This window comes from Rufibacter ruber, from assembly GCF_001647275.1.
Taxonomy (GTDB): Bacteria; Bacteroidota; Bacteroidia; order Cytophagales; family Hymenobacteraceae; genus Nibribacter; species Nibribacter ruber_C.
In genome coordinates this window covers 1-103,447 of record NZ_LRMM01000012.1, presented here as the reverse complement: position 1 = coordinate 103,447, position 103,447 = coordinate 1, and the positions used below count along the sequence as shown (strand labels likewise).

General features: G+C 53.8%; 73 protein-coding genes and 1 pseudogene. 36 read left to right on the top strand and 38 right to left on the bottom strand.

Annotated features, from left to right (window positions below; translation table 11 throughout):
• Nucleotides 1–180: 180 nt before the first annotated feature.
• The 5 genes from A8O25_RS07060 (at nt 181) to cls (ending at nt 6,107) form a co-directional block, all read left to right on the top strand.
• The gene (locus tag A8O25_RS07060; protein ID WP_066832636.1) at nt 181–1,668 is read left to right on the top strand and encodes a DUF5687 family protein; all 1,488 of its coding nucleotides are present in this window, start codon (nt 181–183) and stop codon (nt 1,666–1,668) included.
• Nucleotides 1,669–1,765: 97 nt separating this feature from the next.
• Nucleotides 1,766–2,458 (top strand): ABC transporter ATP-binding protein, encoded by a 693-nt coding sequence (locus A8O25_RS07055; RefSeq protein WP_066832633.1) that lies wholly within the window; start codon nt 1,766–1,768, stop codon nt 2,456–2,458.
• 167 nt (nt 2,459–2,625) lie between these two features.
• Nucleotides 2,626–3,318 (top strand): aspartate/glutamate racemase family protein, encoded by a 693-nt coding sequence (locus A8O25_RS07050; RefSeq protein WP_066832630.1) that lies wholly within the window; start codon nt 2,626–2,628, stop codon nt 3,316–3,318.
• Nucleotides 3,319–3,400: 82 nt separating this feature from the next.
• Entirely contained in the window at nt 3,401–4,456 is a 1,056-nt protein-coding gene (locus tag A8O25_RS07045; RefSeq protein ID WP_066832624.1) for a metal-dependent hydrolase, read from the top strand.
• Between the two features lie 169 nt (nt 4,457–4,625).
• Nucleotides 4,626–6,107 carry a cardiolipin synthase gene (gene cls, locus A8O25_RS07040; protein WP_241498951.1) on the top strand — a complete coding sequence of 494 codons (1,482 nt, stop codon included), beginning with the start codon at nt 4,626–4,628 and terminating at the stop codon, nt 6,105–6,107.
• 236 nt (nt 6,108–6,343) lie between these two features.
• On the opposite strand, the gene A8O25_RS07035 is transcribed toward cls, so the two are convergent.
• Nucleotides 6,344–6,919: an acyl-CoA thioesterase gene (locus A8O25_RS07035; RefSeq protein ID WP_066832621.1), complete on the bottom strand. Its 576-nt coding sequence runs from the start codon at nt 6,917–6,919 to the stop codon at nt 6,344–6,346.
• Between the two features lie 168 nt (nt 6,920–7,087).
• Between A8O25_RS07035 and A8O25_RS07030 the strand changes: the two genes are divergently transcribed.
• Together A8O25_RS07030 and A8O25_RS07025 are read left to right on the top strand one after the other, a co-directional pair.
• Nucleotides 7,088–9,565 (top strand): glycoside hydrolase family 95 protein, encoded by a 2,478-nt coding sequence (locus tag A8O25_RS07030; protein ID WP_066832660.1) that lies wholly within the window; start codon nt 7,088–7,090, stop codon nt 9,563–9,565.
• Nucleotides 9,566–9,805: 240 nt separating this feature from the next.
• Nucleotides 9,806–10,636 carry an amidohydrolase family protein gene (locus tag A8O25_RS07025; RefSeq protein WP_066832619.1) on the top strand — a complete coding sequence of 277 codons (831 nt, stop codon included), beginning with the start codon at nt 9,806–9,808 and terminating at the stop codon, nt 10,634–10,636.
• Nucleotides 10,637–10,684: 48 nt separating this feature from the next.
• Here A8O25_RS07025 and A8O25_RS07020 read toward each other — a convergent pair whose 3' ends face one another.
• The 3 genes from A8O25_RS07020 to recF all read right to left on the bottom strand — a co-directional run bounded on the left by A8O25_RS07020 (nt 10,685) and on the right by recF (nt 13,471).
• Nucleotides 10,685–11,401: a DUF1003 domain-containing protein gene (locus A8O25_RS07020; protein ID WP_066832613.1), complete on the bottom strand. Its 717-nt coding sequence runs from the start codon at nt 11,399–11,401 to the stop codon at nt 10,685–10,687.
• A 57-nt stretch (nt 11,402–11,458) separates the two neighbouring features.
• Nucleotides 11,459–11,785, bottom strand: a complete 327-nt coding sequence (locus tag A8O25_RS07015) for a DciA family protein (protein ID WP_182511729.1) — start codon at nt 11,783–11,785, stop codon at nt 11,459–11,461.
• Nucleotides 11,786–12,352: 567 nt separating this feature from the next.
• Nucleotides 12,353–13,471 carry a DNA replication/repair protein RecF gene (gene recF / locus A8O25_RS07010; RefSeq protein ID WP_066832610.1) on the bottom strand — a complete coding sequence of 373 codons (1,119 nt, stop codon included), beginning with the start codon at nt 13,469–13,471 and terminating at the stop codon, nt 12,353–12,355.
• 137 nt (nt 13,472–13,608) lie between these two features.
• Between recF and pdhA the strand changes: the two genes are divergently transcribed.
• The 6 genes and pseudogenes from pdhA (at nt 13,609) to A8O25_RS06985 (ending at nt 29,007) form a co-directional block, all read left to right on the top strand.
• Complete coding sequence (pdhA, locus tag A8O25_RS07005) at nt 13,609–14,640, top strand: pyruvate dehydrogenase (acetyl-transferring) E1 component subunit alpha (protein ID WP_066832609.1); 1,032 nt, start codon at nt 13,609–13,611, stop codon at nt 14,638–14,640.
• A gap of 114 nt (nt 14,641–14,754) precedes the next feature.
• Nucleotides 14,755–15,444, top strand: a complete 690-nt coding sequence (locus A8O25_RS07000) for a tetratricopeptide repeat protein (protein WP_066832606.1) — start codon at nt 14,755–14,757, stop codon at nt 15,442–15,444.
• Between the two features lie 167 nt (nt 15,445–15,611).
• The gene (gene ribH, locus A8O25_RS06995; protein ID WP_066832604.1) at nt 15,612–16,100 is read left to right on the top strand and encodes a 6,7-dimethyl-8-ribityllumazine synthase; all 489 of its coding nucleotides are present in this window, start codon (nt 15,612–15,614) and stop codon (nt 16,098–16,100) included.
• 1,042 nt (nt 16,101–17,142) lie between these two features.
• A pseudogene (locus A8O25_RS24330) lies at nt 17,143–17,706 on the top strand (PKD domain-containing protein); the annotation flags it as partial.
• A 1,314-nt stretch (nt 17,707–19,020) separates the two neighbouring features.
• Entirely contained in the window at nt 19,021–27,960 is an 8,940-nt protein-coding gene (locus A8O25_RS06990) for a T9SS type B sorting domain-containing protein (RefSeq protein WP_241498950.1), read from the top strand.
• A 9-nt stretch (nt 27,961–27,969) separates the two neighbouring features.
• Complete coding sequence (locus A8O25_RS06985; protein WP_066832588.1) at nt 27,970–29,007, top strand: PorP/SprF family type IX secretion system membrane protein; 1,038 nt, start codon at nt 27,970–27,972, stop codon at nt 29,005–29,007.
• Nucleotides 29,008–29,498: 491 nt separating this feature from the next.
• Here A8O25_RS06985 and A8O25_RS06980 read toward each other — a convergent pair whose 3' ends face one another.
• On the bottom strand, nt 29,499–30,026 hold the full coding sequence (locus tag A8O25_RS06980; RefSeq protein WP_066832654.1) for a DUF3575 domain-containing protein: 528 nt from the start codon (nt 30,024–30,026) through the stop codon (nt 29,499–29,501).
• Nucleotides 30,027–30,360: 334 nt separating this feature from the next.
• On the opposite strand from A8O25_RS06980, the gene A8O25_RS06975 reads away from it, so the two are divergent.
• The 12 genes from A8O25_RS06975 to A8O25_RS06925 all read left to right on the top strand — a co-directional run bounded on the left by A8O25_RS06975 (nt 30,361) and on the right by A8O25_RS06925 (nt 41,991).
• A complete protein-coding gene (locus tag A8O25_RS06975; RefSeq protein WP_066832585.1) occupies nt 30,361–30,744 on the top strand; it encodes a TraR/DksA family transcriptional regulator in 384 nt (127 codons plus the stop codon).
• Between the two features lie 35 nt (nt 30,745–30,779).
• Nucleotides 30,780–31,370: an SMC-Scp complex subunit ScpB gene (gene scpB, locus A8O25_RS06970; protein WP_066832582.1), complete on the top strand. Its 591-nt coding sequence runs from the start codon at nt 30,780–30,782 to the stop codon at nt 31,368–31,370.
• Between the two features lie 21 nt (nt 31,371–31,391).
• On the top strand, nt 31,392–31,625 hold the full coding sequence (locus tag A8O25_RS06965; protein ID WP_066832580.1) for a hypothetical protein: 234 nt from the start codon (nt 31,392–31,394) through the stop codon (nt 31,623–31,625).
• Nucleotides 31,626–31,840: 215 nt separating this feature from the next.
• Entirely contained in the window at nt 31,841–33,217 is a 1,377-nt protein-coding gene (locus A8O25_RS06960) for a pseudouridine synthase (RefSeq protein ID WP_082893502.1), read from the top strand.
• 15 nt (nt 33,218–33,232) lie between these two features.
• Nucleotides 33,233–33,949 (top strand): type III pantothenate kinase, encoded by a 717-nt coding sequence (locus A8O25_RS06955; RefSeq protein WP_082893501.1) that lies wholly within the window; start codon nt 33,233–33,235, stop codon nt 33,947–33,949.
• On the top strand, nt 33,942–35,282 hold the full coding sequence (bamG, locus tag A8O25_RS06950) for a BamG family beta-barrel-assembly machinery protein (protein ID WP_066832578.1): 1,341 nt from the start codon (nt 33,942–33,944) through the stop codon (nt 35,280–35,282). The genes A8O25_RS06955 and bamG overlap by 8 nt, the downstream gene beginning before the upstream one ends.
• Before the next feature lie 119 nt (nt 35,283–35,401).
• Nucleotides 35,402–35,932: an LPS export ABC transporter periplasmic protein LptC gene (gene lptC / locus A8O25_RS06945; protein WP_074987947.1), complete on the top strand. Its 531-nt coding sequence runs from the start codon at nt 35,402–35,404 to the stop codon at nt 35,930–35,932.
• Nucleotides 35,929–36,087 (top strand): hypothetical protein, encoded by a 159-nt coding sequence (locus tag A8O25_RS23190; protein ID WP_161947712.1) that lies wholly within the window; start codon nt 35,929–35,931, stop codon nt 36,085–36,087. Before lptC ends, A8O25_RS23190 begins: the two co-directional genes overlap by 4 nt.
• Nucleotides 36,088–36,105: 18 nt before the next feature.
• Nucleotides 36,106–37,377, top strand: a complete 1,272-nt coding sequence (locus A8O25_RS06940) for a hemolysin family protein (protein ID WP_066832575.1) — start codon at nt 36,106–36,108, stop codon at nt 37,375–37,377.
• A gap of 83 nt (nt 37,378–37,460) precedes the next feature.
• On the top strand, nt 37,461–39,566 hold the full coding sequence (locus tag A8O25_RS06935; protein WP_066832573.1) for a peptidylprolyl isomerase: 2,106 nt from the start codon (nt 37,461–37,463) through the stop codon (nt 39,564–39,566).
• Between the two features lie 155 nt (nt 39,567–39,721).
• Entirely contained in the window at nt 39,722–41,545 is a 1,824-nt protein-coding gene (locus A8O25_RS06930) for a tetratricopeptide repeat protein (RefSeq protein WP_241498949.1), read from the top strand.
• Nucleotides 41,546–41,709: 164 nt separating this feature from the next.
• Nucleotides 41,710–41,991 carry a hypothetical protein gene (locus tag A8O25_RS06925; protein WP_066832569.1) on the top strand — a complete coding sequence of 94 codons (282 nt, stop codon included), beginning with the start codon at nt 41,710–41,712 and terminating at the stop codon, nt 41,989–41,991.
• A 45-nt stretch (nt 41,992–42,036) separates the two neighbouring features.
• On the opposite strand, the gene A8O25_RS06920 is transcribed toward A8O25_RS06925, so the two are convergent.
• Entirely contained in the window at nt 42,037–42,420 is a 384-nt protein-coding gene (locus tag A8O25_RS06920; protein ID WP_066832567.1) for a PH domain-containing protein, read from the bottom strand.
• A gap of 380 nt (nt 42,421–42,800) precedes the next feature.
• Here A8O25_RS06920 and recJ point away from each other — a divergent pair, with 380 nt between their 5' ends.
• The 3 genes from recJ (at nt 42,801) to A8O25_RS06905 (ending at nt 48,562) form a co-directional block, all read left to right on the top strand.
• On the top strand, nt 42,801–44,513 hold the full coding sequence (gene recJ, locus A8O25_RS06915; RefSeq protein WP_066832564.1) for a single-stranded-DNA-specific exonuclease RecJ: 1,713 nt from the start codon (nt 42,801–42,803) through the stop codon (nt 44,511–44,513).
• Between the two features lie 575 nt (nt 44,514–45,088).
• Nucleotides 45,089–48,019 (top strand): S9 family peptidase, encoded by a 2,931-nt coding sequence (locus tag A8O25_RS06910; protein WP_082893500.1) that lies wholly within the window; start codon nt 45,089–45,091, stop codon nt 48,017–48,019.
• Nucleotides 48,020–48,172: 153 nt separating this feature from the next.
• Nucleotides 48,173–48,562, top strand: coding sequence for a spore germination protein GerW family protein (locus A8O25_RS06905; protein WP_066832560.1), 390 nt, complete (start codon nt 48,173–48,175; stop codon nt 48,560–48,562).
• A gap of 76 nt (nt 48,563–48,638) precedes the next feature.
• Here the strand turns inward: A8O25_RS06905 and A8O25_RS06900 are convergent, their stop codons facing one another.
• The gene (locus tag A8O25_RS06900) at nt 48,639–49,292 is read right to left on the bottom strand and encodes a glycoside hydrolase family 25 protein (protein WP_066832558.1); all 654 of its coding nucleotides are present in this window, start codon (nt 49,290–49,292) and stop codon (nt 48,639–48,641) included.
• A gap of 301 nt (nt 49,293–49,593) precedes the next feature.
• Here A8O25_RS06900 and lptB point away from each other — a divergent pair, with 301 nt between their 5' ends.
• Complete coding sequence (lptB, locus tag A8O25_RS06895) at nt 49,594–50,325, top strand: LPS export ABC transporter ATP-binding protein (RefSeq protein WP_066832555.1); 732 nt, start codon at nt 49,594–49,596, stop codon at nt 50,323–50,325.
• A gap of 369 nt (nt 50,326–50,694) precedes the next feature.
• The gene (locus A8O25_RS06890) at nt 50,695–52,215 is read left to right on the top strand and encodes a GH3 auxin-responsive promoter family protein (protein WP_479559376.1); all 1,521 of its coding nucleotides are present in this window, start codon (nt 50,695–50,697) and stop codon (nt 52,213–52,215) included.
• Between the two features lie 118 nt (nt 52,216–52,333).
• On the opposite strand, the gene A8O25_RS06885 is transcribed toward A8O25_RS06890, so the two are convergent.
• The 16 genes from A8O25_RS06885 to A8O25_RS06815 all read right to left on the bottom strand — a co-directional run bounded on the left by A8O25_RS06885 (nt 52,334) and on the right by A8O25_RS06815 (nt 73,626).
• Nucleotides 52,334–53,185, bottom strand: a complete 852-nt coding sequence (locus A8O25_RS06885; protein ID WP_066832551.1) for a hypothetical protein — start codon at nt 53,183–53,185, stop codon at nt 52,334–52,336.
• A gap of 267 nt (nt 53,186–53,452) precedes the next feature.
• The gene (locus A8O25_RS06880; RefSeq protein WP_066832548.1) at nt 53,453–54,214 is read right to left on the bottom strand and encodes a TIGR00266 family protein; all 762 of its coding nucleotides are present in this window, start codon (nt 54,212–54,214) and stop codon (nt 53,453–53,455) included.
• Nucleotides 54,215–54,222: 8 nt separating this feature from the next.
• A complete protein-coding gene (locus tag A8O25_RS06875; protein WP_066832545.1) occupies nt 54,223–54,594 on the bottom strand; it encodes a hypothetical protein in 372 nt (123 codons plus the stop codon).
• 549 nt (nt 54,595–55,143) lie between these two features.
• Nucleotides 55,144–56,751: an N-acyl-D-amino-acid deacylase family protein gene (locus A8O25_RS06870; RefSeq protein WP_066832542.1), complete on the bottom strand. Its 1,608-nt coding sequence runs from the start codon at nt 56,749–56,751 to the stop codon at nt 55,144–55,146.
• A 2-nt stretch (nt 56,752–56,753) separates the two neighbouring features.
• Nucleotides 56,754–58,364, bottom strand: a complete 1,611-nt coding sequence (locus tag A8O25_RS06865; protein ID WP_161947711.1) for an N-acyl-D-amino-acid deacylase family protein — start codon at nt 58,362–58,364, stop codon at nt 56,754–56,756.
• Nucleotides 58,365–58,572: 208 nt separating this feature from the next.
• Nucleotides 58,573–60,015 carry a dicarboxylate/amino acid:cation symporter gene (locus A8O25_RS06860; protein WP_066832539.1) on the bottom strand — a complete coding sequence of 481 codons (1,443 nt, stop codon included), beginning with the start codon at nt 60,013–60,015 and terminating at the stop codon, nt 58,573–58,575.
• A 151-nt stretch (nt 60,016–60,166) separates the two neighbouring features.
• Nucleotides 60,167–61,723, bottom strand: coding sequence for a glutamate racemase (locus A8O25_RS06855; RefSeq protein WP_066832537.1), 1,557 nt, complete (start codon nt 61,721–61,723; stop codon nt 60,167–60,169).
• A 79-nt stretch (nt 61,724–61,802) separates the two neighbouring features.
• Nucleotides 61,803–62,774, bottom strand: coding sequence for an N-formylglutamate amidohydrolase (locus A8O25_RS06850; RefSeq protein WP_066832535.1), 972 nt, complete (start codon nt 62,772–62,774; stop codon nt 61,803–61,805).
• A gap of 309 nt (nt 62,775–63,083) precedes the next feature.
• Nucleotides 63,084–63,743 carry a hypothetical protein gene (locus A8O25_RS06845; protein WP_066832533.1) on the bottom strand — a complete coding sequence of 220 codons (660 nt, stop codon included), beginning with the start codon at nt 63,741–63,743 and terminating at the stop codon, nt 63,084–63,086.
• A 36-nt stretch (nt 63,744–63,779) separates the two neighbouring features.
• Nucleotides 63,780–65,570 (bottom strand): hypothetical protein, encoded by a 1,791-nt coding sequence (locus A8O25_RS06840; protein ID WP_066832529.1) that lies wholly within the window; start codon nt 65,568–65,570, stop codon nt 63,780–63,782.
• A gap of 66 nt (nt 65,571–65,636) precedes the next feature.
• Nucleotides 65,637–66,683, bottom strand: a complete 1,047-nt coding sequence (locus A8O25_RS06835; protein WP_153042625.1) for a DUF4843 domain-containing protein — start codon at nt 66,681–66,683, stop codon at nt 65,637–65,639.
• Between the two features lie 12 nt (nt 66,684–66,695).
• Nucleotides 66,696–66,935 carry a RagB/SusD family nutrient uptake outer membrane protein gene (locus tag A8O25_RS23490; protein ID WP_206598663.1) on the bottom strand — a complete coding sequence of 80 codons (240 nt, stop codon included), beginning with the start codon at nt 66,933–66,935 and terminating at the stop codon, nt 66,696–66,698.
• 11 nt (nt 66,936–66,946) lie between these two features.
• A complete protein-coding gene (locus A8O25_RS06830) occupies nt 66,947–68,122 on the bottom strand; it encodes a RagB/SusD family nutrient uptake outer membrane protein (RefSeq protein WP_206598662.1) in 1,176 nt (391 codons plus the stop codon).
• Between the two features lie 2 nt (nt 68,123–68,124).
• Nucleotides 68,125–71,466, bottom strand: a complete 3,342-nt coding sequence (locus A8O25_RS06825) for a TonB-dependent receptor (protein WP_161947710.1) — start codon at nt 71,464–71,466, stop codon at nt 68,125–68,127.
• A gap of 165 nt (nt 71,467–71,631) precedes the next feature.
• Nucleotides 71,632–72,621, bottom strand: a complete 990-nt coding sequence (locus tag A8O25_RS06820) for a FecR family protein (protein ID WP_066832522.1) — start codon at nt 72,619–72,621, stop codon at nt 71,632–71,634.
• Nucleotides 72,622–73,047: 426 nt separating this feature from the next.
• Nucleotides 73,048–73,626 carry an RNA polymerase sigma factor gene (locus tag A8O25_RS06815; RefSeq protein WP_066832519.1) on the bottom strand — a complete coding sequence of 193 codons (579 nt, stop codon included), beginning with the start codon at nt 73,624–73,626 and terminating at the stop codon, nt 73,048–73,050.
• Between the two features lie 483 nt (nt 73,627–74,109).
• Between A8O25_RS06815 and A8O25_RS06810 the strand changes: the two genes are divergently transcribed.
• Complete coding sequence (locus A8O25_RS06810; protein WP_066832516.1) at nt 74,110–74,682, top strand: DUF4252 domain-containing protein; 573 nt, start codon at nt 74,110–74,112, stop codon at nt 74,680–74,682.
• Nucleotides 74,683–74,918: 236 nt separating this feature from the next.
• On the opposite strand, the gene A8O25_RS06805 is transcribed toward A8O25_RS06810, so the two are convergent.
• The 11 genes from A8O25_RS06805 to A8O25_RS06760 form a co-directional block, all read right to left on the bottom strand.
• A complete protein-coding gene (locus A8O25_RS06805; RefSeq protein WP_066832512.1) occupies nt 74,919–77,798 on the bottom strand; it encodes a CHASE domain-containing protein in 2,880 nt (959 codons plus the stop codon).
• A 118-nt stretch (nt 77,799–77,916) separates the two neighbouring features.
• Nucleotides 77,917–79,269, bottom strand: a complete 1,353-nt coding sequence (locus tag A8O25_RS06800) for an FAD-dependent oxidoreductase (RefSeq protein ID WP_066832509.1) — start codon at nt 79,267–79,269, stop codon at nt 77,917–77,919.
• Between the two features lie 183 nt (nt 79,270–79,452).
• Nucleotides 79,453–79,590, bottom strand: a complete 138-nt coding sequence (locus tag A8O25_RS23185) for a hypothetical protein (RefSeq protein WP_161947709.1) — start codon at nt 79,588–79,590, stop codon at nt 79,453–79,455.
• A 309-nt stretch (nt 79,591–79,899) separates the two neighbouring features.
• A complete protein-coding gene (locus A8O25_RS06795) occupies nt 79,900–80,517 on the bottom strand; it encodes an alpha-ketoglutarate-dependent dioxygenase AlkB family protein (RefSeq protein ID WP_066832645.1) in 618 nt (205 codons plus the stop codon).
• 7 nt (nt 80,518–80,524) lie between these two features.
• Complete coding sequence (locus tag A8O25_RS06790) at nt 80,525–81,829, bottom strand: cation:proton antiporter (protein WP_066832506.1); 1,305 nt, start codon at nt 81,827–81,829, stop codon at nt 80,525–80,527.
• 470 nt (nt 81,830–82,299) lie between these two features.
• On the bottom strand, nt 82,300–83,634 hold the full coding sequence (locus tag A8O25_RS06785) for a DUF58 domain-containing protein (RefSeq protein ID WP_338152735.1): 1,335 nt from the start codon (nt 83,632–83,634) through the stop codon (nt 82,300–82,302).
• Between the two features lie 106 nt (nt 83,635–83,740).
• Entirely contained in the window at nt 83,741–84,757 is a 1,017-nt protein-coding gene (locus A8O25_RS06780) for an AAA family ATPase (protein WP_066832503.1), read from the bottom strand.
• Nucleotides 84,758–84,766: 9 nt separating this feature from the next.
• On the bottom strand, nt 84,767–85,963 hold the full coding sequence (locus A8O25_RS06775) for a DUF4350 domain-containing protein (RefSeq protein ID WP_066832500.1): 1,197 nt from the start codon (nt 85,961–85,963) through the stop codon (nt 84,767–84,769).
• Nucleotides 85,960–86,568 carry a DUF4129 domain-containing protein gene (locus A8O25_RS06770; protein WP_161947708.1) on the bottom strand — a complete coding sequence of 203 codons (609 nt, stop codon included), beginning with the start codon at nt 86,566–86,568 and terminating at the stop codon, nt 85,960–85,962. The genes A8O25_RS06775 and A8O25_RS06770 overlap by 4 nt, the downstream gene beginning before the upstream one ends.
• Before the next feature lie 121 nt (nt 86,569–86,689).
• Nucleotides 86,690–87,580 (bottom strand): hypothetical protein, encoded by an 891-nt coding sequence (locus tag A8O25_RS06765; protein ID WP_066832494.1) that lies wholly within the window; start codon nt 87,578–87,580, stop codon nt 86,690–86,692.
• The gene (locus tag A8O25_RS06760; RefSeq protein WP_066832491.1) at nt 87,555–88,523 is read right to left on the bottom strand and encodes a stage II sporulation protein M; all 969 of its coding nucleotides are present in this window, start codon (nt 88,521–88,523) and stop codon (nt 87,555–87,557) included. Before A8O25_RS06760 ends, A8O25_RS06765 begins: the two co-directional genes overlap by 26 nt.
• Nucleotides 88,524–88,592: 69 nt before the next feature.
• On the opposite strand from A8O25_RS06760, the gene A8O25_RS06755 reads away from it, so the two are divergent.
• Nucleotides 88,593–89,309: an RDD family protein gene (locus tag A8O25_RS06755; RefSeq protein WP_066832488.1), complete on the top strand. Its 717-nt coding sequence runs from the start codon at nt 88,593–88,595 to the stop codon at nt 89,307–89,309.
• A gap of 65 nt (nt 89,310–89,374) precedes the next feature.
• Here A8O25_RS06755 and A8O25_RS06750 read toward each other — a convergent pair whose 3' ends face one another.
• Nucleotides 89,375–91,960 (bottom strand): cellulase family glycosylhydrolase, encoded by a 2,586-nt coding sequence (locus tag A8O25_RS06750; protein ID WP_066832485.1) that lies wholly within the window; start codon nt 91,958–91,960, stop codon nt 89,375–89,377.
• 305 nt (nt 91,961–92,265) lie between these two features.
• Nucleotides 92,266–94,692: a DUF4982 domain-containing protein gene (locus A8O25_RS06745; protein WP_066832482.1), complete on the bottom strand. Its 2,427-nt coding sequence runs from the start codon at nt 94,690–94,692 to the stop codon at nt 92,266–92,268.
• A 376-nt stretch (nt 94,693–95,068) separates the two neighbouring features.
• Between A8O25_RS06745 and A8O25_RS06740 the strand changes: the two genes are divergently transcribed.
• From A8O25_RS06740 to A8O25_RS06725, 4 genes are all read left to right on the top strand, one after another.
• Nucleotides 95,069–96,166, top strand: coding sequence for a LacI family DNA-binding transcriptional regulator (locus A8O25_RS06740; protein WP_206598661.1), 1,098 nt, complete (start codon nt 95,069–95,071; stop codon nt 96,164–96,166).
• A gap of 54 nt (nt 96,167–96,220) precedes the next feature.
• Nucleotides 96,221–97,858, top strand: a complete 1,638-nt coding sequence (locus A8O25_RS06735) for a sodium/sugar symporter (RefSeq protein ID WP_066832479.1) — start codon at nt 96,221–96,223, stop codon at nt 97,856–97,858.
• An 88-nt stretch (nt 97,859–97,946) separates the two neighbouring features.
• Complete coding sequence (locus tag A8O25_RS06730; RefSeq protein WP_066832476.1) at nt 97,947–99,116, top strand: galactokinase; 1,170 nt, start codon at nt 97,947–97,949, stop codon at nt 99,114–99,116.
• Nucleotides 99,117–99,162: 46 nt separating this feature from the next.
• The gene (locus A8O25_RS06725; protein WP_066832639.1) at nt 99,163–100,188 is read left to right on the top strand and encodes a UDP-glucose--hexose-1-phosphate uridylyltransferase; all 1,026 of its coding nucleotides are present in this window, start codon (nt 99,163–99,165) and stop codon (nt 100,186–100,188) included.
• A gap of 399 nt (nt 100,189–100,587) precedes the next feature.
• Here the strand turns inward: A8O25_RS06725 and A8O25_RS06720 are convergent, their stop codons facing one another.
• Nucleotides 100,588–101,946 (bottom strand): sensor histidine kinase, encoded by a 1,359-nt coding sequence (locus A8O25_RS06720; protein ID WP_066832473.1) that lies wholly within the window; start codon nt 101,944–101,946, stop codon nt 100,588–100,590.
• Nucleotides 101,936–103,318 (bottom strand): sigma-54-dependent transcriptional regulator, encoded by a 1,383-nt coding sequence (locus tag A8O25_RS06715; protein ID WP_066832470.1) that lies wholly within the window; start codon nt 103,316–103,318, stop codon nt 101,936–101,938. Before A8O25_RS06715 ends, A8O25_RS06720 begins: the two co-directional genes overlap by 11 nt.
• Between the last annotated feature and the right edge of the window lie 129 nt (nt 103,319–103,447).

The following is a 103,447-nucleotide window of genomic DNA, read 5'->3' as shown; positions in this document are numbered from 1 at the left end:
TGCGTTTTGGCTGTTTTTATGAAAACAGCCCGAAAACGGAAGTATATGTCTTTGGTGGTGGGTGGGGAAACTTACGCCCATTGACTTTCCAGTTGAAAAACATGGCCAAAGCTGTAATATTTAGGGAGTTTGGGATACTAACAAGGAAACAGCCATTCTAAACAAACAACCTTTACCCTCATGATTAAACTATTACTTTCCCACCAATGGAAAGAGGCCACCAGGTCCAGCGTATGGCAGAAGAATCTGGCCGTTAACCTGGTGCTGGGTTTCTTTATGCTCCTCATGCTGCTGTACGTGGTCCTGTTGAGCCTGTTCCTTGACAAGATTCTGGAAGAACTGATGCCAGATAAAAATCCGGTAACGGTGGTGAACAGTGCGTTGCTGTATTACTTCCTGATTGATCTGGCGCTTCGGTTCTTCATGCAGGAGTTGCCGGTGCTGGGCATTCAGCCGTACCTGCACCTGCCGGTGGGCAAAGGCAAACTGGTACACTTCGTCCTGTGGAAGTCTATCACCAGCCTCTTCAATTTCCTGCCGCTGATGCTGTTCATCCCGTTCGCGCTGAAGGTGCTGCCAGAGGTGTATGGGGTTGGCGGAGCCTGGCTGTGGGTGCTGGGGCTGTTCCTGATCACCTTGGCCAACAACTTCCTGACCCTGTACTTTAAGCGCCAGCTGGTGGAAAAACCCTTGGTAACGGTAGGCTTTCTACTGGCCGTAGTAGCCTTGGCCCTGGTAGATTATCTGGGCTATATATCGTTAGGGGCAGCCTCAGGCGTGTTTTTCAATGCGTTGGGAATGCAACCCGTGTGGATAATTCTCCCGTTGGTGCTGCTGGTGGTGGTGTATCTGGTGAACTACAAGTTCATGATAGAACATACTTACCCAGAGGAAATGCGGGTACGCAAAGCCGCTAAAGTAGGAGACTCTAAGGAGATAGGTTTCCTGCAGCAGTTTGGCGAGGTGGGTGCCTTGATGGGCATGGAACTCAAACTGATCATGCGCCACAAACGCACAAAGTCAACCGTCACCATGTCTATCTTCTTCCTGGCGTATGGCTTTATCTTCTACACCAACAAGATCTACACAGACGGTTTTGCCATGCTTATCTTCCCAGGTATCTTCATGACGGGCTTTATGATGATGAGCTACGGTCAGTTTGTGCCGGGCTGGCAGAGTGCGCATTTTGACGCCCTGCTGACCAAGCGTCTGAGTCCGTACACGTTCTACCTGAGTAAGTTCTGGATGTTTGTGCCTACCTGCGTGGCCGCCTATATCGTTACGCTGCTCTATGGGTTTATGCCGGAGGTAGGAGGCAAGATAGTCGCCATCAATACGGCCTGCTTCCTGTACAACATTGGCATGAACACCTTCGTGATCCTGTATATGAGTACCTTCAACAAAAAACGCATAGACCTGAGCAAGAGCGCTTCCTTCAACTGGCAGGGGGTGGGGGCCTCCCAGTTTATCATGATGCTCCCGGCGTTAGTGCTGCCTATCCTTATTTACCTGCCCTTCGGGCTGATGGGCAACCCCTGGTGGGGAATTGCCGCCCTGGGCGTGTTTGGGATTATAGGGTTCCTGCTGCACAGGCAACTGCTGGGCATTGTGGTGAAGCGTTTCCAGCAACAGAAATATGCCATTGCCGCTGGTTTCCGGCAGGTATAGCCCTGTTGATAAGTTTGCTATCAGTCAGAAAAAATAAATTGTTAACAACCGTATAAGCTATTTACCTGGAAAAGCTTGTGCCTAAAATATAAAAGTGATGATAGAAGTACGTGACCTTCAAAAAAGCTACAACGGGGTAACCGTGGTGAACATTCCGGCCCTAACGGTACAGAAAGGCGAAACCGTTGGCCTGGTAGGCAACAACGGCGCCGGTAAGACCACCTTCTTCCGGATGATTCTGGACCTGATCAGGCCTTCTAAAGGCGAAGTGTTCAGCAGAGGCGAAAACGTGCGCAGCACTGAAGACTGGAAACACTACACCGGCTCCCACCTGGATGAGGGCTTTCTCATTGATTTTCTCACGCCAGAGGAGTACTTCATCTTCATTGGCAAGTTGCACGGCCTCTCAACCGGAGATGTGCAGGCGTTTCTGGACAGCTTCAAAGACTTTTTCAACGGTGAGATCCTGGAGCAGCGCAAGTACATCAGAGACTTCTCCAAAGGAAACCAGAAGAAGGTGGGCGTGGCGGCGGCCGTCATGTCTAACCCAGAGCTGCTGATCTTAGATGAGCCGTTTGCCAACCTGGACCCCAGCTCCCAGATCAGGTTGAAGAACCTGTTGAAAAACCTCAAGAGCCAAGGCATGACCATGCTCATCTCCAGCCATGACCTTAGCCATGTGATTGAAGTCTGTGACCGCATTGTGCTGTTGGAGAAAGGCAAGGTGGTAGAAGACATGCAAACCAATGAAACCACGCTTCAGCAGCTGGAAAGCTATTTTACAGTTTAGTTATCCACAGCGGGAGCACAGGTAAAAAGGAGCGCAGCTCAACCTTTCTGCTGCTTCAACTGCCCTTGCGTCTCTTCTGTTTTAAGGCTACTTTTCAGAAAATAGCATTAAAACAGAAGAGACGTTTTATATTCACGGCACAGCAAGCGGAGTAAGAACACCGTACCATGAAAACGATTGGCTTGATTGGGGGAATGTCCTGGCAAAGTTCAGACACCTACTATCAGATCATTAACCGGAAGGTGAAAGAAACCCTGGGGGGCGTACACTCCTGCCGCTCCCTCATGTACTCCGTTGACTTTGCTGAAATTGCTGAGCTGCAACACAAAGGTGACTGGGAGGCGCTTGGCGTTATACTGGTAGACGCGGTCAGAAAGCTGGAGCGCGGCGGTGCCGATTTCCTTGTCCTCTGCACCAACACCCTGCATAAGCTGGCCAAAGAGATTGAGCAAAACACCCCGCTGCCGTTTCTGCACATTGCTGATGCCACGGCCCATGAAATTCACCGCCAGGGGCATACCACGGTGGGGTTGCTGGGGACCAGGTTCACCATGGAGCAGGACTTTCTGCGCAGGCGGTTTCTGGAGCACCACCACATCAGCACCATCATTCCGTCAGAGAGGGCCCGGGAGAGAATACACGCCATTATCTTTGAGGAACTGGTGAAGGGAATCCTGAAGGAAAGCTCCCGGCAGGAATACCTTCAGATCACGGAGGAGGTGCTGCACCAAGGGGCGCAGGGTATCATACTGGGCTGCACTGAAATTGGGTTGTTAATAAGGCCACAAGACACAGCGGCCATCCTGTATGATTCAGCCCAGCTGCATGCAGAGCGGGCCGTGGAGGTGGCGCTTTCCTGAGACCTGTTTTTGGCCTGTTTTTCCAAAAACAGCCAGAAAACGCTGCACCGTCCTGTGCGTATAGAACAGCACACACAATCAAATGGACTCACTGACCCATGCCGCAATAGGTGCCTGTCTGGGCGAAGCGCTGCTTTCTAAAAAGGTAGGCAGGCGGGCGCTGCTGTGGGGGGCGCTGGCCCAGAATTTACCAGACATAGACACCGTGGCTGCGCTCTGGCTGCCGCCGCACCAAAACCTGCTGGTACACCGGGGCATCACCCATTCCTTTCTGCTGGCGCTGATCATGGCGGTATTGCTGACCTTGGTGGCGGGCAGATGGCACCAGAAACGGCAGATCCCGTGGCCGCAGTTTTTCCTGTTCTTTCTGCTTCAGCTGCTGGTGCATGACCTGCTGGATGCGTGCAACGCGTACGGTACGGGGTTGCTGCTGCCGTTCAGTAGCGAGCGCTTTTCATTTCACCTGCTCTACGTGGCAGACCCGCTCTTTAGTTTGTGGCCTTGCCTGGGAGCCCTGGCTTTGCTGCTATTTAGAAAAGCGTCTTCTGGCCATAGGCTGAAGTGGGCGCTGTGGGGCCTGGTGCCTGCAGGCTTGTACTTAGGGTATGCCGTTTTCAACAGGCAGCAGGTGCAGAGCCACCTGGAGGCGTCTCTCAGGCACAGGCAGCTAAAGGCGGCCAGCTATTTTGTGACCCCCACTCCCTTTAACAACTGGCTGTGGTACGCGGTGGTGGCTACAGATACAGGGTATTACATTGGCTACCGCTCTGTGTTCTGGCCAGCCGCTACTAAAACCGTTTTGCGGTTTTATCCACAGCAGGAGAAGCTGCTAACCCCTGTGGATAACCCAGGCGAACTCCAGGATCTACGGCAGTTTGCGAGCGGGTTCTATACCGTAGAACGCTGGAATGACACGTTGGTGTTGAATGTGCTCCGGTTTGGGCAGATGCTGGGGTGGCAGGAGGAGAAAGCCCGTTTCACGTTCCACTACTTTCTGCAACCCGCGCGCGCTGACAACCGCCTGGTCATGCAGCGCGGCAGAATGCGGGGCTGGAACTGGGAGACCCTGCACGCCATGGGCCGGTTGATATTTGTAGCCCCTGAGCAGAAGTTCCTTCGGCGGGAGCCGGAAAAATAAAGGAACAGCGTGCGCGGTAGAAAACCAGCTCAAAGCCGTGCTGTTTGCAGCAGACAAAACCGGTATGCCTCTGGTTTGGGTAAAACAGCCTGGGGACAAAAGGTACTGTAAAGGCATTTCCCACTGAATCTTTATTATTGCACTTGAAAATACTTGAACAAAGACGCGTGTGGCAGAACTGCTGAAAAGTCTGGAGAACATTGACTGGCTACTGGTCTGGAACATAGTCTATATTCCGGTGCTGGTGGCGGTTTGCCTGCGTATTGTCTATGACACCGGCTCTACGGCTAAAACGCTGGCCTACCTGCTGCTGGCTATTTTTGTGCCGGTGGCGGGTATTGTGATTTACTTCTCCTTCGGGATCAACTATAAGAAGCGGAAGCTGTACTCCAAAAAGCTGGTGGAAGACGAGCTGTTCATTCAGCGGCTGGAGGAGCGGGTGCACGCCTATTCACAGGAAGTGCTGGCGGGGAGTAACCCTACCGTGCAGCGGTACCGCGAACTGGTGAACCTGCTGCTGCATGACGGCCTGAGCCCGTTGACCGGAAGAAACCAGGTAACCCTGCTGCTGAACGGCGAGGAGAAGTTCCCGGCGGTGCTGCAGGCGCTCCGGGAGGCCCGGCACCACATCCATCTGGAGTATTACATCCTGGACAACGACCAGATTGGAAACCAGATCAAGGAGATTCTCATGCAGAAGGCGCGGGAGGGGGTGCAGGTGCGGTTTATCTATGATGATTACGGCAGCCGCTCCATCCGGCGGAAATACGTGGCTGAGCTGAGGGCGGCGGGGGTAGAGGCGTACCCGTTTCACAAGGTGCTCTTCTGGCTGCTGGCCAACCGGCTCAACTACCGCAACCACCGCAAGATCATCATCATAGACGCCCAAACCGCGTTTGTAGGCGGGATCAACGTGGCTGACCGCTACATTAACCGGCCAGAAGACCCCAACCGCCTGTTCTGGCGCGACACCCACCTGCGCATAGACGGCCCCGGCATTTACTACCTGCAGTACCTGTTTTTCTGCGACTGGAACTTTGCCTCTGGCCAGCACCTGCACCCAGAGGAGCACTACTTCATTGCCCAGCCGCACCCTGTCGGCAATTCTCTGGTGCAGATAGCCGCCAGCGGGCCAGACTCGCCCAGGCCCACCATTGTGTTCTCATTGCTGCAGGCGTTTTACCTGGCCCAGAAGGAGATTCTGGTGACCACCCCGTACTTTATTCCCGGTGAAGGCATTCTGCAGGCACTCACGGTGGCAGCCCTGGGCGGCGTGAAGGTAAAGCTGCTGGTGCCGGGCATCTCAGACTCAGCGCTGGTGAACGCGGCGGCCTGGTCTTACTATGATGACATGCTGCACGCGGGCGTTGAAATTTATTTGTACCAGAAAGGCTTCATCCACTCCAAAACGGTGGTCATTGACGGTGCCGTGAGCATGGTGGGCACTGCCAACATGGACAACCGCAGCTTTGAGCTCAACTTTGAAGTCAACGCCGTGGTCTATGATGAAGCCATTTCAAAGCAGCTAAGAGATGTCTTCTATGCAGACCTGCGGCAGGCCGAAAAAATCAATCTCCGGGAATGGCGCCAGCGCCCCCGGCTCAAGCAGTTCTTTGAGAAGCTGGCCCGGCTGCTCTCGCCGCTGCTGTAGAAGATGAGCCTTTCTCTCCTGCCCAGCCAGGCTGTTTTGGGGCTGTTTTTCAGAAAACAGGCTAAGAGCTTGTTTAAATTTTGATTTTGCAAGCGAAAACGGGGAGCGAAAGGTTCTGGCGAAGCGTTTTTTGAGCAGCATACGCCCCGCTACAGTGCGAGAAAAAGGCAAAGTCAGGTTCTTTTGATACCCGTTTGCAGCGCGAAAGACAAATTTAAACATGCTCTAAAAACAGCCTACAGCTCAAATGCCAGCTGGCACCGTTGCCCCAGCAGCGTAGAGAGGTTCTGCTGTAGCTCCAGTTGGGTTTTGACGGCTTTGAACTCCTGCTCTGAGCGCGCCTTTATTTCTTTGCGTTGCAGGGCTTCCATAAACCGGCGCACATCTTCTGGCGTCTCCAGGGTCAGGCCGGGTACTTTGGTGGGTGCATCATCTTCGCCTTTGGCCACCATGGTGAAATAAGAGGTGTTGGTGTGCTTCACAAAACCGGATTTCACATTCTCTGCAATCACCTTAATGCCCACCAGCAGAGACGTTTTGCCCACGTAATTCACAGAGGCCATGAGGCTTACCAGCTCGCCCACCTCTACCGGCTGCAGAAAGTTCACCCCGTCTACAGAAACCGTCACGCAGTAATTGCCCGCGTGTTTGGCGGCGCAGGCATAGGCCACTTTGTCCATGAGCGAGAGCAGGATGCCCCCGTGAATCTTGCCCCCAAAGTTGGCATAACTGGGAATCATAAGTTCCGTGAGGGTGGTGCGGGAGTGGGAGACGGGGCGGTAGATGTCTGGTTCAGAAATGGTTTTTTGCATGTCTGTTTTGGCGCTGTTTTCCTAAAAGTAGGCCAAAAACAGGAATTTTCTGGTTAGGCGGGACAAATTGTGGCGGCTGGTCTACCTCAACTCAACAGGATCAGGTTGTGAAGGAGGTAAAAATTCACTAGCTTGTGCAATCGTTTGCGCAAGCCAGCTTCCTTTAAAATGAAAAGATTCGTTTCCCCCAGTTGCTTTCTGCTCTTTTGCTGCTTCTTTTTATCCGCAAGGGCGCAGCCGAAACAAAACCTTCTGAAACTCTGGTACACGCAGCCCGCCGCCAACTGGAACGAGGCGCTGCCGCTGGGCAACGGGCGCATAGGGGCCATGGTGTTCGGCGGAGCCGCACAGGAGCAGCTGCAGCTGAACGAGGAGACGGTGTGGGCGGGCGAGCCGGGCAACAACCTCAACACCGAGCTGTTCACCGCCCTGCCGGAGATTAGAAAACTGATTTTTGCCAACCAACACAAAGAGGCGCAGGCGCTGGCGCTGGAGAAATTACCGCGGCAGGCACCCGCCAACAGCAACTACGGCATGCCGTACCAGCCCGTGGGCGACCTGTTCCTTTCTTTCCCCGGACACCAGAACGCCACCACCTATTCCCGTGACCTGGACATAGGCCAGGCCGTGGCCACGGTGACGTACAGCGTGAACGGCGTGAACTTCCGCCGTGAGATGTTCACCTCTTTCTCAGACGAAGTGCTCATCATTCGGCTCACCGCCGATAAACCCAGGAGCATCACCTGCACCCTGCGCACCAGTAGCCCGCATAAAGTTCAGCAGGTGCAGACGCAGGGGCAGCAGTTGATTCTCTCCGGCACCTCCGGCAATGTGGACAACAAGAAAGGGAAAGTGCGGTTCCAGGCACGGGTGCAGCCTAAGGTGAAGGGCGGTAAAGTGTCGGCCACGGCCGATGCCCTGCAGATTACGAACGCAGACGAGGCGGTGATTTACGTGTCTATGGCCACCAACTTCAAGAACTACCAGGACCTGTCTGGCGACGAGGCCGCCAAAGCTGCCAGCTTTCTGAACAAGGCGCTCAAAAAGAAGTACGCCAAGGCCAAGTCTGCGCACATAAAACACTGCCAGAACTACTTTAACCGGGTGTCACTGGATTTGGGCACCACCGCGGCCGCCCAGAAACCCACCAATGTTCGGCTCGCCGCGTTCAGCAAAGTCAACGACCCGCAGCTGGTTTCTCTGTACTTCCAGTTCGGGCGGTATCTGCTCATCTCCAGTTCCCAACCCGGCACCCAGCCCGCCAACCTGCAGGGCATCTGGAACGACAAGCTCAGCCCCAGCTGGGACAGCAAGTACACCGTGAACATCAATACTGAGATGAACTACTGGCCCGCTGAGGTCACTCAGCTGCCCGAAATGCACCAGCCGCTGTTCCAGATGGTGAAAGACCTGTCTGAGACGGGGCGGGAGAGCGCCCGCAAAATGTACGGCGCCCGCGGCTGGAACATGCACCACAACACAGATATCTGGCGGTTCACCGGCCCCATTGACGGCGCGTTTTACGGCCTCTGGCCCATGGGCGGGGCCTGGCTCACGCAGCACCTCTGGCAGCACTACCTGTACACCGGAGACAAGCAGTTCCTGAAGCAGTATTACCCGGTGCTGAAAGGGGCGGCCCAATTCTACGCAGATGTGCTGCAGGAGGAGCCCACCAATAAATGGCTGGTGGTGGTGCCGTCTATGTCACCAGAGAACAAGCACCAGAGCGGCGTTTCTATCGCCGCAGGCACCACCATGGACAACCAACTGGTGTTTGACGTGTTCTCCAACGCCCTGTGGGCCGCCGCCATTCTGAACATTGACAAAAGCTTTGCCGATACGCTCCGGCAGCTGCGCGACCGCCTCCCGCCCATGCAGGTGGGGCAGCACGGGCAGCTGCAGGAGTGGCTGCAGGACTGGGACCGCAAAGAAGACCAACACCGCCACGTGTCGCACCTGTACGGGCTGTTCCCCAGCAACCAGATCTCGCCATTTTCCAATCCGGAGCTGTTCCAGGCCGCCAGAACCACCCTGGTGCACCGCGGCGACAAATCTACGGGCTGGTCAATGGGCTGGAAAGTGAACCTCTGGGCCCGCCTGCTAGACGGCAACCGCGCCTACAAACTCATTGCCGACCAACTCACGCCCGCCCAGAACGCTGAGAAAGGCGAAAGCGGCGGCACCTACCCCAACCTGTTTGACGCGCACCCGCCCTTCCAGATAGACGGTAACTTCGGGTGCACCTCCGGCATAGCCGAAATGCTTTTGCAGAGCCATGACGGGGCGCTGCACCTGCTGCCCGCCCTGCCAGACCAGTGGCCCAGCGGTGAAGTGAAAGGTTTGGTAGCTCGTGGCGGCTTTGTGGTGGACATGCGCTGGGAGAACCGCAAGGTCACCGCGCTCACCATTCACTCCAAACTAGGCGGCACCTGCAGGCTGCGCGCAGGCAATGCTTTGGCTCTCAGCGGAAAAGGAACCCTCAAACCAGCGCAAGGCGAGAACCCAAATCCGTTCTACCAGGCACCGGGCATCAAGCAGCCCTTGGTTTCGGCCAAGGCCGAAGCTGGGAATGTGAACCTGCCCCACACGCAGTTGTTAGACATGGAAACGAAGGCGGGCCAGACGTACACTTTCAAAGCGTTGTAGCTGTAGTAAAGTTGTTGAACAGAAGTATCTATAGATGTTTCCCCTCTTTGTCATCCTGAAAGGATCTTAGCGGCGAACGGCAGTAACGGTCAATAAAAGCTTATCTAGTTCGCCCACAAGATCCTTCCAGGATGACAAAATGTATAATTGTTTTTGTCTTTTTACTTAGTTGCGGCGCTAGTTGCGCTAACGCAAGAATGGTAGCTTTGCGGCCACTGCCACCGCTCAAGAGAAAGACCCATGCCAAGAATTGACGCCCACCAGCACTTCTGGGAATTCAACCCAGCCCGGGAATCCTGGGTTACGGAAGACATGGCTGTGATACGGCGGGATTTTCTGCCCCAGGAGCTGCAACCGCTGCTGCAGGAGCACGGGTTTGACGGTTGCGTGCTGGTGCAGACCGCGCAGCCCGAGCACGAGAACGAGATTCTGCTGGAGTGGGCGCGGGCGCATGAGTTCATCAAAGGCGTGGTGGGCTGGGTAGACTTCTTTGCGGCAGATATTGAAGAGCGGCTTTCCAGGTTGAGCCAGCACCCAAAGCTGAAAGGGTTCAGGTACGTGCTGCAAGGCGCTGAGGACAAAGCGCTCATGCTCCAGCCCGCTTTCCAGCACGGCATTGCGCAGCTGCGGCGGTACGGGTTTTCTTATGATATCTTGATTTACCCAGACCAGCTGGCCTACACCGCAGAATTAACGGCGGCCTTCCCAGACCAGCCCTTCGTGCTCAACCATTTGGCCAAGCCAGACATCAAAGGCGGTGACTTCCAGACCTGGCGAAAGGCCATGGAAGCCTTCGCGGCGCAGGAGAACGTGTGCTGCAAAGTGTCTGGGCTGGTGACGCAGGCTGACTGGCAAAACTGGCAGAAACGTGATTTCACGCCGTACCTGGATACGCTGGCCGAGGTCTTCGGGCCAAAGCGGCTGTTGTTTGGCTCTGACTGGCCGGTGTGTCTGGTGGCGGCTTCTTACGCAGAGGTGCTGGGCCTTGTGCAGGAGTATTTCTCCCCGTTCAGCCCACAGGAGCAGGAATTGGTTTTCGGCGGCAACGCCGTGGCCTTTTATAAGCTGTGATGTCTGTTTTGGGGCTGTTTTCAGAAAAACAGGCCGAAAACAGAAATGCTACTTCTCTTTGCCCACGCGCGCGTTGATTTCCTGGAGCAGCTCCAGCTGTATCTGCTGAATCTGGAGCAGGCGCTGGCCCTGCTGCATGAGCAGGTGGTCTATTTTCTCGTGCAGCTGCCGTATCTCCAGCTCGGCTTTGAGGTTCACCTGGTAGTCGTGCTCGGCGCGCAGGCGGTCTTTTTCTTCTTGCCGGTTCTGGCTCATCATGATCACGGGGGCCTGCAGCGCGGCAATGCAGGACAAGATGAGGTTGAGGAGAATGAACGGGTAGGGGTCAAATGCCCGCCCGAAGAAGGCCAGAATGTTCACCAGCATCCAGAGCACCAGAAAGCCCAGGAACAGGAGAATGAAATTCCAGCTTCCGCCAAAGGTGGCGATGCGGTCTGCCACGCGCTCCCCAAACGTGAGCTGCTCAGTGTACTCGGTCTGCACGTTGCGGGAAAGCAGCTCGTTCTGCGAGATGCTGCTCACCACCTCTTTCTCCAGCTGGGAGAGTTCACCGTACTCCTGCTGCAGCACATCCTCCACAAAATCAGTGCGGTAACGGTTCAGCGCCTCCAGCGAGATGTAGCCGGTGGGGTCCCAGTGGGGGTGCTGCTGTTTGATGAGCTGGACAATGGGTTCACGCACGGCGTTGGCCGGCATGAGCTGGCTCAGGGGGAGGGATTTGCCGGTAATTTGGCAAACGGCGCCAGGGAAAGCGTCTGTGGGCATAGGGCGTTTTGGGGCTGTTTTGGGAAAAGTAGGCCAAAAACAGCATTTCTCAAAGGGCTACAGGAACACCACGTCGTCAATCACTTTATCACCCATCTCTGTGTTGATGAGGGTGATGACTTTGGTTTTGGCCATGTTGAGCTCGTGCTTGAGCGGGGCCGAAGACAGGCGCACAAACAGCTTGCGGTTGCGTACAAACACTTCCTGCGTCTTGAGCGAGATGGCCTTGCCCATGATTTTCTCCCAGGAGCTCACCAGCTGCACCTCACTGAGCTTCCCGTTCAGTTTGTACGCCTTCAGCATGGCTTCAATGCTGTCTTTCAAGCTGATGGTATCAGCTTTGCGCATGAACGGACTTCTGGGGTTGAGCGGACGCAGGGACATAGTTTTATTGGGCGAAGGAGTGACGGCGTGAAGGAGCGAATACTAATTCTACAGCGCTAAATTACAGTATTTGCTATACGCAAACCGGGTTTAAGGCAGATGAATTTATCCACCTGGTTTTCCCCCAGTTCTGCACATTTTGGCAAAATGCGTTTTCGGCCTGTTTTTCAGAAAGTAGGGCGAAAGTAGTTTTTAGTTATTCGCTTTTAGTGGTTAGGAAGAAGAAGTGATTTATTTTATGCTACACCTGAAAGGGGAACGGTGAAAAAGCTGAAAACGTGTCTGGCGCAGATTCTCCCTCTTGAAGCGCACCTTACTCCACATACATTGCTACGCATTTCGTCCCCCTTTGAAGGGGGGAGGGGGATGAATTACTCGTGCAGAGTTACGCATTCCCGAGAATCATTGCCAATTTTCACTTAACAAGAGTTATTGAGATTTGCTGGCGCCTTTGTCATCCCCCTACCCCCTTCAAAGGGGGACGTTCAGGTAAAGAACCTGAAGGAAAATCTGCGTGAACAGCTGTTCTAACTACCCAAGAGCAACTAACATTTTATAAACCTACTACTACATCTCCTCGTCATCAATCGTCTCTGCTTTCCCCTCCGTAATCCGGAACCGCCTGATGTTATTGGAAAGCGGCTGCAGAATGGCGTCTGTGCGCTCCAGGTGCGTGTCTGTCAAAAAGATCTGCCCGAAGGTGTTGTTGGCCACCAGTTGCATGAGCTGCTCAATGCGCTTTTGGTCCAGGCGGTCAAAAATGTCATCTAAGAGCAGAAGTGGTTTCTGTCCGTTTTTCTGGGCCAGCACCTCAAACTGCGCCAGCTTGAGGGCAATCACGTAGCTTTTCTGCTGCCCCTGTGAGCCAAAGTTCTTCACGCTCTTGCCGTCCATGAGAAACACAAAGTCATCTTTGTGCGGGCCCACGGTGGTGCGCTGCAGCAGCAGGTCTTTGCGCTGGCTCTGGTCCAGCAGGTAGGCATAATTCTGCCTAGTGAGCTGGCTCTGGTAATCTAAGGTCACCACCTCAGAGGAGCCGGATAAGTGTTGGTAATGCCGCTGGAAAACAGGTTCAAAGGCAGCCAGGAAAGTAGCGCGTCTGATGCCTAGTTCGGTGCCCAGCGGCATGAGCTGCTCATCCAGCACCTGCAGGTATTCCTTGTCAACGTACTGCTTCTCATAGAACTGCTTGAGCAGCGAGTTGCGCTGTTTCAAAACATAATTGTACTGGATGAGCAAGTCCAGATAACTGTGGTCCAGCTGGGCCATGAGAGAGTCAAAGAACTTGCGGCGGTCTTCGCTGCCCTCCCTGATCAAATCTGTGTCATACGGCGAGATCAACACCACCGGAAACTTGCCCACATGCTCGCTCACCCGCTCATACGGCGCCTTGTTGAGCGTGATAATCTTTTTCTGCCCCGCCTTCAGGTAACACTGCACCGCGCTCACTTTCTCGTCAGATTTGAACCGGCCGCGCACAATAAAATAGTCTTCGCCCTCTTTGATGTTCTGCAAATCACTGGAGGTGAAGGCGCTTTTGGTGAGGGAGAGGTAGTGAATGGCGTCCAGCAGGTTGGTTTTGCCGCTGCCGTTGTTGCCAATGAAACAGTTGATGTGCGCAGAAAAAGGCAGGGTGGCCTCCTCGTAGTTCTTGAAGTGCAGCACGTGTAGATTTTCGAGGAGCATGAACTTGTTTCCAGATTTTTACTTAATTTCGCGTGTTATAACACCTTACGGAAGAAAAAATAGTCTACTCAACCGGAGTAGCCCGTTTTTCAAAGTAATGTGACTTGATCAACCCTTACGAATAACAGACACACGTTATGGCGGACGCGAAAGCAGCGAAGAAGACAAAGGTAAAAGGTGCCCCTGCATTTTCAAAAGAGACCTACCTGCGTTGGTATGAGATGATGCAGCTCATGCGCAAGTTTGAGGAGAAAGCCGGCCAGTTATATGGCCAACAGAAAATAAAAGGTTTCTGCCACCTGTACATTGGGCAGGAAGCGTGTGCGGCCGGTGCCATCACCGCCCTCACCAAAGATGACAAATGGATCACCGCCTACCGTGACCACGCGCACCCGCTGGGGTTGGGCACGTCACCCAACGCGGTCATGGCAGAGCTGTTTGCCAAAGCCACCGGTTGCTCTAAGGGCAAGGGCGGCTCTATGCACATCTTTGACAAAGAGGTGAACTTTGTAGGCGGCCACGGCATTGTGGGCGGCCAGGTTCCGCTAGGGGCCGGTTTGGCGTTTGCCGAGAAATACAACAACACCGGCAACCTGTGCATCTGCTACATGGGTGACGGTGCCGTGCGCCAGGGGGCGTTGCATGAGGCCTTCAACATGGCCATGCTCTGGAAACTGCCCGTGATTTTTGTGGTAGAGAACAACGGGTACGCCATGGGAACCTCGGTGCAGCGTACGTCTAACGTGACCGAGCTGTACAAACTGGGCCTGAGCTATGACATGCCGTCTGAGCCGGTAAACGCCATGCGCTGCGAAGACGTGCATGAGGCCGTGGCCCGCGCCGCAGAGCGCGCCCGTGCCGGCGAGGGACCTACCTTCCTGGAGTTCAGAACATACCGTTACAAAGGCCACTCCATGTCTGACCCGGCTAAGTACCGCACCAAAGAGGAGCTGGAAAACTACCGGAACCAGGACCCCATTGAGAGCGTGCGTTTCACCATTCTGGAGAACCAATTCGCCACTGAGCAGGAACTGGAGGAGATTGACAACAAAATCAAGGCGCAGGTACAGGAGTCAGTAGAGTTTGCAGAAAACTCGCCGTACCCAGAGCCATCTGAATTATATACAGATATTTACGTAGAGAAAGACTATCCGTACGTGATGGTGTAAAAAGACCGCCGCGCGGGAACGCTCCCACAAGATTTGGGGTTGAACGGGCAGGGCTTTTTATTGGAGCAGTATTCAAATTTATTAGTTCATACATTACTGATGTCAATTAACACAATGAAGCGAGAAAGCGAATTGGAGGTGCTAGAGAATCCAGATGCGTTGGCTGACCGCCTTTTAAAGTCGGAAAGCTATGTGGAGCGTCATAAAAACCTCTTCATCGGGATTTTTGTAGCCATTGCTGCCGCTGTGGTAGGAGGGTTCCTGTATTACCAGAACCGCGAGGCGAAGAACGCAGAGGCCTTGTCGGCCATGTTTCAGGCTGAGTACTACTTTGAGGCTGACTCGCTGAACAAAGCCCTGAACGGTGACGGCCAGTATGCCGGTTTCAAATCTGTTGCAGAGGAGTACGGCAGCACCAAGGCAGGGAACCTGGCAAACTTCTACGCCGGTACCATCTTGCTGAAACAAGGCAAATACCAAGATGCCCTGAATTACCTGGAGGAGTTCAACTCAGATGATTTGTTGTTGCAGGCCCGGGCGTACTCTTTGCAGGGTGATGCCCAGCTGGAGTTAGGCAAGGCCGCAGAGGCTGCCTCGCTTTACAAGAAAGCGGCAGAGCACAAAGCCAATGACTATTTCTCGCCCCAGTACCTCATGAAAGCCGCCATGGCCCATGAAACGGCCAACCAGCCTGCTGAGGCCGTTGACGTGTATGACCGCATCATTAATGACTACCCCTTGAGCGCAGAGGTGGCAGACGCCAAAAAATACAAGGCGCGCGCTGAAGGCCTAGCAAAGAAATAAACCCAGAATAAAATTTATTAGACGGAGCGGCTGCCGAGATTATTTTTGGCCAGCCGCTCGTTTTTTTATGCACTTTTGCGTATACGTTTCCGGGCTATTTTTCTGAAAACAGACCTAAAACAGAAATTCCTCAACAAGAGAAATCACTCCTCTAACCTTTACCTCCAATGGCCAGCAGCCTAAAGAACTTAAGCGAGTATAACTCAGACAACCTGCCAGACATTTCCGGCAAAAAATTCGGGTTGGTAGTAGCAGAATGGAACAAAGAAATAACAGACGCTCTCTGCAAAGGCGCCTATGAGACGCTGTTGCAGCATGGGGCCAAGCCCGAGAACATTCACCGCAACACTGTGCCCGGCAGCTTTGAACTCACCTTGGGGGCGCAGTACCTGGCGCAAAGCTATGAGATTGATGCGGTCATTGCCCTGGGGGTGGTGATCAAAGGAGAAACCAAGCATGATGACTACATCTGCCACGCCGTGGCCCAGGGCCTCACCCATGTGGGCATGAAGTACAACAAGCCAGTGATCTTTGGGCTGGTGACTACCAATGACGAGCAGCAGGCCTGGGACCGCGCCGGCGGAAAGCACGGTAACAAAGGCGTAGAAGCCGCCGCCACTGCTATCCAGATGCTGAGCTTTGGCGGGAACAGCTAGCCGTAGTTGGTTCCCCGCCTGTGCCAGAGAGGGCCAGCCGTTACTGCGGCTGGCCCTCTCTGGTTTGTTAAATGCCTAAGGAGTATTTCTATTTTCGGGCTGTTTTGGCCAAAACGGCCCCAAAACAGAAACGCTCCTCTAGCTGTCTAAGATAATAGTCATTTGGGCTGTTAAAGTTGGGTTAGGTTCTGAGTTTGTAAGCTCAATAAACAACGCAAGGTTTAGCCGATGTTAAGCTTAAACTAAAAGGTGGTAAAAGCAAAGTAAAGCTCTTTACTTATGGCATATACAGGGAAGAGACAAACTTTAGGCTTAAGATAGAGAAAATTAATTCTTAGCTTTTTGCTTACTGCCCTTGATTCTGCTTCATATTGTATACGGGGAACAGAGTTTCGCTAATTGAACTGAATTATTTTGAGGTAGTTATCAACCAGATTAGACATAAAACGAAAGCTTTTATTATTTTTGCCTCTCATTGGTTCCCCCACCAAAATGATGAAGATCACGTTGCCGTTAACGGTTGGTCTTCTGTGCCTGCCCCATCTCAAACTATGAATAGCTAAGAACTTTTAAAATAAGACTGTATAGTCTTTCTTTAAACTAGATGTGTTTTGAAAGTTCTGTTTTACTCTGAACCTGTTTAGTGTTTTTGTTTTACCGCCCTTTCATGGGCTCTGTCTGGCTACAGCGTAGGCTGGTGCCTGCGTTTTGGGGCTGTTTTCTGAAAAACAGGACAGAAACAGAAGCTGTATGCAGCTAAAGACGCAAGCAACCGCTTACACCAGAGACTAAGTGGAAAATGATAAGTAGCTTCTCTTTATAATTAAGATTTAAAGAAGCTGTTCTAACAGAGTTATACAAAGAATTTAGGTTAATAAACAGCTTATAATTAATACGTTAATTTATTAAATAAAGTATATATAATTTAGGTTGAGGAAAGGCAACATAGGTACTTTTCTCATACTGTCTTCTAAAAAGTACTATTCCCCCTATAGTTCTCTATTCCATTTTTTCATCTTCTGTTTTTCTTTTATCGCTTTTTATGGCGCAGCTCTACCGTAGCCTGTTGTGGGCAACCTTGTTGTCGGTGTTTTTTCATGTGGGCTCTTTTGCCCAAAGCTCTACATGTACTGTCTCTGTTACGGCCTCAGGGCCTCTTTCTTTCTGTAAAGGCGGAAATGTGGTGCTGTCTGCCTCTTTTACTGATCCAAAGCCCACTTACACGTGGCGCAGAGGTAACACCACCCTGTCAGAGACCGGTGATAAGCTAACCATAGTAGAGTCTGGCAATTATACGGTTGAAGCGAAGGGAGATACCTGTGCGTCTAAAACATCAGAAGTATTTATTGTAACGGTTCATGATTTGCCCAAGGCAGATTTCACATTTACAAATGATGTCTGCTCTGGCACAAGTATAAAATTTACCAATGTTTCTACAGGAGATGGTCTTAGGTACTCCTGGGACTTTGGAGATCCCGGTTCTGGCAATACCAGTTCAGACAAAGATCCAAACCATGTATTCACGTCTATAGGGGGAGGGGTAAAAACCTATTCTGTAAAGCTGACGGTCACCAACAGGGAGGGCTGCACTGATACTGAGACAAAGACGGTACGGGTAAAGCAGCAGCCAGATATAATTTTAGCTGATTTAACGAGAACTCCTGGTAATCCTGCTTTTAGTAAATGTAATTCTACATCTTCTAATAGTGATTATTTGGTAAGAATTGAGAATAGGTCTTTAGTTCAATCTAACACTACCTATATAATAGATTGGGGCGATAATTCCTCCCATCAAATATCTAATTCATTCTCAACAGCAGAACATACATATAAACAACAAGGATCATTTAATCTAAGAGTAACAGCAACTCGCGATGGATGTGTAACTATCCTTAATCAACAAGTATATAACGGTAGTAATCCTAGTATTACGGTAGGGAGCCCCGGTAACACAGTAGGTTGCGCCGGATCAAATGCAATTTATACCTTTCCAATTAGTGGTATTGTTAATAACAGTCCTGCCACTAAGTATACCTTTGTATTCAATGACGGGAGTGAGCCAATTGAATATACACAAGAGGATATACCAAATAGTATCACTCATGAGTTTAATATATCGTCTTGTGGTAAGCCAAACAATGAATTCACTTTAACAGCAACAGCTACTAACCCATGTGGAACTACTACTCTAGATGTTAAGTCAATCCGTGTAGGACAAAAGCCTACTGCAAATTTTTCTATATCACCTAGCTCGAATAAAGGCTGCATTAATGAGATATATAATTTTAAAGATATCTCTAATCAAGGTGTTGAGGCATTAAGTAATGGAACATGTACAACTGAATATACAGAATATAAATGGGAGGTTTTTCCAGCAAGTGGATGGCAATTTGAATTAGGTGGGCAGTTTACTAAAGACATATCAATTAAATTCTTACAGCCTGGAATTTATAAAGTTAAATTTACTATACGCAATGGATGTGGCCTTAGCACCATCGAAAAAGATATTTCCATCATTGCTCCTCCTGTAGCCAAATTCAACATAACTGATAATCCTTCTGGTGGATGTATAAATTTGCCAGTAACTATAAAAAACCAATCTACTGGGGAATTATTGACCCATAAATGGACGGTAACTCCCAGTAGTGGCTATACCTTAACTTCTGGCACTCTAACGAGCGCTGAGCCTATATTTAATTTCACAAATAGTGGTGTATATACAATTGCTCTAACCGTTACTAACCCTTGCGGAATCAGTACAGCTAGTAGCCAAATCACTGTTAAAGCTCCCCCAACAGTTTCGCTCCCGTCAGCACAGGCATATTGTGGAGCACAAACCATTGCTTTTTCGGCGAGCAGCCAGAACCATAGGCCTAGCATAAACGCTAACTATGGCGTTATTTCTACTTATCATTGGAGTGTGTCAGGTACGCCAGGTGCCACCTTTGAGGCGGGTACAAGCAGCTCAAGCCAAAGCCCATCTATTCATTTCCCAACGGCGGGTACCTATATAGTCTCCTATACCGCTACCAATGAGTGCGGTACGTCTACTGCGGCTACACAAGAAATCACCATCAGGGAACTGCCCCCTGCGCCAACAGCACCAGGGCAGACAATCTGTGCCGGGCAAACAGCTACCCTTGCTGTCTCTGGAGCAGAAAGTACCAGTATGTATAAATGGTATACCTCTGCTACAGCCGTCACCCCAGGATTTATTGGAGCAATTTATAGGTCTACACCTGCCAATACCATTACCTATTATGTAGAGGTTGTTGACAAATTTGGTTGTGTTAGTGCTATCAGAACCCTAATCACTATAACGGTTACCAAACCTATTGCTTCTAACAGCATTTCAGCACCGGCTTATGCTACCATTTGTGCCGGGGAGACACCAGGTATTCTTGCCGGCTCTCAACCAACGGGAGGAGATGAGGTCAATTACAAATATCAATGGCAGATTAGCACAGACAACAGCACGTTTACCAATGCACCCGGTACCAGTACAGAACAAAGCTATACCCCGTCTGTGAGTTTAACCCAAGATGCATGGTTCAGAAGAGTTGTAACATCTGGGGAATGTGGTGCCCAAACCAGTAATGTTGTTCAGGTGAAGGTAACGCAGCGCCCGGTGGCCCCGGTAGTAGCAGGTGCCACTATTTGTGAAGGTACCGGCGCTACGTTAACAGTACAGAACCCACCTGTGGGGTACGCTTACAGATGGTATACCACAGGCCAGGGGGGAACCGCCATTGTTGCAGGGGTTAATGCCAGTGGCACAATCCTGACCACCGGCCCTCTCACTACCAGCGCTACCTATTATGTAGAATCAATCAGTACCAGTTGTGCCAGCTCATCCAGAACCCCAGTAGCCGTACAGGTGACGCCAGCCATTGTAAACAACACCATTAGCGGAAATCAGGACCTTTGCTATGATCAGGTTCCTAAGGAACTCACCGGGGACGCGGCAACTGGTGGAGATGGAAATATGACCTATATCTGGGAGGTTAGCACTACCTCGGCTACAACCGGTTTTGTCGCTGTATCTACTAACGGGAACAGCCGGAACTACAGTCCAGATAAACTACAGGTACCAACCTGGTTCAGGAGGAAAGCTACATCTGGTGCCTGTGTCACCTTTAGTAATGTTGTGCAGGTGCTGGTGCGGCCGCAGATTTCTAATAACACGTTAAGTGGCGACCAAATAATTTGTGCTGGAGCCACTCCTGCCAAAGTAGTAGGTTCTAACCCGCAAGGCGGGGATAACAGCTACACCTATTCATGGGCTATCAGTACCACTTCAGCTACAAGTGGTTTTAGTGACATTCTGAATGCTACAGAGAAAGATTACCAGCCAACAGCGTTAAATCAGACCACCTGGTTTAAAAGAACAGTAAAGTCTGGTTCCTGTACCCCATTAGAAAGTTTATCAGCTGTTGAAATAAAAGTGCAGCAGCCTATTACAGATAATACCATTGTAGGTGAGCAGGTTATTTGTAGAGGAGAAGACGCTGCCCAGATAACTGGTTCAAGCCCGGCGGGCGGAGGGGCGCCCTATTCTTACCAATGGCAAAAAAGTGACGCTGAGAATGGAGTCTATGTCACCATAGCAGGGGCTACGGCACCTCATCTGGCTTTTGCAGCAGGTCAGTCACCCACTTCTACCGTGTGGTACCGCAGAGTGGTGGCCGGGGGAGCGTGCGCGCCTAACGAGAGCAAAGCGGTAAAGGTGACCGTGAACCCTGCTATTACTAATAACACCATTGCCAACTCCACCCCCCAAACTATTTGTACAGGTGCCGCACCTGCTGCCTTACTGGGAACAAGCCCCAGTGGGGGAGATGGGAAATATGCGTTCCAGTGGCAGAGCAGTGCTAATGGTAGCAATTTTACCAATATTGCCAATGCCACAGAACAAGACTACACGCCTCATATCTTAACTGAGCCTACCTGGTTCAGAAGGTTGGTAACTTCAGGTGGTTGCACTGCCCAAAGTGGGGCAGTACAGGTCATAGTGCAGGAATTAATAACTGGGAATACCATTAGCGGTGATCAGGCAATCTGCTCTGGCGAGACTCCGTCAGCCTTTGTGGGGGTAAAGCCTTCTGGAGGTTCAGAGGTGTATACCTATCAGTGGGAGTTCAGCACCAACGGCATAGAGTATATACCCATAGCCGGGGCAACACAGCAAAGCCTTCAGCTGGCAACAGGCTTAACCCAGACTACCTGGTACAGAAGAAGTGTCACGGGAGGTGCTTGTGCCGGTACGGTCAGTAATGTGATTGAAGTGAAAGTTACAGAGCCTATTACTAATAATGCTATTAGTTCGCCTCAAACCATCTGCGCAAATACCGCTCCGGCTATCTTAGAGGGCACAGAGCCTTTGGGGGGAACGGGAACATTTTCTTATGTATGGGAGAAAAGCACTACTGGCGCCAGTGCTTCAGACTATATAGCCATAGCAGGGGCTAACGATAAAGATTATACTTCTGGGCCCTTATATAAAACCACATGGTTTAGAAGGAGAGCCAAGTCAGGGGCATGTGCGGTTATCAGTAATGTCATTGCGGTACAGGTTCAAGTGCCCATTACTGATAACGTCCTTCTCACGGCTTCCCAAAGTCTCTGCGAGGGTACCACCGCTGCTACTTTACAGGGTTCTTCCCCTTCAGGCGGTACGGGGTCTTACACCTATGTTTGGGAAAAGACCACCACCGGGCCTACTGCCAGTGACTTTACAGCTATCGCGAATACCAATACGCCTAACTATTCTCCTGGGGTTCTGACACAAACTACCTGGTTTAGAAGAAAGGTAGAGTCAGGGGTGTGCCCACCAAGCGAGAGCGGGGTGGTAGAGGTCAAGATTACAAAAGCCATCTCCGCGAATACGTTATCACCAGATCAGACCATCTGCTCTGGTGCCCAACCAAAGCTGATAGATGCAAGCACTCCCACCGGAGGGGATACTTCTTTTGTTTTTGAATGGCAGATAAGTGCAGATGGTTCTGTCTTTACCGCTATTTCGGGTATTTCTTCTGAAGATTACCAACCAGATGCCTTGACGGCCACTACTTGGTATAGAAGAATTGTCAAATCTGGAGCGTGTTCAGTGAACAGCGCCGCTATAAAAATAACTGTGACCCCGTTGCCAGCCGCACCTACGGTAGCCGCGGCTACTATTTGCTCCGGTTCTACTGCTACGTTAACAGCTGTCGGGGCAGGTGATAACTACCGTTGGTTTGAAACAGATAAAAACGGAGTTGCCCTACATGAGGGAGTTAATTTTACTACTCCGGCCTTAACTGGTTCAAAGGTGTATTATGTAGAAACAGTAAAAGATAATTGTTCTAGCGGCAGCCGCACCCCGGTACAGGTAACGGTTGAGCAGTCAATAACCAATAATTCTATCACGGCAGAACAAACCATCTGTGTGGGGAACAGCCCAGGTGAGTTAGAGGGGTCTGCCCCGGCTGGTGGTTCTGGAACATACATGTACCAATGGGAAAGCAGTACTGACGGAGCCACCTTTACAACCCTTTCCGGAGCTACAGGAGCCAACTATCTGCCAGGTGTTTTAAATGCCCATACGTGGCTCAGAAGAAAGGTGCTTTCTGGGGCTTGTGCCGCATCTGTGAGTAATAGCCTTAAAATCACCGTAAACACAGGTATCACTGGTAATAAGATCTCTGCTGACCAAACGGTATGTGTGGGGCAAAATCCTGAGTTGCTGCAAGGTCTTGTGCCTACAGGGGGTGATGGTGTGTACACTTACCAGTGGGAGAAAAGCACCACTTCTGCCTCAACGGGCTTTGCCGCAATCAATGGGGCAACGGTGGGTGACTACCAGCCAGAGGTGCTAACAGGTACTTCCTGGTTTAGAAGAGTAGTGAGCTCTGGAGGATGTTCCATTCCCAGTGCTGCCGTAAAAATAGTGGTTCAGCAACCTATTGCCAATAACAGCATCACCACAGACCAAACCATATGTTCTGGTTCAGCGCCTGTGGCACTAATGGGGAGCACCCCGTCTGGAGGTGCTGAAACAGGGGTAGCTGCTACGTATACCTATCGCTGGGAGGCCAGTACAACTTCGGCTTCTGCTGGGTTTATGGCCATTGCTGGTGCAAATGCAAAAGACTATACACCGGCAATCCTAACAGAGACAACCTGGTACAGAAGGGTGGTCATGGCAGGTGTTTGCCAAGAGAGTGAAAGCAACACAATACAGGTTACTGTTACACCTTCTATCACAGAGAATAGCCTGTCAGGCAACCAAACCATCTGTGCGAACACTGCTCCAATGGTAATTTTGGGCAGTAATCCTAAAGGAGGCGACGGTGCCTTTAAATATGAATGGCTGGAAAGTACCAATGGTACTACCTTCTTAAAGATCCTTGGGGCAGTTGGGAAAGATTTTCAGCCGGGAATACTAATGGAGACCACTTGGTATCAAAGAGTAGTGACATCAGGAGCCTGTACAGTGAAAAGCCTTCTTATGAAGGTAGAGGTTACGCCGTTGCCCGCGGCTCCTGTTATTGCTGCAGCAACAGTGACTACTATTTGTGCCAACGGCACCACTACCCTTACTGTCACCGGGCCTGCAGATAAGTACCTATGGTATGCTGTAGCAACTGGAGGCTCACCCTTACATGAGGGGCCGTCTTTTCAAACCCCATCTTTGCTCCAGACCACTACCTATTATGTAGAGGCTGTGAAAGATAATTGCCCAAGCGCCACCCGTACGGTAGTGCACGTGACGGTGGAGCAGCCAATTGCCAATAATACTATCTCAGGAGAGCAGGTAATCTGTGCAGGGGCTCTCCCAGCACAACTGGCAGGCAGCTTGCCAACAGGTGGTACTGGTGCCTACACGTACCGGTGGGAAAAGAGTACTGAGAGTGCCTCCGGCGGATTCACCGCTATACCTGGGGCTATACACCAGGAATATACCCCAGATGTATTGCAGGAGCCTACCTGGTTCAGGAGAGTAGCCATTTCAGGAGTATGTGCTGAGAATGCAAGTGGTGCCATCAAGATCACTGTAAATCCAGGTATAACAGGTAACAATATTACTGGGGAGCAGCGGGTATGTACAGGGAGTGCACCTGCCACAAAACTTACAGGTCTTGTGCCTTCCGGAGGGGATGCCAGCTACATTTACCGCTGGGAAAGCAGTACCACCTCAGCTATCGCAGGTTTTGCCGCAGCACCAGGCGTCTATGATACCCAGGACTATCAACCGTCTGTATTAACCCAAACTACCTGGTTTAGAAGAGTGGCCATCTCTGGAGGTTGTACCAATGCCTCTTCTGCCGTACAGATATTGGTAGACCCTTTGCCCGTTTCACCAGTGGTTAATAATGTGGTGATATGTACAGGTGCCTCTGCTACGTTAAGGGTAATAGGCTCCACTACGGGGAAATATGAATGGTTTACCTCAGAAACAGAGATTACACCTGTAGGGCAAGGTGCTATCTACCCCACGCCGCTACTCACCGCCACTACCCGTTATTATGTGCAGGTAACAGATGTGAATGGCTGTATCAGTCCTAGAGCAGGCGTGACGGTAACGGTGAATCCAGTTATTAAGAATAATACAGCTTCTGCCTCACAGGCTATCTGTACCGGAGTTGCGCCGGTACCCCTGCGGGGTTCTTTGCCAACCGGGGGAGATGGGAGTTATTCATATCTATGGGAAGAAAGTGCTGATAATTCTACTTTTGAACCAGCAACTGGGGTAAATACGGCAAAAGACTACGCTCCAAGTACCTTAACTCAAACTACATGGTACCGAAGAAGAATTAACTCGGGCGGGTGTGAAGATGTTTCCCCTACGGTTCAGATTGTAGTTAATTCAGTTATTGCGAATAACACCATAACCGGTAGTCAGGAGATTTGTGAAGGAGATACGCCAAAGCTCTTCACGGCTACCAGTCCTACTGGGGGTGATGGCGTCTTTACTTACCGTTGGGAGAGCAGTATAGTAGGGCCTTTGGGTAACTTTAAGCCGGCAGATGGGGAGAATACCAAAGAAGCATATCAGGCTGCTGCCCTTACACAAACCATCTGGTTTAGACGGATTGTTATGTCTGGTGGCTGTGAGAATTTTTCAAATGTCATCCAGGTAGTCGTTCGGGAAAGCATCAAGAATAATCAAGTAACCGCACCACAGGTGATTTGCTACGGGAACGTACCGGCAGATTTGCTGGGTACATTGCCAACTGGCGGAAACGGGTTATATGAATATGTGTGGGAGGCAAGTACTTTGGAGGCTACTTCTGGCTTTGCCCCGGCAGCTGGGAACAACACCCAACAGCACTACAGCCCTGGCATTCTTACCCAAACTACCTGGTACAGGAGAGTGGTGAAAGCGGGGGCTTCCTGCCCAAGTGTAATCAGTAGTGCCGTTAAGATTACCGTGAATGAGGCTATCACGGGGAACACCATCAGTGCACCGCAGATAATCTGCGCAGGTGAAAGCCCTGCTGCGTTAACAGGTACCACTCCTTCTGGTGGCAGCGGAAGTTATACCTATCAGTGGCAGGTGAGCTATACTGGCCTGGCCAATGATTTTGACCCGGCAGATGGTCTTAACAGCAAGAAAGAGTATGTACCACCGGTGCTTACCAAAAACACGTGGTTCAGACGCGTGGTGATTTCTGCCCCTTGCCCGCCGCAGGCGAGTAATATGGTCCTGATCACAGTAAACCCTGTAATTGCCAATAACGTGGTGCAGCAGGCGCAAACTATTTGTGAGAAGACGGCCCCGGCACAACTTATGGGCACCAGCCCTTCCGGCGGAGACGGAGGGTATGTCTACCTTTGGCAAATAAGTGAAGAAGGGCCAACCTCTGGTTTTAAAGATGCTGCAGGCATGAACAACGCAGCGAACTACCAAGCTTCTACCCTTACCCAGACCTCATGGTTTAGAAGAGTGGTCACGTCTGGGAACTGTGCCAATGCAAGCGCGGCGGTGCAGGTAACCGTGAACGGGAACATTGCCAATAATGTCATCACAGAGGCGCAGGAAATCTGTGTGGGTGCCACGCCACTGCCATTGACGGGAACGCAGCCTACAGGAGGAGACGGGAACTATACATACCTGTGGGAAAGCAGTACTGTAGGGCCAAACAGTGGCTTTGGGCCAGCCAATGGAGCGAACACTAATGCTACGTATGCGCCTGAAATGATTCTGCAGACTACCTGGTTCAGAAGAATTGTACGTGCGGGTCCTTGTGATCCTCATTACAGTGCCTCTGTCAGAATAAGAGTGAACCCACCTATTTCTAATAACCGCATATCGTTTAACCAAGCCCTGTGTCTGGGTAACTTGCCGGCTGCGTTAACGGGCACTGCGCCCCAGGGCGGTAGTGGCAATTATACGTATCTGTGGGAGGAAAGCACAGTAGGGCCAAACAGCGGCTGGAGGCCCGCCGAAGGCGATAATACCGTAGCCAATTATCAGCCCGCCTATCTATCCCGCACTACCTGGTTCAGAAGAACTGTTTTCTCAGGAGGGTGCGTGAACACTTCTGCGTACGTACAGGTAACGGTTCTGCCGGCACTGAGCAACAACCTCATAAGTGCAGATCAGCTGATTTGTAGGGGAGATGTGCCGACAGCGATTGCAGGAGTTCTGCCAACAGGTGGCAACGGGATCTATACATATGTCTGGGAAAGTAGTACAGATGGTATCAACTATACTTCCGCCACAGGTGATAATAATGATCAAAATTACCGTTCTGGGCCTCTAAGCATTACTACGTGGTACCGTAGAATTGTAATCTCATTACCTTGCTCTGAAGATATCAGTACACCGGTCAAAATCACAGTAGCTGCTCCTGTCTCTAACAATGTAATTGCCTCAGCCCAAACCATCTGCTCCGGGTTGACGCCAAACTTGCTGCAAGGCTCTGCCCCGGCGGGTGGCGGCGGTACCTATTCTTACCTATGGGAAATAAGCACTAATGGACCAACTGCTGGTTTTTCGCCAGCACCAGGTATGAACAATGGCAGGGATTATCAGCCGGGAGTGTTGACACAGAGCACATGGTTTAGAAGGGTGATTACCTCGCTGCCCTGTCAAAGCCAGACGAGTACGGCAGTAAAAGTAACGGTGTACCCGTTGCCGGTGGCTCCTGTTTGGCAGAACCCTGGTGCCCGTATCTGCCCGGGGGGTACAGTGACCCTACACGTGAATAACCCGACTGGCACAGTAGAATGGTATGAGCAGCCGCAGGGCGGTGCAGTGATTTACACCGGCACCACATTTGTTACACCGGCACTGAATGAGACCGTTACCTACTATGTGCAGGCAGTGTCTGGTCAGGGATGTGCTAGTGCCATTAGAACACCCGTGAAAGTAGAAGTTGTTCCGCCATTGGCAGATGCCGGTCCAGATGTTACCATTATTCAAGGAAGGTCAACACAGCTGCGGGCAGCAGGAGGAATAAAATATGTGTGGTCACCAGCAAGTAATCTTTCTTCACCTACCACAGCCGTGACACAGGCCAAGCCTGATGAAACCACTACCTATACGGTCACAGTGACTACTAAAGAAGGCTGTGTGTCTACAGATGAGGTGACGGTAACGGTGCTTCCTAAAGTATTTATTCCTAACGTCATCACTCAGAACAAAGACGGGCGCAATGATGATTGGGAGATTCTGAACATTGAGCATTATCCTAACTGCCGCGTGGAGATATTTACCAGATGGGGCGCAAAGATTTTCTCATCAGAGGGCTACAGAACCAGGTGGGACGGTACTTACCAAGGCAAGCCATTGCCAGTTTCTGCCTATTACTACATTTTGTATCTAGACAAAGATGAGGCTCCCATCTCTGGCAGTATCACCATCATTAAATAGCAAGGAACAATGAAAGCAGTAAGAATATGCGTTTTAGGGTTGGCGCTCATTGGCCTTGTTTCAATGAAGGGAAGGGCGCAGCAGATACCGCAGTACAGCCAGTATATGACCAATAGCGTTGTCGTTAACCCGGCGGTGGCTGGGATTGAAAGCTATACAGATATAAGGGCCTCGTTTAGAAAGCAGTGGGTGGGTCTTGAGGAGTCGCCTATTACCTTTTATACAAGTATACACGCCTCTATTGGTAAAAATGACCGTAACGCCCCCGCAAAAAACAAATTTAAGCGCTCTTCTACGGGGGTAACACAAAGCAGCGGGGTGAACAAGAACAACCGGTTCTACAGAGTTAACCCACACCATGGCGTAGGAGCCATAGTCCAGGTAGACAGAGCCGGTTTGTTGACAGCCACCTCCGTAAATCTGATGTACGCTTACCATTTGCCTATTACCAATGTACTAAATGTCTCCACAGGAATTTCGGCCGGAGTAGTCAGGAACAGCTTCAATACAGCGCAGGCAAAAGCAGTAGATCAGTCTGACCCCACCCTGGCCGGTGATAATACCGGCAGTACCAAGGCAGATGCCAGCTTAGGGATCTGGGTTTATACCTCTAAGGCTTTTCTTAGTATCTCTGGCACGCATTTGATCAACAGTGGGAGTGATTTTAAAGATGCCTATAGTACGGCGGTCTCCGGAAAGATTGAGCCACACTACTTTATTACGGCAGGCTACAGAGTAAAAATAAACCGTGATCTGATGCTTACTCCATCCATTATGTACCGGAAAGCAACACCTACGCCAGCTTCTTTTGACTTCAACATTAAGGCGCTGTACAGTGAACGGATGTGGGTGGGGCTCTCTTACCGAAAAAAAGATTCCTTTACCCTGTTGGGAGGGTTGAACATCAACCACCTGTTAGACTTTGGGTATTCTTATGATGTCACCACCTCTGAACTAAATGAAGCCAGTGCCGGCTCTCATGAGATATTAATTGGCTTTAAGGTAAACAACAAGAGGAAGATCATCTGCCCACAATGGATCTGGTAGAGAAAGTTGTTTTCTGTTTTCGGGCTGTTTTGGCCAAAACAGCCTGAAAACAGAAATGCCCAATAGAACAGAAGAACTTTTCTGTAACTTGTCATACGGGTTTCAGGCAAAGCTTACCTTTGTACTTCTTCTTCCGTTGCAGAGGTGTTTTAGGGCGTGTTGACAAGTACGCTTGACTGGCAAATGGAAGGCGCTTTTAGCCTGCTCTACCTTACTTTGAGTAATAGGTAGGCAGGTGTTGCTCTTCTCAAAGACCTTGAGCAAGTCTATAACTCACTCAAAATACCTTGTGAGATCTAAATGTCAACACGCCCTACTTCTTAAACCCGCCTGCCAGCAACCTGTCTTATGATTTCTATTTCCCTGGTCTTTAGTATTTGCGGTCTTTAAGCCTGCGAAACTGAAAACGTTCAATTTTCTGTTTTTGGTCTGTTTTCCAGAAAGTAGCTCCAAAACAGAATACTGATTTCGGCACCGCCGAAAGGGCGGCTTTAGAAGGCGATCCCCACTGTTATCCCGCCCCGGGGGCTGAACCCGCCAAAAGTGCCCAGGTTGAAGTTGTCTTCGCCCCCGCCGCCTTTCACAGAGGCGGCATTGAAGCCGGGGCCCAAAAAGACGTCTGCCACCAGAAACTGCGCAAATTTGAACTGGAAGCCCAGCAGCGCGCCGCCGCCAAAAGAGGTGAGGGTGCCGTGGGCCTGGGTGTCTTCGCGGGTTAGGTCAAAATCCTGAAAACGGAGGTAGCCGGCTCCGTAAAAGCCGGTGGGGGCGTGGCCGGAAAAGAAGTACCGGACCTCAGGGGTGATGCCGAACCCGTCAAACCGGGTGTCTTTCACTTTGATACCTGTGGAGAAAAAGCCCAGCTGGGCGCTCAGGTTGGGAGAGAACGCGTACTCGCCAAAGAAGGAGCCGGTGCTCACAACAGGGCTGAGAATATTGGCTTTCAACGTAACGGTTTGCGCTGTTGAAGAATAGCCGCTCAACAGAGCCAGAAACAGAAGGGAGAGAAGCTTTTTCATATACATCATACAAGGTGTAGGTGCCCTGTTTCAGAAATGATGCCAAAGAAGGTGAAAAAGGCCGGGCGGGCAAGAAAGAAGAAGCCAGAAAAGGAGAAGGTCAAAAGAATAGTAAAATACTGCTATCATTTTGAGTCTCTGCATAGTTTTACGAAATAAAAACTGTATTTTTGCGCAAAATTTCCCTAAACATGCCTTTGAAAAAAGGAAAGAACGGGGGGAAGTGCAACCGGAAAGGCGGTTGAGCTGTAACAGACAAGTGCTGCAGTTGCCAGGAACACATAAGCAAACTATACTAACAAACAACAGAACCACCGTTATCAACAGTAAAGCCATGAGCGAAGAAAAACTACGGTATTCCCAAGAGGAGTTGAACGAATTTCAGGAAATAATCCTTGAGAAGTTACAGAATGCCCGCAAGGAGGTAGCTTTCATCAAAGAAACCTTGAGCCGCCGCAATGATGCCGGTACAGATAATACCGCTTCTACGGCCAAAGTTTTGGAAGATGGCGCAGACACCGCTGAAAAGGAAAGCCTGAACCAGCTGGCCTCCCGCCAGCTCAAGTTTATCCAGCAGCTGGAGAACGCCCTCATCCGGATCAAGAACGGCAGCTACGGCGTGTGCATCAAGACGGGCAGACTGATCCCGAAGGAGCGCCTGAAGGCGGTGCCGCACACGCAGCACACTATTGAGGCCAAAATGATGCGCAACGACTAACCTGCGGGTCTGCTAAACTTAAAGAACCACGTACCTTGAACCTGTTACTGAACCATCTTCAGGCCCTGATTTTTTGCGCCACCTCGCCGGTGTCTATTGAAGAACTGCAGAAATGCCTTTCTGAAGCCCTGGTGCTGGAGGTGAGCGTGAGTGATGTGTTAGAGGGAATTGAGCAGTTAAATGCTCAATTCTCTACTGACGCGTTCGCGTTTCAGGTCTACGCGATTGGGGGCGGGTACCAATTTCTGACCAAGCCGGCTTACCAGGACTCGGTGAGCATTTTACTCAAGCACAAATCCAAGAAGAAGCTGTCAGCGTCTGCTTTGGAGACCCTGGCCATCATTGCCTACAAACAACCCATTACCCGTTCTCAGGTAGAGCAGATCAGAGGCGTGAGCTGTGATTATGCCATTCAGCGCCTACTGGAGAAAGGCCTGCTGGAAATCAAGGGGAAAGCCAACACCATTGGCCGCCCGGTGCTGTTTGGCACCAGCCAGAAGTTCATGGAGTACTTTGGCATTAACCACCTCAGAGACCTTCCGCAGCTGCGGGATCTGGCACCAGAAGAGAACACCATCGGCGAAGCGCCGCGCAATAAGTATTTACACACATCTTTTATACAGTAGCGATACTGCAACTCAACCATCATGGCTAGAAACGAAGACACGCCGCAAAACGGCAACAACCGCCCCCGTGGCAATTCATGGGAGCAGGGCAAAAAAGTATTTGGCAGAGGCACCCGCTTTGACCGCCCAGAAGGCGCAACCGCGAAGCAGGCTTTGGCAACCGGGACAGAAACTCAGATTCAAATGATAGAAAACCGTACGGTGACCGCGAGCGTGCTGAAAGGCCGCGCCGTGATGACCGTGACGGTGATGTAAACACCAACCGCGAGAACAGGGAGCGCGCACCCAGAAGGGAGAACGACCGCAGAGGCGGTGATTTCCGTCCGGCCCGCGGCTTTGAGAGACCAGACAGAGGCAACAATGACCGGTCTTCAGACTTCCGCCCGCGCGGTGGCGATAACCGCCGCCCAGATGACCGCAGACCCGCCAGAGAGGGTGGTTCTAACCGGTCAGAAGGACGTGGCCGCGGCATGAACCAAGACAACTGGGAAAGCGGCAGAGACGCCGCTGCCCGCAACGGGGAGAGAGGCGAGCGCCGCTCTTTCGGGAACCGCGAGGAGCGTGGTTTCAACCGGGGCGGTGAGCGCCGTGACAATGACCGCCCATCTTTTGGCGGTGGAAGAGAGGAACGGGGCGAGCGCCGGGAAGGTGGCTTCAAAAGAGAAGGCTTCTCTGGCGACCGTCCGGAGCGCGGCGGTTTTGCCCGCGGCGGCGATGACCGCAGAGAAAGAGGCGGCGACCGGGAAAACCGGCCGTTTAACCGCGAAGGCGGCCGCCGGGAGGACCGGGGTTTTCAGCGTTCTGATGACAGACGCCCAGACACCCGCCGTGAAAATGACCCGTTTTCTGGAAAACAGGCCGAAAACAACGTTGAACGCCCCGCGCGCAGAGACGGTGACAGCCGCAGCTTTGACCGCCCGGCACGGGAGAGCCGCGGCCGTGATGACCGCCCCTCTTTCCAGAAGCGCGATGGCAAGTTTGACCGCGGCAACAGCCGTACAGACCGCCCAGAGCGAGAAGGCAGAGGCAACCGGGAGAACCGCTTCGGCCGTTCTGATGAAGAAGTTCAGGAGGCCCCTTTCTACAACCTGAAACGCTATGAGGAGCGCCGTAAAAAGCGGGATGAGAACTACGGGAATGAAGACTTGCGCCTCAACCGGTACATTGCCAACGCCGGTATCTGCTCGCGCCGCGAAGCGGATGAGCTGATTGCCGCCGGTGAAATCAAGGTAAACGGGCAGGTGGTGACGGAGATGGGGTACAAAGTGGCCCCGTCAGACACTGTGCAGTATGGCCGTAAAGTGCTGAACCGCGAAAAAACAGTTTATGTGCTCCTGAACAAACCCAAAGATTTCATCACCACCACAGAAGACCCTGAAGGCCGCAAAACTGTGATGGACCTGGTGAAAAACGCCTCTAAAGAGCGTCTGTTCCCGGTGGGCCGGCTTGACAGGAATACCACAGGTCTGCTGCTGTTCACCAATGACGGTGAGCTGGCGCAGAAACTGACCCACCCCTCTAACAAGGTGTCTAAAATTTACCAGGTAGAGCTAGACAAGCCAATCACCAAAGATCATTTGGCTCAGATTCAGGAAGGCCTGGAGCTGGAAGACGGCAAAGCCATTGTAGATGACATTGCCTTGCTGGGGGAAAGCAACAAGTTCCTGGGCATTGAGATTCATATTGGCCGCAACCGCATTGTGCGCCGCATCTTTGAAAGCCTGGGCTATGACGTGGTTACGCTGGACCGCGTGCAATACGCCAGCCTGACCAAAAAAGACCTGCCAAGGGGCAACTGGCGCTTCTTGTCAGAAAAAGAAGTGGTGCGCCTGAAATACTTTATGTAATCTGTCGTTCAAAGAATGCTGAATCTGGTAATTGACCGGGGCAACACGCGCATCAAGGCCGGTCTTTTTGAAGACGGGCATTTGGTGCGGCAGGTTGCCTGTGCCAGTTTTCCGGCCTTGGCCCAAGAACTGGCGGGTGTCTCTGTGCAACATGCCATTACGTCTTCTGTGAGCAGTGAGCCGGTAGAACTGGGCAAGTACCTGCCGGTAGCGGGGGAGACCCTGGTGATGAGCAACCAGCTTCCCCTGCCGCTGAACAACAACTACGGCACGCCCCACACGCTGGGAGTGGACCGGTTGGCTGCCGCGGTTGGGGCGCAGGTACTGTTCAAAGACAGGCATTGCCTGGTCATTGACGCAGGCACCTGCATCACCTATGACCTGCTGGAGGCAAATGGCACCTATCAAGGCGGAAGCATTTCACCGGGTATTGGCCTGCGGTACCAGGCGGTGCATGCATTTACCGGTAAGCTGCCGCTGCTGGAAGGGCATGAGCTGCCGCCCAGGCCGGGCAAAACCACAGAAGAAGCCATTAGAGGGGGAATCCTTTACGGAGTACTGGCAGAAGCCGAGGCCATGATTCAGTATTATGATAGTCAGTACAAACCCTTGACGGTCATTCTCTGTGGCGGTGACGCCCCGTTTTTTGAAAGTACAGTAAAAGCACGCATCTTTGTTATTCCCGAACTGGTTTTGATCGGGTTAAACCGTATTCTTGAGTATAATGTATAAGCCTTTCAGAGCGCTGTTTTTGTTTTCCTGCCTGGTGGCGGGGTCTCAGGTACAGGCGCAACAAATTTCAAACTCACCCTACTCACGTTTTGGGGTGGGCGACATACTGCATGGCACCGGCAACGTACGGAGCCAGGGCATGGGGCAGGTAGGAGTTGCCTCCCCAAGCTATGGGCTTATCAATGATCAGAACCCTGCCCTGTTGTATTATAACAGAAGGGTAATTTTTGACGTGTCTGTTTCTTCTGACCTGAAAAGGCTGTCTGACGGGGAGAACACCCAGGTAGACGGGGAGGCAAACTTCAACTCGCTGTCACTGGCCATTCCGGTCTCTAACCGCTGGACCGCCTCCCTGGGGCTGAAACCCTACAGCCGTGTCAACTACTACACCTTTGTAAGACAACCCGTTCCCGGCGCCCCAGACCTTATCAATGACGGGGAGCCAGACGTGTCTGCCTACAATGAGTACAGAGGGTCTGGCGGTATCAATGAGGTGCACTTCTCTAACGGGGTAAGAATTGGCAAGGGCCTGACCCTGGGTCTGGCCGGGTCTTATCTGTTTGGGACTATTGACCGTGAAGCCGCTACCACGGTGGTAGACAAGGCAGACAGTGTGAACATACCCAGAAAAGCAGTGGTGCATACCAGTACCAAATACACCGGGGTGATGCTGAGCGGCGGGGCGCATTACCTGAAGCAGCTGTCACCCAAACTGGTGTTGGGGGTGGGGGCGAAGTACGCCGCCCAGGCTACTTTGGGCGCAGACCGTGAGGTTGCCTTGGAGAGCCGTCTGCTAGATGAGACCGTAATAGGCAGAGTAGTGACAGACAGTACAGAAGGGCACACCTCCCTTCCGCAGATGATGCAGCTGGGCTTCTCCCTGGACAACAACAAGAACTGGGTAGCCACCTCTGACTTTACGTATACCAAAGGCTCTGACTTTAGAGGCTTCAGCCAAGACAAAGGAGCCGGCCGGGCCGAACTGGGCGATGGCTTCAAGATTGGCGTAGGGGGCGAGATCACCCCAGACGCCGGTTCTATGAGCTCCTTCTTCAAGCGTGTTACCTACCGCGTTGGCGGTTACTACAGATCTGCTGAGATCATGACAGACGGCGGTGGTCAGGACCTAAGCGACGTGGGGCTGACATGGGGTTTCTCCATACCCATGGGTAGAGGGGTAAGGCCGCCAGATTATACCCAGGCGCTGCTCAACACCGGTTTTGCCATTGGCATGCAGGAAGTGAAAGGCACCGGGATCAAAGAAGAATACTTTAAAGTATCTCTGGGTATCTCGTTCAGCAACCAGTGGTTTATTAAACGCCGCTTTGACTAAGAACGCGTATATTACATAACTCAACAAACGGTCAGATACCAGCGCAATAGGTCCCGCATCTGTTGTTTTGGTATCTGACGCATTTATAGGTAATAAGAAAGGCTCTGTAGTAAAGACCCATGAAGATTCAGCTTTCTTTTTGTATGCTTTTGCTGGTGGGCGCGCTGGGCGTGGGCTGTAAGAACGCAGATGACAACGTAAAGCCGGTGAATTACAAAGGCCCTGTTTCTGAGACCTACAACCAGGTAACCATCTACTCAGACTCCGCCCAGATTAAACTTAAAATGACCGCCCCCCTGCAGCAGGATCTGGAGAACGGTGATATTCTGTACCCCAAGGGCCTGTACATCACATTCTATGAAAACGGCGTGCCTACCAGCATGGTGACGTCTAAGTACGGCAAGTATGACAAACTCAAAGACCAGTACTTTGTCCGGAATGACGTGGTGGTGAAGAACATAGTGAAGAACGAGCAGTTGAACACAGAAGAACTGTACTGGAACCGCCAGAAGCGCAATATTTTTACTGACAAATTTGTGCGCATCACCAGTGCCGAGGAAGTGGTAACCGGGGTGGGGCTCACCGCCAATGAAGACTTCTCTAACTACAAACTGGACAAATTCTCCGGGTCCTTTACCTTAAACGAATGAACCTGAAGCAAACCATCTACATAGCCCTGGCCGTAGTGACGTTGGTGATAGGCATTCACCAGTCTATGGTGAACGGCATCTTGCACAGCTACTGGATCCTGATGCTGTCTGTCATTTTCGTCATGCTTTTCCGCCTGGAGCGGAGAGACACCTAACCCTGCGTCTGTTTGGCCATGGAGCAATTCTCACTATACATAGCGGTTGCGGTGGGCGCCCCGCTGCTGGTGCTTTGCCAGATGGCAGAGGTGGCCCTGCGGCACGCTGAAAGGGTGCTGCTTCAGCTGGAAACCCAGGAAGGCGCCACCAGTCTGACCGGCTTTCTGCTGAGACGGGAGCGGCAGACGCTGCTTACGGTACAGTTGGGAAACACCGTTGGCGTATTGCTTCTGAGCCTTGGCTTGTACGGGCTGCTGTACCCGGTGCTGCAGCTGTTGCTCCCGGCGGTGGTGTCTGCGGTGCTGGCCGCTTTAAGTACCTTTCTGCTTATTTGGGCGCTACTCTCCCTGGTGGGGCTAGGGGTGGCCCTGCTCACACCTTCTGCCTTATTGCGGTGGAGCGCCGCGCCGCTGGCCTTTCTCCTGATTCTGTTTTCGCCCATCACGCTCTTGTTCCAGGCTGTTTTTGGCCTGTTTTCAGAAAAAGAGGCCGAAAACAGAATTGACAACTACGCAAATGCTATCACCCTGCAACCTTTTGCTGTAAGGCTGCAGACAGCAGAGGAGGCCACCTTGGCCATGATTACCGCCCATGAGGTAGACAGCAAGATCTTTCACAACGCCCTGGAATTCAAAAATGTGAAGGTGCGCGAGTGCATGGTGCCCCGCACAGAGATTGACGCCATTGAACTGGAGGAAGGCATAGAAGTACTGCGCGAAGCCTTTATTGAAACCGGCCATTCCAAGATCCTGATCTACCAGGAGTCGCTGGACCATATTCTGGGGTACTGCCACCAGTTCAGCCTGTTCAACCAGCCAAAGACCATTGAAGAGATCCTGACGCCCATGGAAGCGGTGCCCGAGGCAATGCTGGCGCGGGAGCTGTTTGTGATGTTCATCACTGAGCACCGCAGCATTGCGCTGGTGCTGGATGAGTTTGGCGGCACCTCCGGCATTGTGACCCTGGAAGACGTGATGGAGGAGATCATTGGCGATATCAATGACGAATATGATGAGGAAGACCTGCTGGAGCAGCCCCTGCCAGAGCCGGGCAGCTACCTCTTCAGTGCCCGCCAGGAAATAGACTACCTCAATGAAAAATATAGCCTTAATCTGCCAGAGGGCGACTATGAAACTTTGGGTGGTTTTATCTTGTCTGTACTGGAGGAAATACCCGCTACGGGAGACGTGGTGGTGATGCCGCCCTTTGAGATCCGCATCTTATCAATGGATGAACACCGCATTAACACCGTGCATTTGTCAGTACGCCAGTCACCGGCAGAAGAATAAGCTGCTCTTTAGATACTTATATTTTGATTTTACCACTTATTCAGATTATTTTGCATAACGCATAAATTTCGTTCACTAATTACATGGCATTAATTAACAAGATTCGGGAGAAGTCTGGCTTCGCCATTGGCGCGATTGCCATTGGCTTGCTCATTTTCATTGTGTTGGGAGATTTGCTGGGGCCAAATTCCAGATTGTTCGGAAACAACATGACAGTAGGAGAGATTGCAGGGCATGAGGTGTCAGTGCAGGAATTCGAAGCCTTGTTTGAGGAGACCAGAAACAATTATGCAAACCAGTACGGCCGCCAGCCAAGTGAGGCCGAGATGGCTTCGCTGCGTGAGCAGACCTGGAACCAACTGGTGTTCAAGTATGCCTTTGAAGATGAGTTCAAGAGCCTGGGGATTGGCGTCTCTGATGAGGAGTTGGTAGACATGGTACAGGGTAAGAACGTGCACCCTGCCCTGAAGCAGATGTTCACTGACCCGCAAACCGGCCAATTCAACGTAGAGCAGGTGAAGCAAACCCTGCGCAACCTGAAGAACCTGCCCCCAGAGCAGCAGGCAGCCTGGTACAAATATGAGCAGGATCTGGCTACAGACCGCCTGCGCAACAAATACTACAACCTGTTCACCCTCTCTAACTACGTGACCACGGCAGAAGCCAAGCGTTACAACCAGGAGCAGAATGAGAAGGCCAGCCTTACGTATCTGTTTGTGCCTTACTTCAGCATTGCTGATTCTACCATCAAGGTCACAGATGATCAGCTGAGCGAGTACCTGAACAAGAACAAGAAGAAATTTGAAGTAGAGGCAGGCCGTTCTATTGCGTACGTGACCGTACCGGTGGCACCTTCTAAAGAAGACAGCACTGCTTACCAAACCGAGACCGCAGAACTGGCCTCCCGTTTTGCCACCACTGAGAATGACTCCCTGTTTGTGAAGGCTGAGTCTGACACCCCTTTCAACGGGGCGTTTGTTCCGGCGCACGAGCTGCCTGAGGAGCTGAAGAAAGAGTCTCTGGAGCAGGGCAAGATCTACGGCCCCTTTGTGCAGAACGGCAACTTCAGCCTGTACAAAATTATTGGCACTAAGAACGGTGGTGCTGCCTCTGCCCGCGCCAGCCATATCCTGATCAAACCAGAGAATACCACGCCAGAGGCCAAAGCCGCGGCCAAAGCCAAAGCCCAGGACCTGCTGAACCAGATTAAAGGGGGCGCCAACTTTGCCCAGCTGGCTGCCCAGCACGGTACAGACGGAACCGCCTCTATGGGAGGTGACTTAGGCTGGTTCACTGAAGGCCGTATGGTGCCTGCGTTTGAGAAAGCCGTGTTTGGTGCCACCGGTGCCGGTCTTCTGCCTAACCTGGTAGAGACTGATTACGGGTACCATATTGTTAAAATCACTGAGCCTAAGACTACCAAGACCTACCAGGTAGCCCAGCTGACCCGCGCCTTAACCCCAAGCGACAACTCCCGCGAGTATGCGTACAGCAGAGCCAGCGCCCTTGCCTCTGCCAGCTCAAGCCTGGAAGACTTTAACCAGGAAGTAGCCAAAGAGAAAGGCCTGTCTAAAGCTGAAGCCAAAAACATTGCCGCGGCTGACCGTAACATCAACAACCTGGCAAATGCCCGTGAACTGGTGCGCTGGGCGTACGGCGAAGACACGGAAGTGGGAGATGTTTCCCCTGTGATCACCCTTGATGACCAGTTTGTGGTGGCGGTCTTAACCGGCAAGCGGGAGAAAGGCACTGCCAAGGTAGAAGATGTCCGGGATGAACTGACCGCGGCCGTGAGAAATGAATTGAAAGCACAGAAGATCAAAGAGAAACTAGGTACCATCTCTGGTTCTTTAGACCAGGCGGCTGCCAAATACGGCCCAGATGCCATTGTTCGCCCAGCCACTGATGTTACCCTGGCTACGGCCAACGTGCCAGGCTTAGGCTTTGAGCCGGTAGCCATTGGCCGCGCCTTCGGGTTGAAGCCAGGCCAGCGTACCCAGCCTATTGAAGGGGAAGGTGGTGTGGTAGTGGTAGAGTTAACAGCCCTTGCCCCAGCCCCTCCCATCACTGACCTGAACAACGTGAAGCAGCAGCTGGTGGGCTTGCGCGCCGGTAGAGTGCAGGGCGCCCTGTATGAGGCGGTACGTAAAAATGCCAATGTTGAAGACAACCGCGTACGCTTCTTCTAAGCAATAGAGACTTTTTTAAATAGGGTAAGAGCCGCGCCACCAGCGCGGCTCTTCTTTTTTACCTGCGTTTTGCTGTTTTCTGAAAAACAGGCCAAAAACAGTATATTGTATAGCCGCCCGTTACGTTAAAGAACAGAAGATAAGGGATGTATACCATGAAGAGAAGGTTCCTAGTGATGCTGCTCATCGGTTTCTGGTGCTTTGGCCTGAGCCCGCTGCCGTCTGTTGCGCAAAGCGTACCGGAGCAGATGGCCCTGGCCAAAGAGTACCTGCGCCAAAGTGAGTACCAGAAGGCAGAGGTGTTGCTGCGCCAGTTGGTTGAGCAGGATGTGCAATTTGGCCTGGTGTACCCAGACTATCTTAAAACTCTTCTGGCGCTGCGCAACTACAAAGAAGCTGATAAACTGGTGAAGCGGGCGCAGAAGAAATTCCCGTCAGTGCCCCAGTATGACATTGATGAGGGCAAGGTGCTGCAAGCCTCCGGCAATGGCGCGGTCGCTGAGAAAAAGTGGGCGCAAGTAGTGCAAAGTACCACCCCAGAGAATGTGTACGGCATTGCCGTCGGCTTTCAGCAGGCAGACCAGATGGAGTACGTGGAGCAGGCGTACCTGAAGGCGAGGCAGATCAGCGGCAGCGAGAAAACCTTCGCCCCGCAGCTCATGCAGCTCTATGCGTACCAGCGCAAAACAGAGGCCCTGATAGAAGAGGTGCTGCGGCAGATAAAGAATGACGGCGTGCCGCTCAACTTTGCCCAGAACATGCTGCAGAACGCCCTGCGAGATGACGCCTCCCTTACGCTGCTGGAGCAGAAGCTGATGGATGCCGTACAAGCCAACCCAGACGACACCGATGTAGCCGAACTCCTCATCTGGACCCTGCTGCAGCGCAAAGACTTCGGGCCGGCCCTTCTGCAGGCCCGGGCACTGGACCGGCGCACCCAGGGCGGCGGCGGGCGCGTGCTTGCCCTGGCAGACATCAGCCTCCGGAACAAAGACTTTGAAACCGCTATTGAGGGCTACACCTACCTGCAGCAGCAGTACCCCAACGGTGACCTCTATCCGGTGGCCCGGCAGCGGGTGATCAAAGCCCGGGAAGAGCAGGTGAAGAACACGTTCCCCCTGAACTATGAAAAAATCAAGCTGCTGGCGCAAGACTATGAGAAGCTGCTGCAGGAACTAGGGCGCCATGAACGCACCGCCGAAGTGCTGAAAGAACTGGGGGAGCTGCAGGCGTTTTACCTGGACAACCAGGCGCAGGCCGTGCAGAACCTGCAGGAAGTCATTGCCATGCCCCGGGCCCAGCCCAACGTGGTGGCAGAAGCCAAGCTGGCGCTGGCAGATGTGTACCTGCTGCGCGGGGAGCCGTGGGAAAGCACCTTGCTCTACAGCCAGGTGGAGAAATCCCATAAAGAGCAGCCGCTGGGGCATGAGGCCAAGTTGCGAAACGCCCGCCTCAGCTACTACAAAGGCGACTTTGAACTGGCCCAGAGCCATCTGGACATTCTCAAGCTGGCCACCAGCCGCGAGATCGCCAATGACGCCCTTGACCTGAGCCTGCTCATCATTGACAATACCGGTTTAGACACCTCGGCGGTGGCCCTCAAAGAATACGCCGCCATAGACTTTCTGGTGTTCCAGCACAAGTTCCCAGAGGCCCTAACCGCCTTAGACAGCCTGTTGGTAAAGCACCCCGGCCACAGCCTCACCGATGAGATTTATTTCCGCAAGGCGGAATTGCTGCAACAGACGGGTAAGTTTGAAGAAGCCGCCCAGAACCTGCAGAAGATCATAGAGAACCCTAAATATGACATTCTCTCAGATGACGCCCTGTTCCTGCTGGCCCAGCTCAATGAAGAGAACCTGAAACAGCCTGAGAAAGCCCAGGAACTCTACAACCAGCTGCTGGTGAAGCACCCCGGCAGCGTGTTTGTGGCTGAGGCCAGAAAGCGCCTCAGAAAGCTGCGGGGAGACCGGGTGTAGGCAGTTGCCGGCTAGCGTTGCAGTGGGGCATGCTGTTTTCGGGCTGTTTTTCCAGAAACAGGCCAAAAACAGTTTTCCCCACATGTGGAAAGAAGGATAGTTGAAGTACTGGGAACAAGTCTGGCTACCACTTTTACAGAAGCTTCTAAACAAACCTGCAAGATATGAAGAGGTACATTTACGGGATACTGGTCTTCTTACTGGCTTCCTGCCAGCTGGAGAAGGAGGAAATAACTTCCATAACCTGGAAGTACAGTCACGGGTACCGGCTAGGGGATATCCTGCATTCAGACAACCTCAAACTCCAGCATGACACTCTGATCTTTGCAGGAAAAAGAAAAGCCGTGGTAAAAGAGGCGAAAACAAGGTTTGACGGGGTCTCAGAGCTGCACATTGAGAGTCTGGAGGGCAAAGAGCCAGGGCACTATGTCTCGTTTAAAAAGTAAGGCTGCAGCTTTAAGCGTAAAAAGGGCTAGCCTTCAGAGGGAGCACTACCCCTCCACCACAATCTCCTCCTTCACCTGCCGCAACTGCTGTATAAACTGCTCCTTCTCTTTAGGAGACAGATAGATCTCGTCCCACTTGTTGTAATAAATCACCAGACCGTCTAAGCCCAGAGACGGTTTCAGGCCAGACCAAAGTTTTTCCCTGGGCTTGATGTGGGTAATGGTGTGAATGTCAATCTTCCCTTTGATAGGGCCTGAGGCATAGACAAGCATAGTGCCGTCAATCATATAATAGGTGCCAAACCAGATCCAGAGGAGCAGTGCCAGCACCAGCAGCAGGAACCCGGCCATGGCCACGGAGCCTATTGTGAACTCCCGCGTGAGTAGCACCTGCCCCACGGTCACCACCAGCAGTAGCATGGCCCCCATAGCACAAGACTGATGATTTTACTTTTGGCAGATGGGAAAACAGGTGAGGGCATGAGAGCGGGAATTAAAAAGATAAAACCGGGGAAGAGGGGCAAATTGCGTTTTGGGGCTGTTTTTCAGAAAACAGCCCCAAAACGCTAGTCCCTGAAAAACAGGAACAGAAGGGCCAGGAACAGGAAGAAAGACAGGTACATAAGGCCGTCTACCAAACCGTAGTCTTTGTACTTGTGGTAAATCTCTTTCAGTTTTTTCACGCGAAGTAAGGCTAAAATGGAATCATTTACCCTGCTGCAACACTTAGGTAGCAAAGGGAGTGCCCGGTTCTATCACAGAATTCGTATTTTTGTGCCTCTTACCACAGATTAAGCCGCAGACAGCAGATGCAGAAACGATGGGTTGTTAAGGAAGCGCCGGACGCCGTAAAAGTACAGAATATTGTTGACAGCCTGAACATTGGCTCTGCGTTGGCCAGCATTCTCTGCCAGCGCAACATCTGTACCTTTGAAGAAGCCAAAGCCTTTTTCCGGCCCTCGTTAGATGACCTGCACAACCCGTTCCTGCTCAAAGACATGGACAAGGCGGTTGACCGGCTGGTAGACGCCCTGCACCGGCAGGAGCGGGTGCTCATTTACGGCGACTATGACGTAGACGGCACCACCTCAGTGGCGCTGGTCTTCAGCTTTCTGCAGCCCTTTTTCAGGGACAACATTGAGTACTATATCCCAGACCGCTACGCAGAGGGCTACGGCATCTCCTTTACCGGCATTGACTACGCCCTGGAGCACAACTTCACCCTCATCATCTCCCTGGACTGCGGCGTTAAATCTATTGACAAAATAGCGTACGCCAACCAGAAAGGCATTGACTTCATCATCTGTGACCACCACTTGCCAGATGATGAATTGCCAGAGGCCGTAGCCGTGCTGGACGCCAAACGGGCTGACTGCCCGTACCCGTACAAAGAGCTGGCGGGCTGCGGTGTGGGTTTCAAGTTCATGCAGGCGTTCTGCCAGCAGCAGGGGTTTGACCAGGAGCCGTTGTTTCAGCTGCTGGATCTGGTGGTGGTGAGCATTGCCGCAGACATAGTACCCATCACCGGCGAGAACCGCATTTTGGCCTACCACGGCCTGCAGCGCATGAACAGCAGCCGGCAGCTGCGGCCGGGGCTGGAGGCGCTGCGTGAACTGGCAGGGCTGCGCCAAGAGCTGGATATTACGCAGATCGTCTTCGGGTTTGCGCCCAGAATCAATGCGGCCGGCCGCATGGGGGATGCCAAGCGCTCAGTGGCCATGCTGCTGGCCCAAACCAAAGACGAAGCCCACGCCATGGCCCAGAACATCAACATCTCCAACTCAGAGCGGCGCGGGCATGATATGAGCATCACCAAAGAGGCGCTGCAAATGATAGAGGAAGATGATTTTCTGCGCAGCGCCCGCTCCACCGTATTGTTCAAAGACAGCTGGCACAAAGGCGTGGTGGGTATTGTGGCCTCACGCTGCATAGAGAAATACTACCGCCCCACCATCATTCTCACTGAGTCTAACGGCAAAGCCACCGGCAGTGCCCGCTCTGTGCACGGCTTTGATGTACACCAGGCTATTCTGGCGTGTTCAGACCTGCTGGAGCAGTTTGGCGGGCACATGTACGCGGCGGGCCTCACCCTGCCCGTAGAGAATGTGCCGGCGTTCCGGGAGAAGTTTGAGCAGATTGTGGCCAGCACCATTCAAGAGGAGCAGCTGGTGCCCATGGTAGAGATAGACATGCCGCTGCAGTTCAGGCAGATCACGCCCAAATTCTTCAAGATTCTCAAACAGATGGAGCCGTTTGGCCCCGGCAACATGGCCCCCGTGTTCCTGAGCACCTGCGTGTATGAGTCTGGTTCAGCAAGAGTGGTGGGTGACGCCCACCTCAAGCTGCGCCTCACCCAAGACGGTGACGTGTTCTTTGACGCCATTGCGTTCGGCATGGCCGAATTTTACCCGCGCATCCAGAAAGGTATCCCGTTTGACGTGTGCTACTGCATTGAGGAGAACGTGTTCAGGGGCAATGTGACCCTGCAGCTGCGTATCAAAGACATCCGCTTCGCGGAATAAGCATTACTTTCTGAGGCCTGTTTTGGGCCTGTTTTTCAGAAAACAGGCCCAAAACGCATTTGGCGGCCGGGCAAGTCTGTGCCAGAGTTCTTTTCTGAAGTTCTATAAGGTTTTCCCTTCATCCTGAACGTCCCGTTTGGCAAACGGCGGCAACTCCTTTTGCATCTTTTCCTGCTCACGCTTCTTGCTGGGGGCCTGGTAAGGGCGTATACGCCATTCCCCTGGAACATATAGGAAAATAGGTCAGTACCCAGAAGGGGCAGAGCGGGGGCTGGCAAAGCAGTTTTGGCTTACCGGGCAGCACCCTGCAGGCAGGGTTTGACCCGCTGTTCCATTGCCGCAGAAAAACCAGTGGAAGCAGGTCTGGGTAAGCAGGAACGGAAGGTTTCTTCTGGCTTCTGGCAGTTTTTTTATTCACTTCCCGGCGGGGGGGCGTCTGGGAGCTGCCCTCTGGCGTCTGTTTTTGGCCTGTATTTCTGAAATCAGCCTCAAAACAGGATTTACCCGGCTATGCGTTCGTATCTCCTGATTAAAAAAGTGTATTTTCAGCCTCTCTACAAACAACCCAACTACAGATGAACACAAAGCTCCTATTGGCCGGGCTCCTGCTGGGCGTGGGCACCTTGACCGTGCAGGCGCAGCAAACCACCGCCAAAAAGCCGCTGACCCATGATGTCTATGACAGCTGGAAAAGCGTTGACGGCGACTCCCTCTCCCAAGACGGAAAATACCTGCTGTACGCAGTGAACCCGCAGGAGGGAGACGGCGTGCTGCACCTGCAAAACCTGGCCAACAAAACCTCTAAACAGTTCAGCCGGGGCTACAAACAGGCTTTTACAGAAGATAGCCGCTTTGCTATATTTCAGATCAAGCCCCAGTACGCGGCCACGCGCCAGGCCAAGCTGAAAAAGAAGAAGCCAGAAGAGATGCCCAAAGACTCTTTGGCCATTTACCAGCTGGAAGGCGGCAAGACGCAGTACGTGGCGCGGGTCAAATCCTACAAACTGCCCAGCAGAAACGGGGAGTGGCTGGCGTATCATCTGGAGGCGCCGCTTCCGGCCAAACCCGCCAAAGACACGACTAAGGCCAAAGCACCGGCCGCGGCTCCTGCGGCTGCCGCAAAAGGCGGTGCCAGGGGCGCCACCGCCAAAAAAGACGAAGGCACTGAGCTGGTGCTCCGCCACCTGCCTACGGGCCAGGAATACCGCTTTGACCGGGTCACTGACTACCTGTTCTCAGAAAAGGGCAACCGCCTGTTCCTGGTGAAGTCAGAGAAAGACTCGCTGCACAAGGCGGGCGTCTTTGCCTTCAACACCGCCACCCGTAAATCTATGGCCGTTGACAGCGGCCGCGTCACGTATAAGAACCTGGTGGCCGACAAAGCGGGGGAGCAGCTGGCTTTTGTGGCCAGCAAAGACAGCACGGGCAAAGACCTGCGCTACTTCCAGCTGCTGCACTGGACCGCCAAAGACAGCCGCGCCAAAACCCTGGCCGACACCGCCGCCAAAGGCATGCCCGCCAAGTACATGGTGAGTGAGCACGCCCAGCTAGGCTTCAGCGAGAAAGGCGACCGCCTTTTCTTTGGCACGTTCCCGCGCCCTACGCAGTACGAGAAAGACACCACCAAACTGGACGAAGACAAAGTAAGCCTGGACATCTGGACCTACCGCGACCCATTGATCCAGCCCATGCAGCTCAAGCAGCTGGAGCGTGAGCAGAAACGCTCTTTCCTGGCGGTGTATGACCTCAAGAAAAACAAAATGGTGCAACTGGCTACGCCTGAAATCCCAGACGTGTCACTCAACCCTACCCGTAGCGCAGATGTGGCCCTGGGCACCAGCAACGTGAATTACCTCCTGAGTGTGGGCTATGACACCCCTTCTAAGCAAGATGTATGGCTGATTGACCTCAAAGACGGCCGCCGCAAGCTGGTGGTGAAAGCCACCCGCGGCAACCCCAGACTGTCTCCTGAAGGGAAGTACCTGTACTGGTATGAACCCCAGGACAGCTCCTGGAAGGCCATGGGCGTGAAAGCCAGCACACCCGTCAACCTCACCAATAAGCTGAACGTTGCCTTCTATGACGAGCAGAACGACGTTCCCGCGCTGCCAGATGATTACGGCCTCACCGGCTGGACCAAAGAGGACGCCCATCTGCTGGTAAACGACCGCTATGACATCTGGCGCCTGGACCCCACCGGGAAAGCGGCGGCTGTGAACATCACAGATGGCTTTGGCCGAAAGAACAACCTGCAGTTCCGGTACGTGAGCCTGAACCCAACCCAACGCACCGTACCGGCAGATGAGAAAATCCTGCTGCGCACCTTTGACCTGAAAACCAAGGGCTCTGGGTTCTACACAGACCATGTGACCAGGGCCGGGGCGCCGCAGAAAATCCTGCTGGAACCGTACAGTTACACAGGAATCCGCAAGGCCCAAGACAGTGACCGCCTCATTTTCAGGAGGAGCAGCTTTCAGGAGTACCCAGACGTGTGGGTGACCAACACCAGTTTCAGCAATCCGGAGAAAGTGAGCAACGCCAACCCGCAGCAGAGCGAATACCTCTGGGGAAGCGTAGAGCTGGTGAACTGGCGCTCAGATGACGGTATTCCGCTAGACGGCCTGCTGTTCAAGCCTGAGAACTTTGACCCGAAGAAGAAGTACCCCATGCTGGTGTATTTCTATGAGCGCAACGCTGAGACCCTGCACAACTACCGTTCACCCGCCCCAAGTGCGTCTACCATCAATATCCCGCTGTTCGTGAGCCAGGGCTACCTGGTGTTTGTGCCAGACATTGTGTACAAAGACGGCTACCCCGGTGAAAGCGCCTACCACAGCATTATTCCGGGGGTGCAGATGCTGGCCGCCAAAGGGTTTGTAGACGAGAAGAACATGGCCATACAGGGGCAGAGCTGGGGCGGCTACCAGGTGGCGTACCTGGTGACCCGCACTAACCTGTTCAAAGCCGCCATGGCCGGGGCACCGGTGAGCAACATGACCAGCGCCTACGGCGGAATACGGTGGGAGAGTGGCATGAGCCGCCAGTTCCAGTATGAGCGCACCCAAAGCCGCATAGGCGGTACGCTATGGGAGAAGCCCATGCAGTACATTGAGAATTCGCCGCTGTTCTACGCGCCCAAGATAGAGACGCCGCTCATGATGATGGCCAATGACAATGACGGCGCTGTGCCGTGGTACCAGGGCATTGAGATGTTCATGGCGCTGAGACGCCTGGGCAAGCCTGTGTGGCTGCTGGTCTACAACGGCGAGGCCCACAACCTCATGCAGCGCAAAAGCCGCAAAGACCTGTCTGTGCGCATGTCGCAGTTCTTTGACCATTACCTCAAAGGTGCCCCAGAGCCCGCCTGGATGAAGAAAGGGGTGCCTACCCTAGTCAAAGGCAAAGAATACGGCCTGGAGCTGATTGAGGAACCCGCCACGGCCACACCTGCCCCCGGGCAGCAACCGGCTACCACCACCGTGACTCAGCCCACTACAGAGAAGTAACCTGTTTCTGGCCTATTTTTAGAAAAACAGGTCCAAAACGCCCGGCCGCCGTAAAAGCGGCCGGGCGTTTCTGTTTCCCGCCAACCCCACCTCAACAGCAACTTTCAGATAAAAAACCCGGTACAGAAGCAGGAACAACCAACTGAAGTCAATATGGAACCAACGCTCCCCTCACCGGAACAAAGAAATACAACCGGTACCGTTGCGGCTAGCCTCAACCAGAATGCCTCTATCCAAAATATTTTCGGGGCACCCATAGAAGCCCAGGGCAAAACCATCATACCCGTGGCGCAGGTGGCGCTGGGGCTGGGTGGCGGTTACGGGCTAGGCCGAAAAGAAGTAGGCGGTGCCAATGATGAAGAAGGGGAAGGCGCTGGTGCCGGAGCCGGTTTGCTCACCATCCCGAAAGGTGTTTTTGTCATCACCGCCAAAAAGACCAGATTCATTCCCGTCTCTTCGGCACGGCCGTACTACCTGGGCGCAGCCGTTGGCCTGGTGGTGGGTTGGCTGCTTGCCAAAAGGAAAAAGCGCCCCTCTGCCTGATAGGAGGCAGAGGGGCGCCCTCAATTTTTTGTTAAAACATGCAGGCTGTTTTGGGGCTGTTTTTCTGAAAACAGGCCTAAAACGCCTCAGCCTGCGCCAGGGCTTCTTCTGGCTGGGGGGCTGCTGGCGCGGGGGCGGGAACGCAATACTTGCTCAGGGCCGCATGGTCACCGTAAAACCAGTTCACATCAACGGGTGAGGAAACGCCTTTTACCAGGCCCTTTTCAGAATACTGCCAGAACGCCATCTTGTCACCAGGGTGAACGTTGGGCTCCATGTCTTTGTAGCGGGCAATCCAGAAGTGGTACTCCGGGAAATACCCTTTGAGCTTGCGGTCATAGAATGCCTGGTACGTGTAGATGATGGGCTTTACGCCGTAATGCTTTTCGGCACCTTCCAGCCAGGCGCGTATGTTGCTGCGCAGGTCAGCGTCTGTAATGTCTTTGGCAATGGTCTCCACGTCCAGCACCGGGGCCAGGTCGCCGGGTTCCAGTTTCACGGTGCGTTTGAAATGCTCCAACTGGTTTTCAGCGGGTACCCAGGGTAAAAAGAAATGGTAGGCACCGCGCTTGATGCCATGCTGGCGGCTGTACTCCCAGTTGCGGTCAAAGTAGCGGTCTTTCAAAAAGTTGCCCTCTGTGGCTTTGATAAAGGCGAAGGCAATGTTAGACTCCTTCACGTGCGCCCAGTTCACCTCTGCCTGGTAACGAGACACATCAATTCCATGCAAAAAGGAAAGGTTGTCTGTTTTCGCTCCTTGCAGCGCCAAACAAATTACTAAAAAAGTTACGGCCACCGCTACCCTACGGCTGGCTGCACCAACTAATGCATGCATGACAGATAAGTATTTGTACTAAAGGGAATTAAAAGTTAGGGTGATTAAAGCTCTGATGCAAGAAATGATCAAAAATTTATATCAAGTTGTTTAAAAAATACCAAGCAGCAGGTAACCTTCTGCGTTTGCTATGCGTAGCAGGCGGCTCTTTTCGTTACAGTATAACAATTGCGGTTTATTGCCTAATTTTACCCTAATGATCTTACGCGCAGAAAATCTATTCAAGAAATATAAGACCCGTACCGTTGTGAACAACGTGAGCGTGGAAGTGAACCAGGGAGAGATTGTGGGGCTGCTGGGGCCCAATGGGGCCGGTAAAACCACCTCGTTCTACATGATTGTGGGGCTGGTGAAACCCAACGCGGGGCATATTTTTCTGGATCAGGAAGACATCACCCAGCTGCCCATGTACCGCCGTGCCAAGAAAGGCGTGGGCTATCTGGCGCAGGAGGCCTCTGTGTTCAGAGACCTTACCGTTGAGGAGAACATCATGTCTGTGCTGGAAATGACAGATAAGAACAAACAGCAGCGGCAAGAGAAGGTAGAGGAGCTGCTGGAGGAGTTCTCCCTCACCCACGTGCGCAAAAACAAAGGCGTGGTGCTCTCAGGGGGTGAGCGCCGCCGTACAGAGATTGCCCGCGCCCTGGCCGTTGACCCCAGCTTTGTGCTCCTGGATGAACCCTTTGCCGGGGTAGACCCCATTGCGGTAGAAGAGATCCAGACCATTGTGGCCAAGCTCAAAACCAAGAACATTGGCATTCTCATCACTGACCACAACGTGAACGAGACGCTCTCCATTGTAGACCGCGCCTACCTGCTTTTTGAAGGGAAAATCCTGAAAGCCGGCTCTGCCGAAGAGCTCGCCGCCGATGAGCAGGTGCGCCGCGTGTACCTGGGCAAGCATTTTGAGCTGAAAAGAAAGGTTTAGTGAATGGCTGATTGTTAATTTATTGCTCATTGCTTTTCGTTAATGCTTTCTCCCTGTTGTCATTTTGGAAGAATCTTGTGGGCGAACTAGAAAAGCGGTAACAACAACGCCATAACCAGCAACCAAATCAGCAGAGAGCAGTACAAGCAGAAGTTTAAGTTTTGGCCGCCGTTTTTGGGCTACTTTTTGAAAAACAAGCCGGAAACGACAAGTTGATTAGACGTGAATAATTGCTTTCTTAGTTCGCCCACAAGATTCTTCCAGAATGACAACGTGGGGAAAGCTGCTATAAGGTTCTAACTAACCATTACTACCAAATCGGCGGTGCCGAGAAACCAACAACAAACAACTAAAAACGGGCCTTACCACGTGGAGATATTCAATTCAATTGTGTCTTGGGTGATGAAGAAGCGGATCCATCAGATTGACCTCTTCAGGAAATATCCGCATGAGGTGCAAAATGAATTGTTTTCCCACCTGATCAATACCGCCAAGGGCACTGAGTGGGGCCAGAAATTCGGCTACGCCGATAAACTGAGCGTGCGGGAGTTTCAGGAACGGGTGCCCATTAGCGCGTATGAAGACCTGTACCCGTACATTGAGCGGGTCATGAAGGGGGAGCAGAACCTGCTGTGGCCCAGCAAGGTAGAGTGGTTTGCCAAGTCGTCTGGCACCACCAACGCCCGCAGCAAGTTTATTCCCGTAACCCCGGAGGCGCTGGAGGAATGCCACTACAAGGGCGGCAAAGACATGCTCTCCATCTACGCCAACAACTACCCGGAGACCAAGGTGTTTTCAGGCAAGGCGCTGTCTATTGGCGGCAGCCACCACCCCAATGACTTCAACAGCAACACCCGCTGCGGAGACGTGTCTGCGGTGATCATGCAGAACCTGCCCATCTGGGCCGAGGTCATGCGCACGCCCCCGCTCAAAGTGGCCCTTATGGACAAGTGGGAGGAGAAGATTGAGAAGATGGTGGAGATCTGCGCCAAAGAGAACGTGACCAGCATCTCAGGCGTGCCCACCTGGACCTACGTCCTCCTGAACCGCATGCTGGAGACCTACGGCAAGCAGGACATCACTGAGATCTGGCCTAACCTGGAGCTGTTTGTGCACGGCGCCGTGGCGTTTGGCCCCTACCGCGAGCTGTTTAGGCAGTTGATCCCCAGTGAGAAGATGAAGTACCTGGAGGTGTACAATGCCTCAGAAGGCTTCTTCGGGATACAGGATGAGCCTGGTCTGCTGGACGAGATGCTGCTCATGCTGGACTACGGCGTGTTCTATGAGTTTATTCCCATAGAGCAGGCAGAAGAGGAGCACCCGCAGGCGCTTACCCTTGACCAGGTGGAACTGGGCAGGAACTACGCGCTCCTCATCTCTACCAACGCCGGCCTGTGGCGCTACAAGATTGGCGATACCGTTAAATTTACCTCGCTCAGCCCGTACCGCATTAAAATCTCTGGGCGCACCAAGCACTTTATCAACGCCTTCGGCGAAGAGGTGGTAGTGGAGAACGCAGAAACCGCCATCACCAAAGCCTGCGCCGCCACCGGTGCCACCATCACCAACTTCACGGCCGCCCCGGTCTATTTTGAGGGCAAAAGCCGCGGCGGGCACCAGTGGGTGATTGAGTTTTCGCGGCAGCCCTCCAGTCTGGAAACCTTTACCCGCGTACTGGACCAAACCCTGCGCGAGGTCAATTCAGATTATGACGCCAAACGGCAGAAAGACCTGGCGCTGCAGGCGCCGCTGGTTACTGTGGCCCCGCACGGCGCTTTCCTGAACTGGCTGGAATACAAAGGCAAGCTGGGCGGCCAGCACAAAGTGCCGCGCTTAGCCAACAACCGCGAGTACCTGGAGGAGATTCTGCAGGTGAACCAACTCTCCTAATCCCTTTCGGCCACGGCCGAAAACCTGTTTTTGACCTGTTTTGGCCAAAACAGGTCAAAAACAGAGACTCCGCCTACCAATTGGAGCGGGAGTGTTTGACCGCGCTGTGCGTATCTTGCTACTGGCGCAGGTACACTTTGTGAAGGCCTTTGTACTGCGGGCTCTCAATGCGCAGCATGTACATACCCGTGGGCAGGGAAGGGAAACGGAGCAGATCCTCTTTATTCAAAACTTTTTCTACGGCGGGAGTCCCGTCTGTTCTGATCAGGGAGACGCTGCCGGTCACGGGCGTATTCATCTGGAGCGAACTGGCTGATAGCTGGTAGGTGAAGGCATGAAACGTGCCTGAGATTATCTTGGAGTAAGTGGCCTTGCCGTCATAGTCAACTTGCTTTAACCGGTAGTAGCTGGTGCCTTTCACCGGAAAAGTATGGGTGAACGAATAGTAAGCGGGAGAGGCGGTGTTAGTGCCGGCCTGGCGGGTAATCTCTTTGAAAACCAGATCTTGTGTGGCGTATTCTAAGGCAAAGTAGTCATTGTTGACCTCTTGGGCCGTGGCCCAGGAAAGGGAGTGCGCCTTACCGTCTGACTTGCAGGAGAACTCCAGCCAGGTGACCGGCAGCGGCTCCTCATAAATCACATTCTCCCAGTTGCCGTTAATTTCAGCGGCCTCCAGCACGGCCCCTGCCGCCACGTAAATTCTGGAGTTGGGGCCATGCAGGGTGAGTTGGTCTACAATCAGGTGGCGGTTAACATACATGGTTCCCCCATTGTTTATCTTCAAAGCACCGGCATTCACCACATGGTCAATGATGACGACATCCTTGTTGTTGATGTTGGCGGCCGGAATGCCATTAGAGCTCCAGGTAGAACGGCTGGACCAGTTGCCGTTTTTGACAGAGGTAAAGCTGGCTGCCATAGAGAACAGCGGCGAAAGCCAAAGAAAGGAGGTGATGATTGCCCGGGTCATAACTGGTGCTGTTTCAGGAACTGAAAGTGAAAGCCCGGGCTGACTGAAAAGAAGCAGTTCTTTGCATGGCGCAGGGGGAGCGCAAGTGAAAGTTAATATTTATTTCGTTACAAAACTAACAAGCGTTTTTGTAACATGTGAATAATAAACTATATTAAATTTATATAAAATGCAAAGTTGAGATATTAAACGAGAGATAACCTGGCAAATGGGCACAAAAAAAGTCCGGTGGTGCCGGACTTTATGGGATGGGGAGAGAGGTGCCCTCTATTCCAGAAAGCTGCTGAGCAAGCCGCCTTCTTTGTTGGCGTTACCGCCGTGCGGCATCAAGGCCTGGATAAGCTTCTTCACCGGCATAGACTGGATCCATACCCGGCCGGTGCCGCGCAGAGTGGCCAGGAACAGACCCTCGCCGCCAAAAACCATAGATTTAAGGCCGCCCGCCTGCTGAATATCAAAGTCAATCCCGTTCTCATAGGCCACCACGCAACCGGTGTCAACGCGCAGCGTCTCGTTGTGCAGGTGGCGTTCTACTACCGTGCCGCCCGCGTGTATGAAGGCCAGGCCGTCGCCCTCAATGCGCTGCATGATAAAACCTTCGCCGCCAAAGAAGCCCGCGCCCAACCGGCGGTTCAAATGCATGGCAATCTTGGTGCCCAGCGCCGCGGCTAAGAAACCGTCTTTCTGCACAATCAACCCGTTGGGGAAGTCTGCCAGGTTAAGGGGCATGATGGTGCCGGGGTACGGTGCCGAAAACGCCACTTTGGCTTTGCTGTAGCCGCGGTGGGTGAAGTGGGTCATAAACAGGGACTCACCCGTGATCATGCGGCTGCCCATAGAGACCAGCTTGCCCAGAAAGCCCTGGCTGGGGTTGGAGCCGTCGCCCATTTTGGTTTCAAACTGGATGCCGTCTTCCATGTACACCATGGCGCCCGCCTCGGCAATGACGGTTTCCTGGGGGTCCAGCTCTACCTCCAGCACCTGAATATCTGAGCCGAAGATGCGGTAGTCAATCTCGTGTGATTTCATAGTTGGGTTTACTTTCGCTTTGGTTTTTTAGGGGCCAGATCGTCGTCTTCCTCTTTGGGCGCGTCGTCTTCGTCCTCATCGTCTGCCAAGTTAGCACTTCCTTTGAAAAAATCTTCCTCGTTCTCTTCCTCCTCCACGGTTTCCTCAATAGGATATTCCTCGTCTTCCTCCTGCACGCGCTTCTTGCCCTGGTCGCCCACCAGTTTCTTGTCAGTTACGTTGCGGTCCAGAAACTCATTGAGCTGGTCAATGTTGAAATTGGAGGAGATATCGCCCAGCGGGTTGATTTTGATCTCAAAGCCCTCCAGCTCCGGGTGTACCCGCGCCTTCTTTTCTGGCTTGTCGGTTTTTTTGCTGTTATCTGCTTTTTTCTTCGCCATGGTAGTAGAATGCTAGTTGGTGTGATAAAACCGCAGCCAAAGGGTGCAGCCTATTGATTCTACTAAAACGCAAAACTGAAGCAGAAGGATAACCCGTTTGCACGCCTGCAGCGGAAGGCAGGGGAGAGGCTTGCGTTCGCTGTTTGGCCAAAACAGGCCGAAAACAGGTTTTGATCTTTTGGCGTGGAACCCACCCCTACCCTTCCCAGGAGGGGAATAAACGGCTGGAGTACTGTTCCTCAATGCTTGCTGCTTCCGCTAACTTTTGTTTCATCTGCTTTACATTGATCAGCTCCGCTGTTCGGGATTTGTAATCCCGATCACACCTACCTGCGTATTTGTAATCCGCGGCGCGGCTACGTTAGAAAGCGCCGGGACGGGGACTACAAATCCCCTGAGTACTTGCTTCCGGATTACAAATCCGGAAGAGCGTGAAGAGCGTGCGTAGCTGCTTCCATTCAGAGGTAGTTTCCTGTTTTCGGGCTGTTTTTCTGAAAACAGCCCGAAAACAGGAAATCCAAGACTTCCCTTTTCATCAATCTCGCCAACTTACTTTTTATGCTTCAGCGCTTTGCCTGCCAGGGCGCCAGTAGCCTTTCCATTTTGCACGGCGGCTACGCCATTCACAAACACGTATTCCATGCCACTGGCCAGGTTTGAAGGTTCCTCATAAGTGGCGAAGTCTTTCAGGTTTTGTGGCTGGAACAGAATCAGGTCTGCGTAGTAGCCTTTCTTCACCAACCCGCGCTCCTGAATGCCCAGGGTTTGGGCGGTGAGGCCGGTGGAACTGTGAATGGCGTTGGCCATGGAAATATGGTGGTGGTCAATAGCGTACTCTTTGAGCTTGCGGGTAAACGAACCGTATTTTCTGGGGTGGCCGGGCGTACCGTCTGAACCGGTCATGACCCAGGGCTGCTTCATGAACCGAAGCAAATCTTCTTCGGTCATGTTGAAGGACACCACCCGTACTTTCTGGTCGGTGCGCAGCACTTTGAAGACCGCCTCTACCGGATCCAGCTGCCATTCCTGCGCTACTTTCTCCAGAGATTTTCCATTGAGGGTGGCATTGTCGGTGGACAGTACCAAAGAAGCCGGGCCGCCGCGGCGGCGAATGTTGTCTCTGATGCCGTTGCGCAGGCTATCTGCTAAAGTAGCATCATCAAAGCGGGCGAACATGGCTTTCACGCCGCCGTCTTCGGCCCAGCGGGGCACCACGGCGGCAATCAGGTTGGTGCGCGACGCTAAATATGGGTACTGGTTCGCGGTCACGCGCAGGCCTCTTTTTTGGGCGGCCTCAATCATCTGGATTACCTCGGGGCTCTTGCCCCAGACATCGGCACCTAAGGCTTTGATGTGCGAAATGTGCACCGGAATGCCCGCGGCCTCGCCAATCTCCAGGGTCTCTTTGATAGAGTTCATCAACCCGATGTTGTAAGTACTTTCGTCGCGCAGGTGGGTATCATAGATTCCGCCGTAAGCGGCAGCTACTTTTGACAGTTCTACCACCTCGCTCTGCTGTGCGAAACTGCCGGGGGCGTAAAACAGGCCGGTAGAAATGCCATACGCGCCTTGTTCCATGGCCTGAGCCACCAGTTTCTTCATTTTCTCCAACTGAGAGGGCGTGGGCTGCACGTCTTTCTCGCCCAGCACCTCTTTGCGCACCGAGCCGTGGCCCACGAACAGACCTGCGTTGGTGCCAATGCCGTTCTGCTCCCATTGGGCCAGCGTGGTGCCGATGGGCATAGGGCCGGAGCCGTCATTGCCCTCAAACACGGTGGTTACGCCCTGCATGAGGTACGCCAAATTGCTCTTGCGCTCTGGGTTAGACAAATCTGCGGCCACGTGCGTGTGCGGGTCAATGAAGCCGGGGGCCAGGTAATAGCCGTTGGCGTCAATGGTTTTCTTGGCTTTGGGCGCTTTCTTGCCGGCGGGCTCCAGATAGGTGATGCGGTCGCCGGTAATGCCCACGTCCAGGCGCATAGAGTCTTTGCCCGAGCCGTCAAACACCCACGCGCCTTTGATGAACGTGTCTACTTTTTTGGCGTTCTGGCTGTACGCCGAAGTCTGGAACAAACACAGCAAGCCCGCCAGCAGCACCAAACAGGTGCCGCTGGCCGGGACTTTTATAAAAGGGGATATGCAAACAGAATACGTCATGTCTATTTCTCTTTTCCTGGAGATGGAGCGTTAGCGGGCGCGTGCCGAAGGGCTTTCCCGGCCAGCGCGCCCGTGTATTTGCCTTCGCTGATGCTGACGGTGCCGTTCACCAGCACGTAGTGCACGCCGCTGGCCAGTTGGGTAGACTGGTCAAAGGTGGCGTTGTCTCTGAACCAGGCGGGGTCAAACACCACCAAATCTGCAAAGAAGCCTTCTTTGATGAACCCGCGGTCTTTGATGTGGAAGGTGGTGGCGGTGAGGCCGGTGGCGCTGTGAAGGGCTTGGCTCAGAGGCATGACTTTCTTCTCCAGCGCGTACAGGCCCATTTTGCGGGCGAAGGTGCCGTATGTGCGCGGGTGCGCCCCGCCACCGTCTGACCCAGTCATGACCCAGGGCTGCTGCATGAACCGCACCACGTCTTCTTCAGACATGCTGAAGGAAATCACACTGGTAGCCGGATTCTCCTTGAGGATTCTGATGACCGCGTCCTCGGGCTTGACGCCCCATTCCTGCGAGATTTTGAGAATAGACTTGCCGTTCAGTTCGGGGTTCTTGGGGGTGGCCAGGGTAATGCGTTCGGCACGGCCGGTACTATCCAGTTTAGAGGCCAGGCTCTTTTTGATTCTTTCCAGCGTTTTGGGGTCTTCCAGGCGTTTCAGCATCTCTTTATTGCCGCCGTCTTCGGCCCAACGGGGCATGAGGGTGGCCTTGAGGCTGGTGGACGAGGCCACGTACGGGTAATGGTTGGCGGTCACTTTCTGGCCTTTGCGCTGGGCGTTCTCCACCATTCTAATCACCTCCAGGCTGCGGCCCCAGTTGGTCTCGCCGCTCACTTTAATGTGGGAAATATGTACTGGAATACCTGATCCGGTGCCAATGTCCAGGGTTTCCTGAATGGCGTCCAGCACGCCGGTGCCTTCGCTACGCATGTGGGTGTCATACACGCCCTGGTATTGGGCGGCCACTTTGGCCAGTTCGGTGACTTCCTGGGTTTTGGCGTAGCTGGCGGGTGCGTAGAATAATCCGCCGGAAAGGCCAATGGCCCCTTCTTTCATGGCGCGGTCTACCCGTTGGCGCATCTCTTCCAGCTGGGCGGGCGTGGGTTGCACGTTTTTGCTGCCCAGCACTTCTTTGCGCACGCCGCCGTGGCCCACAAACAGCGCGGCGTTGAGGCCAATGCCGTTGCGGTCCCAGGCCGAAAGCTGTTTGGCAATGTCTGACCCGCCAAACCCGTCGCTGCCGGCAAACACCGTAGTCACGCCCTGCGCCAGAAACGGAAGGGTAGCCCGTTCGGCGGCGTCTTTGCTGTTCAGGTATTTGTCTGTGTGGGTGTGCGGGTCAATAAAACCGGGCGCCAGGTACAGCCCTTGAGCGTTGATGGTCTTCTTGGCTTTGATTTGGTTCTGCTGCGCGTTGCCCACAAAGGCAATTCTATCGCCCAGAATGCCCACGTCCAGCTGCGCCGAATCTTTGCCGCTGCCGTCAAACACCATGGCCCCGGTGATGAGCAAGTCCAGCGTTTTACCCGCCGCACGTTGCCCGTAACTTACCGCTGTCGTGAGCAGCGCCAAGCAGGCGGTGAGCAGAAACTGTTTGTTGAAAATGGTATGCAAGGTTGGTATACTTTGAAACGGTTTGTCTTTCATTTATGGCGCAAGCGTCCGCTTGTGCCGTGTGACTGATAATTTTGCGTTTTCGCTGTTTTGGCTAAAACAGGCCGAAAACAGAAATTTTTATTTTGACATCGGGCTTGCCCGAATGCTATTTTGTAAGCCTTGAACCTGTGGACACAAGCGGACGCTTGCGCCATGGTTTACCGTTTTACTGCACCGGCTCTTTCGCTATTGGCGCTACTGCCAACCGTTCCTCCACAGGAGCTAACGGCACGCCTTCTACCACCGGTACCGCCGGAAGTCCGTCTGGGTAAAATTCGCCTTCCCACTTGGCAATGACCACGGCGGCCAGGCAGTTGCCAATCACGTTCACCGAGGTGCGAGCCATGTCCATGAGTTCGTCAATGCCCAGAATGATGAAGATAGGCCACACCGGCAAACCGAACGAAGCGGCCGTGCCCAGCAGAATCACCAAAGAGGCGCGCGGTACGCCCGCCACGCCTTTGCTGGTGAGCATAAGCGTGAACACAATCATGAGTTGGTGGCCCAAGGTCATCTCAATACCGGCGGCCTGCGCCACAAAGATGGAGGCCAGCGCCAGGTACAGCGTGGTGCCGTCCAGGTTGAAGCTGTAGCCGGTGGGCATCACAAAGGCCACAATCTTGCGCGGCACGCCCAGTTTTTCCACGGCCTCCATGGCGCGTGGCAGGGCGGCCTCTGAACTTGTGGTGGCAAAGGCAATGGACACGGGTTCGGCAATGGCTTGTATGAATTTCTTGATGTTCAAGCCAATGAGGAGGGCAATAGGCAACAGCACCACCGCCATAAATACAATCAGGGCCACGTACAGCGTAGCCAGCAACTGAAACAGGTTCACCAGCACGCCCAGCCCCATGTGCCCCACGGTGTAGGCCATGGCCGCGCCCACGCCAAACGGTGCGAAGTACATGACAATGTTGGTGAACTTGAACATGACTTCAGACAGACTCTCAGCGAACTGCACCACGGGCTTGCGCTTGTCTTCGCGCACCAGAATGAGGGCAATGCCGAACAGCACGCTGAACACCACAATCTGCAGCACTTCGCCGTCGGCCATAGACTTCACGAAGTTCTCTGGGAACACGTGCAGAATGATTTCCTGGGTGGTCTGGGGTTTTACCACCGGCAGTTCCTCGTGCAGCGCGGCGGGCGGTTTCACGCCCTCACCGGCTTTGGAGAGGTTGATAGCGGCCAAGCCGATGAACAGGGCCAGCGTGGTCACCACCTCAAAATACAGCAGCGACTTCCAGCCCATGCGGCCCACCTGCTTGATGTTGGAGTGCCCGGCAATGCCGTACACCAGCGTCCCGAAGAGAAGCGGCCCTACAATGGTCTTAATCATCTTAAGGAAAATCTTGCTCAACACCTGCAGGTTTATCCCGAACGCGGGGAAGTCATGCCCAATCTCGGCACCCATCACCAAGGCCACCAGAATCCAGGTGGTCAAGGTTTTGCGCTGGAACCCGAACAGCACCAGACCGCCAATGGCCAGCCACCGGAACGCAAACAAAACAGGTTCAGACAGCGGCGTGACGTAGGCGTCAATGACCGTGAGCAACGCCGCGGCCGTGAGGGACAGAACCGTGGCAAGGGTGGAGAACTTCAACTTCATAACTGGGAAAGGGTAAATAATTTGCTTCGTTGGTTTGGGTGGTTGGGTAGTGTTGGGTTTGCGTTTTCGCTATTTTGGCCAAAACAGGCCGAAAACAGAAGGCCTCTTCCCTCTTCCGTTCCGGAGAAAGGAAAAGAGAAGAGGCCCGGGGTTAGTTGATTTTCTCTTCTGCCGTGAGCGTGGCCGTTTTAGGGTTGGCCTGGTGGAAGTTCTGAATCAGTTTATACGTCTGCGGAATGGAGGCCTTGAAGCGGTTGAGGGTTTCTACCGGAATGTTCTTCTTGCTGAACGGCACCACCGCCACGTACTCCTGAATCTTGCCCACGTTGCGGCCATACTTGTAGTCATAGGTAAAGCGCCCGGCGCTGTCGGTTTTGATGGACGGGTTGTTGAGGTTGGGCACGCTAATATAGAACTCGCTGCTCAGTTGTTTGGCCTGCTGGTTGAACAGGTTTTTCTCCTTGAGATAGGCGTGCAGTTCGGCGGCCACGTTAATGGCGGGGTCAATGAGGCGCACGTTCTGGACCATGAGGTGCCGGTACACGTATTGGCCGTTCTTTTTGTAGTTGTAGAGTTCGCCCAGCACCTGGTTGATGTCTTTGGTCATGTACGGGTAGTGTGTGCAACCCAGAATCACGGCTTTGAGCGGCTGGGCGTTAGGCGTCTTCCGGAGTTTTTCCATCATAGAAACCAAGTGATACCGCACGTAGTTTTCTGGGGCGTTCAGCTGCAAGACCTGGCAATCATCAGAGTTTTTGCTGTCACACAGCATTTTCTGGTGATCAAAGTTGAAGTTGTAGACATCTAGCAAGGTCTTGTCAATCTGGTAGTCGGCGTTGGCCAAAGACGGGCCACGGTAGTTCTGGCGGGGGGCTTTGGCATCGCGTTGAATGAAATCAGGCTCCTCGTCAATGGCTTCGGCCAAGCCTTGGCCGCCTTGGTTCACCACCTGAATAGTGCCGGTGTAGCCCATCTTTTCTTTAAGCGCCAGAAACGTTTTCTCGTAGCCTTTAGAGGCAATGGTGCCCACGGTAGCAAACACGCCCACGGTGCCGCTCTCGTCTTTTTTGAAGGCTTCCAGCGCGCCCTTCGCGCCAGCGTCTATTACACCAATCACTTTCAGATCAATGCCAGTTTTTTGGATGAAGCTCTCAATGTGCTCTTTGCCGTAGGCGGTGGCAGTGTTGCAGGCCACCACAATGGCTTTCACGGGCTGCTTGTCTTTCTGGAACGCCTTCTCGCCGCTGCGGGTGTAGTACTTGCTGGCCATCAAAAACTGGGCGTCTTTGATGATGTGCTCCACCAGCAGATCAGATTTATTGGCGCTGTAGTAGTTGCCGTACGGCATATTGGCCTGGTCGGCGAGATAGATGAATTTCTCTCGTGAGAAATCAGGTTCCTTATCGGCCCCGGCCGATTTGCTCTGGTTGTTGAACTGGTCATAGTTCACCAGCGCGTCTAAGATGGTGAGCCCGCCGGTGCCCGAGTCAAACACGCCAATGGGCAGTGACGGGTCGTTCTGCGGATATTCCTTGAAGTTGGTGTAGTAGAAGTTTTGCTGGTCTTCCAGAATGGCTTTCTCAATGGCCAGATCTGTTGCTTCAGTTACCTGGGCGGGGGCGGCAGCTTCTTTGGGAGCCGTTTTGTGGCAGGAAAAAGCAACGGCAGCGGCCAATAAATATGCCGGGAGCGAGCGGGTGCGTTTCATTTTTTTGGTTTGGTTGGGGTACTCAACATGTCACAGCCGCCCACCCCTCTGCAGGGTTTGGCGCGGCTATGCCGAAAAACTATCTCAGAGGGGTGAACGGGGGCCGCAGCGACGTATTGTTGGCGTAGTACTGCATGATGGCCTTGGCAAACGCCGCCGCAAAAAGGGGCCGACCGTTGGTGTCGCGCACGCCGGTCATGTTGCACTCAATCTGCCAGCCGTGCACCTTGGGGAAATTGGCCGAGGTGTACATTCGGGTGTTGTAGCCGCCGGAAAAATAGGGCTGGTTTGACAGCGGGTACGGGTCTTGCTTGCTCGGCACGGCCGCAAAACCTTCATTCCTGATCAGCGTCCCGAAGCCATAGTCGCCCACCATCATGTTCCGGAAGGTGATCTGGTTATTGGCCTGCAGCAGGTTGTTCACGCTGGATTTGGCGGCCAACGTGGCCAGGTTCCTGTTCAGGCTTACATCCTGCACCTCACTTGCGGTGAGGTTGTAGCCCAGCTCCAGCCGTTGAACACTGTGCCCGTGCCCGTGCAGGTCAATAAAGAGTGCTGTGCCGTGGTTTCTAGTGGCCAGGGCCAGGGCGGTGTCAACAAAATTATGGTACGCCTGCCAGGTTTCCTTCATAAGCGCGTTGCCGCAGGTGCCGGGTTCCATCTCGCGGTTCTGGTCAATTTTCTTGCGGGCAATGTGCGAAATGACCAGATACGGCCGTACCCCGTAGTTCTTCACAAACTCCTGCTCAATGGCGCGTGCCAGTTCAATGGTGTTGGCGTCGCGCACCGTGGTGGCGTCTGGGCAGGTACGGTCCGGAATGTTACTCGGCTCCACCGTTCCGCCGTGCGGCACGCTAATGACCAGCGGCATGGTGCCCACCACCATCTCAGACCATTTCTGTCCGTCATAGTAAGATTGGTTGGCTACCCAGCTGGAGGTAACCGCCTTGGGCTCGGGGGTAATGTTCTTGGAGCAGCCCAGGCTCCACAGCACCAGGCTGAAAGCCGCTACCCAATAAGTACGTCTGCCAGGCAGATGGTTTGGTTTCATATCAATTCTTGAGGTGGTGAGTAAGGTAAGCGGTACATGGTTTTCTGTTTTGGGGCTGCTTTTCTGAAAACAGCCCCAAAACAGAAACTTCAGATATCTTTTTAGTTAGTCTTTCTGCAAGCAACTTGATAGCGCACGGTACTTGCGTTTAACTGGCTGGCGTCCGTCTTGGAATCCTCCTCGGCTAAAGCCGAAGCAGCTTTTGTACGCCTTTCCGTTTGCTGTTTCGAAACAGGCCCAAAACGGAAACGGCAACGCTGGCCTGGCAGGGAAGGCTTGGCCATGCTTTGCAGCCCGAAGCCGGCCAGGTTATTTCCCGGCTACTTTCCCGCCACTGGTTTTCACCTCGGCGGTGAGGGTGCCGGTGGTGGTGTCTCCCACTTCTTTTACCTGCAGAACAGCCAGCACATTGTTCTTAGATTTGAACAGCACCACGTCTCCGGCGGCCAGAAACCTGATGCGGTCACCCGGCCCAAAGTCTTTGGCTTTGTAGCCTGCCGCACTGGTCACCAGTTTGCCCGCTTTCTTGAAGGCTTCCTGCAGGTCTGCGGTGGTTTTCACGCTTTCAAACAGCTGCTGGCTCTCCTCTGATGCCGGTAATTTGATAAGGGTGCCTTCGTTCCTGGCCTCCCAGGTAGCCACCCGCTCAGACAGTTTTTTGAACGCGCTCAGCCCCGCGCTGGCTGGGGTCACAAAATTGGCGCCTGAGTCTTTCCCGTGCAGGTAGATGAAATCAATTTTGCCGGTATTCCCGCTGGCTTCGTTCTCTGAATACGTAGTGCCGGTGGCCGCCTCTACAAACCCGCCGGTTGACTTGTTGCTCTGCGCACCCATGGTCACCTGCAGGGTCTTCACGGGTTCCCCCTTGTCTGCGGCCCCTTTCTTTTGGGCGAAGGAAGAAGTGACCGTCACCCCGGGCGCCAGCAGGAGTGCGCCGCAAAATCCTAGTACTAAGGCAATTCTCTTCATATGGGTATGCTTTTCTGTTTGTTGGGATGGATTAGGTTAATCTTTTTTGACTTTTACAACTAGGGTAATGGTGCCCGTAGAGCTCTGCTCGGCGTCCTGCACCAGAATGGCGGCGGTGAAATTGCGGCTCGCCGACCGGAAGTAGACGATGTCATTGGCCACCAGTTTGCGCAGACGCGTGTTGGTGGGTCCGTCTTCCAGGGCAACGTACCCGGCACGGCTGGTCACGCTGGCCTGCGCCTGGTCATAGGCGGCTTCAATCTCCTGGTTGAACTCCAGGGCGTCAAAGGCTTCGCGCTCTTCTGGCGTGGTGTTCCGGAGCTTGACCATGTTGCCGTTGTTGCGGGTTGGCCAGGTTTTGATAAGGGTTTCAATGGCGCCAAAGGCTGTTTGTGCTACGCCTGGCGTGTAGAAATTGACCCCGGTGGTAGCCCCGAAGGCGTTGAACAGGTCAATTTTATCGGCGTTAGCCGGTGAGGTGGTATTGTTATAGACATTTCCGGTTTTCAGGTCCAGGAAATAACCAAGGCTGGTGTTGCTCTGCCCACCCCAGGTTACCTGATAGGTGGTGATGTCACTCACTGGCGGCGGCGGCACGTTCACCAGCTCAGCAGACACCTTCATCTGCAGCACCATGGAACCCGCGTTGCCCCTGGCCAGGTTCACCGCCCGGCCCACCGCGTAAATCTTGCGGCCCGGCGTAAGCGACTTGTACAGAATGAGGTCACCAGGCTCAATGCTCCTGATCCGGTCTGAAGCTCCGTCATTGGTGGCGTTGTAGTTGGGCCTGCTGGCAGCCGTGGCTTTCAAGGCATTGTAAGTGGTTTCAATCTGGCTAGCCGTCTGTATGTCTGTCAGGAGTTGCAGTTCCTGCGCAGTAGGGCTGGTGAGTTTGATGAGTTCACCGTTGTTCCGGGTTCCCCAGCCCAGCACCTTGGTTTCTGAACTTCCGCCGAAGGCGATCACACCCGGCCCGCCCGGTGTCATGAGGTTAAACCCAGAGGTGCTGGAATTGGCCAGGAGCAGATCTACTGAGCCTGGCGCGGCACTGGCTTCTGCATCTACCAGGGCTTTCCCCGTAAAGAAGTCTAGGTTGTTGCCTAAGTAGGCGTTGGTTTGCGAGCCCAGCATCAGCTCCAGTTTTTTATAGTCGGTGGCCGGGTCTGGCTGTACGGCAGGGGTAGCTCCCTTTATGTTTTGGGCAACTTTAAAATCAATGATCAGCGCCCCGCTGTTTCCAGTACTCACGGTCACCGCCCTCCCAATGGCTATTATCTGGCGGTTTTCCTCCAGAGATTTGTATAAGATAAGATCACCTGCCACTACGTTCAGCACGCGGTCAGAGGGGCCGTCTTCTTCGGCTACGTAACCGGTTCTGGTGGCAAGGGTTTGCTGGGTGGTGGTGTAGGCAGTTTCAAGGGCTCCAGACGTTTTAAGGCTATTGAACATGGCCAGTTCCTCAGAAGAGGTGCTTCTAAGCTTCATTAGAGTGCCCCGGTTCCTGAAATCCCAGCCTTCCAGACCAGCGCTGGCAGGCACCATCAGGTTGACAGCACCGCTGGAGGACTTGGCGTACAACAGGTCTACTTTGCCTTCTTGGGCTCCAACTGCCGCCTCCTGATATACTGTGCCGGTAGCAAGGTCAAGATACCCGCCCTCCAGCGGGTTTCCAGGGGCTCCCAGCTTCACCTGCATCAGGGCAATATCACCGTTGGGGCTAAAGAAGGGCTCCCGGTTAACCTCTGGCAGATCATCCTCTTTACAAGCCCCCAGCACCAGGCACAGGGTGGCAAGGGTGCACCAAAAATGGTTAAAAATCTTTTTCATGGTATTTTCTGATTGCGGGCGCGCGGTCCTTTTGACTAAGAAACCGCTTGCCCTTGCCTGCTTTTTTTAGTTGGTCACCTTGTACTGAATGGTCATGCCCCCGGCGTTTCCGGCGGTCAGGTCTGCAATCCTGATCACGGCATAGCGGTTGCCTGTTCCAGATTTGACAAAGAGGAGCTCCCCTGCCTTCAGCTGTCGTACCCTATCCCCCGGCCCGTCATCTGCTGACACATAGCCGGTTCTGCTGCTGACGGTGTTTTGCGCCTGAATGAAGGCGGCCTCTATCTGCGCCGCGGTTTGCAAGTCATTGAACATTTGCAGCTCTGCCTGGCTGGGGTTTCTGAACTTAATGAGGGTGGCGCTGTTTCTTACCGGCCAGGCGGTGATACGGGTGTTGATAGAGCCCCAACCACTCACGCCAGAACTGGACGGTGCCAAAAGGTTCATATTGGAGCTGGACCCATTTGCCACCAGCAGGTCAATCTGGGCGGGATTGGCGTCTGCCCCGGTGTTAGTATAGATAGCTCCGGTAGACAGGTTGAGGTGGCTGCCCAGGGTGGCGCTCAGGTGCGCCCCAATCTCCAGGGTCTTGTAGTAGGTAATGTCATTTATCTTCTCCACCAGCGCCGGGTCTGGGTCAGTTCTGGGGAAAGTGATGGGAATGCCAATGGCCCGGAAGTTGTCCATGGGTTTGATTTCCTGGTTCCCCACCAGCTCCACCACCAGTTGGGAGTTCCCACTGCCGTCTGGCAGCACCTCTACTGCCAGATACCCAAAGCTGCTGTTGGCCGGTATCACTATGGAATTGCCGTTGGGGAACCGGTAGTGCACCCCTTCGCGGGCGGTGCTCTCGGTTTCCACCACTTTGAACTGTACCACTTGCTCAGTGGGGAACTGCCCGCCAATGAGGTTGATGCGGTATTTCACCACCCCGCTGGCCGGGTCCAGCCCGTCTACCCGGGGGTAAATCTTCCCGCTAACTTTGGTGCGGGTCACGGCTTCATCAAACTCCACCATAAAGTCTCTGAAGTAGTAGCGGTCTTCATATTTCTCAAAGCACCCTGTTAAGGAGGCAGAAAGCAGCAATAGAAAGAGATATATACTTTTTTTCACGGTAGTACTGGTTTAATAGCCCACGTTTTGGGCAATGTTGCTATTGGCGTTTCTTTCTCTGAAGGGAATGCGGGCCAGAATGCGGTAACTGGAGTGGGGAATATTGCCCGTCTCTTTGTACATGGTCCGGGCCAGGCGCTTCATATCAAACCAGCGGTGTCCCTCAAAGGCCAGCTCCACCCGCCGCTGTTTCAGGATCTCGTCATACAGGGCCTCCCCGGAAAGGGAAACCGCCGGCAGCCCCCTGTTCACCCTGATGGTATTCAGGTCCTCCAGCGCCAGCGCGCCTGGTCAAGGCGCACATAGGCCTCGGCCCGGTTCAGGTACAGTTCTGCCACTCTGATCACCGGAATGTTGTCCAGGTCTTTCACTCCGCCCCGGCTGAAGAACTTGGTCATTTCATTCTTGCTGCTGTTGTTGCCCAGGCCTTTCCAGATCAGCTCTTTGCGCACATCTCCGGCCTCATAATCGCTTAACAGGGCATCACTTACCACCGCATGCCCGTAGCTCACGGCTACCTTCCCCTCTGCATTCACCCGGGTGGTAAACGTGGCCCGCAATGACTCATTGGTTCCTATGTTCTCAGTAGGCTTCACCGCCACCTCAAACATAGATTCTGGGTGCACATCTGTGCGCCAGGATGCTACTACATTGGCGGCGGGCTGCAGTTGCCCCACCCCAGACTTGAGCGCAAGGTTGGCTTCTGAGATTACTTTGTTATAGTCGCCGTTGTAGAGCGCTACTCTGGAGAAGAAGGCGGCAACGGCTCCCCTGGTGGCAAAATGGGGGGCTCTGGCGTTATCAGTACCTTCTAATAGCTGGTACGCGGCAGTGAGGTCTTCATAGATGAACCGGTACACCTCAGACACTGCGTCACGGCCTTTGGCATAGTCAATGTCTCCCACGGCAATTACCCCCTTCCTGACCAGGGGTACCCCGCCTCTGTTGCGGGTTGGGTCATTGGCGGTGGGGTCAAAGGCATACACCTTTACCAGGTTGTGGTAGAAAAGCGCCCGTAAAAATCGCACCTGCCCTTCAACAGAATTCTTAAAACTCTGCGGCGCACTTAGCGGCCCCAGCGCCTCCAGAATCAGGTTGGCCTCATTAATGGCGGCATAGCCGGTCTCCCAGGTTTCCAGATGGGCACCGGGACTGTTGCTGGCCTCTGCTTGCAGGGTTGTGCCCCGCCCCGAGTGCACGGCGTTGTCTGACAGCAGCTCTGGCAGCGCCACCAGGTCACGGCCGTACTGCTGCACCGCCCGCAGCCGGGCATAAACCCCGTTGGTGGCGGCCTCTACGGCCTCCATGCTGGTGAGGGCGGTCCTGGAATCAATGGCATGTGTGGGCTCCACGTCTAACAGGTCGTTACACGCGCCTGAGACAAAAATGAGGCTGGCCGAAAGGATATAGGGAAAGATTCTGTTTCTCATGGTGGTCATGCTTAAAAGCCAAACTCAACACCCAGCGTATAGCTGCGGGTTTGGGGTACTACCCCTTGGTTAGAGGTGAAATTCTCGTCATCAATGAGGAACTCCGGGTCATAACCGGTCCAGGCGGTCCAGGTGTAGAGGTTCACCGCCTGCGCGTACACCCGCGCGCTGGAGATCTTGAATTTGCTCAGGAACCTGGCCGGAATGGCATAAGACGCGGCAAGTTGCTTGAACCGGATGTAGGAGGCGTCTTCCAGAAACCTGGAGGAAGAGAGAATGTGCGTAGCCCCGTCTGTCTCTGCCCCGCCGTTAATGGCCCTGGGCACTGGGGTTACCTGCCCCGGCTCAGTCCAGCGCATCAGGTAGATTCTCTCCAGTCCGTTTCTGGCCCCCTGGCCGTTGCGGTACCAGGTTCTGTTCTGCTCATTGAGGTACTCCCGCCCCATGTCATACTGGAACAGGGCAGAAACTTCAATCCCTTTAAAGGAGAGGGTGTTGGTAAAGCCGCCAAAGTATTTGGCTAACTGGCTGCCGCGGCCATACGGGGTGTAGCTGTTGGTGCCCTGGGCTCCCGGGTTATAGGTCAATGTCCCGTTCCCAGACCACCACATAGGGCGGCCGGTGGCCGAATTCACCCCCGCGTACTGCGCCACAAAATTGGTTCTGAGCGGGTGGCCAATCCGGACAGACGGGTTACCGGGCAGAGATTCGCCATTCAGGCCCTCATACAGCTTGGTCACCTCATTGTCCATGAACGTGATGTTGAAACCAGAATTCCACTGGAAGCCCCCAAGCCGTAGCACCTCGCCGTTCAGTTCTACCTCCAGGCCACGGTTCACCACTTCGCCCACGTTGCGGTACATGCTCTCATACCCGCCGTACCACGGCACCGGCTGCTCCAGCAACAGGTCTTTGCTTCTTCTGTGGAATGCATCTACTGAGCCGCTCAACCTCTTTCTGAAAAGCGAGAAATCAACCCCCAAATTGGTAGAGGCGTTGCGCTCCCACCGCAGGTCTGGGTTTTCAAGTGAGCTGGGCTGTATGGCCGGCTGCCCGCCATAGCTGCTGGAACCGGTAAAAAGGCCTCTGGAGGCAAAGTGGTCAATGGCGCTGTTCCCGGTTTCACCGTACCCCACCCGCAGTTTGAACTGATCTACCCAGCGCACGTCTTTCAGGAAGTCTTCTGCGGCAATGTCCCAACCCGCTGAAAACGCCGGAAACAACCCAAAGCGGTTGTTGGCACCAAACTTAGAGGAACCGTCATAGCGCAAAATAGCGCTGGCCATGTACTTCTTCTTATAGTCATAGTTGGCCTGTGAGAAAAACCCTAACTGCCGGTAGCCGGTCCAGGAGCCGGTAGAAGAAAGAATGGTGGCCGCCCCTGACATGTGCCTGAACTGGTAGGTAGAAAAGCCTTCACCCGCTGAAAAGGAGATCTGCCGGCTGTAATCACGGTACTCTGCCCCAGCCAAGGCCGTTAACCGGTGCCCACCGGCAAACCGTTTGCTGTACGTCAGGGCCTGGGTACCAGAGACAGTGCTGGATTCCCTGTTCCGGATGGAAAGATACCCCCGGCGGGCATACGCCTCATGGGTTCTGGGATCCAGGTATTGCTCTGCGTTGATGTTGCGGTAGTCAAGCCCCCAGGTAGACTTGAAATTGAGGTCTTTGGTGATGTCATAGCTGAGGATGATGTTGCTGTACAGCGCCCGGGTTTTGCCCTGAATAAAGTTTACCTCTGCCGTGTAGATGGGGTTGTAGCGCAGTTCCCCCGGGAAGCCACCCAACGGGTTGTTAGGCGAACCATCTTCCAGCGTGATGGGAATGAACGGCAGAATCATAGGTGATGAAAACTGCGGCGCTGACATAAAGCCCGTTGACCCCGCTGACTGCTGCGTCCCGTTCTGCACTATGTTACTCAGGTTGATGTTGGTGCTGATGGTGAGCTTGCGCGTGGGTTTGTGCTGTACTCTCAGTTTTGCGGTGGCGCGGGAGAAGTCAATGCCAATCAGGTTGCCCTCGCTGCTGTTGTAAGAGGCAGAGAGACGGTAGGTGGTGGTCTTGTTTCCGCCGGAGGCGGCCAGCTCCACATCATAAATATCACCGGTCCTGAAGGCTGCCTTCTGCCAGTCATACGTAGGCAGGGCGGCAAGCTGCGCATCTGTCATGTTGATGGGGAGCATGCTTTCCTGCAGCACCTCTGTTCTGATGGCCCCCTCTGTGCGGTCTGGGTAGCGGTTGCGGTAAGCTTCCATGCGCACATCCAGGTACTGCTGGCTGTCCATCATTTTTATGAGCGGCAGCGGCGAGGCAAATCCCCGGTACATGTTCACGCTGATCTTGGTGGGGCCTTCATCCCCGCTTTTGGTGGTGATGAGCACCACGCCGTTGGCCGCCTGGGCTCCGTAGATAGAGGCCGCGGCGGCATCTTTCAAAACCTCAATTGACTCAATGTCATTGGGGTTCAGGAACGAAAGGGGGTTGGTGCCCACGGTGCCCCCGGCATCATCTTCTGAGTTGATCTGCACCCCGTCTACAATGTAGAGCGGCTCATTCCCAGCGGTAATAGACCCCATACCCCTGATGTTGATACTCACTTTTCCGCCAGGCACCCCAGACGCCGTCTGCACCTGCACCCCGGCCAGACGCCCTTGCATGGCCTGATCAAACGACTGGATGGGCATGTTGGCAATCTCGCGGCTTTTAATCTGGCCAATAGCCCCGGTCACCACGCGTTTCTCCTGCACCGTGTACCCCGTCACCACTACTTCACCCAAAGCCACGGGGTCTGGCACCAGCTTCACCGTCAACTCCTGCTGGCTGCCCACTTTGACCTCCTGCGTCAGGAAACCCAGGTAAGAGACCATAAGGGAGGCATTGGCGGGGGCTTCAATTGAAAAAGCACCGTTTGCATCTGTCACGGTAGCGGTCTGGGTCCCTTTGACCAGAACCGTTACCCCCGGCAGCGGTTCGCCTTTGTCATCTACCACTTTCCCCCGCACGGGTACTACCACCGGCAATGAGGGGGCAGCCGCCGCCGACTTTTTGAGCACAGGCACCGGTGTGGGCACAGGGCTTTCTTTGATCACAATGCTGGTTCCCACCACCTCATAATCTAGCCGGGTAGGGGTCAGCACGTCTTTTAGAACCTGGCGTAGTTCTTTGTTCTGAGCCTGCACAGACACCACTTTGTGTACATCTACCTTAGAGCTGTACACAAAGTCAACGCTGGTTTTCTGGTTCAGGGCCTGCAGCACCTCCTTTAAAGGCTTGTTCACCATTGAGAGCGAGACTCTCCGCTCCAGAATTCCCTGGGCGTTCAGGCCTGCCGAAAAGCTTATTTGCAGGGTCATAGCCAGGAGCAAGGTAAGGCAAGCGCACCTGAGCACGTGCTGTACCGTCCTGTTCCGTCTAAAGAAGAAAAGCATGTTTGTATGTTTGGAGTAGGGTTAAATTCTTAGAAGCCGAAGGAAAAGTAGCTGGCCTGGCGCCCGCTCTCTTCTCTGTGGCAGGTGGGTTTAGTCACAGCCAGCCCCATGCAGTACACCGCCCGCACCCGCCGGGGCAAAGGTGCCCCCGGTAGAAATGGAGATGATCTGCATGACCTGAGCCAGCGGCTGCTCCACCTTGAAGGTTCCGGTAATGGTACAGTTGGCCACCTGCCCCTCTGCGGCAAGCGACACCCCGTAGGCCCGCTCTAACCGCAGCAGCGCCTCCTGCAGAGGCGTCTCCTGAAACACCAGCCTACCCTCTGTCCAGGCGTAGAACTCCTCCACGTGCCGCACCTCCTGCCGGCGCAGATTGCCAGATTTCTTTGAGAAAGTAGCGGCCTGCCGCGGCGCCAGCTCCATAGATGAAGCAAGTTCCTGTTGGTTCTGCTCCAGCAGCACCCTGCCAGAAACCAGGGTCACCTGCACCGTTTCCTTTTCCGGGTAGGCGTTCACATTGAAAACCGTACCCAACACCTTGGTGCTCAGAGAGCCGGTACGCACTACAAAGGGTTTCTCAGGGTTATGGGCCACCTCAAAAAAGCCTTCGCCCTCTAAGAACACCTCCCGGTTTTTCTGATTGAAGGAGACGGGGTACTTCAGGCTGGAGCCGGCATTGAGCCACAGGTGCGTGCCGTCTGGCAGAGTCAGGCGTTTACGATGGCCCTTCTGGGCCTGCACCGCCATATAAGCCTCCTGCTCATTTCTGTTCTGCACAAGCTGGCCCCAGAAGGTGTAAACCAAAGCCCCTATCAAAAAGGCCGCCGCCAGGGCTGAGATCATACGCCACCGGTTGCGTACCGGCATCTGCACCACCCTGGTCTCTGGCGAAATGGTATTTTTAATGTTGGCAAAAACAGAGGAGAGCAGCTGTTCCCGTTCTGGCTCCCCTAGCTTCTGCCACTGGTTTTTCTCCTGCTGCAGATTGGCCAGCCACGCTTCTACCTGCTGCGCCTCCTCAGGCGTGCACTCCCCGGCCAGGTACCTATCTAACAAATCACTGATGTCCTTTTTGCTCATCTCAGGTGGGTTATGACAGAAAGTCGGATGAGCGCGGCAGGAGTACTATACCCTTCGGAAAAAAATCAAACTTTTTCCCCGAAGACTTCGTAGGCGCTGTTTCTTTTCTGGCGGGGCGCCACCAGTCTTCCTGTTTTTGACCTGTTTTCTGAAAAACAGCCCTAAAACAGGAAGGCTGGAACGGCTGCGCCGAAGGAGGGATTTTAAAAGAAAAGAGGCAAAGGGATCTGGCCGCACCTGCCGCCGGAATGGCAGGAGACCTCACACCTTTTCTGCAGCAGAGAGGTCACCACTGTTGCCTTATTCAGGACAGCTGGTGTCACCCCTGAGCGGGAAGAGAAGTTTCTGTTTTGGGGCTGTTTTTCAGAAAACAGCCCCAAAACAGAAACTTCTTAAAGAATGTTTTCCAGAAATGGGATAAACGGCTTAGGAGAGGCCAGCCGCCAGCAAAAGCCAGACCGAGGCTTTCACCGCCACCCGCCGCAGGTGCTTGAGGGCGGTGCCCAGTTGGTTCTTCACGGTCTGGTCAGAGAGGTTGAGCTCAGAGGCAATCTCAGCAATACTCAATTCTTCATGGCGGCTCAGGCGGTAAACTTCCTGCACCCGCGGTGAAAGGCGGGCAACGGCGTTCTCCAGGAGGCCGCCCAGTTCCTGCGCCTCCAGCTCTTTCTCCAGCTGGTACACGGGGGTGGGCTCCAGCGCCTGCACGGCGTTTGCGTACTTGCTGCGGGTAATGTTCTTGCGAATGTGGTCTATGACCCGGTACCGGGCAGCGGCAAACAGGAAACCCTTGAGGGAACCGGTGATCTGGAGGGTGCCGCGCTCTGTCCAGAGATAGACAAACAGGTCATGTATCAGATCCTGCGCCTCCTCCAGTGAGGCCAGCTTGGAGCTCGCAAACTCAGTCAAAGAATACGCGTACTGCCTGTAAATCTCCTCAAACGCCTGCTCATCTCCGGACTTCAGTCTGCTCAGCACATAAAGTTCTTTTTCAGCGCTTTCCATCTGTCCACTAAACTCAAAGTAATATTTAATTAGCCTACAACAATTTTAACGGCACAGGCCGCAGAGAAAACTAGTGCGGGGGAGGGCAGATGAAACATCCCAGAAGCTCAAAGAAAGCAGCTGGCTAGTAATATGTATAGCAATGGCACGCTCTGCACCAAGCTAGACGCGCACCTCTTGTAGCAGTAGTAAGGCAAAGCAGGGCCAAACGATCACAGAAACTCTGGGCTGGCCATGCCTGAGAAAGAACAGAAGCAGCCGTGCTGGCAGCAGCAGATTTCACACAACAAAACCGAATGTAGCCACACTTTCCCATAATTCCAAAGGCAGGCGGTTTTTATTTCTGAAATGGCTAAAAAAGAGGCAATGCTTTGGCTGTTTCGCTTTTACAGGCAACCACCCGGAGGCATCTGCAGAAAGCAGCAAGGGGCAGATCAGCGTTTTTAGCCTATTTTCCGTAAAACAGGCTAAAAACAGAAGAAAATGACACAGCCAATCCTTTACCATATTCCCCGGAGGCTTCACCGCCTGCTTATCCCCCTCCTGTTCCTGGCGGTGATGGCGGTGCAATCCTGCAGCAGTACCAGCAACCTGCCCCCGGCACAGACCACCACCGACTTCTTTCAGAAATACAGAGACCAGGCCGGCTTCAAAGGCACCAGCCTGCCCGTGGGCCTGGTAACCAGGTACCTCTCCAGCGGAACAACTGACAGCACCCTGAAGGCGGCGCTGGCCAACATCTCTTCTATCAGGGTGCTGACCTTTACCCCCACCAACCGCAAGTCTCAGAAACTTCTGGAAAAAGGGCTTACCCAGGAGCTGGACCAGGTGCTTCAGAAGGAAAGCTATGCCAACTTGCCCCTGCTGGATGAGGCGGCAGGCGCGCTTCAATTCAAAATGAGACAGGCCAACAACCAGGTGCAGGAACTTGTGGGGTACCGTAAATACGGCAACAACTTTCTCATGCTGCAAGTGAACGGGCGTTTCACCCGGCAACAGGTAGAGGAGCTGCTCAAGAAAGTAGACCCAGATCTTTTACTTCCGTTGCTCACCTAAGAGCAGGTTTACATGTGTCTTTTGCGCTGCCAACGGGCCTCAAAAGAGCCTGCCCTGGCGTTTGCCTCGCCCCAGCGCGCGGCTATGCCGCCCTAAAAACGGGATAGAAGAACCTTTCGCTCCCCGCTTTCGCCTGCAAAAGCAAAATGTAAACAAGGTCTAACGCAAAGCGCCCACCAACTGAAACGCCCGGCTCTTAATAAAGAGCCGCGTTTCAGTTGGTGCCAGGTGCCGGGTTACGCTTCTTCTTTGAAATGCACAGTGAAGGTGCTGCCTTTGCCCGGCTCGCTCTCTACCTCAATGTAGCCGCCGTTGTTCTCAATGATGCGTTTCACAATGTAAAGCCCAATGCCGGTCCCCTCTACGTGCGAGTGGAACCTCCTGAACATGGTAAACAGCTTTTCCTGCTGGTCTTCCCGTATGCCCAACCCGTTGTCTTGCACGGTGAGCACCACATATTCGCCTTCGCGCCGGGTGCGTACGTTGACCTGCAGGGGGCGGGTGGGCTCCCGGTACTTGATGGCGTTGGAGACCAGGTTGTAGAGAATACTGCGCAGGTTTTTACGCGCATACCTGATCTGCGGCACGGCAAACTCCCTCTGCACGGTCACCCCCGCCTCCTGGATCATGCCGTGAATGTCTTCTTCTATGCTAGTGAGCACCTCTGAGAAGGCTAGCTCCTCTGCCTGTGACTCCAGGTCTTTCTGCACCTTGGTAATCTCTGTCAGGTCATGGATAGTACCCTTTAACTTAGCGATGGAAGAAGCCACCATCTGCAACAGCATGCGGTCTTCGTCATCTTCCCCCTGGGGCTTCTCTTCGGCATTTTCTAAGAGGGCGGTGGTAAGCCCCTCCAGATTGGCCAGCGGCGACCTCAGGTCATGCGAGGCGGTGTAGACAAAACTGTCCAGGTCATTGTTAATGCGGGTCAGCTCCTTGTTTTTGCGGTTCAGCTCCTCGTTGATCACAGACAGCTGCTCCCGGCTCAACACCTGCTCGGTCACCTCAACCGCAAAGGTCAGCACAGAGGTGACTTCGCCTTTGCGGTTTTTGATGGGCTCATACACCATGTTAAAGAAGCGCACATGCTCCTGGCCAGCGGGAGTTTCATCAAAATACACCGGCACCTCCTGCCCAATGTAAGGCTCACCGGTTTGGGCTATGTTCTGTATGATTCTGGTAAACTGCTCCTGCTGCGAGAGAGGCAAAGCATCTGGGGCCCGCACCCCTACCATTGCCCGGCCGTCATAGAACTCCCGCAGGTAAGCGTTCACCAGGGTGTATTGCAAGTCTTTGGTTCTCACCAGCCCCACAATAGCCGGCACCTGCATAAAGATCTGCTGCAGCATCTCAGCGTTGCTTTTGAGGCGGTTCTCCATGAGAATGCGCTCAGTGATATCTAAGGCCGAGCCAATATAGCCCAGGAAGTTGCCCTCTGCGCCAAAACGGGGGCTGCCCGTGTTCATCATCCAGCGGAACTCACCGTCATGCCGCCGCAGGCGGAACTCACTCTGAAACTCTGTCTGGCTTTCTGTGGCGGCATTGAAAATCTGGAAGGCTTTTGCCTTGTCATCTGGGTGCACCAGGGCCAACCAGTGATCACCCAGGCTATCTTGCAGGGTGGTGCCGGTGTACTCCAGCCACTGGCGGTTCACGTAGGTGCAGCTGTTCTGGTCATCTGTCATCCAGACCATGACAGGGGCGCTGTCTGCCATGCTCCTGAAACGGGCCTCGCTTTCTACCAGGGCCTGCTGGGCTTTTCTTTCCTCGGTCACGTCACGCACCTCCAGAATGAAGCCCTCTATCTCCCCGCCCTGCTTTACCTGCCTGGACGCGCAGGCCACCGGAATTGTTTTACCGTTCCGGCAGATAAAGATGTCTTCAAAGGCATGGGCTTTCTGGGAGTTCAACTCCGGGGCCAGGTTACCCATCTCCTGCTTCCGGTGTACCAGCTCATGGAACGGCCTTTGCCTTAAATCATCATTGCTGTAGCCCAAAAGTTTTTCTGCGGCCGGGTTCTGAAACGTGCAGTACCCTTTCTTGTCTAACATGAACAGACCCGCGGTGGTATTGTTGGTGACCAGCTCCGTGAGCTGGTTTGACTGCAGGTACCGCTGCTGCGACCATACCACAAAGAAGATCAGAAGGCTGATAATGCCCCCCGCCAACAGGATAAGGTTGTGTTCGTCTATGCCCCTCTGGTCAGAGAAAGATTCTCTGGGCTTGAACTCAAGGGTCCAGGTACGGCCGGCTATGCGCATCACCTCGGTCAGGTACAGCTTACGGCCGCTGGTGTCCAGTTTTGCATCAGTGGTGTCATTGGTATAGATGAGGGACTCCGGCTTGGGCTTCTTGCCATCATAGATGGAGATGGAGATATCTTTCAGTTCCCTGCCAATGGTACTGTTCATCAAGTCCTTGGCCCTAAAGGGCGCGTAAACAAAGCCTTTGAGCAGCCGCCGCCGCTCTTCCAGCGCGACCGGCTCAGCATTCTGGTAGTAGACTGGCATGTAGATCAATAGCCCCGGCTGCCCCACCTTGTCGTTCTCTTCCTGCCGTAGGGTCACAATGCCGGTAATAGCGGGGGCGTTAAAATCACGGGCCGCCTCCATGGCCTCGCGCCTGATGGGGTCATGAAACATGTCAAACCCGTGGGCCCGCCGGTTGCGGGCATCCATGGGTTCTAAGAAAATAATGGAGGAATACTCTGTGCGGGGCGAGGCGGGGGCTACCTTGAAGTTGGTGAACCCAATGCTCTGCATACGGGCTTCCATGGTGGGCACCTGCTCTGGGGTGAGCATGGCGGCATACCCAAAGCCCTGCACCCCCGGGTAGGTCTTCTCAATCTGCAGCGAGGAGACATACCGCTTAAAATCCTGGTAGGTGACCGTGTCTGAGGCGGTAAACAGACCGTCTACCCCTTTTAAAATCTGCAGATAGTTGCCCATGCGCCGCTCCAGCGTTTCCCGCACCTGTTCAGTGCGTAGCTTAAACACCTGCGCGTCCTGCTCCTGGTCACTGGTTTTAGAGACATAATAGGCGTAAAGAGTTATCCCCAGCACCAGTACAAAGGAGCCTAATGCCAAGTAATAATCTTTCAGTCTGGAGAATATCATGAAGCTCTGTCAAATTGGCCCATTGCCGGGCGCTGCTGCTTTTTACAGTCTGGTTATGTATTGTTGTTCGTTGGCGTTTTTGGCCGTTTTAAGAAAAACAGGCCAAAAACGTATTCAATTATTTGCCAAGATGGTTTTGCAGATAGGCTTGCACTGCTGGTTTAGAATAGTCTTCTTCTGTCTGGATGTGGTCCATGAGGTGGCGCATGATCTCATCCTGACGCCTTCCGTTGGCTAGTGCCTCGGCATACGGTAAATCTGGCGAAAAGGTGACCATAGAATACAAGGGAAGCCAGCTGTCTGGGTATTGCGCCGTGATTTTAGCCTCTATCTTCTTCTGGAGCAGGAACCGGGGGTCGGCCACTTTGTCCCGCATCTCAATAAAGTTGTACACCGCCAGGTCAGCAATGGCGTCTGTGTTGGGTTTTCTGGCTTCCTGGAACGTTTTAAAAATGCTTTCCCAGTCACCGGGGTGCTGCTCCAGCAGGCTGCTCAACACGCTGCAGTCTTCAAACCCGGCGTTCATGCCCTGCCCGTAGAAGGGCACTATGGCATGCGCCGCATCACCTACCAGCAGAATCTTGCCTTCATGGCTCCACGGGAAACATTTCACGGTGACCAGCGAGCCGGTGGGGTTCTCAAAATATTCCTGGGTAAGGTCTGGCATGAGCGCCGCCGCGTCTGGAAACGTTTTCTCAAAGAACGCCTGCACCTGCCCAGGTGTCTGCAGGGCCTCAAAAGACGGCTCTCCCTCAAAGGGGAAAAACAGGGTGCAGGTGAAGGTGCCGTCCAGGTTGGGCAGGGCTATCATCATGTACTGCCCGCGCGGCCAGATGTGCAGCGCATTCTTCTCCAGCTGCCACGCCCCCTCCGCCCCCGGCGGAATGGTCAATTCTTTGTACCCGTAGTTCAGGTAGCTCTGCTCATAGTTGAACCGGTCTGTCTTCATGAGCGAAAGCCGCACCATGCTGTAGGCCCCGTCTGCGGCAAAAATCACGTCTGGGGTGATCTGGTACTGTTCACCGGAGGCAACATCTGCTAGGGTAATCTTATTGGTGGCTACTTCTACGTCAAGCACCTGCTGCTGAAAGTGGAGCGAAATGTTGGGCTGGGCTTCCGCCAGGTCTAGCAACGCCTGGTTCAAGCCGTTTCTGGAGACCGAATAAATGGCCTGCCCCTCCTGCCCGTACGGCTGGTAAGAGAGATTGCCCTGCAAATCATGCATGACGCGGCGGTACATGGGGATGGCCACTTTTTTGATGTCTTGGGCAATGCCTATGTTCTGCAGGGCCCGCCAGCCGCGGTCACTCAGGGCCAGGTTAATGGAGCGCCCGCCCGCCAGTTCAGCCCGCCGCAGGTCTGGCCGCCGCTCATACACATCAACAGAATAACCTTGCCTTGCCAGGTACAGGCTCAGTAGGCAACCTACCAGTCCGCCGCCCATGACGCTGAGTTGGGAGTCTTTCTCCATAGTTTGTGGTGTTTTTCCGCCGCAGGCGCAGAATGTATAGCCAATTACTGCCTTCTACGGTAAGAACGGGTAAACTTGGGCAATTTTCCTGAAATTAACCACAACGCGCGCACCCATCAGCACTGAAAGTGGCCTGGGGAGAAAAAAGAAAGGCTGTTTAGGCAAAGAAGCCTTAGCCGGTAATTAGAGCATGAGCGCCAGCGCCAGCAGATAGCACCCAATGAACAGGATGCAGAAGAACAGCAGCATGTCAGACTGGGAGTACTGCTGCCGGGTGCCCATGGCCCTACACATTATACGATTCAAATACTGACGTAGCATACTTCTAAGCCTTAGAAGCTTCTATACGTTTGTTTGCCTGAAAAAGGGGTTTCTGCCTGGCATAAATTTCTCCTGCCTTTACTTGTCTGTTTCTGGCCTGTTTTCTGAAAAACAGGCCAGAAACGCACTCATGCCCGTTGGAACTGGTTTAAATTTTAGTTCTGCTGGCGAAAAGTGGGAGCGAAAGGTTCTGACGAAGCTTTTTTGAGCATTTGGCAGCGCCAGGGTACGAGGGAAAGGCGATATCACGTCTTTTGATGCCCGTTGGCAGCGCAAAAAAAAGCAACTTAGAACATGCTTTAAGCAGCCTCAGGCAATGTACCTGAAGGTAAGGTTGATTCTTGGCTCTGCCACGCGGGCGGTTTTAGCCAGCTGGTGCTGCCAGTGGTGCTGCGTAGCCCCGGCCATGAGCAAAAGGCTGCCAGAGGGCAACAAGACCTGCTGCTTCAGCTTTTTCTCCTTTTTATGCCTGAACGAAAACACCCGCTCAGCCCCCACACTGACAGAGGCAATGACTGGGTTCTGCCCCAGCTCAGGCTCATCATCACTGTGCCAGCCCATGCTGTCCTGGCCGTGGCGGTACAGGTTGAGCAGCACGCTGTTGAAGGGCACCCCGGTGAAAAGTTGAAGCCGCTCCCGCAACCGGGACAGCACCGGGAGCCATGGCAACGGCTGCCACGTGAGGCCGGAGTAGGTATAGGCTTTGCCCGGGTCTGCGTACCAGGCGGTAAGGCGGGGCTGGTCTATCTTTCTCCCAAACAGGGTGATCTGCTCCTGCCGCCACGCCACCTGCTCTTGCAGGGCCTGCCGCAAGGCGGGCTCTTCACCCGGCGGAATGAACTCAGAGACCAGGTACACCTCCGCCTCTGGCATTGGCAGCAGATACGGCCGGTTCTGTTCCCTGAAGTATTTTGCGAGCGACGGCATTTTCTGGTTATTCTTTCGGTTCTCCTTGTTGCCCCGGCCCCAACTCCCCATCTTCCAGCGCCTGTTCAGGGTCAATGAAATCACCGGGCCTCCGCACTTTGTCCAGGTACTGCATTACGGGAGTGGCGGTGACCCCGTGCAGGAAAATAGAGAGCAGGATGGTAAACCCCGCCACCGCCCAGATTTCACCCGGGTTCATAAAAGCCGCCTTGCTCAGCCCAAACGTGAGGTAGAACACAGAGCCAATGCCCCTGATCCCAAAGAAGCTGATGGCCCACTTCTCCCGTAGCTTCACCGGTACGCCCAGCAGGCCAATGAAGCCGGCCAGCGGCCGAACCACCAGCACAAACGCCAGACTCACCAGAACCCCCTGCCACGTAAGATCATCTAACAACCCCCTGCTCACGCTTCCGCCCACCAGGATCAGCACCACCACCAGCAGAATGCGCTCAATCTGGTCAGTGAAATCATGCAGTTCGCGGTGGTATTCATGGTTTTTCTCTACGTGCTTTAGGGTAAGGCCAGTGACAAAGACCGCAATAAACCCGTACCCGTGCATCATTTCAGTGAGCCCGTAGACCAGCAGCGTGGCGGCAATGGCCACGAAGCCGTCTTCGGTCATTGGGAAGTGGGCCTTCTTAGGGAGCTTGAACAGCACGTAAGACAGCAACCTGCCCAGCAGAAACCCTATGCCTACGCCCACGGCTATACGGTACAGCAAATCATACGTGAGCCAATGGGTGAACCAGTTTTCGGGAGCCAGCCCTTTGGTGGCCAGTGCAATGGCCAGCCACGTGAACGGGAACGCCATGCCGTCATTGAGGCCGGCCTCTGCCGTGAGCGCGAACCGGGGCGCATCTTCTACCTCTTCACTGGGCGGCCCCACCTGCACATCTGAGGCCAGCACCGGGTCTGTGGGCGCCATGGCCGCCGCCAGCAGCACGGCTGAGGCCACCGGGAACCCCAGGAACTGCCAGGCCATCCAGGCCAGTACGCCAATAGACAGGAGCATGGTCCAGCTCACCAGCCGCAGGGGCACCTGCCAGCTGAAAAAAGAGAACCGCCGGTTGATCTTGATGCCTGTGCCCATCAGCGTGATGATGACGCACAGCTCAGAAAGCCGCAGCGCCAGTTCATTCTCCCGCAGCGGGTCAGGCTCTGGGAGCCCCAGCGGCAGCTTGTACAGCAGAAACCCGATCACCACAAACAGCATGGCATACGAGAACGGCTTCTCTTTGAACCAGGCAGGCAGCCACGCCATGGCCAGGGCCGAAGCCCCAATCACCACAAAGATTATCAGGTATACATCCATGGCGGTTAAAATGCTGGTAATAGACAGAGCGGCATAGTAGAAATACCTACTGCATACGAGAGAAACAGCTTTTGTTTTGGCTTTGTTTTCTGAAAAACAGGCCAGAAACAGAAGAACCCCCTCAGAGCCTGTTTAAATTTTGATCTGACGCTGCAAAGTGCGAGAAAAATCTGCGCAAGCCGTCTTTTGGGCCGCACAGCAGCGCCACGGGGCCAGACCAGTGCAACCGCAGGTTCTTTTCAGGGTGTTTTGCTGCGTAAAAGAACCAGGCAACCAGGCTCTTAAGGGCCGCAGACACTCACAGGCGCCAGCAGGAAAGGGCACCAACGCGCAATACTGAGAACCACGCACCTTTGTTAGCCACGGCAGCGGGGCCGGAGCAGAAGCTAGAAAGGGCCGCGCGTCCTGTTTTGGGGCTGTTTTCCTAAAAACAGCCCCAAAACAGGACGTCACCTCCCCAGAAAACCTTCTTACATCAACCCGCGGGCCTTGAACTCCAGGTATTTGTTGATGGCGTTCACGGTGAGCTTTTCTGGCGGGGTTAGAATGGAATGGATGCCGTGCAGGCTGAACTCCTTCACGATCTGCCGCTTCTCATAGGCAAACTTTTCGGCTATGGCTTTGAGGTAGATCTCCTCCAGGCTGTTAGCGGGTTGGTCCAGCAGTTCTTTGGTCTCTGTGTTTTCAAAGAAGACCACCAGCAGCAGGTGGTGCTTGGCCAGTTTGCGCAGGTACGGCAGCTGGCGTTTGGCCCCGTTCAGGGTTTCAAAGTTGGTAAACAGCAGCAGCAGGCTGCGCTGCTTGACCTTGGCCCGCACCGTTACGTACAGCCGCTCAAAATCTGACTCCTGAAACCGGGTCTGCTGGTTGTACAGCAGCTCCAGGATCTTCTGTAACTGAGAAGACCGCCGCTCTGCGGGCAGCACAGAACCCGTCTTATCTGCAAACGTGATAATGCCGGCTTTGTCTTCTTTGCGCAGCGCCACATTAGACAGCACCAGTGCGGCGTTGATGGCATAGTCCAGCAGGCTCAACCCCTGAAACGGCATCTCCATCACGCGGCCTTTGTCTAGCACGCAGTACACCTGCTGCGACTTCTCGTCCTGGTAATGGTTCACCATCAGTTCGGCCTTGCGGGCAGATGCCTTCCAGTTGATGGTGCGCTGGTCGTCTCCCGCCACGTACGGCCTTATCTGCTCAAACTCGGCGCTGTGGCCCACCTGCCGAAGGCGCTTGATGCCCATGGCCGAGAGTTGCTGGCTGGCCGCCAACAGCTCATACTGCCGCATCTGAATGAAAGACGGGTACACCGGCACCTGCTGCCCCTGCCCACACCGGTAGCGTTTTCTCACCAGCCCCAGCGGACCGTTTACCAGCACATTCACCACCCCAAAGGAGTACAGGCCCCTGGCCACCGGCCGCAGCAGGTATTCAATCACATGGGTTTCGCCTTGGGGCACTTTCACCTTAAAACTGGCATCGCGCTTCTGGAACTGGAACGGGAGCTCTTCTATCACCTGGGCGCTGATGGCAAACGGGTAGCGGTTCTCCACATACACAAATACCGGATTCTCGCTCCCGTTAGAGAGCTTTTCCTGCAGGCTTCGGCTGGCCTCTACGCCGTGCTTCAGCTGGAAGACAGACGCCAGATCTACCAGCACACACAGGCCCAGCACGCCGCACAGGATCTTCACCAGGAACAGCACCGCCGGAAAGAAAAAAGCCAGCACAAACAGCCCCGCCACCGCAGAGACCGCCATGAAAAAGAAACGGGCGAAATACAGGCTACGCAGAAAAGCAATCATGCAGGGTACGTGAGTTGGCGTGTCTGAAAGGTGTCATATTTGCGTTTCTGGCCTGTTTTTCTGAAAACAGGCCAGAAACGCACTTCCATCTAGAATGCACTCCGCGCTACCGCGGAACTTCAGTTTTCTGGATGATCTGCTTGATGACATCATCTGGCGTGGCGCCTTCCATTTCCTTCTCAGGGGTGAGCAGCACCCGGTGCCGGAGCACCGCCGGCGCCAGTTCCTGCACGTCTTCTGGGGTTACAAACCCTCTGTTGCGCAGGGCGGCCAAGGCTTTGGCACTGGTCAGCAGGGCCAGGGAGGCTCTGGGCGAGGCCCCCAGGTACAAGGCTTTATGCGCCCGGGTCTGCACTACCAGCTGGGCAATGTACTCCAGCACCTTGGCGTCTACATGCACCCCCTGCACCTGCTGCCTCAACTCCATGACATTCTGGGCGGTCAAAACCGGCTGCACCTCCTCCAGTTCCTGCTGCACGGCGGGCCGCTGGTGGTGAATGCCCAGAATGGCCACCTCCTCTTCCAGTGACGGGTACTCTACCAGGATTTTGAACATGAAGCGGTCCAGCTGCGCCTCTGGCAGCCGGTAGGTTCCCTCCTGCTCAATGGGGTTCTGGGTGGCCAGCACCACAAACGGCTCCCCCATGGCATACTCCACGCCGTCATGGGTGATCTGCTGTTCCTCCATTACCTCAAACAATGAGGCCTGGGTTTTGGCGGGGGCGCGGTTGATCTCGTCAATCAGCACTATGTTAGAGAAAATGGGCCCTTCCTTGAACTGGAACGTGGCGCTGCCCGGGTGAAAGACAGAGGTGCCCAGCACGTCTGAGGGCATGAGGTCTGGCGTGAACTGAATGCGGCTGAACCCCACATCAATGGTGCGGGCCAGCAGTTTGGCGGTTAGGGTCTTGGCAATACCCGGCACTCCTTCAATGAGCACGTGCCCATCGGCCAGAATGGCCACCAGCAGCAGGTCTACCAGTTGCTCCTGCCCTACAATGCGTTTTCTGAGTTCGTCTTTGATCTGCTGCACCGCGGCCTGCAGCGCAGAGAAATCAGTCTTCGGCGCCAAGGCCAGCACGGCTTCACCGGCCCCGTTTTCGTCTTTTTCTAGCTCGTTCATATTCTTTTGCTATCGGCTTGCCTGCCGGTAAAAGTTCTCCAGTTTTTGGTTGAGTTGCCACAGCGTGACTTCCTGCACGGTCTCATAGGTGCGCACGTCCTGAATGATGTAAAACAGTTTGCTCACCTCCTGGGCGTCTACCCCAGATTTGTGGCTGATGCGCTCCTGAAACTCCGCATCCAGCACGCTGGTGCTTTCATGGTAGTGCAGCCGCAGGTACTCCAGAAAGTAGTTGACCTTCTTCTCAGCAATCACCTTGTGGTCCCCGTGGTTGAAGTAGAGGTTGCCCACCACCCGCACAAACTCCAGGGTAGTGTTCCTGGGCTTTTCCCAGACAGGGATGATGCGCTGGGTGCGTTTGCTTTCAAAGAAGACGAACACCAGCAACCCGCCCAAGGCCACATAGTAGGCCCACGCGAGGGCGTCATGGCTGAGCAGCACTCTGAAAATGGAGCTCTCCCCCTCCGGCCCCTGCTTCTGGTACTCATCCCACCACACGGTCTGGTCTGGCAGATGAGACAAGGCCATGGCGGCGTACCGGTTTTGCCGGTTGGTGATCACGTGGTAGTTGGTAAAGGCCAGCGGCACCGTGCTCAGGAAGAAGTTCCCTTTCCCAAATGGCATCTGGACATAGTTGACCCCGCCTTCTGTGTTCTTGCCCAGCACGGTGGCCTGGGCGGCCGAACCCAGTTCCAGCACACCGTCTACCTTCTCCCAGTCATACAGCACCGGGGGTATGTCTTTGAACTGCGGGTGCGTAAAAACCAGCCCCAATGAATCTTTCTTCTGCGCACTAAACGCCTCCACTTTAAAATGCAGGGTGTCTTGCAGCTTCCCAAAATAATGGGACCCAATGAACACGTTGTTTCCCGCCTCTACAAAACCAAGCAGCGCATCCAGGTCAAGGGAGTCTGCCTGGAAAGACGCGTTCACGAAGAGGTAGTTGACTGTACCCGCGGCGCTGTCTTCTTCTGCGGCCCAGTAGTTCTCCAGCTGGTTCAGGATTGGTAGCCGCACCTGCTCTACCGCATGGCTGGGGAACAGGTCAGGCAGCAGTTGGTACAGCACGTAGGTGCCGTATGGGATTTTGTCTTTGTTAACGTAGGTCTGGGCCCATTCAACGGGCTTGGGGCGGTAGTATTCTACCACCACAAACACGGTAAACAGGAGGGCCAGCACCAGCGCCCATTTCTTCATGCCGCTCATGCCGTGGCTCGTAAAGTGTGGGTGAACGTCAGGAAAGAAGCCCGTACCGTTTGAAAATGCGCCTCATCTAACGCAGAGCCGCCGTACCAGACATACTCAAACAAGCCGGTGACATGGGCAAAGGACTGGCGCAGGGCATGGTCCCTGATCTCGGTGACGTAGCTGCGGTTGGTTTTGCCGGGTTTCCAGTGAATGAAGCCTTGATCAGTGAGGCGCTTCAGGGTCTGCAGGTAGTGCAGCCGTATGGCGCGGCGGTAATCGCCCTGGGCTTCAGCCTCCTCTATCAGCGCGGCAAAGTCAATCTCATGAATATTCTCCCGGTAGGTGTCATACGCCAGGGCCACCGGCACCGCCTTCCTCCCGAAGAGGCCTACCAAGTCTACCTGCAGCAGCTTCAGGACCACAAACACTGTCACGCCCAAGGCGAAGGCGTAGAGAAAATACTTCCAGAACACGTTGAATGACCGGGCCGCCGTGACGTTGTTCAGGTACCGCCCCACCCGCTGCCAGAAACGCTCCCACGCAGACAGGTCTGGCTTCAGGTCTTGCTGGTAATGGAACGCCTTGTCTTCTTGCAGGGCCTTGAGTTTGGCAGGGTCTGGCATTCTCAGCTTCAGGGGTTGCGCATGCCCCGGCACGGCAGGCGGCGCTGTCTCAGGAACAGCCCAGCCAACACAGGAACAGCCCAACAGAAAGAAGAGTAGGGGGAAAAGGAATCGCACGGGCTTAGAATTCGTCTTGGGTAAGATCAGTTGGCGCGGCATCTCTTCTGCCAATGTTGTTTACCTGCTCTATAAAGCCAATGCCGTCTTTTATTTCCACCAGGCTGAAATACTGGAATGCAATGGCGGTAATGGTGATCACGTACATGAGCAGCCCAATGATGGTAGAAAAAGAGCTGGCCACCATCAGGAGCACATCATTGTCGCCGCCCGGCAAATGCAGAATGCGCAGCACGTACACCACCACGGCTGGCAGGGAAACCCCAAAACCAATCACCGCCTGTATGATGCCCACCACCAGCAGATACCCAAAAGTCTCCCACCAGTTGCCTTTGACCAGGTAGAAGCACCGCTCCAGCGCCTCCAGAAATCCAAGGTCTTCGCGTACCATCACCACCAGCAGCATAGACAGCGCCACGCCCACGTAAATACCCGGAATCAGCAGCAGCAACGTGGCCAGCCCGCACAGCACCACCATGCCCACGGTAGAGTACAGCACCGGAATAAAATAGCTCTTGATGTACGCCCACACATCGCGCACCTCAACTGGCCTGCCGTAATCCATGTACAGCACTATGTAAGAATACACCACCAGGCTTAGCATCACATAGCTCACCAGGGTGAAGAAGAGGCTCACCCAGTAATGGAGGGAGGTAAGCATGGTGTCAAAATAATAGGCCCCCATTGACCCATACTGCACAGAATTGGTGGCCTCAGCTATTTGGGAGCTTTGGTAGATGCCTGAGAAAATACCAGCCAGTAACGCCAACGGCAGCACAAAGTACAGGGCACACGTGAGCAGCGGCTTAAAGTGTTCCCTGATAAACCCGAACGTGGCATTGATCTTCTGCCCCAGATCCCGCTCTTCTCTAAATTCTATGGTGGGTGGTGTCATTCTCTAGCTTGGCGTGCAGCCGGTATGGGTAATAAATAAAGTAATAGACAATAAAGGCCGCAGAGCCTAGGATAATGGTCAGGCTCAGGAACAGCGGCATCTCTGTGTGGCGGGTCACAAACCCTTCCAGAAAACCGGCAGTGATGAAGACAGGCACCAGCCCCACCACTATTTTGAGCCCCTGTTTGGCCCCGCGCTTAAATGACTCCAGCCGCGAGAATGTCTTGGGGAACAGAATGCTGTTGCCCATGACAAATCCGGCGCAGCCGGCTATGACAATGGCTGAGATCTCCAGCGTACCGTGAATCCAGATGGTCAGTGCCGAGGTGCCCAGCAGCCCGTATTTGTAGAAAAAGTACTGGAAAGCGCCCAACATAACCCCGTTCCGGAACAGCACATAAAACGTACCCACAGAAAGCACAGCCCCGGCCACAAATGCCAGAAACGACACATACACGTTGTTCATGGTAATCTGCAGGAACATTTCTGCCTCCCCCGCCTGCTTGTACACGGCCATGGGGTCGCCTTTTCTGATGTTGGCTATGGTCATGTTCACGTACCGGTCACCCATGATGAGCCGCACAAAGGAGTCATCATACGCCGCCGACAGCGCACCGATCAAGCACGCCACCGCAAAGATGAGGAACGCGTACAGCAGCTGCCGGTGGTGTTGCCTGAACAGCAACGGCAGCTCCTGCTTCCAGAAAAGGAAAAACCGGTTGCCTTGCTCCTTTTTATTCCGGTAGATGGCCTGGTGCATCTTGCCGGTAAGGCTGTTGAGGTAGTGGGTGGTGTCTGAGTCTGGGTAAAAGGTGCGGGCGAAGGCCAGGTCATCTGTGAGCTCAATGAACCGGTCAGCCAACTCGTCTGGGTTGGTGGTGGGCTCGGCGGCGTACCGTTTCCACTTGGCGGAATTCTGCTTAACAAATGCGGCTTCGCGCATGGCCCTGCTTTTGATTACTCTCAAATATATCTAACTTAGGCTACTTATTAAAGTGAAAATGAGGAATTAATGAATACCATTAAAGTAAGAACCACCCAGAATGTGGAGGTAGAGTATGCCATTGCCAGCGTGGGAGACAGAATTCTGGCGTACCTGGTAGACGGAGCCGTCTACGTGGGGGCCATGATCATCTTGGGGATGGTCATTGGCTTGCTCAGGCCTTCTGGCGGAGGGGGCCTTTGGGGTGTTCTGCTCGTACTCCCTTTCCTGTTTTACCACCTGCTCTTTGAGATTTTTCTTAGTGGCCAGAGCTTGGGCAAACGCGCCATGGACATCAAGGTGATCAAGCTCTCCGGCCAGGCCCCCTCTGTGGGAGATTATCTGCTGCGCTGGGTTTTCCGGCTGTTAGACATCACCCTCTCCAGCGGATTTGTGGCTCTTATCACCCTTGTGGTAAACGGCCGCGGGCAACGCCTTGGCGACTTGGCAGCCGGTACCAGCGTGATCAAAACCCAGGTGTATCACCGGCGAAATCCTTTTCAGGTGAAGCTGGAGGAAGAATATGCGATTGTCTTTCCAGAGGTGGCCGCTCTCACTGACCAGGACATGGCCCTGATCAGGAAGTTGCTGCACAAAGCCATTCAAAACCAGAACGAAACCCTGCTCAGCCGCATTTCTGAGCGCGTGCAAGAAGTTCTGGAGATTCGCCCGGAAATGACCGACAGAGACTTTCTCAAAACGGTGATCAAAGACTACTACCACCTGACCGCTGGCGTGGAGGCATAAATCAGCAGTTCCTGTTTTGGAGCTGTTTTCTGAAAAACAGCTCAAAACAGGAACTCAATTCTCTTCTACCTCTTCTCCAGCCATACCTTCTCTACCTCCAGCCCATAGCTTTGCCCCGCCTTCGCCGCAGGCGGAAGTTGGCCCAGCCGCACTTCCAGCTTCTCTACGGGAGGCAATGAGAAAGCACCCGGGTTGGCAGAACGGAACTCAAACGCATGGAAGCCCGGGTACGGTCTGGGCAGCAGCATGAACGCCTCGGGCTTCAATGCGCGCAGCGGTATCTCAATGTCTTGGAAAGAGGAACCCACGTTGACAGAAGCCGCAAAGGCGGTGGCATCTGCAGAAATAAGCCCCACCTGCACCGGTACCGGCGTGGCGCCGGTGGTTCTTACCCTGAGGACCAGTTTATCAAAGGTTGCCAACTCGGCCGCACGGCTTTTCAGTTTATCACCAATGAAAAGCTGGAAACCCATGGTGCCTTCTTTGGGCAGCTCCTTAGCGGTAAGTTTCAGCACCAGCTGTTTGGGCGTTTCGCCGGTCACCAGAGCCCGCTCCTCTGGCCGCCAGAGGTTGGGAAACACGAAGAGCGCACGGTCAGTGGTGGCGTTGAACAGCTCCAGCTTTCCGTTTTCTGCAGCCACAAAGGTTTGCCAGGAGTCGGTTCGGTAATTGTCCCAGGCCCAGGGGTCGCCCTCGTACCCTCCGGGAAAGGCATACTGCTTCTCCCCGTCTTGCACCAGAAGGCGGTAGTTCACCAGGCCGGGCGAAGCGAGTTCTACCGGAACTTCGGCCTGGAAGCGGTAGGCCCCCACTTTCTCCATCCCCACGGTTTTGTACACGCCCGCCAGGTTGCTGAGCTGCAGGCTCACTCTGGCTGATGGGCGAATGCCAACAATCTGCGCCGAAACGGCAAACGGTTTTCCGGCCGAGACTTCTTCTACCGGTGCATGCGCCACAAACGGCCTGGTGTCAAACGGCTGCGGGGCCACAAATTCCTTTACCTGCAAAGCACCAAAAGTGCTGTTGCCATTCCAGGTGGTTTTCTCTTTTTTGGTGAGCAAGTACGCGCCGGGCTGAATCTGGAAACGCCCGTTTTCCGCGGTGGCGGAAAACGGGTTACCGTCATTCACGCCTTTGATGTGGAACGCAGCACCCAGCTCAGCCAGCAGCACTTGCATGGTCTGGCTTTGCCACTGAATGCGCATGACTTCTTTGCCGGGCGACGCCTTGGCAAACGGGTCTCTGATGAAAACCGCATCTGGCATGACTTCCAGCCGCCATACGCCTTTGTCCAGCTTGTCCAGGAAGTAGGCACCGGTGCCGCTGTACTGCACCACGGGTGAGCTTCCCACGCCCGCCACTTTGGTCAACTTGGCCGCGTTTACGGGTTTGGTGCGGGTAGAGTTGGAGTGGTAGAATTCCTGCGCCGTGTTCATCTCGCTCAGGTTTTCTTGGTAACTCACCCGGAATGCCCCAAATACGCTGTCGGCCGGATAGGTGCCGTAGGTCTTGCGCAGCGGCAGCTGGTGAAACGCCTTGCCCGCAATCATCAAACTGATGGCTTTAGACGGCGTATAGGCCAGGTTCAGGTAATGCGTCTGGTACTCAGTGTTTCCGTAGGCGGTGGCCAGCGGGTCATAGGCAAACTGTGTGGCCCACTGGAAACCGGCCTGCCGAAAACTCTTCGCCATGGCGGGGTATATGTAGGAACCCAGTACGTCACCGGCATCAAACTCGTACACCATCAGCGCCTTGTTTTTAAATTCCGGAATAGTGTCAAACGGAATGTGGTACCGGTCTACGTGGGGCAGGTAATTTCCTTGCAGGGTGCGGTTCGCCACTAACCCGGTTGGGTACCACTGAAAACTGAACCCGTCCACGTTGGCCTTGGCCACGGCATCTGCGTAAGTGGGTGACTCACTGATGTTGTAGAAGATGGGTTTGGTCCAGCCCGCGCTGCGCATGGCGGCGGCCATGCGGTTCACGTATTCGGTGGCGCGGGGTTTGGGGCCGGAGTGGTGCGGCTCGTTGTTGATTTCGGCGGCAATGATGTTGGCATCGTGGCCGTAGGCGAGTTGGGTGTAGGGGTTGACGTGCCTGAGCAGCTGCTTCAGGTAATTTTCCTGCGCGGTAAACGCTTCTTCTTCGGTGACCGCGCGTTGTTTGCCGTACTTGCGCGAGAAGCCGGGCGTGTTCTCATCTTTCTCCGGGTAGCCGTTGCCCCAGAACGCGATGGGCGTGAGCATGACCTTGATGTTGCGCTGTTTTAATTTGTATACCAGGTAATCAAACAGGCGCAGGTGTTCGTTCTCCAGCAAATTGCCCAGGGAATCAGCAATCTCGGTATCCCAGACGTGCACCCTGAACGCATTGAACCCCAGCCGTGCCAGATGGTACACATCCTGGTCAATGGCTTTCTGCGGGTCAACGCCGCGGGCTTTCACGGAGCGGTAGCCGTAGGCAAACGGCACCGTATAGTTCACCCCGAAGAAACTGGCCTTCTGGTTATTCTTCTTCCAGCGTAGAATGCCCTGCTGGTCTACATATACCGGGTCTGGTTCTTTGGTATTTCCGCCTTGGGCGAAGGAACTAGTGGTACTGATTATAAATAAAAGAAGTAAGCAGGCAATTGACTTTATCTTTATTCTCATTATATAATTTAATGGTGAAGCTGTTTAGAGTCTTCTGTTTTATGCATGGCGCAAGTGTCCGCATGTGCCTTAAGGGTAGAAAGACCACCTATTTCTGGGCTGTTTTCTGAAAAGTAGCCCTAAAACGGCGCACAAGCGGACGCTTGCGCCAGATAAACCCTTACAAATAGGAAAAGGAAAAATTCTAAACAGGTTCGGTTTAGAGAAGCTCCTCTTCTTAGAAGGAATTTCTGTTTTGGGGCTGTTTTTCAAAAAACAGCCCCAAAACAGCTTACTCTACCCGCAACAGAGCAGCAAATCTATGGTTAGTTAACAGACGTCAAATTCACCTTCGCGGTCTGCAGGCCTTTGCCTTTCACAGTAAGCTCCAGGTTGCCGGCCTGGTCTGTAGATTGCACCAGCACTACCAGCTTGCCGCTGAACAGCTTCATGGTGGGCAGATGGAACTGCTCCAGCGAAGTAGGGTCCCCGTTGCAGGCGGCGCGGTAGGCACCTTTGCCTTTCACGGTGAATTTCAATTGATCGGTGGCCGTGGGGCACGGGTTTCCGTTTTTGTCTACCACTGAGACTGTCACAAAAGAAATGTCTTTCCCGTCGGCAGAGATTTGGGTGCGGTCTGGCTGGAGCACGAGTCTGTGCGGTTTACCGGCGGTCTTTATTTCCCGGGTGGCGGCGGGCTTGCCGTCTTTGCCATAGGCCACCACTTTGACCGTGCCGGGCTCATATTTCACGTCCATCCACATGAGGCGGTAGCGGTTCTGCGGGGTGGCGGCGTGCTTTTTCTGGATGCCCATGCTTTTGCCGTTCACAAACAGCTCGGCGCTGTCATAGCTAGTGTACACAAACACCGGCGTGGTCTGGCCTTCGCGGCCTTCCCAGTTCCAGTGCGGCAGAAGGTGCAGGGTTTCGTCCTGCTTGTTCCAGCGGCTGCGGTACAGGTAGAAACGGTCTTTGGGCAGGCCGGCCAGATCATTGATCCCGAAGTATGAGCTGCGCGACGGCCACTTGTCATCATACGGCGTAGGCTCGCCCAGGTAGTCAAACCCGGTCCAGACAAACTCGCCAATAACCCAGGGTTTGTCATCCTGCAGCACAAAATCATCATCTGGCAGGTTAGACCAGCTGCAGTACTCCAGGTCATAAGACGAGCTCTGGAAATCTGGGTACTGTTTCTCTATCGCTTTTTCCACCGGAAACTTGTAAATGCCGCGGGAGCTGACAGTGGAAGCTGTCTCTGAACCCAGAATGAAACCCTGCGGGAAAGCCTGGTACGCCTCCTCATACAGGTGCACCCGGTAATTCAGCCCCGGCACTTCCAGCAGCGCACCAAACCCCGAGGCCATGGTGGCTTTCACCTGGTCCATGCCCACGGTTACCGGACGGGTAGGGTCTTCGCGGTGGAAGATATCCTGCAGCCATTTGGCCCGCTTCACCCCCTCGGCGCCCCACTGATCGGGAACCTCATTGCCCGAGCTCCACATCACAATAGACGGATGGTTGCGGGTGGCGTGCACCAGGTTCACAATATCTTTCTCGGCATACTCCTCAAAGAAGCGGTTGTAGCCGTTCTGCACCTTGGGTTTGGCCCACTCGTCAAAGCTTTCGGCCAGGAACAGGAAACCCATTTCATCGGCCAGTTCCAGTTGCTCCATAGAAGGCATGTTGTGCGCACTCCGGATGGCATCACAGCCCATGTCCTTCAGAATCCGGAGCTGGCGGCGCAGGGCGGCTTTGTTGACGGCGGCCCCCAGCGGCCCCAAATCATGGTGCAGGCACACGCCTTTAAACTTGCGCACTTTCCCGTTCAGGCTGAAACCCACGTTAGGCTTATAGCTGATCTCCCTGATCCCGAAGCGGGTAGACACCTCGTCTTTCAGCTCGTTGCCCACATATAGTCTGGTAACCGCAGTGTACAGATAGGGCGTCTCTGGACTCCAGAGCTGTGGCTGGGCCACCGCAATATTCTGCTCAAACTCCTTCCCGAAACGCTGGCCTGTACTGTCTGCAGCCACAGTTTTGCCCCGCGCATCCAGAATCTGGGTGACCAGCCGGATATTGCCACCCGTTGCTTTGGTCTTGATGTTTACTTTGGCCTGCTCGGCCGAAATAAAAGGTGTGGTAATGTAGGTGCCCCACTGGTCAATGCTCTCCGGGTTTTTCACCACAATCTGCACCTTGCGGTACAAGCCCGCCCCCGGGTACCACCGCGAGGACAAGCCCTGGTTCTGCAGCTGCACGGCCAGCGTGTTCTTCTGCCCCTCCAGCACCTGGCTGGTGATGTCAAAGTAGAAGTAGTTGTACCCATAAGCCCATTCCCCCACTTTCTGCCCGTTCAGGTAGACCCGGGGCTCACTCATGGCACCTTCAAACACAATGAGCACTTTCTGGCCTTTTTTGTAGTGCGGCAGGGTAAACTGGTTGCGGTACCAGGCCTCGCCAATGTACGGCAAGGCCCCGGTTCTCCCGGTTTTCTCAGAGGGCACGTTCTCGCCGTTCTGCTCAATGGCTACTACCTGCTTGTCTATCTCCTTGTCAAATGGGCCGTAAATGGCCCAGTCATGCGGCACGGTAACGGTTTGCCAACCTTTATCATTGAAGTTAACCTGGTACGCCTGTTCGTTCCTGCCTTTTTTAAACTTCCAGTTATGCTCCAGCTCTGTCACCACCCTTCCCTGCGCCCAGGCAACTTGTGACACCAGCAGTAGCCATAAAAATAAGAATCTGTTACTCATACAACTCATTTATAGAAAGGAAGCCACCACCCCCACACGGCACGGTCACTTACTTTATTTGATACCCAGCCACGCAGTTTCTACGGCCCCTCAAGTCTTTTGCCGGAGGCTGCGGCTATTTGTTTCTGGTTTTAGCTCTACGCAGTAGTGCCTCTGCCTAATGTACTGGTGTAGGCGCGGCGCCAATACGTAATCGATTGCGCTACATAATTAAGACTTCTGCGCAAAAAATCCTAGGCTCTCCAAAATCTGGTTTAAGAAATAAGCAAATCTCATTCTCACCTTGAACCCAGTAGTACAAATAAGAAACCATTACAGCTTAATATTTTTCATTTTCCTAAAAATTATTCAAAAGCAAACCTTGCATAGGTCAAGAATGCGTTTCTATATTTACGTAATCGATTACGTGAACATGAGCCGCACTACCATCCATGACATCGCCAAGGAGTTAAACACAACCGCCGCCACGGTGTCGCGCGCGCTCAATGACCACCCCTCCATCAGCGCCGCCACCAAGCAGTCTGTCAGGGAAGCCGCCCAGAAGCTGAACTACCAGCAGAACCGTGTCGCCTCCTCCCTGCGCCTGGGCAGGACCAACGTGCTGGGCGTGGTGATCCCCAGCGCCGACATCAGCTTCTTCGGATCAGTCATCCACGGCATTGAGAAGGTGGCCAAGGCCCACGGCTACAACGTGATCCTGTTCCAGACCAACGAGCAGTATGAGGACGAGGTGCAGGGAATCAAAACCCTGCTCCAGTCAAACGTAGACGGCATCATCGCCTCCATCTCCAAGGAGACCACCAACTATGACCACTTCCGGGAGGTCAAGGACCGCAACATACCCCTCATCCTGTTTGACCGCGCCATTGACAGCCTAGGAGTTTCAACGGTGGTGATTGATGACTACAAGGGGGCCTTTATGGCCACTGAACACCTTATTTCCCAGGGCTATACCCGCATTGCCCACATTTCAGGGCCGCCGCATATCCAGATTTTCCATGACCGGCTGCGCGGCTACGTAGACGCGCTGGCCGCCCATCATATAAAAGTAGACGAAGACCTGATCACCTACGGCAAGGTGTCCATTGACTCTGGCCGCTCCTGCGCTGAGCAGCTGCTCCAGCTTCCTAACCGGCCAGACGCCATCTTCGCGGTGGAAGACTTCACGGCCCTGGGGGCGCTGCAGGCTATCAAAGAAAGCCCGTGGCACCGGCCAGGCGAAATTGGGCTGGTGGGCTTCGCAAATGAAGCATTCAGTGCCTACATCACCCCCAGCCTCACCACCATTGATCAGCAGACGGCCCTCATGGGGGAAGAGGCCGCCAAGATTTTCATGGAACTCCGCCAGAATACCACTGTCACAGAAACGGCACCGCAAAAGGTGGTTTTAGAACCCTTACTCATTGCGCGTCAATCTTCTACGCGGCCAAAGCCGAAGAAAAAAAGCCTAAAAGCTTCTACTATAGCACCCTGATTTTACCCTTACACCAACTAAACAAACCAACATCATCTGTAACATTAACCTAGTATGGGATTAGAAACAATTGACTACGTTATTTTCCTGGCGTATTTCCTGATTGTATCCGGCTACGGATACTGGATCTATAGACGCAAGAAGAGCGACCAGCTGGACTCCAAGGATTTCTTCCTGGCTGAGGGTTCCCTCACCTGGTGGGCCATTGGTGCCTCGCTGATCGCCTCTAACATCTCTGCTGAGCAGTTCATTGGCATGTCGGGCTCCGGTTTCGCCATGGGGCTGGCTATTTCCACCTATGAGTGGATGGCGGCCGCCACGCTGATTGTGGTGGCGGTGTTCTTCATTCCCATCTACCTGAAGAACAAGATTTACACCATGCCCCAGTTCCTTTCGCACCGCTACAATGACTCAGTGAGTACCATTATGGCGGTGTTCTGGCTCCTGGTGTATGTGTTTGTGAACCTGTCTTCTATCCTGTACCTGGGGGCGCTGGCCATTGAAACCATCTCGGGCATTGACTTCTACTACTGCATGATAGGCTTGGCCATCTTTGCGATCTTCATCACCCTGGGGGGCATGAAAGTAATTGGCTATACAGACGTGATTCAGGTATTTGTGCTGGTATTGGGCGGTCTGGCTACCACGTATCTGGCGCTGGACCTGGTGTCTGACAACTTAGGCGGCGGGGGTATCTTTGACGGCCTGGCGCATTTACGCAAAGAGGCCGCAGACCATTTCAGCATGATCCTCTCTGAGGGCGAAATCATGATCCCGAACGGCGAAGGCGGCACCCGTGACGCCTATATGGACTTACCGGGCTTGTCTGTTCTCATTGGCGGTATGTGGATCATCAACCTCAACTACTGGGGCTGCAACCAGTACATTACCCAGCGCGCCTTGGGTGCCGACCTGAAAACTGCGAGAAGCGGAATCCTGTTTGCCGCCTTCTTGAAGCTGCTAATGCCTATTATTGTGGTGTTACCCGGTATTGCCGCATACGTTCTGCACAAGAACGGCATGTTCCAGGCAGAAATGGCCAATGAACTGGGCCATGTGAAACCAGACCATGCCTATCCGGTGCTGTTGAACCTGCTTCCGGTGGGTCTGAAAGGCCTTTCTTTTGCCGCTTTGACGGCTGCCATTGTAGCCTCATTGGCCGGGAAAGCCAACAGTATCTCCACCATCTTCACCCTTGACATCTACAAGAAGTTCTTCAATAAAAACGCCTCAGAAACCAGGTTGGTAAACTTTGGCAAGTTAACGGTAGTGGCGGCGTTCATCATTGCCCTGATTGTGGCGCCGGCGCTGAGAAACCTTGACCAGGCGTTCCAGTACATTCAGGAGTACACCGGCTTCATCTCACCGGGGGTGTTTGCCATCTTCGCATTGGGCTTCTTCTGGAAACGCACTACCTCTTCGGCCGCCCTGGTGGCCGCCGTGCTGACTATTCCGCTTTCCACCTTTCTTAAGTTCCAGTTCCCAGAGATACCGTTCATTGACCGCATGGGCATTGTGTTTGTGATCCTCACCGTGCTGATGATCATGATCAGCTTAATAGACCCCAAAGGCAAGAACAACCCCAAAGGGCTGGAAATTGACGCCAGCATGTTCAAACCGAATACATCTTTTACCATTGGCGCCGTACTCATCTGCGGTATTCTGGTGGGGCTGTACACCATCTTCTGGTAATTTCTGTCAATTGGCCATCTAAAAGGGGCAGATGTGGGTATAACTAGATGGCAGATCTGCCCCCAAAACTTCTATTCCTACTAAAACTATGGTTCAGGACATTGTAACTAAATTCAAAGAACTGTATAAAGCCGAACCGGTGGTAGTGCGTTCCCCGGGCCGCGTAAACCTTATTGGCGAACACACAGACTACAATGAGGGGTTTGTGCTGCCGGCCGCCGTGAACAAAGAAATCTACTTCGCCCTGGCCCCCAACGGCACCAACAGCCTGCGGGCTTATGCTTTTGACCTGGAAGAATCTGCCGAGTTCGACCTCAACCAGGTGCAACCCTCTGACATTGCCTGGGCCAACTACCTGCTGGGCGTGGTGGCCCAGCTCCAGAAAGCCGGTTATGAGGTGAAAGGCTTTGACGTGGTGTTTGGCGGCAATGTACCCATTGGGGCGGGCATGTCCTCCTCGGCGGCGGTAGAATGCGGTCTGGCCTATGGGCTGAACTACCTCTTCGCCTACGGCATAGAGAAGTTCAAGCTGGTAAAAATGGCCCAGAAGGCCGAACATGAATACGCCGGCGTGATGTGCGGCATCATGGACCAGTTTGCCAGCATGTTTGGCAAGCACAACCACGTGGTGAAGCTAGACTGCCGTTCGCTGGAGTACCAGTACTACCCGTTCAACATTGAAGATTACCGCATTGTGCTCTGTGACACCCAGGTGAAGCACTCCCTGGCCAGCAGCGAGTACAACACCCGCCGCAAAGAGTGTGAGACCGGGGTAGCCATTCTGCAGCAACATTACCTGCAGGTAAAAAGCCTGCGTGATGTGAACCTGGAAATGCTGCAGCGCCACCAGCCCGAGTTTGACCCGGTAGTGTACAAGCGCTGCAAATACGTGGTAGAAGAGAACCTGCGGGTTGAAGAAGCGTGTGCTGATCTGGAGCGGGGTGATCTGGAAGCCTTCGGGCAGAAGATGAACGCCTCGCACCAGGGCCTGCAGCATGACTACGAGGTGAGCTGCCCTGAACTGGACTTTTTAGCAGATGCCGCTAATAAATCAGGCGCAGCCCTGGGTTCGCGCATGATGGGCGGCGGCTTTGGCGGCTGCACCATCAATCTGGTGAAACTGGAAGAGCTGGACAATTTCACCGCCCAAATGACCTTAGCCTACCAACAGCAGTTCGGGATAAAATTAAAGACCTACGTGGCGCAAATTGTGGATGGCAGCAGCCTGGTTCCGGTTGATTTTAGCAAAAACAGCTGATAAACAGAAAACCAGATTCTCCTTCACCCCTTCTACCTTTGAAACTATGAGCACCTTTGATTTAACTGATCACTCGCATAGAAGATACAACGCCCTCACCGGCGAATGGGTATTAGTATCGCCGCACCGTTCCAAGCGCCCGTGGCAGGGCCAGCAGGAAAAACCGGCGCAAGAAACAAGGCCCCAGTATGACCCCACCTGCTACCTTTGCCCCACCAACACCCGCGCCAACGGCGAAACCAACCCAGACTACCAAAACACGTTCGTGTTTGTGAATGATTTTGCCGCGTTGCAGGCAGATTCCCCGGCGGGCTCCTACAGCAAGGGCCGCCTTCTCAAAGCCGAAAGCGAGCGCGGCATCTGCAAGGTTATCTGCTTCTCGCCCCGCCATGATTTGACGCTTTCTGACATGGCCGTGGAGGACATCAGGAAAGTAGTGGACCTGTGGCAGCAGGAATACCTGGAGCTGGGCGCGCTGGACTACATCAACTACGTGCAGATCTTCGAGAATAAGGGCCAAGTGATGGGCAGCAGCAACCCGCACCCGCACGGCCAGATCTGGGCACAAAGTTCCGTGCCCGTGGAACCTGCCAAGGAATCTGCGCAACAGCTGGCCTACTACCAGGAAAACGGCCGCAGTTTATTGGCAGATTACGTGCAGCTGGAGCTGGAGGAGAAAAGCCGCATAGTACTGGAGAATGAGCACTTTATGGCGCTGGTGCCGTTCTGGGCGGTATGGCCGTTTGAGACCATGATTGTCTCTAAGCGTCATTTCCAGCACCTGGGCCAGATCACTGACCAGGAGAAAGACGGCTACGCCGAGATCATGAAACGCCTCTCAGCCGTGTATGACAGCCTGTTTGAAATTTCCTTCCCTTACTCAGCCGGCCTGCACCAAAGCCCCACTGACGGGCAGGAGCACCCGGAGTGGCACTTCCACATGCACTTCTACCCGCCGCTGCTGCGCTCGGCCACCGTCAAGAAATTCATGGTGGGCTACGAGATGATGGGCAATCCGCAACGTGACATCACCCCAGAAAGCGCCGCCGAGCGGCTGAGAAGTTTATTGTAATACTTTCCTGTTTTCGGCCTGTTTTTCAGAAAACAGCCTGAAAACGGAAAAAGAAACAGCCCTCACAGGTTTTGAAAAACCTGTGAGGGCTGTTTCTTTTATTGAGGCTATTTCTTTGTTGTGCGTAGAGTTAGCGGCGGCGCTCTACACACCAGGCAGATAACCAATCTCCTGATTGGTGTTTAGCTGTAGCAGGTGCTGTAGACACAGACGCTCGCAGGTCCTCCAGACGCTACAAGGTCTTTTGAGTAGGCGACGTTGGGTAGGCAAGTGCTTGGTACCTACCCCTCCCAGGAGGGGAATTACCAGCTGGAGTATTAATTTGCGTTTTGGAGCTGTTTTCTGAAAAGTAGCTCCAAAACGCATTTGCAATCTTCAACAGTAAATCACAGACAGGACCTAAAAGACAAGCGTAAACCTGGTTCCTTCGCCCTCCTTAGACGCCACTTGAATGGCACCCTTGTGCAACAGCATGATGTGTTTGGCCAGGCTGAGCCCAATACCGGAGCCGTCTTTGTGCGAGGTGAAGAACGGGATGAAAATGCTCTCCAGCAGCTCTTCCGGGATGCCGGTGCCATTGTCCTGCACCTCAATCACAGCTTTGCCGTTCTCTGCGGGGTAGGCGCTCAGCCTTATCTTGGGCTCTGCTTTGCCTTGCACCGCCCGCTGCGCATTCAAGACCAGGTTGATCAACACCTGCTCCAGCAAGTTGACATCACCATGCAGCGTAAGGTCGGGGGAGGAGATGGCATACGTTACCGCCACTCCTGACTCCTGCAAACGCGCACGCATAAGCCCGTCAATGCTGCTGAACAGCTCCTGCACGTAAACGGTGGTGCGCAACACCTGCTGTGATTTATTCAGGTTCCGGTAGAAGTGGGCGAAGCGCAGCAGTCCCTCACTCCGCTTTTTGATAATAGAAATGCCTTCCTCGGTGTCTTGCAGAAGTTCCTGGTTGGGCTGCACTTGCCCCTGGGCGGCATAGTCTTCCCTATCAGATTTCAGAACTTTTTCCAGCGAATCGGCCAGGGAGGCGATGGGCGCTACCGAGTTCATGATCTCATGGGTCATGACTCTCAACAGCTTTTGCCAGGCCTCCGTTTCGGCCTGGTCCAGGGTGGAACTCACATTTTTAAAAGCCACCAGCGTGAGCTGCCTGCCCTGAATTTTGAAGGAAACCGAGGTCAGCAATAACTGTGAGGCACCAGCGGGTAGTTTTAATTTGTGGAGCCTGTTCTCATTGGGTGGCAGTTCCAGCACCGCCTGGTACAAATCTGGGTATCGGGTCTCTAAGCCTTTGAGGCTTTTGAGGTACGGAATGCCCAATATTTCTTTGAAGGCCTTGTTGCTCCACTCCACCTCCCCTTTTTGGTCAAAAGAGAGAATGCCCGTATCTATGAGCTGCAGAATGGTCTGCATGTAATGCAGCTGGGCCTCTTTCTCTATCTGCAGCTGCTTATAGGTGCTACTGATCAGGTTAAAAGCCTGGTGCAGGTCCCGAAGCGAATGATTCACGTTGTGCTCCCCAAACTGCTGGGAAAAATCACGCTGTTTCACGGCCAGCAGAAACCTGGCCAGCTCCCGGTTACTGCGGGTCACATAACGAGCCATCTCCCACAACTGGATTCCCATCACCAGCACCCCGGTAAACACCTGCAGCCAGGTGAACTGCACCAGGTAGTGCAGGGTCAGGTACCCAACGCCCAGCAGCAGCACAAAGCGGACCAGCAACCCTAATTCCAGTCTCTTAAATATCATGCTTGTTCAGCCTTCTATAAAGGGCGGTGCGGGTAAGACCCAATTCTTTGGCAGATTTGGAGATGTTGCCGTTGTTGCGCTCAATGGTCCTCCTGATGGTTTCGCGCTCAATTTCACTTAAAGGCAAAGGGGCATCTGGAAAGACCGCGGCGGCCGTCTGTGCCATGCCCCCCAGTTCCATGGGAGAAAAGGTGAAGTCTTGGGGTTGCAGCACGTTGCCTTCGGCCATGATAATGGCCCGTTCTACGGCGTGCTGCAGCTCCCGTATGTTCCCGGGCCACTTGTGCTGTTCCAGTTTGCGTAAGGTGGCGGGCGCGAGGTCAGGCACGGGTTTGTGGTTCTTCTGGGCGTACAGCTGCATAAAGTGGCGCGTCAGCATCTCCACATCGCCGTGGCGGTCACGCAGGGGCGGCAACATGATCTCTACCGTGTTAATGCGGTAAATAAGGTCTTTGCGGTATTCATTGCGGGAAGCCATCTCATAAAGCGGCGCGTTGGTGGCCGAGATGAGCCGAATGTCTACGGGTACGGGAGTATTAGAACCCAAAGGCACCACCTGCCGGTTCTGCAGCACCGTTAGCAGTTTGGCCTGCTGGGCCAGGGAAATATTGCCTATTTCATCTAAGAACAGCGTGCCGCCAGAGGCCGCCTCAAAACGGCCTGCGCGGTCTTCTTTGGCGTCTGTAAACGCGCCTTTCTTGAACCCGAACAACTCGCTCTCAAACAGGGTGTCTGTGAGCGCGGCCACGTCAACGCTCACAAAGGGCTTCCCAGACCTGAACGACTTCTGGTGCAGCGCCTGCGCCACCAGTTCCTTGCCCGTTCCGTTCTCACCCAGAATCAGCACATTGGCCTCAGTGGGCGCAATTTTCTCCAGCTTATACAGCACCTCCTGCAGCGCGTCTGACTGGCCCAGAATGGCGAGCGATCCTGCTGATGCTGCCCTGCCCGCTTTCCCGGCCGCTCCTTTCTGTTTGTTCAGCCGCGCCTGCAACGCCTGGTGAAGCGTTTCCAGCAGCTTGTCATTATGCCACGGCTTGATGATGAAATCATATGCGCCTTCCCGCAGTGACTTTACCGCCAGTTCCACATCGCCGTAGGCGGTAATGAGAATAACGGTGGCCTCTTTGTCTTTGGCCAGAATCTGCCGAAGCCAGTACAGTCCTTCATTGCCCGTGTTCAGGGCACTTTTGAAGTTCATGTCCAGAAATATGACATCAAAGGTCTGTTTGCCCAGCAGGGCCAGCAGGTTGTCTGGGTTCTTCTCCGTGATTACTTCCTTTACTTCGGGCCGCAACAGCATCTTCATGGCGAAGAGTACGTCACTCTCATCATCTACCACCAGTACGCGCGCATTCTTATTCGCAGCCATAGGGAAATCTCATTTTAATCTTTGACTGATTCTGCCTGCCAGTGAATGCCAGTGGCTTTGGTCATGCCATGCCAACTTCAGAAAGTCTGTTTTTCTGTTTGGAAATTGGGACCGAAAAGCCAGAACTAC

Excerpts from the sequence above, each read along its gene's own strand:
- A8O25_RS07060 (WP_066832636.1), top strand. The coding sequence starts at position 181 with ATGATTAAACTATTACTTTCCCACCAATGGAAAGAGGCCACCAGGTCC.
- A8O25_RS07055 (WP_066832633.1), top strand. The coding sequence starts at position 1,766 with ATGATAGAAGTACGTGACCTTCAAAAAAGCTACAACGGGGTAACCGTG.
- A8O25_RS07050 (WP_066832630.1), top strand. The coding sequence starts at position 2,626 with ATGAAAACGATTGGCTTGATTGGGGGAATGTCCTGGCAAAGTTCAGAC.
- A8O25_RS07045 (WP_066832624.1), top strand. The coding sequence starts at position 3,401 with ATGGACTCACTGACCCATGCCGCAATAGGTGCCTGTCTGGGCGAAGCG.
- A8O25_RS07035 (WP_066832621.1), bottom strand. The coding sequence starts at position 6,919 with ATGCAAAAAACCATTTCTGAACCAGACATCTACCGCCCCGTCTCCCAC.
- A8O25_RS07030 (WP_066832660.1), top strand. The coding sequence starts at position 7,088 with ATGAAAAGATTCGTTTCCCCCAGTTGCTTTCTGCTCTTTTGCTGCTTC.
- A8O25_RS07025 (WP_066832619.1), top strand. The coding sequence starts at position 9,806 with ATGCCAAGAATTGACGCCCACCAGCACTTCTGGGAATTCAACCCAGCC.
- A8O25_RS07020 (WP_066832613.1), bottom strand. The coding sequence starts at position 11,401 with ATGCCCACAGACGCTTTCCCTGGCGCCGTTTGCCAAATTACCGGCAAA.
- A8O25_RS07015 (WP_182511729.1), bottom strand. The coding sequence starts at position 11,785 with ATGTCCCTGCGTCCGCTCAACCCCAGAAGTCCGTTCATGCGCAAAGCT.
- recF (WP_066832610.1), bottom strand. The coding sequence starts at position 13,471 with ATGCTCCTCGAAAATCTACACGTGCTGCACTTCAAGAACTACGAGGAG.
- pdhA (WP_066832609.1), top strand. The coding sequence starts at position 13,609 with ATGGCGGACGCGAAAGCAGCGAAGAAGACAAAGGTAAAAGGTGCCCCT.
- A8O25_RS07000 (WP_066832606.1), top strand. The coding sequence starts at position 14,755 with ATGAAGCGAGAAAGCGAATTGGAGGTGCTAGAGAATCCAGATGCGTTG.
- ribH (WP_066832604.1), top strand. The coding sequence starts at position 15,612 with ATGGCCAGCAGCCTAAAGAACTTAAGCGAGTATAACTCAGACAACCTG.
- A8O25_RS06985 (WP_066832588.1), top strand. The coding sequence starts at position 27,970 with ATGAAAGCAGTAAGAATATGCGTTTTAGGGTTGGCGCTCATTGGCCTT.
- A8O25_RS06980 (WP_066832654.1), bottom strand. The coding sequence starts at position 30,026 with ATGAAAAAGCTTCTCTCCCTTCTGTTTCTGGCTCTGTTGAGCGGCTAT.
- A8O25_RS06975 (WP_066832585.1), top strand. The coding sequence starts at position 30,361 with ATGAGCGAAGAAAAACTACGGTATTCCCAAGAGGAGTTGAACGAATTT.
- A8O25_RS06965 (WP_066832580.1), top strand. The coding sequence starts at position 31,392 with ATGGCTAGAAACGAAGACACGCCGCAAAACGGCAACAACCGCCCCCGT.
- A8O25_RS06960 (WP_082893502.1), top strand. The coding sequence starts at position 31,841 with ATGAACCAAGACAACTGGGAAAGCGGCAGAGACGCCGCTGCCCGCAAC.
- A8O25_RS06955 (WP_082893501.1), top strand. The coding sequence starts at position 33,233 with ATGCTGAATCTGGTAATTGACCGGGGCAACACGCGCATCAAGGCCGGT.
- bamG (WP_066832578.1), top strand. The coding sequence starts at position 33,942 with ATGTATAAGCCTTTCAGAGCGCTGTTTTTGTTTTCCTGCCTGGTGGCG.
- lptC (WP_074987947.1), top strand. The coding sequence starts at position 35,402 with ATGAAGATTCAGCTTTCTTTTTGTATGCTTTTGCTGGTGGGCGCGCTG.
- A8O25_RS23190 (WP_161947712.1), top strand. The coding sequence starts at position 35,929 with ATGAACCTGAAGCAAACCATCTACATAGCCCTGGCCGTAGTGACGTTG.
- A8O25_RS06940 (WP_066832575.1), top strand. The coding sequence starts at position 36,106 with ATGGAGCAATTCTCACTATACATAGCGGTTGCGGTGGGCGCCCCGCTG.
- A8O25_RS06935 (WP_066832573.1), top strand. The coding sequence starts at position 37,461 with ATGGCATTAATTAACAAGATTCGGGAGAAGTCTGGCTTCGCCATTGGC.
- A8O25_RS06930 (WP_241498949.1), top strand. The coding sequence starts at position 39,722 with ATGAAGAGAAGGTTCCTAGTGATGCTGCTCATCGGTTTCTGGTGCTTT.
- A8O25_RS06925 (WP_066832569.1), top strand. The coding sequence starts at position 41,710 with ATGAAGAGGTACATTTACGGGATACTGGTCTTCTTACTGGCTTCCTGC.
- A8O25_RS06920 (WP_066832567.1), bottom strand. The coding sequence starts at position 42,420 with ATGGGGGCCATGCTACTGCTGGTGGTGACCGTGGGGCAGGTGCTACTC.
- recJ (WP_066832564.1), top strand. The coding sequence starts at position 42,801 with ATGCAGAAACGATGGGTTGTTAAGGAAGCGCCGGACGCCGTAAAAGTA.
- A8O25_RS06910 (WP_082893500.1), top strand. The coding sequence starts at position 45,089 with ATGAACACAAAGCTCCTATTGGCCGGGCTCCTGCTGGGCGTGGGCACC.
- A8O25_RS06905 (WP_066832560.1), top strand. The coding sequence starts at position 48,173 with ATGGAACCAACGCTCCCCTCACCGGAACAAAGAAATACAACCGGTACC.
- lptB (WP_066832555.1), top strand. The coding sequence starts at position 49,594 with ATGATCTTACGCGCAGAAAATCTATTCAAGAAATATAAGACCCGTACC.
- A8O25_RS06885 (WP_066832551.1), bottom strand. The coding sequence starts at position 53,185 with ATGACCCGGGCAATCATCACCTCCTTTCTTTGGCTTTCGCCGCTGTTC.
- A8O25_RS06880 (WP_066832548.1), bottom strand. The coding sequence starts at position 54,214 with ATGAAATCACACGAGATTGACTACCGCATCTTCGGCTCAGATATTCAG.
- A8O25_RS06875 (WP_066832545.1), bottom strand. The coding sequence starts at position 54,594 with ATGGCGAAGAAAAAAGCAGATAACAGCAAAAAAACCGACAAGCCAGAA.
- A8O25_RS06870 (WP_066832542.1), bottom strand. The coding sequence starts at position 56,751 with ATGACGTATTCTGTTTGCATATCCCCTTTTATAAAAGTCCCGGCCAGC.
- A8O25_RS06860 (WP_066832539.1), bottom strand. The coding sequence starts at position 60,015 with ATGAAGTTGAAGTTCTCCACCCTTGCCACGGTTCTGTCCCTCACGGCC.
- A8O25_RS06855 (WP_066832537.1), bottom strand. The coding sequence starts at position 61,723 with ATGAAACGCACCCGCTCGCTCCCGGCATATTTATTGGCCGCTGCCGTT.
- A8O25_RS06850 (WP_066832535.1), bottom strand. The coding sequence starts at position 62,774 with ATGAAACCAAACCATCTGCCTGGCAGACGTACTTATTGGGTAGCGGCT.
- A8O25_RS06845 (WP_066832533.1), bottom strand. The coding sequence starts at position 63,743 with ATGAAGAGAATTGCCTTAGTACTAGGATTTTGCGGCGCACTCCTGCTG.
- A8O25_RS06840 (WP_066832529.1), bottom strand. The coding sequence starts at position 65,570 with ATGAAAAAGATTTTTAACCATTTTTGGTGCACCCTTGCCACCCTGTGC.
- A8O25_RS06830 (WP_206598662.1), bottom strand. The coding sequence starts at position 68,122 with ATGACCACCATGAGAAACAGAATCTTTCCCTATATCCTTTCGGCCAGC.
- A8O25_RS06825 (WP_161947710.1), bottom strand. The coding sequence starts at position 71,466 with ATGACCCTGCAAATAAGCTTTTCGGCAGGCCTGAACGCCCAGGGAATT.
- A8O25_RS06820 (WP_066832522.1), bottom strand. The coding sequence starts at position 72,621 with ATGAGCAAAAAGGACATCAGTGATTTGTTAGATAGGTACCTGGCCGGG.
- A8O25_RS06815 (WP_066832519.1), bottom strand. The coding sequence starts at position 73,626 with ATGGAAAGCGCTGAAAAAGAACTTTATGTGCTGAGCAGACTGAAGTCC.
- A8O25_RS06810 (WP_066832516.1), top strand. The coding sequence starts at position 74,110 with ATGACACAGCCAATCCTTTACCATATTCCCCGGAGGCTTCACCGCCTG.
- A8O25_RS06805 (WP_066832512.1), bottom strand. The coding sequence starts at position 77,798 with ATGATATTCTCCAGACTGAAAGATTATTACTTGGCATTAGGCTCCTTT.
- A8O25_RS06800 (WP_066832509.1), bottom strand. The coding sequence starts at position 79,269 with ATGGAGAAAGACTCCCAACTCAGCGTCATGGGCGGCGGACTGGTAGGT.
- A8O25_RS23185 (WP_161947709.1), bottom strand. The coding sequence starts at position 79,590 with ATGCTACGTCAGTATTTGAATCGTATAATGTGTAGGGCCATGGGCACC.
- A8O25_RS06795 (WP_066832645.1), bottom strand. The coding sequence starts at position 80,517 with ATGCCGTCGCTCGCAAAATACTTCAGGGAACAGAACCGGCCGTATCTG.
- A8O25_RS06790 (WP_066832506.1), bottom strand. The coding sequence starts at position 81,829 with ATGGATGTATACCTGATAATCTTTGTGGTGATTGGGGCTTCGGCCCTG.
- A8O25_RS06785 (WP_338152735.1), bottom strand. The coding sequence starts at position 83,634 with ATGATTGCTTTTCTGCGTAGCCTGTATTTCGCCCGTTTCTTTTTCATG.
- A8O25_RS06780 (WP_066832503.1), bottom strand. The coding sequence starts at position 84,757 with ATGAACGAGCTAGAAAAAGACGAAAACGGGGCCGGTGAAGCCGTGCTG.
- A8O25_RS06775 (WP_066832500.1), bottom strand. The coding sequence starts at position 85,963 with ATGAGCGGCATGAAGAAATGGGCGCTGGTGCTGGCCCTCCTGTTTACC.
- A8O25_RS06770 (WP_161947708.1), bottom strand. The coding sequence starts at position 86,568 with ATGCCAGACCCTGCCAAACTCAAGGCCCTGCAAGAAGACAAGGCGTTC.
- A8O25_RS06765 (WP_066832494.1), bottom strand. The coding sequence starts at position 87,580 with ATGACACCACCCACCATAGAATTTAGAGAAGAGCGGGATCTGGGGCAG.
- A8O25_RS06760 (WP_066832491.1), bottom strand. The coding sequence starts at position 88,523 with ATGCGCGAAGCCGCATTTGTTAAGCAGAATTCCGCCAAGTGGAAACGG.
- A8O25_RS06755 (WP_066832488.1), top strand. The coding sequence starts at position 88,593 with ATGAATACCATTAAAGTAAGAACCACCCAGAATGTGGAGGTAGAGTAT.
- A8O25_RS06750 (WP_066832485.1), bottom strand. The coding sequence starts at position 91,960 with ATGAGAATAAAGATAAAGTCAATTGCCTGCTTACTTCTTTTATTTATA.
- A8O25_RS06745 (WP_066832482.1), bottom strand. The coding sequence starts at position 94,692 with ATGAGTAACAGATTCTTATTTTTATGGCTACTGCTGGTGTCACAAGTT.
- A8O25_RS06740 (WP_206598661.1), top strand. The coding sequence starts at position 95,069 with ATGCGTTTCTATATTTACGTAATCGATTACGTGAACATGAGCCGCACT.
- A8O25_RS06735 (WP_066832479.1), top strand. The coding sequence starts at position 96,221 with ATGGGATTAGAAACAATTGACTACGTTATTTTCCTGGCGTATTTCCTG.
- A8O25_RS06730 (WP_066832476.1), top strand. The coding sequence starts at position 97,947 with ATGGTTCAGGACATTGTAACTAAATTCAAAGAACTGTATAAAGCCGAA.
- A8O25_RS06725 (WP_066832639.1), top strand. The coding sequence starts at position 99,163 with ATGAGCACCTTTGATTTAACTGATCACTCGCATAGAAGATACAACGCC.
- A8O25_RS06720 (WP_066832473.1), bottom strand. The coding sequence starts at position 101,946 with ATGATATTTAAGAGACTGGAATTAGGGTTGCTGGTCCGCTTTGTGCTG.
- A8O25_RS06715 (WP_066832470.1), bottom strand. The coding sequence starts at position 103,318 with ATGGCTGCGAATAAGAATGCGCGCGTACTGGTGGTAGATGATGAGAGT.